Annotated in this window: 104 protein-coding genes, 7 tRNA genes and 1 pseudogene (2 of these 112 cut by a window edge); 77 read left to right on the forward strand and 35 right to left on the reverse strand. The window is 71.7% G+C overall.

What is annotated here, in order from left to right:
• Together K4B79_RS27725 and K4B79_RS27730 are read right to left on the reverse strand one after the other, a co-directional pair.
• Positions 1–202, reverse strand: the 5' portion of a protein-coding gene (locus K4B79_RS27725) for a gamma-glutamyl-gamma-aminobutyrate hydrolase family protein (protein WP_232029657.1). It extends 536 nt beyond the left edge of the window; 202 of the gene's 738 nt are visible here — the first part of the coding sequence; the start codon lies at positions 200–202; its stop codon lies beyond the left edge, outside the window.
• Positions 203–251: 49 nt separating this feature from the next.
• Positions 252–986, reverse strand: a complete 735-nt coding sequence (locus tag K4B79_RS27730) for a FadR/GntR family transcriptional regulator (protein WP_232029658.1) — start codon at positions 984–986, stop codon at positions 252–254.
• A gap of 105 nt (positions 987–1,091) precedes the next feature.
• On the opposite strand from K4B79_RS27730, the gene K4B79_RS27735 reads away from it, so the two are divergent.
• The 4 genes from K4B79_RS27735 to K4B79_RS27750 are packed head-to-tail and all read left to right on the forward strand — an operon-like array spanning position 1,092 to position 5,564.
• The gene (locus K4B79_RS27735) at positions 1,092–2,450 is read left to right on the forward strand and encodes a glutamine synthetase family protein (protein ID WP_232029659.1); all 1,359 of its coding nucleotides are present in this window, start codon (positions 1,092–1,094) and stop codon (positions 2,448–2,450) included.
• An 8-nt stretch (positions 2,451–2,458) separates the two neighbouring features.
• Positions 2,459–3,832 carry an aldehyde dehydrogenase family protein gene (locus tag K4B79_RS27740; RefSeq protein WP_232029660.1) on the forward strand — a complete coding sequence of 458 codons (1,374 nt, stop codon included), beginning with the start codon at positions 2,459–2,461 and terminating at the stop codon, positions 3,830–3,832.
• On the forward strand, positions 3,829–4,611 hold the full coding sequence (locus K4B79_RS27745; protein ID WP_232029661.1) for a 3-oxoacyl-ACP reductase: 783 nt from the start codon (positions 3,829–3,831) through the stop codon (positions 4,609–4,611). The genes K4B79_RS27740 and K4B79_RS27745 overlap by 4 nt, the downstream gene beginning before the upstream one ends.
• A gap of 47 nt (positions 4,612–4,658) precedes the next feature.
• On the forward strand, positions 4,659–5,564 hold the full coding sequence (locus tag K4B79_RS27750; RefSeq protein ID WP_232029891.1) for a DUF2510 domain-containing protein: 906 nt from the start codon (positions 4,659–4,661) through the stop codon (positions 5,562–5,564).
• 4 nt (positions 5,565–5,568) lie between these two features.
• On the opposite strand, the gene K4B79_RS27755 is transcribed toward K4B79_RS27750, so the two are convergent.
• Entirely contained in the window at positions 5,569–6,771 is a 1,203-nt protein-coding gene (locus K4B79_RS27755; protein WP_232029662.1) for an amino acid deaminase/aldolase, read from the reverse strand.
• A gap of 2,414 nt (positions 6,772–9,185) precedes the next feature.
• On the opposite strand from K4B79_RS27755, the gene K4B79_RS27760 reads away from it, so the two are divergent.
• On the forward strand, positions 9,186–10,079 hold the full coding sequence (locus tag K4B79_RS27760) for a hypothetical protein (protein WP_232029663.1): 894 nt from the start codon (positions 9,186–9,188) through the stop codon (positions 10,077–10,079).
• A complete protein-coding gene (mycP, locus tag K4B79_RS27765) occupies positions 10,076–11,284 on the forward strand; it encodes a type VII secretion-associated serine protease mycosin (protein ID WP_232029664.1) in 1,209 nt (402 codons plus the stop codon). Before K4B79_RS27760 ends, mycP begins: the two co-directional genes overlap by 4 nt.
• Before the next feature lie 59 nt (positions 11,285–11,343).
• Here the strand turns inward: mycP and K4B79_RS27770 are convergent, their stop codons facing one another.
• The gene (locus tag K4B79_RS27770) at positions 11,344–12,357 is read right to left on the reverse strand and encodes a serine hydrolase (RefSeq protein ID WP_232029665.1); all 1,014 of its coding nucleotides are present in this window, start codon (positions 12,355–12,357) and stop codon (positions 11,344–11,346) included.
• A gap of 150 nt (positions 12,358–12,507) precedes the next feature.
• On the opposite strand from K4B79_RS27770, the gene K4B79_RS27775 reads away from it, so the two are divergent.
• The gene (locus K4B79_RS27775; RefSeq protein ID WP_232029666.1) at positions 12,508–13,239 is read left to right on the forward strand and encodes an SseB family protein; all 732 of its coding nucleotides are present in this window, start codon (positions 12,508–12,510) and stop codon (positions 13,237–13,239) included.
• A 4-nt stretch (positions 13,240–13,243) separates the two neighbouring features.
• Here the strand turns inward: K4B79_RS27775 and K4B79_RS27780 are convergent, their stop codons facing one another.
• Positions 13,244–13,618 carry a DUF1844 domain-containing protein gene (locus tag K4B79_RS27780; protein WP_232029667.1) on the reverse strand — a complete coding sequence of 125 codons (375 nt, stop codon included), beginning with the start codon at positions 13,616–13,618 and terminating at the stop codon, positions 13,244–13,246.
• Positions 13,619–13,956: 338 nt separating this feature from the next.
• On the opposite strand from K4B79_RS27780, the pseudogene infC reads away from it, so the two are divergent.
• From infC to K4B79_RS27830, 10 genes and pseudogenes are all read left to right on the forward strand, one after another.
• Positions 13,957–14,653: pseudogene (infC, locus tag K4B79_RS27785) on the forward strand (translation initiation factor IF-3).
• Positions 14,654–14,764: 111 nt separating this feature from the next.
• Positions 14,765–14,959 carry a 50S ribosomal protein L35 gene (rpmI, locus tag K4B79_RS27790; RefSeq protein ID WP_003977225.1) on the forward strand — a complete coding sequence of 65 codons (195 nt, stop codon included), beginning with the start codon at positions 14,765–14,767 and terminating at the stop codon, positions 14,957–14,959.
• Between the two features lie 101 nt (positions 14,960–15,060).
• Entirely contained in the window at positions 15,061–15,444 is a 384-nt protein-coding gene (gene rplT / locus K4B79_RS27795; RefSeq protein WP_007380809.1) for a 50S ribosomal protein L20, read from the forward strand.
• 162 nt (positions 15,445–15,606) lie between these two features.
• On the forward strand, positions 15,607–16,455 hold the full coding sequence (locus K4B79_RS27800; protein ID WP_232029668.1) for a TrmH family RNA methyltransferase: 849 nt from the start codon (positions 15,607–15,609) through the stop codon (positions 16,453–16,455).
• 48 nt (positions 16,456–16,503) lie between these two features.
• Positions 16,504–17,649, forward strand: coding sequence for a sensor histidine kinase (locus K4B79_RS27805; RefSeq protein ID WP_232029669.1), 1,146 nt, complete (start codon positions 16,504–16,506; stop codon positions 17,647–17,649).
• 139 nt (positions 17,650–17,788) lie between these two features.
• Positions 17,789–18,910: a phenylalanine--tRNA ligase subunit alpha gene (pheS, locus tag K4B79_RS27810; protein ID WP_232029670.1), complete on the forward strand. Its 1,122-nt coding sequence runs from the start codon at positions 17,789–17,791 to the stop codon at positions 18,908–18,910.
• Complete coding sequence (gene pheT, locus K4B79_RS27815) at positions 18,910–21,420, forward strand: phenylalanine--tRNA ligase subunit beta (protein ID WP_232029671.1); 2,511 nt, start codon at positions 18,910–18,912, stop codon at positions 21,418–21,420. The genes pheS and pheT overlap by 1 nt, the downstream gene beginning before the upstream one ends.
• A gap of 153 nt (positions 21,421–21,573) precedes the next feature.
• Positions 21,574–22,737, forward strand: coding sequence for a PP2C family protein-serine/threonine phosphatase (locus tag K4B79_RS27820; protein WP_374208518.1), 1,164 nt, complete (start codon positions 21,574–21,576; stop codon positions 22,735–22,737).
• 287 nt (positions 22,738–23,024) lie between these two features.
• Positions 23,025–24,365, forward strand: a complete 1,341-nt coding sequence (locus tag K4B79_RS27825; protein WP_232029673.1) for a transcriptional regulator — start codon at positions 23,025–23,027, stop codon at positions 24,363–24,365.
• 75 nt (positions 24,366–24,440) lie between these two features.
• Complete coding sequence (locus tag K4B79_RS27830) at positions 24,441–24,986, forward strand: NUDIX hydrolase (RefSeq protein WP_232029674.1); 546 nt, start codon at positions 24,441–24,443, stop codon at positions 24,984–24,986.
• Positions 24,987–25,019: 33 nt separating this feature from the next.
• On the opposite strand, the gene K4B79_RS27835 is transcribed toward K4B79_RS27830, so the two are convergent.
• Together K4B79_RS27835 and K4B79_RS27840 are read right to left on the reverse strand one after the other, a co-directional pair.
• Complete coding sequence (locus K4B79_RS27835) at positions 25,020–25,277, reverse strand: hypothetical protein (RefSeq protein WP_232029675.1); 258 nt, start codon at positions 25,275–25,277, stop codon at positions 25,020–25,022.
• 226 nt (positions 25,278–25,503) lie between these two features.
• Positions 25,504–26,379, reverse strand: a complete 876-nt coding sequence (locus K4B79_RS27840) for a 3-hydroxybutyryl-CoA dehydrogenase (protein ID WP_306502670.1) — start codon at positions 26,377–26,379, stop codon at positions 25,504–25,506.
• Between the two features lie 168 nt (positions 26,380–26,547).
• Here K4B79_RS27840 and K4B79_RS27845 point away from each other — a divergent pair, with 168 nt between their 5' ends.
• Positions 26,548–27,795, forward strand: coding sequence for a glycoside hydrolase family 10 protein (locus K4B79_RS27845; RefSeq protein ID WP_232029676.1), 1,248 nt, complete (start codon positions 26,548–26,550; stop codon positions 27,793–27,795).
• A 1-nt stretch (position 27,796) separates the two neighbouring features.
• On the opposite strand, the gene K4B79_RS27850 is transcribed toward K4B79_RS27845, so the two are convergent.
• Both K4B79_RS27850 and K4B79_RS27855 read right to left on the reverse strand, forming a co-directional pair.
• The gene (locus K4B79_RS27850; protein WP_067429270.1) at positions 27,797–27,991 is read right to left on the reverse strand and encodes a DUF1918 domain-containing protein; all 195 of its coding nucleotides are present in this window, start codon (positions 27,989–27,991) and stop codon (positions 27,797–27,799) included.
• 93 nt (positions 27,992–28,084) lie between these two features.
• A complete protein-coding gene (locus tag K4B79_RS27855; RefSeq protein WP_232029677.1) occupies positions 28,085–29,008 on the reverse strand; it encodes a DMT family transporter in 924 nt (307 codons plus the stop codon).
• On the opposite strand from K4B79_RS27855, the gene K4B79_RS27860 reads away from it, so the two are divergent.
• Positions 29,007–30,440, forward strand: a complete 1,434-nt coding sequence (locus K4B79_RS27860; protein ID WP_232029678.1) for an aminotransferase-like domain-containing protein — start codon at positions 29,007–29,009, stop codon at positions 30,438–30,440. The genes K4B79_RS27855 and K4B79_RS27860 overlap by 2 nt on opposite strands.
• A 101-nt stretch (positions 30,441–30,541) precedes the next feature.
• Positions 30,542–31,135, forward strand: a complete 594-nt coding sequence (locus K4B79_RS27865) for a histidine phosphatase family protein (protein ID WP_232029679.1) — start codon at positions 30,542–30,544, stop codon at positions 31,133–31,135.
• Here K4B79_RS27865 and K4B79_RS27870 read toward each other — a convergent pair.
• A complete protein-coding gene (locus tag K4B79_RS27870) occupies positions 31,117–31,560 on the reverse strand; it encodes a DUF6314 family protein (protein ID WP_232029680.1) in 444 nt (147 codons plus the stop codon). The two genes, K4B79_RS27865 and K4B79_RS27870, sit on opposite strands and share 19 nt — an antisense overlap.
• A gap of 126 nt (positions 31,561–31,686) precedes the next feature.
• On the opposite strand from K4B79_RS27870, the gene K4B79_RS27875 reads away from it, so the two are divergent.
• A complete protein-coding gene (locus K4B79_RS27875) occupies positions 31,687–34,164 on the forward strand; it encodes an alpha-L-arabinofuranosidase C-terminal domain-containing protein (RefSeq protein WP_232029681.1) in 2,478 nt (825 codons plus the stop codon).
• Here K4B79_RS27875 and K4B79_RS27880 read toward each other — a convergent pair.
• Positions 34,151–34,591 (reverse strand): carboxymuconolactone decarboxylase family protein, encoded by a 441-nt coding sequence (locus K4B79_RS27880; RefSeq protein ID WP_232029682.1) that lies wholly within the window; start codon positions 34,589–34,591, stop codon positions 34,151–34,153. The two genes, K4B79_RS27875 and K4B79_RS27880, sit on opposite strands and share 14 nt — an antisense overlap.
• Positions 34,592–34,672: 81 nt before the next feature.
• The gene (locus K4B79_RS27885; RefSeq protein ID WP_232029683.1) at positions 34,673–35,557 is read right to left on the reverse strand and encodes an AraC family transcriptional regulator; all 885 of its coding nucleotides are present in this window, start codon (positions 35,555–35,557) and stop codon (positions 34,673–34,675) included.
• Positions 35,558–35,719: 162 nt separating this feature from the next.
• On the opposite strand from K4B79_RS27885, the gene K4B79_RS27890 reads away from it, so the two are divergent.
• From K4B79_RS27890 to K4B79_RS27915, 6 genes are all read left to right on the forward strand, one after another.
• Positions 35,720–36,673 (forward strand): DUF6924 domain-containing protein, encoded by a 954-nt coding sequence (locus K4B79_RS27890; protein ID WP_232029684.1) that lies wholly within the window; start codon positions 35,720–35,722, stop codon positions 36,671–36,673.
• Between the two features lie 83 nt (positions 36,674–36,756).
• A complete protein-coding gene (argC, locus tag K4B79_RS27895; protein WP_232029685.1) occupies positions 36,757–37,785 on the forward strand; it encodes an N-acetyl-gamma-glutamyl-phosphate reductase in 1,029 nt (342 codons plus the stop codon).
• Positions 37,782–38,933, forward strand: a complete 1,152-nt coding sequence (argJ, locus tag K4B79_RS27900) for a bifunctional glutamate N-acetyltransferase/amino-acid acetyltransferase ArgJ (RefSeq protein ID WP_232029686.1) — start codon at positions 37,782–37,784, stop codon at positions 38,931–38,933. Before argC ends, argJ begins: the two co-directional genes overlap by 4 nt.
• The gene (argB, locus tag K4B79_RS27905; RefSeq protein WP_232029687.1) at positions 38,930–39,832 is read left to right on the forward strand and encodes an acetylglutamate kinase; all 903 of its coding nucleotides are present in this window, start codon (positions 38,930–38,932) and stop codon (positions 39,830–39,832) included. Before argJ ends, argB begins: the two co-directional genes overlap by 4 nt.
• On the forward strand, positions 39,829–41,013 hold the full coding sequence (locus K4B79_RS27910; protein WP_232029688.1) for an acetylornithine transaminase: 1,185 nt from the start codon (positions 39,829–39,831) through the stop codon (positions 41,011–41,013). The genes argB and K4B79_RS27910 overlap by 4 nt, the downstream gene beginning before the upstream one ends.
• A gap of 19 nt (positions 41,014–41,032) precedes the next feature.
• The gene (locus tag K4B79_RS27915) at positions 41,033–41,572 is read left to right on the forward strand and encodes an arginine repressor (RefSeq protein ID WP_232029689.1); all 540 of its coding nucleotides are present in this window, start codon (positions 41,033–41,035) and stop codon (positions 41,570–41,572) included.
• Between the two features lie 73 nt (positions 41,573–41,645).
• On the opposite strand, the gene K4B79_RS27920 is transcribed toward K4B79_RS27915, so the two are convergent.
• The 6 genes from K4B79_RS27920 to K4B79_RS27945 form a co-directional block, all read right to left on the reverse strand.
• On the reverse strand, positions 41,646–42,383 hold the full coding sequence (locus K4B79_RS27920) for an FAD:protein FMN transferase (RefSeq protein ID WP_232029894.1): 738 nt from the start codon (positions 42,381–42,383) through the stop codon (positions 41,646–41,648).
• 55 nt (positions 42,384–42,438) lie between these two features.
• Positions 42,439–43,539 (reverse strand): FMN-binding protein, encoded by a 1,101-nt coding sequence (locus K4B79_RS27925; protein ID WP_232029690.1) that lies wholly within the window; start codon positions 43,537–43,539, stop codon positions 42,439–42,441.
• Positions 43,540–43,567: 28 nt separating this feature from the next.
• Positions 43,568–44,950, reverse strand: a complete 1,383-nt coding sequence (locus K4B79_RS27930; RefSeq protein ID WP_232029691.1) for a ferredoxin reductase family protein — start codon at positions 44,948–44,950, stop codon at positions 43,568–43,570.
• A gap of 216 nt (positions 44,951–45,166) precedes the next feature.
• The gene (locus tag K4B79_RS27935) at positions 45,167–46,843 is read right to left on the reverse strand and encodes a peroxidase family protein (RefSeq protein ID WP_232029692.1); all 1,677 of its coding nucleotides are present in this window, start codon (positions 46,841–46,843) and stop codon (positions 45,167–45,169) included.
• A gap of 139 nt (positions 46,844–46,982) precedes the next feature.
• Positions 46,983–47,564: a pyridoxamine 5'-phosphate oxidase family protein gene (locus K4B79_RS27940; protein WP_232029693.1), complete on the reverse strand. Its 582-nt coding sequence runs from the start codon at positions 47,562–47,564 to the stop codon at positions 46,983–46,985.
• Positions 47,565–47,711: 147 nt separating this feature from the next.
• On the reverse strand, positions 47,712–48,617 hold the full coding sequence (locus tag K4B79_RS27945; protein WP_232029694.1) for a hypothetical protein: 906 nt from the start codon (positions 48,615–48,617) through the stop codon (positions 47,712–47,714).
• A gap of 187 nt (positions 48,618–48,804) precedes the next feature.
• Here K4B79_RS27945 and argH point away from each other — a divergent pair, with 187 nt between their 5' ends.
• The 11 genes from argH (at position 48,805) to K4B79_RS28000 (ending at position 60,555) form a co-directional block, all read left to right on the forward strand.
• Positions 48,805–50,238, forward strand: coding sequence for an argininosuccinate lyase (gene argH, locus K4B79_RS27950; protein ID WP_232029695.1), 1,434 nt, complete (start codon positions 48,805–48,807; stop codon positions 50,236–50,238).
• A 172-nt stretch (positions 50,239–50,410) separates the two neighbouring features.
• Positions 50,411–51,382 (forward strand): aldo/keto reductase, encoded by a 972-nt coding sequence (locus tag K4B79_RS27955; protein ID WP_232029696.1) that lies wholly within the window; start codon positions 50,411–50,413, stop codon positions 51,380–51,382.
• 104 nt (positions 51,383–51,486) lie between these two features.
• Entirely contained in the window at positions 51,487–52,053 is a 567-nt protein-coding gene (locus K4B79_RS27960) for a TetR/AcrR family transcriptional regulator (RefSeq protein WP_232029697.1), read from the forward strand.
• A complete protein-coding gene (locus K4B79_RS27965; protein WP_232029698.1) occupies positions 52,050–53,573 on the forward strand; it encodes an MFS transporter in 1,524 nt (507 codons plus the stop codon). The genes K4B79_RS27960 and K4B79_RS27965 overlap by 4 nt, the downstream gene beginning before the upstream one ends.
• A gap of 48 nt (positions 53,574–53,621) precedes the next feature.
• Positions 53,622–53,867, forward strand: a complete 246-nt coding sequence (locus K4B79_RS27970; protein ID WP_232029699.1) for a hypothetical protein — start codon at positions 53,622–53,624, stop codon at positions 53,865–53,867.
• The gene (locus tag K4B79_RS27975; protein ID WP_232029700.1) at positions 53,864–54,841 is read left to right on the forward strand and encodes an AAA family ATPase; all 978 of its coding nucleotides are present in this window, start codon (positions 53,864–53,866) and stop codon (positions 54,839–54,841) included. Before K4B79_RS27970 ends, K4B79_RS27975 begins: the two co-directional genes overlap by 4 nt.
• On the forward strand, positions 54,838–55,746 hold the full coding sequence (locus K4B79_RS27980; RefSeq protein WP_232029701.1) for a DUF58 domain-containing protein: 909 nt from the start codon (positions 54,838–54,840) through the stop codon (positions 55,744–55,746). The genes K4B79_RS27975 and K4B79_RS27980 overlap by 4 nt, the downstream gene beginning before the upstream one ends.
• Before the next feature lie 58 nt (positions 55,747–55,804).
• Positions 55,805–56,755, forward strand: a complete 951-nt coding sequence (locus tag K4B79_RS27985) for a VWA domain-containing protein (protein WP_232029702.1) — start codon at positions 55,805–55,807, stop codon at positions 56,753–56,755.
• A gap of 833 nt (positions 56,756–57,588) precedes the next feature.
• Positions 57,589–58,611 carry a S1C family serine protease gene (locus K4B79_RS48360; RefSeq protein WP_232029703.1) on the forward strand — a complete coding sequence of 341 codons (1,023 nt, stop codon included), beginning with the start codon at positions 57,589–57,591 and terminating at the stop codon, positions 58,609–58,611.
• A gap of 16 nt (positions 58,612–58,627) precedes the next feature.
• Positions 58,628–59,296: a response regulator transcription factor gene (locus tag K4B79_RS27995; RefSeq protein WP_232029704.1), complete on the forward strand. Its 669-nt coding sequence runs from the start codon at positions 58,628–58,630 to the stop codon at positions 59,294–59,296.
• Positions 59,293–60,555: a sensor histidine kinase gene (locus tag K4B79_RS28000; RefSeq protein ID WP_232029705.1), complete on the forward strand. Its 1,263-nt coding sequence runs from the start codon at positions 59,293–59,295 to the stop codon at positions 60,553–60,555. The genes K4B79_RS27995 and K4B79_RS28000 overlap by 4 nt, the downstream gene beginning before the upstream one ends.
• A gap of 108 nt (positions 60,556–60,663) precedes the next feature.
• Here K4B79_RS28000 and K4B79_RS28005 read toward each other — a convergent pair whose 3' ends face one another.
• Positions 60,664–61,335, reverse strand: a complete 672-nt coding sequence (locus K4B79_RS28005) for a lysophospholipid acyltransferase family protein (protein WP_306502699.1) — start codon at positions 61,333–61,335, stop codon at positions 60,664–60,666.
• A 358-nt stretch (positions 61,336–61,693) separates the two neighbouring features.
• Here K4B79_RS28005 and K4B79_RS28010 point away from each other — a divergent pair, with 358 nt between their 5' ends.
• The 3 genes from K4B79_RS28010 to K4B79_RS28020 all read left to right on the forward strand — a co-directional run bounded on the left by K4B79_RS28010 (position 61,694) and on the right by K4B79_RS28020 (position 64,034).
• Positions 61,694–62,878 carry a glycerophosphodiester phosphodiesterase gene (locus tag K4B79_RS28010; protein ID WP_232029707.1) on the forward strand — a complete coding sequence of 395 codons (1,185 nt, stop codon included), beginning with the start codon at positions 61,694–61,696 and terminating at the stop codon, positions 62,876–62,878.
• Positions 62,879–62,984: 106 nt separating this feature from the next.
• Positions 62,985–63,491 carry an RNA polymerase sigma factor gene (locus K4B79_RS28015; RefSeq protein WP_232029708.1) on the forward strand — a complete coding sequence of 169 codons (507 nt, stop codon included), beginning with the start codon at positions 62,985–62,987 and terminating at the stop codon, positions 63,489–63,491.
• 45 nt (positions 63,492–63,536) lie between these two features.
• A complete protein-coding gene (locus K4B79_RS28020) occupies positions 63,537–64,034 on the forward strand; it encodes a GNAT family N-acetyltransferase (RefSeq protein WP_232029709.1) in 498 nt (165 codons plus the stop codon).
• Between the two features lie 69 nt (positions 64,035–64,103).
• On the opposite strand, the gene K4B79_RS28025 is transcribed toward K4B79_RS28020, so the two are convergent.
• Together K4B79_RS28025 and K4B79_RS28030 are read right to left on the reverse strand one after the other, a co-directional pair.
• Entirely contained in the window at positions 64,104–64,538 is a 435-nt protein-coding gene (locus K4B79_RS28025; RefSeq protein ID WP_232029710.1) for a hypothetical protein, read from the reverse strand.
• Positions 64,519–64,878: a hypothetical protein gene (locus tag K4B79_RS28030; protein WP_232029711.1), complete on the reverse strand. Its 360-nt coding sequence runs from the start codon at positions 64,876–64,878 to the stop codon at positions 64,519–64,521. Before K4B79_RS28030 ends, K4B79_RS28025 begins: the two co-directional genes overlap by 20 nt.
• Before the next feature lie 69 nt (positions 64,879–64,947).
• Here K4B79_RS28030 and K4B79_RS28035 point away from each other — a divergent pair, with 69 nt between their 5' ends.
• The 9 genes from K4B79_RS28035 to K4B79_RS28075 all read left to right on the forward strand — a co-directional run bounded on the left by K4B79_RS28035 (position 64,948) and on the right by K4B79_RS28075 (position 77,441).
• Positions 64,948–65,598, forward strand: coding sequence for an HAD-IA family hydrolase (locus K4B79_RS28035; protein ID WP_232029712.1), 651 nt, complete (start codon positions 64,948–64,950; stop codon positions 65,596–65,598).
• A gap of 317 nt (positions 65,599–65,915) precedes the next feature.
• Complete coding sequence (locus tag K4B79_RS28040) at positions 65,916–66,965, forward strand: methionine ABC transporter ATP-binding protein (protein ID WP_232029713.1); 1,050 nt, start codon at positions 65,916–65,918, stop codon at positions 66,963–66,965.
• Positions 66,962–67,687 carry a methionine ABC transporter permease gene (locus tag K4B79_RS28045; protein WP_232029714.1) on the forward strand — a complete coding sequence of 242 codons (726 nt, stop codon included), beginning with the start codon at positions 66,962–66,964 and terminating at the stop codon, positions 67,685–67,687. Before K4B79_RS28040 ends, K4B79_RS28045 begins: the two co-directional genes overlap by 4 nt.
• A gap of 66 nt (positions 67,688–67,753) precedes the next feature.
• A complete protein-coding gene (locus tag K4B79_RS28050; protein WP_232029715.1) occupies positions 67,754–68,581 on the forward strand; it encodes a MetQ/NlpA family ABC transporter substrate-binding protein in 828 nt (275 codons plus the stop codon).
• Between the two features lie 169 nt (positions 68,582–68,750).
• A complete protein-coding gene (locus K4B79_RS28055; RefSeq protein WP_232029716.1) occupies positions 68,751–69,389 on the forward strand; it encodes a GNAT family N-acetyltransferase in 639 nt (212 codons plus the stop codon).
• A gap of 114 nt (positions 69,390–69,503) precedes the next feature.
• Positions 69,504–70,715: a precorrin-6y C5,15-methyltransferase (decarboxylating) subunit CbiE gene (cbiE, locus tag K4B79_RS28060; RefSeq protein ID WP_232029717.1), complete on the forward strand. Its 1,212-nt coding sequence runs from the start codon at positions 69,504–69,506 to the stop codon at positions 70,713–70,715.
• Between the two features lie 367 nt (positions 70,716–71,082).
• Complete coding sequence (cobT, locus tag K4B79_RS28065) at positions 71,083–75,159, forward strand: nicotinate-nucleotide--dimethylbenzimidazole phosphoribosyltransferase (RefSeq protein ID WP_232029718.1); 4,077 nt, start codon at positions 71,083–71,085, stop codon at positions 75,157–75,159.
• Between the two features lie 139 nt (positions 75,160–75,298).
• Positions 75,299–76,540 carry a uroporphyrinogen-III C-methyltransferase gene (gene cobA / locus K4B79_RS28070; protein ID WP_232029719.1) on the forward strand — a complete coding sequence of 414 codons (1,242 nt, stop codon included), beginning with the start codon at positions 75,299–75,301 and terminating at the stop codon, positions 76,538–76,540.
• 82 nt (positions 76,541–76,622) lie between these two features.
• Positions 76,623–77,441 carry a TrmH family RNA methyltransferase gene (locus K4B79_RS28075; protein WP_232029720.1) on the forward strand — a complete coding sequence of 273 codons (819 nt, stop codon included), beginning with the start codon at positions 76,623–76,625 and terminating at the stop codon, positions 77,439–77,441.
• Between the two features lie 3 nt (positions 77,442–77,444).
• Here the strand turns inward: K4B79_RS28075 and K4B79_RS28080 are convergent, their stop codons facing one another.
• Positions 77,445–78,887 carry a serine/threonine-protein kinase gene (locus tag K4B79_RS28080; RefSeq protein WP_232029895.1) on the reverse strand — a complete coding sequence of 481 codons (1,443 nt, stop codon included), beginning with the start codon at positions 78,885–78,887 and terminating at the stop codon, positions 77,445–77,447.
• A 196-nt stretch (positions 78,888–79,083) separates the two neighbouring features.
• On the opposite strand from K4B79_RS28080, the gene K4B79_RS28085 reads away from it, so the two are divergent.
• The 4 genes from K4B79_RS28085 to K4B79_RS28100 all read left to right on the forward strand — a co-directional run bounded on the left by K4B79_RS28085 (position 79,084) and on the right by K4B79_RS28100 (position 81,728).
• Positions 79,084–79,359, forward strand: a complete 276-nt coding sequence (locus K4B79_RS28085; protein WP_232029721.1) for a hypothetical protein — start codon at positions 79,084–79,086, stop codon at positions 79,357–79,359.
• 198 nt (positions 79,360–79,557) lie between these two features.
• Positions 79,558–79,737 carry a hypothetical protein gene (locus K4B79_RS28090; RefSeq protein WP_232029722.1) on the forward strand — a complete coding sequence of 60 codons (180 nt, stop codon included), beginning with the start codon at positions 79,558–79,560 and terminating at the stop codon, positions 79,735–79,737.
• 603 nt (positions 79,738–80,340) lie between these two features.
• Positions 80,341–81,330 carry a phosphotransferase family protein gene (locus K4B79_RS28095; RefSeq protein ID WP_232029723.1) on the forward strand — a complete coding sequence of 330 codons (990 nt, stop codon included), beginning with the start codon at positions 80,341–80,343 and terminating at the stop codon, positions 81,328–81,330.
• An 80-nt stretch (positions 81,331–81,410) separates the two neighbouring features.
• On the forward strand, positions 81,411–81,728 hold the full coding sequence (locus K4B79_RS28100) for a TFIIB-type zinc ribbon-containing protein (RefSeq protein ID WP_232029724.1): 318 nt from the start codon (positions 81,411–81,413) through the stop codon (positions 81,726–81,728).
• An 86-nt stretch (positions 81,729–81,814) separates the two neighbouring features.
• Here the strand turns inward: K4B79_RS28100 and K4B79_RS28105 are convergent.
• The 5 genes from K4B79_RS28105 to K4B79_RS28125 all read right to left on the reverse strand — a co-directional run bounded on the left by K4B79_RS28105 (position 81,815) and on the right by K4B79_RS28125 (position 82,285).
• Positions 81,815–81,886 (reverse strand) — tRNA-Val (locus tag K4B79_RS28105).
• Between the two features lie 34 nt (positions 81,887–81,920).
• A tRNA-Val gene (locus tag K4B79_RS28110) sits at positions 81,921–81,992 on the reverse strand.
• 36 nt (positions 81,993–82,028) lie between these two features.
• Positions 82,029–82,100 (reverse strand) — tRNA-Val (locus K4B79_RS28115).
• A gap of 1 nt (position 82,101) precedes the next feature.
• Positions 82,102–82,175 (reverse strand) — tRNA-Cys (locus tag K4B79_RS28120).
• A 37-nt stretch (positions 82,176–82,212) separates the two neighbouring features.
• Positions 82,213–82,285, reverse strand: a tRNA-Gly gene (locus K4B79_RS28125).
• 178 nt (positions 82,286–82,463) lie between these two features.
• On the opposite strand from K4B79_RS28125, the gene K4B79_RS28130 reads away from it, so the two are divergent.
• The 3 genes from K4B79_RS28130 (at position 82,464) to K4B79_RS28140 (ending at position 85,225) form a co-directional block, all read left to right on the forward strand.
• The gene (locus K4B79_RS28130) at positions 82,464–83,510 is read left to right on the forward strand and encodes a chorismate-binding protein (protein ID WP_232029725.1); all 1,047 of its coding nucleotides are present in this window, start codon (positions 82,464–82,466) and stop codon (positions 83,508–83,510) included.
• Positions 83,507–84,328, forward strand: coding sequence for an aminotransferase class IV (locus K4B79_RS28135; protein WP_232029726.1), 822 nt, complete (start codon positions 83,507–83,509; stop codon positions 84,326–84,328). Before K4B79_RS28130 ends, K4B79_RS28135 begins: the two co-directional genes overlap by 4 nt.
• Before the next feature lie 72 nt (positions 84,329–84,400).
• Positions 84,401–85,225, forward strand: coding sequence for a GNAT family N-acetyltransferase (locus tag K4B79_RS28140; protein WP_232029727.1), 825 nt, complete (start codon positions 84,401–84,403; stop codon positions 85,223–85,225).
• Positions 85,226–85,228: 3 nt separating this feature from the next.
• On the opposite strand, the gene K4B79_RS28145 is transcribed toward K4B79_RS28140, so the two are convergent.
• Entirely contained in the window at positions 85,229–85,750 is a 522-nt protein-coding gene (locus K4B79_RS28145; protein WP_232029728.1) for a DsbA family protein, read from the reverse strand.
• 216 nt (positions 85,751–85,966) lie between these two features.
• Here K4B79_RS28145 and K4B79_RS28150 point away from each other — a divergent pair, with 216 nt between their 5' ends.
• Positions 85,967–86,413, forward strand: coding sequence for a hypothetical protein (locus K4B79_RS28150; RefSeq protein ID WP_232029729.1), 447 nt, complete (start codon positions 85,967–85,969; stop codon positions 86,411–86,413).
• A gap of 168 nt (positions 86,414–86,581) precedes the next feature.
• Entirely contained in the window at positions 86,582–86,734 is a 153-nt protein-coding gene (locus K4B79_RS28155) for a hypothetical protein (protein WP_170068264.1), read from the forward strand.
• A gap of 104 nt (positions 86,735–86,838) precedes the next feature.
• Here the strand turns inward: K4B79_RS28155 and K4B79_RS28160 are convergent, their stop codons facing one another.
• Entirely contained in the window at positions 86,839–87,399 is a 561-nt protein-coding gene (locus tag K4B79_RS28160) for a CGNR zinc finger domain-containing protein (protein WP_232029730.1), read from the reverse strand.
• Positions 87,400–87,642: 243 nt separating this feature from the next.
• Entirely contained in the window at positions 87,643–88,056 is a 414-nt protein-coding gene (locus K4B79_RS28165; RefSeq protein WP_004002642.1) for an SsgA family sporulation/cell division regulator, read from the reverse strand.
• A gap of 191 nt (positions 88,057–88,247) precedes the next feature.
• On the opposite strand from K4B79_RS28165, the gene K4B79_RS28170 reads away from it, so the two are divergent.
• The 7 genes from K4B79_RS28170 to K4B79_RS28200 all read left to right on the forward strand — a co-directional run bounded on the left by K4B79_RS28170 (position 88,248) and on the right by K4B79_RS28200 (position 95,853).
• On the forward strand, positions 88,248–88,700 hold the full coding sequence (locus K4B79_RS28170; RefSeq protein WP_232029731.1) for a TIGR02611 family protein: 453 nt from the start codon (positions 88,248–88,250) through the stop codon (positions 88,698–88,700).
• 79 nt (positions 88,701–88,779) lie between these two features.
• Positions 88,780–88,851, forward strand: a tRNA-Val gene (locus K4B79_RS28175).
• Positions 88,852–89,257: 406 nt separating this feature from the next.
• Positions 89,258–90,544: an ABC transporter substrate-binding protein gene (locus K4B79_RS28180; protein WP_232029732.1), complete on the forward strand. Its 1,287-nt coding sequence runs from the start codon at positions 89,258–89,260 to the stop codon at positions 90,542–90,544.
• A 14-nt stretch (positions 90,545–90,558) separates the two neighbouring features.
• A complete protein-coding gene (locus K4B79_RS28185; RefSeq protein ID WP_232029733.1) occupies positions 90,559–91,515 on the forward strand; it encodes a carbohydrate ABC transporter permease in 957 nt (318 codons plus the stop codon).
• The gene (locus tag K4B79_RS28190) at positions 91,512–92,384 is read left to right on the forward strand and encodes a carbohydrate ABC transporter permease (protein WP_232029734.1); all 873 of its coding nucleotides are present in this window, start codon (positions 91,512–91,514) and stop codon (positions 92,382–92,384) included. The genes K4B79_RS28185 and K4B79_RS28190 overlap by 4 nt, the downstream gene beginning before the upstream one ends.
• A 10-nt stretch (positions 92,385–92,394) precedes the next feature.
• On the forward strand, positions 92,395–92,994 hold the full coding sequence (locus K4B79_RS28195; protein WP_232029735.1) for a hypothetical protein: 600 nt from the start codon (positions 92,395–92,397) through the stop codon (positions 92,992–92,994).
• Positions 92,995–93,117: 123 nt separating this feature from the next.
• A complete protein-coding gene (locus K4B79_RS28200; protein ID WP_232029736.1) occupies positions 93,118–95,853 on the forward strand; it encodes an exo-rhamnogalacturonan lyase family protein in 2,736 nt (911 codons plus the stop codon).
• Positions 95,854–95,923: 70 nt separating this feature from the next.
• Here the strand turns inward: K4B79_RS28200 and K4B79_RS28205 are convergent, their stop codons facing one another.
• Complete coding sequence (locus K4B79_RS28205; protein ID WP_232029737.1) at positions 95,924–98,401, reverse strand: SCO7613 C-terminal domain-containing membrane protein; 2,478 nt, start codon at positions 98,399–98,401, stop codon at positions 95,924–95,926.
• An 84-nt stretch (positions 98,402–98,485) separates the two neighbouring features.
• Between K4B79_RS28205 and K4B79_RS28210 the strand changes: the two genes are divergently transcribed.
• Both K4B79_RS28210 and K4B79_RS28215 read left to right on the forward strand, forming a co-directional pair.
• The gene (locus tag K4B79_RS28210; RefSeq protein ID WP_232029738.1) at positions 98,486–98,932 is read left to right on the forward strand and encodes an SRPBCC family protein; all 447 of its coding nucleotides are present in this window, start codon (positions 98,486–98,488) and stop codon (positions 98,930–98,932) included.
• 39 nt (positions 98,933–98,971) lie between these two features.
• Positions 98,972–99,043, forward strand: a tRNA-Val gene (locus K4B79_RS28215).
• Positions 99,044–99,083: 40 nt separating this feature from the next.
• Here K4B79_RS28215 and K4B79_RS28220 read toward each other — a convergent pair.
• The gene (locus K4B79_RS28220) at positions 99,084–99,812 is read right to left on the reverse strand and encodes a 3'-5' exonuclease (protein ID WP_232029739.1); all 729 of its coding nucleotides are present in this window, start codon (positions 99,810–99,812) and stop codon (positions 99,084–99,086) included.
• A gap of 191 nt (positions 99,813–100,003) precedes the next feature.
• Between K4B79_RS28220 and K4B79_RS28225 the strand changes: the two genes are divergently transcribed.
• From K4B79_RS28225 to K4B79_RS28240, 4 genes are all read left to right on the forward strand, one after another.
• The gene (locus K4B79_RS28225; RefSeq protein WP_232029740.1) at positions 100,004–100,570 is read left to right on the forward strand and encodes a DUF4365 domain-containing protein; all 567 of its coding nucleotides are present in this window, start codon (positions 100,004–100,006) and stop codon (positions 100,568–100,570) included.
• Entirely contained in the window at positions 100,567–101,793 is a 1,227-nt protein-coding gene (locus K4B79_RS28230) for a hypothetical protein (RefSeq protein ID WP_232029741.1), read from the forward strand. The genes K4B79_RS28225 and K4B79_RS28230 overlap by 4 nt, the downstream gene beginning before the upstream one ends.
• 90 nt (positions 101,794–101,883) lie before the next feature.
• Positions 101,884–103,860, forward strand: a complete 1,977-nt coding sequence (thrS, locus tag K4B79_RS28235) for a threonine--tRNA ligase (protein WP_232029742.1) — start codon at positions 101,884–101,886, stop codon at positions 103,858–103,860.
• A gap of 65 nt (positions 103,861–103,925) precedes the next feature.
• Positions 103,926–104,486 (forward strand): HIT family protein, encoded by a 561-nt coding sequence (locus K4B79_RS28240; protein WP_232029743.1) that lies wholly within the window; start codon positions 103,926–103,928, stop codon positions 104,484–104,486.
• A gap of 46 nt (positions 104,487–104,532) precedes the next feature.
• On the opposite strand, the gene K4B79_RS28245 is transcribed toward K4B79_RS28240, so the two are convergent.
• Positions 104,533–106,191 carry a hypothetical protein gene (locus tag K4B79_RS28245; RefSeq protein ID WP_232029744.1) on the reverse strand — a complete coding sequence of 553 codons (1,659 nt, stop codon included), beginning with the start codon at positions 106,189–106,191 and terminating at the stop codon, positions 104,533–104,535.
• 232 nt (positions 106,192–106,423) lie between these two features.
• The gene (locus tag K4B79_RS28250) at positions 106,424–108,622 is read right to left on the reverse strand and encodes an elongation factor G-like protein EF-G2 (protein ID WP_232029745.1); all 2,199 of its coding nucleotides are present in this window, start codon (positions 108,620–108,622) and stop codon (positions 106,424–106,426) included.
• A 248-nt stretch (positions 108,623–108,870) separates the two neighbouring features.
• Between K4B79_RS28250 and pgsA the strand changes: the two genes are divergently transcribed.
• The 3 genes from pgsA to K4B79_RS28265 are packed head-to-tail and all read left to right on the forward strand — an operon-like array spanning position 108,871 to position 111,679.
• Positions 108,871–109,608 (forward strand): phosphatidylinositol phosphate synthase, encoded by a 738-nt coding sequence (pgsA, locus tag K4B79_RS28255; RefSeq protein WP_232029746.1) that lies wholly within the window; start codon positions 108,871–108,873, stop codon positions 109,606–109,608.
• Entirely contained in the window at positions 109,605–110,513 is a 909-nt protein-coding gene (locus K4B79_RS28260) for a phosphatidylinositol mannoside acyltransferase (protein WP_232029747.1), read from the forward strand. The genes pgsA and K4B79_RS28260 overlap by 4 nt, the downstream gene beginning before the upstream one ends.
• A complete protein-coding gene (locus tag K4B79_RS28265; protein WP_232029748.1) occupies positions 110,510–111,679 on the forward strand; it encodes a glycosyltransferase family 4 protein in 1,170 nt (389 codons plus the stop codon). Before K4B79_RS28260 ends, K4B79_RS28265 begins: the two co-directional genes overlap by 4 nt.
• 23 nt (positions 111,680–111,702) lie before the next feature.
• Here the strand turns inward: K4B79_RS28265 and K4B79_RS28270 are convergent, their stop codons facing one another.
• The gene (locus tag K4B79_RS28270; RefSeq protein ID WP_232029749.1) at positions 111,703–112,923 is read right to left on the reverse strand and encodes a hypothetical protein; all 1,221 of its coding nucleotides are present in this window, start codon (positions 112,921–112,923) and stop codon (positions 111,703–111,705) included.
• 137 nt (positions 112,924–113,060) lie between these two features.
• Here K4B79_RS28270 and K4B79_RS28275 point away from each other — a divergent pair, with 137 nt between their 5' ends.
• Positions 113,061–113,603 carry a hypothetical protein gene (locus K4B79_RS28275; RefSeq protein WP_232029750.1) on the forward strand — a complete coding sequence of 181 codons (543 nt, stop codon included), beginning with the start codon at positions 113,061–113,063 and terminating at the stop codon, positions 113,601–113,603.
• 136 nt (positions 113,604–113,739) lie between these two features.
• Positions 113,740–113,948 carry the start of a pyridoxal 5'-phosphate synthase lyase subunit PdxS gene (pdxS, locus tag K4B79_RS28280; protein WP_306502736.1) on the forward strand. The gene runs 703 nt beyond the window's last position, so 209 of the gene's 912 nt are visible here — the first part of the coding sequence; it begins with the start codon at positions 113,740–113,742; its stop codon lies off the right edge, out of view.

Raw genomic sequence — 113,948 nt, forward strand, 5'->3', positions numbered from 1 at the left:
CGATCACCAGGCCGTCGAGGCGGGCCACGGTGGCGGCCGCGTGCTCCGGCGCGTCCGGCGGGAGCATGGCGGCCAGGCCGCCCGCCCGCTGCACCAGGCGTGGATACCCGGCCGGCAGGAGCGCCGCCTCCAGCTCCCACACGCCCCAGCGTGCCCCGGACTCCAGATACGTACTGACACCGATCAGCGGCCTGCCGCCCATGTGCCCCTCCATCCGCTCAATGGACCACCCGCATACCTTTCCAAGGAAATCACGCCAGGAACCCCCTGAGGAGGGCCGCCGTCCCGGCGCAGTGCTCCCGCATCATCTCCCGCGCCCCGTCGGCGTCACCGTCGAGCACCGCCTCGACCAGGGCGGTGTGCTGGCGCTGGGAGTGCTCCAGGTTGCGCACCAGGAGGGGGATGCAGTCCAGGAGGCCGTTCACCGAGGCCCGGGCCGCCGCGTACTGCGCGGTCAGCGTCGGCGACCCGCACAGCTCGGCGAGCGTGAGGTGGAGCAGCGTGTCCAGGCGGCGGTACTCCGACAGCGGCGCGTCCTGGGTGGCCGCCAGCGCCTGCCGGAGCCGGTCCGCCTGCTCCGCAGAGAGGCCATGGGTGGCGCACAGCCCCGCCGCGCCCACCTCCAGCACCTCCCGGAAGCGCAGCACGTCCTCGATGTCGACCGCGTTGATCCGCCGCCGCAGCTCGTCCTCGCCGCCCCCGTCCGTGCGGGACAGGACGAACGTGCCGCCGTACCGGCCGCGCCGCGACTCCACCAGCCCCTGGTCCTGGAGCACCTTGAGCACCTCGCGCAGCGTCACCCGGCTGATCCCGAGCCGCTCGGCCAGCTCCCGTTCCGCCGGCAGCCGCTCGCCCCCCGGCACCAGACCCAGCCGGACGACCTGGAGGATCTGCTCCAGGGCCTCCTCGAAGCCGTTGCCCGCCCGCACCGGTCGCAGCACCGGCGTCAACCGGTCGTCCGGCCCGCCGTCAGCGCCCACCGACATATGGCCGTACCCCCTTCCCAAGCAATGGTTCTCCGCAATACCTTATGGCTCCCGGCCCGGCCGAAGAAGCGCGAAGAAGCGCGAAGATGCCGAAGGAGCTTTCCCGTGGCAGACCGCACACCCCCGCTCGGCGTCGAGGAGCTGCACGCCCTCGTCGCGGGCGGTGAGATCGACACTGTCGTCCTGGCCTTCCCCGACATGCAAGGGCGACTCCAGGGCAAGCGGTTCGCCGCCCGCTTCTTCCTCGACGAGGTCCTCCAGCACGGCACCGAGGGCTGCAACTACCTGCTCGCCGTCGACACCGAGATGAACACCGTCGACGGCTACGCGATGTCCTCCTGGGACCGCGGCTACGGCGACTTCGCCATGCACCCGGACCTGTCCACCCTCCGCCGCGTCCCCTGGAACGCCGGCACGGCCATGCTGATCGCCGACCTCGCCTGGAACGACGGCTCCCCGGTGGTCGCCGCCCCCCGCCAGATCCTGCGCCGCCAGCTGGAACGCCTCGCCGAGCACGGCTTCACCGCCCAGGTCGGCACCGAGCTGGAGTTCATCGTCTTCAAGGACACCTACGAGCAGGCCTGGGACGCCGGCTACCAGGGGCTGACGCCGGCGAACCAGTACAACGTCGACTACTCGGTGCTCGGCACCGGCCGGATCGAGCCGCTGCTCCGCCGTATCCGCAACGACATGACCGCCGCCGGCCTGACCGTCGAGTCCGCCAAGGGCGAGTGCAATCCGGGCCAGCACGAGATCGTCTTCCGCTACGACGAGGCCCTGGTCACCTGCGACCAGCACGCCGTCTACAAGACCGGCACCAAGGAGATCGCCGCCCAGGAGGGTGTCTCGATCACCTTCATGGCCAAGTACAACGAACGCGAGGGCAACTCCTGCCACATCCACCTCTCGCTCACGGACGCGGCCGGCGACAACGTGATGGCCGGACCGGACGGGATGTCGGAGGTGATGCGGTACTTCCTGGCCGGGCAGCTCGCGGCCCTCAGGGACTTCTCGCTGCTCTACGCCCCGAACATCAACTCCTACAAGCGGTTCCAGCCGGGCTCCTTCGCCCCGACGGCCGTCGCCTGGGGGCACGACAACCGCACCTGCGCCCTGCGCGTGGTCGGCCACGGCCGCTCCCTGCGCTTCGAGAACCGGCTGCCCGGCGGTGACGTCAACCCGCACCTCGCGGTCGCCGGGCTGATCGCCGCCGGACTGTACGGCATCGAACAGAAGCTGGAACTGCCCGAGGCGTGTCCCGGCAACGCCTACACCGCCGACTACGCGCATGTCCCGACCACCCTGCGCGAGGCCGCCGAGCTCTGGGAGAACAGCCCCATCGCCAAGGCCGCCTTCGGGGACGAGGTGGTCGCGCACTACCGCAACATGGCGCGCGTCGAGCTGGACGCCTTCGACGCAGCGGTGACCGACTGGGAGCTCCGCCGCTCCTTCGAACGCATGTGAGGCATCTCTTGTCGCAACTGCACGAACTGGACATCCTCAACCCCGCGACGGAGGAGGTGATCGCCACCGTCCCCGGCGCCGTCGAGCAGGACGTGAACGCCGCCGTCCACCGCGCCGGCCAGGCACAGCGCGCGTGGGCGGCCGTCGCCCCCGGGGACCGGGCCCGGCTGCTGCGCCGTTTCGCCGTGGTCGTCGACGAACACCTGGAGGAACTCGCCCGGTTGGAGGTCCGGGAAGCCGGCCACACCATCGGCAACGCCCGCTGGGAGGCGGGCAATGTGCGGGACCTGCTCGACTACGCGGCCGGGGGAGTGGAGCGGCTGACCGGCCGGCAGATCCCGGTCCCGGGCGGCCTCGACGTCACGATCCTCGAACCCCTCGGTGTCGTCGGCGTCATCGCGCCCTGGAACTTCCCCATGCCGATCGCGGCGTGGGGGACGGCACCGGCGCTCGCGGCGGGCAACGCGGTCATCCTCAAGCCCGCCGAGACGACCCCGCTCACCGCCCTGCGCCTCGCCGAACTCGCCCTGGAGGCGGGCCTGCCCGAGGGGCTGTTCCAGGTGCTGCCGGGCCGCGGCGACATCGCGGGGGACGCCCTCGTACGGCATCCCGACGTCGCCAAGATCGTCTTCACCGGTTCCACCCGGACCGGCAAGCGCGTCATGGCCCTCTGCTCCGACCAGGTCAAGCCGGTCACCCTCGAACTCGGCGGCAAGAGCCCGAACATCGTCTTCGCGGACGCCGACCTCAAGACCGCGGTCGACCCCTTCTCCTTTCTCGACAACGCCGGCCAGGACTGCTGCGCCCGCACCCGCATCCTGGTCCAGGAATCTGTCCACGACGAGGTCCGCGAGCTGCTCGCCGACGCGCTGGCCGCCGTCGTCGTGGGCGACCCGGCCGACGAGAAGACGCAGATGGGTCCGCTGATCTCCCGTCAGCAGCTGGACCGCGTACGGTCGTTGGTGCCGGACGACGCCCCCGCCCTGCGCGGCAGCGCCCCCGAGGGGCCCGGCTTCTGGTTCCCGCCGACCGTCCTCACGGGGGAGCGGCCCGACTCCGAGGCGGCCCGGGAGGAGATCTTCGGCCCGGTCGCCGTGCTGCTGCCCTTCACCGACGAGGCCGACGCGATCCGCCTCGCCAACGACACCCCGTACGGCCTCTCCGGCTCCATCTGGACCCGCGACGTCGGCCGCGCGCTCCGCGTCTCCCAGGCCGTGCGCGCCGGCAACCTGTCCGTCAACTCCCACTCCAGCGTCCGCTACTGGACACCCTTCGGCGGCTACAAGCAGTCCGGCATCGGCCGCGAACTCGGCCCGGACGCCCTGACCGCCTTCACCGAGACGAAGAACGTCTTCATCAGCACGGAAGGCCCCGCACAGTGACCGATCAGATTGTGTGCCGCCGCCTCGTCGGCCGCACCGCCGTCATCACCGGCGCCGGCAGCGGCATCGGCCTCGCCACCGCGCGCCGGCTCGCCTCCGAGGGCGCGCACGTCGTCTGCGGCGACGTCGACGAGACCCGCGGCAAGGCCGCCGCCGACGAGGTCGGCGGGATCTTCGTGAAGGTCGACGTCACCGACCCCGAGCAGGTCGAGGCCCTCTTCAAGGCGGCCCACGACACCTACGGCAGCGTCGACATCGCCTTCAACAACGCCGGCATCTCCCCGCCCGACGACGACTCGATCCTGGAGACCGGCCTGGAGGCCTGGAAGCGCGTCCAGGAGGTCAACCTCACCTCCGTCTACCTGTGCTGCAAGGCCGCCATCCCCTACATGCGGCAGCAGGGCAGGGGCTCCATCATCAACACGGCGTCCTTCGTGGCGCGGATGGGCGCCGCCACCTCCCAGATCTCCTACACCGCCTCCAAGGGCGGAGTTCTGGCCATGTCCCGGGAACTCGGCGTGCAGTTCGCGCGGGAGGGCATCCGCGTCAACGCGCTCTGCCCGGGACCGGTCAACACCCCCCTGCTCCAGGAGCTGTTCGCGAAGGACCCGGAGCGGGCCGCCCGCCGCCTGGTCCACATCCCGGTCGGCCGGTTCGCCGAGGCCGAGGAGATCGCCGCCGCGGTCGCCTTCCTGGCCAGCGACGACTCCTCCTTCGTGAACGCCACCGACTTCCTCGTGGACGGCGGGATCTCGGGGGCGTACGTCACACCCCTGTAGGCCCCGCCCCGGCTCCCGGCCCGGCGGCCTACAGTGCCGGGATGAGCATGACGCCACCGCCCGGCTGGTACCCGGACCCCTCCGCTCCGCACCTGGAGCGCTGGTGGGACGGGACCACGTGGACCGACCACCGGCGCGCCCCGGAGGTCCCGGGGCCGCCGCAGCCCGCCGCCGGACCCTCCGGGCGGGCCAAGGCCCTCGCCCTGGGCACCGCCGGGACCGTGCTGGTCGCCGCGATCGTGACCGGGGCGTTCGCGCTCGGCGGGGGCGACGAGGGCGGCACGGACGTGAACACCGCGCCCACGATCACCCCCACCTTCGCGCCGTCGAGCGACACCGCCTCGCCCACGCCGCCGCCCTCCGAGCCCTCCGCCGACGACCCGGCCGTCGTCACCGACGAGCTCAACGGCATCACCTTCCCGCTCCTCGACGGCTGGGCCAGGCCGAAGAACGTCTCCCAGGAGAACGTCGTCATGATGTCGGACGACGGGACCTACCCCTGCCCGGCCGGCGTCGGCACCTGCCGGCACGGTCTCGTCTTCTCCCGCACCGCGACCTCGACCGACGAACAGTCCCCCGAGGCCCTCGCCAAGGCGGACATAGCGGACGCGACGAACCTCGCCTACGACCGCGACCTCCTGCGCCAGCGCCCCTACGGCGGTGTCGAGTCCCACCGGAGCGTCAAGTCCGGGCCGGTCGCGGTGGCGGGCCGCGCCGGGTACCTCGTCCGCTGGCGGGTCAAGACCGCCAAGGGCCCCGGCGGGTATGTGCAGTCGCTGGTCTTCCCGTCCAGCGTGGGCAGCGAGTCGCCGGTCGTCGTGCGGTTCGTCTTCGACGCGGGGCCCGACGGGCCGCCCCTCGCCGACATGGACCGGATCACCAAGGGAATCCGGTCGGTCGGCGACGCGGACACCGGCGGCGGCGTGGGCAGCAGCCTCGGCCCGCCGGGCTGAGCGGTCACAGGAAGGTGTGGCCCTCGCCCCGGTAGGTCGGGACGGTCGCCGTCACCGCGTCGCCCTCGATCAGGTGCAGCGTGTCGAACCGCTCGCACAGCTCACCGGCCTTGGCGTGCCGGAACCACACCTTGTCGCCGAGCAGGAGGTCGTCGGCCGGGGGGCCGATCAGCGGCGTCTGCACCTCGCCGGGGCCCTCCTGGGGGTCGTACTTCAGCCCCTCCGGCAGATACGGCACCGGGAGCCGGTCCCGGCCGGGCGCCCCCGAGGCGGGGTAGCCGCCGCCGAGGACGGTCACGACCCCCACACCCGGCCGCCGTACGACGGGCTGGGCGAAGAGCGCCGCAGGACGGCCGCTGAACGACGTGTAGTTGTCGAACAGCCGCGGCACGTACAGCCCCGAGCCCGCGCCGATCTCGGTGACCGCGTCCTCCGCGGCGGTGTGCTGCACACTGCCGGTCCCGCCGCCGTTCACGAACTCCAGGTCCGGCACCACGGCCCGGACCGCGTGCACCACCTCGGCGCGCCGCTCGGCCAGCTCACGGCGGGCGGTGGCCTGCATCAGCCGCACCGCCCGCGACCGCAGCGGCCGGCCGGCGACCGCGTCGCCGACACCCGCGACATGACCCTCGTACGCCATGATCCCGACGACCTCGAACCCGGGCCGCCGGGCCACCGCGCGGGCCATGTCCGCGACCTGGGCGGGGGAGTGCAGCGGGGAGCGGCGGGCGCCGACCCGTACCCGGCCGCCGAGCAGCTTCAGCGAGGTGTCCAACTCCAGGCAGACGCGGACGACTTCACGTCCGCCGCCGCGGGCCGCGTCGATGAAGGCGAGCTGCGCCGGGTCGTCGACCATCACCGTGACGGCGGCGGCGAGCTTGGGGTCGGCGGCGAGTTCGGCGTATCCGGCGCGGTCGGTGGAGGGGTAGGCGAGGAGGATGTCCTCGAAACCGCTCCGGGCCAGCCACAGGGACTCGGCGAGGGTGAAGGACATGATGCCCGCGAAGCCCTCCTTGCCGAGGACGCGTTCGAGCAGGGCTCGGCAGCGCACGGACTTGCTCGCGACCCGGATCGGCTTGCCCGCCGCCCGGCGGACGAGATCGTCCGCGTTGGCGTCGAAGGCGTCCAGGTCCACGATCGCGAGGGGGGCGTCGAGATGGGCGGTGGCCCGGTCGTAACGGGCCCTGTCGGCGGCGCGCGCAGTCATGAACGCAGCCTGCCAGACAGGATTACCGCAGGGTAGGGGGACGATCCGGGCAGATGCCCCGGGCTCGTGGACTGGTTCCCGTTCGGCGGCTGACAAGCCGTAGAGTGACGCGCACGCACGGAGGATCGATCCCGGTCGCGTGTTCGGCCCGGGATGCCGGTCCGCCGTTGCGGGTATGCGTGCCCGGAACGGCCGAGTCCGCGCCGGGCCGGTCGAGAACGACGACGGCCCGTGTACGACGACGGCCCGGGCACGAGGAAACGGGGGGTGCAGTGAGCACGGAAGCGCGCCGCGCCCCCATTCCCCCACAGCCCCCGCACCCGCCGACCCCGCCCACCGAGGCCCCCGGGGCCGCCCCGCGGACGGGCTCCGCGGCGGGGACCTGGGACGACCCGCGGAACGGCTCGACCGCCACGGACGGCAACGGGCCGGGGAACGGCTCTGCGCCGGCGGGGGGCAGCGGTTCGGGGAACGACTCGGGGAACGGCTTCATGTCGGCGGGCGGGAATGCGCCGGGCGGTGCTTTCGCGTCGGCGGGCGGCAGCGGGTCCGGGAACGGCTTGGGGAACGGCTCGGGGAGCGCCTTCGTGCCGGCGGGCGGGAATGGTCCGGGGAGCGGCTCCGTTGCCATGCCGACCGGCCGGGGTGATTCGGAGAGCGGCGTGGTCTCGGCAGGCGGAGCTGTCCCGGGCGGTGGGCAGACGGGCTCCGGGGCCGCCCGGGGAGTCGTACCCGGGGACGGATTCCGGTCGCGCCGTGCCGCCGAGGCCGACGGAGCAGGCCGTACGTCGGCCACGCAGGGCACTGGGCCGCGCTTCCCGCGCGTGCGGGCCCCGTACGCCAACACCGCGCCCCCGCCTCCTCCCATGGCATCCGCCCGCTTCCCCGACACTCCGCCCCCGTCCGGCGACACCGTCCCGCCCCGGCCTCCGCAGGCCCACACCGGCTCGTCCGCATCGAACGCCCCGGCGACCGGCCAGCACCGCTCCGCGTCGCACCCCGGTTCCGGACCGACGACGCCGGGCCGTGCGGCGGCACAGCCGAACACCGACTCCACCGCTCCGACCCGCATGCCTCCGCCGCCGAGCACCCCGGTGCCTGCACAGCCTCCGCACGCGGGTACCCGGCGTCCCGGCACGGCCGGCCCCCTGCCGCCCCCGGCCGACGCCGGGGACCCGGCGTCGCCCATACCGCCCCGCCCGACCCGGCGGCCGACGGCACCGCCCCGTCGTAGTTCCGCCCCGGACGTGACCGCGTCGGAGACCACATTCCCCTTCCGACCGATCCGCCCCACCCCCTCCACAGACCCGAACAGCCGCGACCGCTCCACCCCCTCGCCCCCGGACACCCACCGCCCCGGCACCCCCACACCGCAGCCGGGCTCCGGCTCCGCCGCGGAGGCCCCACGCGCGTGGCGCCCGGATCCGGCCGCGTCTGCTCCTCAGTCCGGCGCCCGTGAGGACGCCCAATCCGGCCGCCGCCCCGGCACACCTGCATCGCAGTCCGGTCCCCGTGAGGACGCTCAGCCCGCCCGTCGTCCGGGCGAGCCCGCATCACAGCCGGGCGCCGGCCCCGCCGCAGGGGCCCCGCGCGGCTGGCATCCGGATCCGGCCACGCGTGCATCGCAGTCCGACACCCGTCCAGAGACGTCGTCGGCAGGCTGGCGCCCGGATTCGGTCGCGCCCGCACCTCAGTCTGGCGCCCGTGAGGGGGCCCAACTCGGCCGTCGTCCGGGCGACCCCGCAGCGCAGCCGTGCTCCGGCTCCGCCGCGGAGGCCCCGCGCGGCTGGCGCCCGGATTCGGCTGCGCCCGCACCTCAGTTCGGTGCCCGAGAGGACGCCCAGCCCGCCCATCGCCCCGGCGCGGCCACCCCGTCGTCGCCTTCCGGTACTCGTGCCGAGGCCGCGACCGGGGGCTGGGGGCCCGGTTCTGCCGGGCCCGCGTCGCAGCCCGGTGCTCGGGCGGATGCCTCGTCCGGTAGGCGTTCCGGCCCTACCGGTCCCGACTCGGCGGCCGGCGGCCGCCCGGACGGCGAGCCGGGCCGTAGCGCAGGATCGGACGTGCCTCCGTCGCAGCCCCGTGCCGCGGGTGCCCGGTCCGGCGGCATCGACGCGCAGGCCGGTGTTCGTCCGGGGACTTCGTCCGGCGGCATCGACGCGCAGGCCGGTGTTCGCCCGGGGACGACCTCGTCCGGCGGCATGGACGCCCAGGCCGGTGTTCGTCCGGGGACCTCGGCCGCGCCCGTGCGGCCCGGTTTTCCGCCGCGGCCGGTGCGTGAGCCGGAGGGGGGTTCCGGGGTCGGTGTGGGGGTGCCGCCCGTGCCCGTCGTTCCTCCGGGCCGGGCGCCCGGTGGGGGCCCGCACACGCCCCCACTTCCCACCGAGTCCCCGCGCCGTGCACCCGGCACGGACTCCGTGGCCGTCTCTCCCGACCCCGCGCTGTCCTGGAGTGCTCCGATGGCGCCGGGCGGGGTTCCCGGGGCGGGGCGGCCCGTCGTGTCCTTCGGGGAGCCGGAGGTGTACGACGAGGGGGTCAGGTCGCGGCCGTTCGGGATGTGGATGCGGCCGCGGGTCGCCGGCGCGGCCGCGTGTGTCGTGCTCGGGCTGGGGCTCATCGGCGGTGCGGTGACCGGGAGTTGGCTGATCGGCGAGCCGGGGGAGCCGGGCGCGCGGGACAGCTTCGCCACGGCCGCCGGGCTGTGGCACAGCGTGCCGGTGGACGAACTCTTCCCGCGGACCGTGCAGGGCCGGGGCGCCGGACCCGGTGGCGCCGACCGGACCTGGACGCGGATCGCCGTAGCCCCGGACAGTGGCTGCGCGGACGCGTTCGACCCGCTGCTGCGCACCGCCCTCGACCCCGTTGGCTGCGAGCGGCTGCTGCGCGCCACCTACACCGACGCCACCCAGAGCTACGTCACCACCGTCGGCCTGCTGTTCACCAAGGGCGACGCCGCCACCATGACCGCCCTGGCGAAACGGTTCAAGGACGGGGGCTACGCCGACCGCACCGACCTCATGCCCCGGCCGTACGCCGCCAAGGGCACCGTCGCCTCCGACTTCGGCCCCGACCAGCGCGCGTCCTGGACCGTCTCCGTCCTCACCGACGCCCCGGTCGTCGTCTACGCCGTCTCCGGCTGGGCGGACGGCCGTACCGTCGACACCCCGGAGCCCGCCGCCGAGGCGATGACGTCGGGCGCCACCACCGGCCCCGCCCAGGCCGGCCTCGGCAACGAGGCACAGGGCCTCGCCGACCGCGTCGAACGCGGACTGCGCAAGACCGTCAGCTCGCCCCCGGAGAACGCCTCATGAGCAGCGCGCGCCTCACCGCCCGCAGGGCCGGCCTCCTGAGCGTCCTCCTCGCCGCCTCGGTCGCCCTCGTGCCGCCGACCGCCGCGCACGCCGACACCATCCGCGCCAAGCAGTGGGCGCTGGACGCCATGCACACCCAGGAGGCCTGGCGCACCACCAAGGGCGCGGGCGTCACCGTCGCCGTCCTGGACACCGGTGTCGAGGCCGACCATCCCGACCTCGTCGGCAACGTCCTCACCGGCAAGGACATGATCGGCTTCGGCGCGACGGAGGGCGACCGCCCCTGGGCCCGTCACGGCACCGCGATGGCCGGCATCATCGCGGGCCACGGACACGGCGCGGGCAACGCCGACGGCGTCATGGGCATCGCCCCCGAGGCCAAGATCCTCCCCGTCCGCGTCATCCTGGAGGACGGCGACCCGGCCCGCGCCAAGGCCCGCAGCACCCGCGGCAACGCCCTCGCACAGGGCATCCGCTGGGCCGCCGACCACGGCGCCGACGTCATCAACCTCTCCCTCGGCGACGACTCCGCCTCCGCGCACCCCGAGCCCGCCGAGGACGAGGCCGTCCAGTACGCCCTCAGGAAGGGCGCCGTCGTCGTCGCCTCGGCCGGCAACGGCGGCGAGAAGGGCGACCACATCTCCTACCCGGCCGCCTACCCCGGCGTCATCGCCGCGACCGCCGTGGACAAGTTCGGCACCCGCGCCGTCTTCTCCACCCGCCGCTGGTACGCCACGGTCAGCGCCCCCGGCGTCGACGTCGTCATCGCCGACCCCGACCACAAGTACTACGAGGGCTGGGGCACCAGCGCCGCCTCCGCGTTCGTCTCCGGCGCGGTCGCGCTCCTGAAGGCCGCGCACCCGGACCTGACGCCCGCGCAGATCAAGAAGCTCCTGGAGGACACGGCCCGCAACGCCCCCTCCGGCGGCCGCGACGACTCCCGCGGCTTCGGGTTCATCGACCCGGCGGCCGCCCTCACCGCGGCCGCCCGCCTCAAGCCCGAGGGCCTGGAGGCCGCCTCCTACGGCGACAAGTACTTCGGCTCCGGCCCCGACGCCGCCGACACCGAGGACGGCACCGCCGACTGGGCGGCCCCCGTCGCGGGCGGCGCCGGAATCCTGCTCCTGGGCGCCGCGGTGGTCCTGTGGCGCGGCCGCCGCACCCCGCACCACCAGGAGAGCCACGACTCCTACGACGGTTTCTGAGCCGCTGTACGGCGCCTGCGACGGCCCTGCACCAGCCTCCTCCAGCCCCCGCCCCGCCGTTATCCCGACGAGGCGGACGCGGAAGCCGACGAGGACGCCCCGTCACCCGTGAACACCGACACCGCCGCCCGGGCCGCCGCCTCGACCAGCGAGATCCCCCGCGCCTGCGTCGCGTTGCCCTTCGACAGCACGGCGACCAGGTAGTCGTGCCCGGCCACGGTCACCAGGCCGATGCTGTTGACGTCCCACAGCCCGGTCGTACTGCGCGGCAGCCAGCCGTTCTTCAGCGCCCACCCGGAGCCGTCGGCCGCGGCCGACACACCCCAGTCCTGTCCGTCGGCTATCCGTCCCATCAGCCCGCGCAGATACGTCCGTGAGGCCTCGCTCAGCTTCGAAGACTCCCCGAACACCTGCTTGAGCAGGGTGAGTTGATCGGCGGCCGTGGTCTGCGTCAGCCCCCACAGCGCACCGTCGCCGCCCTCGGTGCCGGTCAGACCGAACGTCTCGTTGGCGGCGTCGAGCCCCTCGGCCCGCCCGATGGCGTCCCACAGCGCGGACGCCGAGGCGTTGTCACTGTTCTCGATCATCGCGGTGGCGTAGGACCTCTCCCGCGTGCTCAGCCGTGTGCCCGCCTCCTGGTGCCGGAGCAGCAGCGCCGCCAGGATGTCGACCTTCACGATGCTCGCCGTGTCGAAGGCGCCGTCGCCGTACACCGCGTGCTCGCCCGACGTCAGGTCGAGCACCCCCGCCGACATCTCCGCGTCGCCCGGCACGCGCACCGACTCCATGGCGTCGGCGAGCAGTCCGTCGAGATCCACCGTCGGCTCCGCCACGGGCTCCACCGCCGCCTCCTCGGTCCCGGCCGCCTCCTGGCTCCCGGCCACCGGCGAGGACGGGGCCGACGGCGCCGCCGCCGACGATACGGCGCCGCCCCCGGAGTGCGCCTGCGCCTTCACGTACACGGTCCCCGCGGCCGTGGCACCGACGACGGCGAGGAGGGCCGGCGCGGTGTACAGCAGGGCCCGGCGAGCGGACCTGCGGGCACGGCGTCCGGCGGCTCTGGGAGACTCCATGACCGCGATGGTCGGGCCTGCGACTGTGTGGCTCGTTAGCCGGACGTTAGAGCTGTGTCAGCGAACTCTGAGAAACCCGTGAAAGTCGTCACGGGCGGGTTTCCGGGCCCGCACAAGCCCAGCAGCAAGCCCCCGATAGGGTCGGTGACCGTGGCGAACAAGAACATTCCCGACTCCGGCTTCTCCGACGACGACGGCTCGGCCGATCCCCGGCTGAGCGCGGCGCTCGCGGCCTGGGCCGAGGACCGCGGCGCCGAGGGGCCCGTCCTGGAGGCGCTCAGGGGCGCCCGGCTGCTGGTCCCCGTCGTGGCCGTGCTCGGCGAGGTCGAGGAGGACGAGAACGGACTGCGCCGCGAGAAGACCAGCGACATGGCCGTCCCCACCCTGAAGGCCGGACAGCGCACCGCCCTGCCCGCCTTCACCTCCACCGACTCCCTGGCGCGCTGGGACCCGGCGGCCCGCCCCGTCGCCGTACCCCTCCACCAGGCCCTCCAGGCCGCCGCGCACGAGAAGGCGGACACGATCGTGCTGGACCTGGCCGGACCGGTGCCCTACGAGCTGAGCGGGCCCGCGCTGCTCGCGCTCGCCGAGGGCCGCGCGACGGCCGACCCGCTCGCCGACCCGGCCGTGATCGGCGCCGTACGCGACGCGGTGGCCGCCGAGCCCGCCGTCCTGCGCGCCCACCTCGGCCCCGGCGAGGCCGACGGCACCCTGGCCCTCGTCCTGGATCCCGCCGCGGCTCCCGCCGAGGCCGCGCGGGCGGTCGCGGGCCGCCTCGCCGCCGACGAGACACTCAGGGCCCGCCTGGTGCGCGGCCTCGACCTGGCACTCCTGCCGGCCGGGGCGACGCCTCCGGGCGAGCCCTTGTACGTACGCGGGTGAGAGGTCAGCCGTAGATCGGACCGGTGTACTTCTCGCCCGGGCCCTGGCCCGGCTCGTCCGGGACGAGGGAGGCCTCGCGGAAGGCCAGCTGGAGGGACTTCAGGCCGTCGCGCAGCGGGGCCGCGTGGAAGGAGCTGATCTCCGTCGCGCTGCCGTCCAGCAGACCGGCGAGGGCGTGGATCAGCTTGCGGGCCTCGTCCAGGTCCTTGTACTTGTCACCCTCCTCCGTCAGGCCGAGCTTCACGGCGGCGGCGCTCATCAGGTTGACGGCGACCGTCACGATCACCTCGACGGCGGGGACCTCGGCGATGTCGCGGGTCATCGCGTCGAAGTCGGGAGACTCAGGGGTACCGGCGGACGCGGGAGGGGTGTCACTCATGTCCCACACGATAGGGCCCGGTGCACGCCGGTTCGCACCACCCCCGGGTTGCTGCTAACCTTGTGTGACGACCGGCTGGATACACATGTGTTCGGCCCACAAGTGGAGGCTCCGATCTCCCACCCGACCGTCCCCCGGGACGGCGGGTCACCCCGGTCAGGCGGCCACCATCGTTCCGTACGGACGATGGAGTCGCCCGAAAGCGCGCCCCGCGATCATCGCGGCGGTGCTCCGGTAGTGCTTGGAGCCCCGCCTGTGATCGTCCGGGGCATTTTTTGTGCTTCGGCGCGGTTAGGTCTGACGAACTAGAGACATACGCGGCCGTCCGCCAGACGGCTGTGTGGTGCTAACCGAGGAGGATCCATCAGCGCCGAGCCCCGCATCAACGACCGGATTCGCGTTCCCGAGGTGCGACTTGTCGGTCCCAGTGGCGAGCAGGTGGGCATCGTCCCCCTGGCCAAGGCACTGGAGCTTGCGCAGGAGTACGACCTGGACCTGGTCGAGGTCGCGGCGAACGCCCGTCCGCCCGTGTGCAAGCTCATGGACTACGGGAAGTTCAAGTACGAGTCGGCCATGAAGGCCCGTGAGGCGCGCAAGAACCAGGCGCACACGGTCATCAAGGAGATGAAGCTCCGGCCGAAGATCGACCCGCACGACTATGACACCAAGAAGGGTCACGTCGTCCGGTTCCTCAAGCAGGGCGACAAGGTCAAGATCACGATCATGTTCCGTGGTCGCGAGCAGTCCCGGCCGGAACTCGGCTACCGACTGCTGCAGCGTCTCGCGGAGGACGTCCAGGACCTCGGTTTCGTGGAGTCGAACCCGAAGCAGGACGGCCGAAACATGATCATGGTTCTCGGTCCGCACAAGAAGAAGACCGAGGCGATGGCCGAGGCTCGCCAGGCGCAGGAAGCCCGCAAGGCGGAAGCGAAGGCCAACCCCGGCAAGTCGCAGAACGCCGCGGAGACCGAGATCGACGAGGACACCTCCGAGGACCTCGCCGAGGCTCCGGCCGAGGCTTCCGCCGAGGCGTGATCCCCGGGGGCGCGAGCCCCCAGGACGTAACCGATACAAGAGCGACGCTCCACCGTGCCCGGTTTTCGTGACCGGGCACCGGAGCGCCACCGACGAGGAGAGAACGGCGCTATGCCGAAGAACAAGTCGCACAGCGGTGCCAGCAAGCGCTTCAAGATCACCGGCTCCGGCAAGGTGCTCCGTGAGCGCGCCGGCAAGCGCCACCTGCTCGAGCACAAGTCGTCCCGCGTGACGCGTCGCCTCACCGGCAACGCCGAGATGGCCCCGGGCGACGCCGCGAAGATCAAGAAGCTTCTCGGCAAGTGACGTACGCGGCGCTTCGCTTGAGCGCCGTACGTCAGGACCGGGACCCAATCGATTCCGGGCCGTGTGAGTCCCACCACGGCCCCGCTACAAGGAGTTAACAAGTGGCACGCGTCAAGCGGGCAGTCAACGCCCACAAGAAGCGCCGGGCGATCCTCGAGGCGGCCTCCGGCTACCGCGGTCAGCGTTCGCGCCTGTACCGCAAGGCCAAGGAGCAGGTCACCCACTCGCTGGTCTACAACTACAACGACCGCAAGAAGCGCAAGGGCGACTTCCGTCAGCTGTGGATCCAGCGCATCAACGCCGCTGCCCGCGCCAACGGCATCACGTACAACCGCTTCATCCAGGGTCTGAAGGCCGCGAACATCGAGGTCGACCGCAAGATCCTGGCCGAGCTGGCCGTCAACGACGCCACCGCGTTCGCCGCGCTGGTCGAGGTCGCGCAGAAGGCGCTGCCGGCGGACGTGAACGCGCCGAAGGCCGCGTGACGCTGCGCTGGGCCTAGGCCGACTGTGTGAGTGTGCGGACCCGTGGGTTTTTGCCTGCGGGTCCGTTCCTTTGAGTGGTGCGGGACGGTTCGGCACCGCCGGTGTCCGTCGTCGTGGCCGATCGCCGTGGCGGCGGAAGTCAGATGCTGAAAGTGAGTGTGCATGTCCCCCGTTGCTCCTGAGCTGATCTCCCCCCGTTCCCCCCGCGTCTCCGCCGCCCGGCGGCTCGCCAGGCGGAACTTCCGGGGCAAGGAGCGGCTGTTCCTCGCCGAGGGGCCGCAGGCCGTGCGGGAGGCGGCGGGGCACAAGGACACGCTCGTGGAGCTGTTCGCGACCGTCGAGGCCGCGGAGCGGTACGCCGACATCATCGGTGAGGCGCGGGCCCTCGGCGCCCGGGTCCACCTCGCCTCCGAGGACGTCATCGCCGACATCTCGACCACCGTCACCCCGCAGGGGCTCGTCGGGATCTGCCGGTTCCTCGACACGCCCTTCGAGGAGATCCTCGCCGCCCGGCCCAAGCTCGTCGCCGTGCTCGCGAACGTCCGCGACCCCGGGAACGCCGGGACCGTGCTGCGGTGCGCCGACGCGGCCGGTGCCGAGGCCGTCGTACTGACGGACGCGTCCGTCGATCTGTACAACCCCAAGGCCGTACGGGCCTCGGTGGGCTCGCTGTTCCATCTGCCGATCGCCGTGGGCGTGCCCGTGGAGGAGGCCGTCGACGGGCTCAGGCGGGCCGGTGTCCGCATCCTCGCCGCCGACGGGGCCGGCACCGACGACCTCGACGACGAGCTGGACCGGGGCACCATGGGCGGGCCGACGGCCTGGGTGTTCGGGAACGAGGCGTGGGGGCTCCCGGAGGAGACCCGCGCGCTCGCGGACGCCGTGGTGCGCGTCCCGATCCACGGGAAGGCCGAGAGCCTGAACCTCGCCACCGCCGCCGCCGTATGTCTCTATGCGTCGGCCCGGGCACAGCGCGCCTCCGGAGGGTGCCGTTCCGTCACCGAGAGCTAGTAGGGTGACCAGCTCGGGGGCCCTGCGCAGGAGAGGTGGAGCACGGGGATGAGTGTCGGCACGGGCAGCGCACCGGGATCACCGGAGGCGACGCACGCGGCGCCGTCCGGTCCCGACTCTCTCGCCGGGCTCGGCCTCGATCCCGACCACCTGCCCGACGGCCTGGTCGTCGCCGACGAGCACGGCCACGTGATCTGTTTCAACGCCGCCGCCGAGCGCATCACCGCCGTGTCCGCAGCGGACGCCCTCGGGCAGCGGCTGGAGAAGGCCCTTCCGTTAGAGGACCTGGAGGGGCGCCGCTGGTGGCAGCTGACCGACCCGTACGGCGGTCTCGCCATCCGGGTCCGCCAGCCCGAGCGCAACCTCCTCCTGCCCGGCGGCCGGGAGGTCCTGGTCTCCGCGCGCTACGTCCGTGCCCGGCCCACCGGGCCCGTGCGCCGCGTGGTGGTCTCCCTCCGCGACACCGAGGCCCGCCGCCGCACCGAGCGCAGCCACGCCGAGCTGATCGCCACCGTCGCCCACGAACTGCGCTCCCCGCTCACCTCCGTCAAGGGCTTCACGGCCACCCTCCTGGCCAAGTGGGAGAGGTTCACCGACGACCAGAAGCGGCTGATGCTGGAGACCGTCGACGCCGACGCCGACCGGGTCACCCGGCTCATCGCGGAGCTGCTGGACATCTCCCGCATCGACTCCGGGCGCCTGGAGCTGCGCCGCCAGCCCGTCGACATCGGCGCCGCCGTGGGCCGCCACATCCAGGCGTACGTCGCCGCGGGACTGCCCGCCGACCGGTTCCTGCTCCGCATCGAACAGCCCCTGCCCGACCTGTGGGCCGACCCCGACAAGATCGACCAGGTGCTCAGCAACCTGCTCGAAAATGCCGTGCGGCACGGCGAGGGAACCGTCACCATTGTGGTCACGCCCACGGCGTCCCCCCGGGAGGGGGAAGGCCATGAGAACGCCGCTACGTCGGTCACGGTGAGCGACGAGGGGCCCGGCATCCCGGAGGAGTCCATGAACCGCGTCTTCACCCGCTTCTGGCGGGGCAGCAAGCGCGGCGGCACCGGCCTCGGGCTCTACATCGTCAAGGGCATCGTCGAGGTCCACGGCGGCACCATCACGGTCGGCCGCGCCCCCGGCGGCGGCGCCGAGTTCCGATTTACGTTGCCCGTGAGCGCTCCGGCCTACTTGAGCTGAGTGCCCGCGGGCGCATTCGTATACCTCCACCCCGTTAGACTCGGCCTTTGGCACCTTTGTGTCCCATGGACGGCCCTCTGACCTCTGCGTGAGTCGGTGACGGGGACCTTCAGCCAGCCAATCGGAAGCACGGGAAGAGATGTCGGCACCGAATAAGTCGTACGACCCTGTCGAGGTCGAGGCGTTGAAACCGGAAGAGATCGAGCGGATGCGGCAGGAGGCGCTCGACGCCTTCGCCGCGGCGGGCTCGCTCGACGCGCTCCAGGAGGCCAAGGTCGCCCACACCGGGGGCACCTCCCCGCTGGCGCTCGCCAACCGCGAGATCGGCGCCCTGCCCCCGCACGCCAAGGCCGCCGCCGGCAAGCTGGTCGGCCAGGCCCGGGGCGCGGTGAACAAGGCCCTCGCCGCCCGCCAGAGCGAGCTGGAGGCCGAGCGCGACGCCCGGGTGCTGGTCGAGGAGGCGGTGGACGTCACGCTGCCTTACGACCGGGTTCCGGCCGGCGCCCGCCACCCGCTCACCACCCTGTCGGAGCGCATCGAGGACGTCTTCGTGGCCATGGGCTACGAGGTCGCCGAGGGCCCGCAGGTCGAGGCCGAGTGGTTCAACTTCGACGCCCTCAACATCGGCCCGGACCACCCGGCCCGAGGCGAGGCCGACACCTTCTTCGTGCAGGGTCCGGAGGGCGGCACCGAGTCCGGTGTCGTGCTGCGCACCCACACCTCGCCCGTGCAGGTCCGCTCGCTGCTCGACCGTGAGCTGCCGGTCTACGTGATCTGCCCCGGTGTCGTCTACCGCACCGACGAGCTGGACGCCACGCACACTCCGGTGTTCCGCCAGGTCGAGCTGCTGGCCGTCGACGAGGGCCTGACCATGGCCGACCTCAAGGGCACCATGGACCACATGGTCCAGGCCCTGTTCGGCGAGGGCATGAAGACCCGGCTGCGCCCGAACTTCTTCCCCTTCACCGAGCCGTCCGCCGAGATGGACATGGTGTGCTACGTCTGCCGCGGCGAGTCCGTCGGCAACCCCGACCGGCCCTGCCGTACCTGCTCCTCCGAGGGCTGGATCGAGCTCGGCGGCTGCGGGATGGTCAACCCCAAGGTGCTCACCGCCTGTGGCGTGGACCCGGAGAAGTACAGCGGATTCGCCTTCGGGTTCGGCATCGAACGGATGCTGATGTTCCGCCACAACGTCGAAGACATGCGAGACATGGTCGAGGGTGACATCCGGTTCACCCGGCCGTTCGGGATGGAGATCTGATGCGGGTCCCGCTTTCCTGGCTGCGGGAGTACGTCGACCTGCCGGCCACCGAGACCGGCCGTGACGTGCAGGCCAAGCTCGTTTCCGCGGGCCTTGAGGTCGAGACCGTCGAGCACCTCGGCGCCGACCTCAAGGGCCCGCTGGTCGTCGGCCAGGTGCTGACGATCGAGGAGCTGGAGGGCTTCAAGAAGCCGATCCGCTTCTGCACCGTCGACGTCGGGCAGGCCAACGGCACCGGCGAGCCGCAGGAGATCATCTGCGGCGCCCGCAACTTCGCCGTCGGCGACAAGGTCGTCGTGGTCCTCCCGGGTGCCACGCTGCCCGGCGGCTTCTCGATCTCCGCCCGCAAGACCTACGGCAGGACCTCGCACGGCATGATCTGCTCCGGCGAGGAGCTGGGCATGGGCGACGACGGCAGCCACGGCATCATCGTGCTGCCGCCGGAGACCGAGGTCGGCAGGGACGCCGTCGAGCTCCTCGAACTGGTCGACGAGGTCCTGGACATCGCCGTCACCGCCAACCGCGGCGACTGCCTGTCCATCCGTGGCGTGGCCCGCGAGACCGCCATCGCCTACGGCCTGCCGCTGCGCGACCCGGCGCTCCTCGACGTCCCGGGCCCGAACGCCTTCGGCTACCCGGTCCAGGTCTCCGACCCGTTCGGCTGCGACCGCTTCACCGCCCGCACCGTCACCGGTCTGAGCCCCGAGGCCCGCTCCCCGCTCTGGCTCCAGCGCCGCCTGCAGAAGGTCGGCATGCGCCCGATCTCGCTCGCCGTCGACGTCACCAACTACGTGATGATGGAGCTCGGCCAGCCGCTGCACGCCTACGACCGCTCGCTGGTCCAGGGCACCATCGGCGTCCGCCGGGCCGAGGAGGGCGAGAAGATCGTCACCCTCGACGGAGCGACGCGCACCCTGCACGCCGAGGACCTCGTCATCACCGACGACCGGGGCCCGATCGGCCTCGCGGGTGTCATGGGCGGCGCCAACACCGAGATCGCCGACCACGACTCCGGCGAGGGCACCACCGACGTGGTGATCGAGGCCGCCCACTTCGACGCGGTCGCCATCGCCCGTACGGCCCGCCGCCACAAGCTGTCCTCCGAGGCGTCCAAGCGCTTCGAGCGCGGCGTCGACCCGCAGGCCGCGTCCGCCGCCGCCCAGCGCACGGTCGACCTGCTGGTGCTGCTCGCGGGCGGCACCGCCGAGGCCGGCGTCACCGAGGTCATCGCCCCGTCCGCCCCGCACACCATCACCGTCCCGGCGGACCACCCGGACAAGGTGGCGGGTGTCGCCTACGGCCGCGAGACCGTCGTACGGCGTCTTCAGGAGGTCGGCTGCGACGTCTACGGGCAGGACGAGCTGATCGTCACCGTGCCGTCGTGGCGTCCCGACCTCCGGGAGATCAACGACCTGGCCGAGGAGGTCATCCGGCTGGAGGGGTACGAGAACCTGCCCTCCACGCTGCCCAAGCCCCCCTCCGGCCGTGGCCTGACCCACCGGCAGCGGCTGCACCGCCGCGTCGGGCGGGCGCTGGCCGGCGCCGGATACGTCGAGGCGCCGAACTACCCCTTCGTCAGCGAGCAGGTCTTCGACCAGCTCGGCCTGGCCGCCGACGACCCGGCCCGCCGGGTCGTGAAGCTGACCAACCCGCTCAACGACGAGGAGCCGGCTCTTCGTACGTCGCTGCTGCCGGGCCTGCTCGGCGCCCTGCGGCGCAACGACGGCCGGGGCTCGCACGATCTCGCGCTGTTCGAGACCGGCCTGGTCTTCCTGCCGCGCGAGGAGCGGCGCGTCGCCGCCGCGCTGCCCGTGGACCGGCGGCCGACCGACGAGGAGATCGCCGGGCTGAACGCGGCACTGCCGGAGCAGCCGCGCTATGTCGCGGTGGTGCTCGCCGGTGCGCGTGAGCAGGCCGGCTGGTGGGGCGCGGGCCGTCCCGGCGGGTGGGCCGACGCCGTCGAGGCGGGGCGCGCCGTCGCCCGGGAGGCCGGTGCCGAACTGATCGTCCGCCAGGGGCAGTACGGTCCGTGGCACCCGGGCCGGTGCGCCGAGCTCGTGGTCGTGGCCGACGGCTCCGAGACGGTCGTGGGGCACGCGGGCGAGTTGCACCCGCGCGTGCTCAAGGCGCTCGGGCTGCCCGCGCGCACGTCCGCGATGGAGCTGAACCTGGACGTGCTGGAGGGCGTCGGCGACGACACCCCGCAGGCGCCGAGCATCTCCACCTTCCCGGTGGCGACGCAGGACGTGGCGCTGGTCGTCTCCCGTGAGGTCCCGCACACCGAGGTGGAGGCCGCGTTGCGCGAGGGGGCCGGCGAACTGCTGGAGGCGATCCGGCTGTTCGACGTGTACGAGAACGACGAGCAGCTCGGCGAGGGCAGGAAGTCGCTGGCGTACGCGCTGCGGTTCCGGGCCGCGGACCGGACGCTGACGGTCGACGAGGCATCGGCGGCCCGGGACACGGCGGTCGCCCTCGCGGGCGAGCGCACGGGGGCCGTGCTGCGCGGTTGAGCACGGCCGCATCCCCTCTCGGGTCACCTCACTCGATTGAGTGAGTTCTGCTGGTGATCTGGCCCGTTCGGCCCATGGGGTCGACAGAATCGGACCGGCCTTTCGGGGTCGGTCCGATTGCGCTGTCAGGGCCTGAATGGGGGGGCCATCGGCATGATCCGCATCAAGGCTGGGGGTGTCCCCGGGGGCCGTCGGAGGGTTCGGCGGGACCTGCGGGACGCGCTCCGCAGAGCTGCCCGCCGTACCGTTCGCAAGGGTCGCCGCAGGCCGGTGCGGTGTGCGCTCGCGCTGGGGCTGCCCACCGCCTGGGGCGCCGTGGCGATCACCTACAAGCTGGTCTGTCCGCTGGCCCAGCAGAACGGCCTCGGGGCGCGGGTCGTCACCAGTGCCGTCTTCTTCGCCGTCGGCACCGGTCTGGTCCTGCATGTCCGGCAGACCCTGCTGCGGGAGTTGAGACAGGCCCGCCGGGTCGCGGGCGCCGCCCAGAGCGTGCTGCTGCGGCCCCTGCCCCCGCGCATCGACGGGCTGCATGTCGCCGCGGCCCAGCTGTCCGCCGACCGCGGCGCCACCATCGGCGGCGACCTGTACGAGGCCGTGGCCACCGAGCACGGCGTCCGGGTCGTGATGGGCGACGTCCGCGGGCACGGCATATCCGCCATCGGTACGGCCGCCGCCGTCCTCGGCAGCTTCCGCGAGGCCGTGCACGACGAGCCCGGACTCGACGGTGTGCTGCGCCGGCTGGAACGCGCGCTGTCCCGGCATCTGCGGGATCGGGCCCGTACGGACCATCCTTCCACCGGTGCGGAGCCCGGCCCCCCGGTCGCCGAGGAGTTCGTCACCGTCCTGCTGCTGGAGATCGGCCACGACGGCCGGGTCCACGCCCTCAACTGCGGTCACCCGTGGCCGTATCTGCTGAGCGGCACGACCGTCGACCCCCTCTCGCGCACGGACCCTCTCCCACCCCTGGGCCCGTTCCCACTGCCGTGCGATCTGACCCCCGTGGGGTGCGGTCACCTGCTGCCGGGCGAGGGCCTGGTCCTGCACACGGACGGCGCCGAGGACGCGAGGGACACCCGTGGCCGATTCTTTTCCTTGGAGAACGCCCTGTCCGAGGCGATCCGCGAATGCCCCCTGGCAGCGCCCCAGGTCGTCCTGGGCACGGTCTTCACGGCATTACTGCGCCACACGGACGGCGAACCGACGGACGACGTGGCTTTACTCATCCTGCGAAACGACCGTTCAGGGCAACCGACCTTAGGGGCGCGGGGAACTGCGCGCCCAGCCACCACGCACCCGCAGCCGACAACGCACCTTTAGTCACCCGGCGTTGGCCAGCGCAGCGCACTCGCAGCGAACCGGCGGAGCCGTCCGCCCCGCCACGGAGTGTCGGGCAGGCAGCTGGGCGGACGGCGCGGAATCGGGCCGCCGCACTGTACGAGGGGGAGCCGGCGGCCCGGCCGGCCTCTTGCGAGGCATTTCAGTCAACCGGCTGGAAACTCTCCGCAACAGTGCGCGCACCCTACGGATTCGAGTACTCCGTTCACACCCCGTGTGAAGGCACACCCACTACTCTGACGGCACCGAGCCACCCGGGGGGCCTCCCAATGCAGCCCAACACTCTGCTCGACGCGATCCTGGACGAGGCGGGTATCTCGCACGCGGGACTCGCCGCCCATGTGAACCAGGCGGGCCGGGCCCGCGGACTCGCGCTCAGATACGAACACACGGCTGTGGCACGGTGGTTGAAGGGCCAGCGGCCCCGGGGCCAGGTGCCCGACCTGATCTGCGAGGTGCTCGCCACCCGGCTGCAACGGCCCGTCACCCTCGACGACATCGGCCTCGGTGTCCCCGGTGAGCCGTCCGCCCCGCACGGCACCTCGCTCTCCGGATTCGTCGAGCGGGCCACCGCCCTGTGGCGCTCCGACGAGCAGCAGCGCCCGCACATCCTGGGCGCCCCCGCGGTGACCGGTACGCCCGCCGTGATGCCGGTGTGGGAGTGGGAGAACCCGCCCGAGGACGTGGACGTCTCACGCGGCGGCCGGCACCGCGTGACCACCGCCGACATCGAGATGCTGCGCGCGGCCCGCGCCCACTACGAGCAGATGTACCGCAAGACCGGTGGCGTGGCGACCCGCTCCCGGATCGTCGGCTTCCTGAACTCCGAGGCGGCCCCGCTGCTGCGCGGCAGCTACACCGACGCCACGGGCCGCCAGCTCCACCGGGCGACGGGCGGTCTGGTGGCCGTCGCGGGCATCTGCGCCTACGACTCCGACGCGCACGGGCTCGCCCAGCGCTACTTCCACCAGGCGCTCCGGCTCGCGAAGGCCAGCGGCGACCGCGGGCTCGGCGCCTACGTGATCGCGCTGCTGGTCAACCAGTCGCTGTTCATGCGGGAGTACCGTCAGGCCGTGGCCTTCGCGGAGGCCGCGCTGCGCGCCGCCGGCAAGCACATCACGCCGGCGCTCGCCTCCGATCTGTACGCGATGCAGGCGAAGGCGTACGCGCACCTCGGTGACGGCACGAGCGCGCTGTCCTGCATCCGGCGGGCCGAGCAGGCCGCCGAACGCATCCGGCGCGGATACGAGCCCGACGAGACGGGCTATGTCCAGCCGGGGCTGGTCAACGTCCAGGTGGCGGAGGCCCTTCTCAGCCTCGGTGAGCTGGCCGCGGCGGCGGAGCACGCCGCGGCGGCGGTCGACAACCCCGCCCACGACCGGGGCCGGGTGCACCGGCTGGCCATGCTCAGCACGATCGCGCTGCGCCAGGGCAACGCCGACAAGGCGGTGGCCACCGCCGTGCAGATGGCCGAACAGGCCCGTGGAATGGAGTCCCAGCGGCTGCGCGACAGACTCCGGGCGGTGCGTGAGCACTTGGTGCGCAGCGGTTGCGCGGGTACGGCCGAGGCGGCCGAACTGATCGACGGCGCGCTGCGCGTACCGCTGTAGACGGGTACTCGTTCACCGTCACCTCATAGTCCCTGCTGCGATATTGCCACTTACTCGACGGAAGGTGGCAGAACCGTGCAGTGGACGAAACAGAACGAACAAACTGTGTATGAAAACCGCTGGTTCACGGTCAACCTGGCAGATGTGGAACTGCCGGACGGCCGGCATCTGGACCACTTCCTGATACGCCTGAGGCCCGTCGCCGTGGCCACGGTGGTGAACGAGGCCAACGAGGTCCTCCTCCTGTGGCGCCACCGCTTCATCACCGACAGCTGGGGATGGGAACTCGCGGCGGGCGTGGTCGAGGACGGAGAGGACATAGCCGTGGCGGCCGCCAGGGAACTGGAGGAGGAGACCGGCTGGCGGCCGGGGCCCCTGCACCACCTGATGAGCGTGGAGCCGTCCAACGGCCTCACCGATGCCAGGCACCACATCTACTGGGCCGACGAGGGCGAGTACGTCGGGCACCCCGTGGACGACTTCGAGTCCGACCGCCGGGAATGGGTCTCCCTCAAACTCGTTCCCGACATGGTCGCCCGTGGGGAGGTCCCGGCCGCCAACATGGCGGCCGCGTTATTGCTGTTGCACCACCTGAGGCTCGGGCAGGACACCTTGCCCTGATCCTGATTCCCCCCACCCGCGTCCCCCGACGCCTCAGCGGCCCAGGGCCTGCCAGACCGCCACGACGAGTGCGCCCATGGCGGTGAGTACCGCGACCGCGGGCAGCGGCCAGCGGGCGTGCTCCAGTGCGGTGATCCGTGCGCTCAGATCGCTGAGTTCCTTGTCCGTCTCCTCGGTGCGATGGTTGAGCAGAGCCAGCCCTCCCTCGACACGCGCGTAGGCGACGTCGAGGCGCCGGCGTAACTCTGCGAGTTCGCCATGGACCACGGGATGTTCGGGGTCGGTGGTCACGGATCCACTCCTCTCTGTGATCGGCTCATCCCTTGCATGCGCATGAAGAGTCAACTCGCCTGGTGGACAGGTGGGGAGAGTGTGCGAGGGGCATATGCGGGCCCGGGGCGCACACGGTGTGTGAATGCAGTGGGCCCGGCACTCCGAAGAGTGCCGGGCCCGTGGCCGTCGCACTGTGTAACCGGCACCCTGGAACGGGCACTGTGCACCGGGGGACAGCTGTAAATCAGCCGTAGGTGTAGAAACCGGAGCCGGACTTCCGGCCGAGGCGGCCCGCGTCGACCATGCGCTGGAGCAGCGGGGGAGCGGCGTAGAGGGGCTCCTTGTACTCCTCGTACATCGAGTACGCGACCGAGGCGACCGTGTCCAGGCCGATCAGGTCGGACAGCTTCAGCGGGCCCATCGGGTGGGCGCAGCCCAGCTCCATGCCGTTGTCGATGTCCTCGCGGCTGGCGATGCCCGACTCGAACATCCGGATCGCGGAGAGGAGATACGGGATCAGCAGCGCGTTCACCACGAAGCCGGAGCGGTCCTGGGCGCGGATCGCGTGCTTGCCGAGCAGCTTCTCGGCGAAGGCCTGGGCCCGGCTGAGCGTGCCCTCGGAGGTGGTCAGCGCCGGGATCAGCTCGACCAGCTGCTGCACGGGGGCCGGGTTGAAGAAGTGGATGCCGATGACGTGGTCGGGCCGCGAGGTGGCGACCGCCAGCTTCACCAGCGGGATCGAGGAGGTGTTGGAGGCGAGGATCGCGTCCGGCCGGGTCACGACCTGGTCGAGGACCTGGAAGATCTCCGTCTTGACCTGCTCGTTCTCGACGACGGCCTCGATCACCAGGTCGCGGTCGGCGAACTCGCCGAGATCCGTGGTGAAGCCGAGCCGCGCCTGGGTGGCGTCCAGCTCCTCCGCGGAGATCTTGCCGCGTTCGGCCGCCTTGGACAGGGAGTTGAACAGCCGGGTCCGGCCGATCTCCAGGGCCTCGCCGGTGGTCTCGGCGACCTTCACGTCCAGACCGGCGCGGGCGCACACCTCGGCGATGCCCGCTCCCATCTGACCGCAGCCCACGACTCCGACCCGAGCGATGTCTCCCGTTGGGATGCCTGTCACATCGTCCCTTTCGCTGATCTACGGCGGTGGCAGGTGCCCGTGGTCCGGTGCCTGCTCCGTTCGAGCACGTTACCCCTAAGTAGCGATGATCGATCGTTCGGGTCGGGCATCCTTGGGGCCGGAGACGATCCGTGACCGCGCGGATCCACGGTGTATGGGGGTGTGCAGGTGGGACGACTGTCACGTCGGGCGTTCGCACTGGCCGCGCTGTCGACGCTGACCTCGGCCTCGGGTGCGTCCGCCGCACCGGTGCCGGGTGCCCCGGCCCCGGGTACGCCGGGGCGCCGGGCCGGCGAGATGCGGGGCGTGTGGCTGGCGACCGTGCAGAACCGGGACTGGCCGTCCCGGCCCGGGATGACGGCGGCCGAGCAGCGCACCGAACTCCTCGCCCACCTGGACACGGCGGTACGCAACCGCCTCAACACGGTGATCTTCCAGGTGCGCCCGACCGCGGACGCGCTCTGGCCCTCGCCGTACGAACCCTGGTCGCAGTTCCTGACGGGCACCCAGGGCCTCGCCCCGGGCTGGGACCCGCTCGGCACGGCCGTGGAGGAGGCGCACGTCCGGGGCCTCGAACTGCACGCCTGGTTCAACCCGTACCGGGTCGCCAACCACACGGACCCGGCCCGGCTGGTGGCCTCGCACCCCGCGCGCAAGCACCCGGACTGGGTGGTGCCGTACGGCGGGAAGCTCTACTACAACCCCGGGCTGCCCGAGGTCCGCGCCTTCGTGCAGGACGCGATGCTCGACGCGGTGCGCAAGTACCCGGTGGACGCCGTGCACTTCGACGACTACTTCTACCCGTATCCGGTGGCGGGCCAGACCTTCGACGACGACGCCGCCTTCGACCGGTACGGCGGCGGCTTCCCGAACCGGGCCGCCTGGCGGCGGAACAACATCGACCGGCTGATCCTGGAGATGGCGGCCCGCATCCGGCGGATCCGGCCCGCAGCCCGCTTCGGCATCAGCCCCTTCGGCGTGTGGCGCAACGCCGGCACCGACCCGCTCGGCTCGGACACCAGGGCGGGGGTGCAGACGTACGACGATCTGCACGCCGACACCCGCAGGTGGGTCCGTGAGGGATGGATCGACTACATCGTCCCGCAGCTGTACTGGAACATCGGCTTCGCCGCCGCCGACTACGCCAGGCTCCTGCCCTGGTGGGCCGAGGTGGCACGGGGGAGCCGGACGCGGCTGTACCTGGGCGAGGCCCTGTACAAGGCCGGTGATCCGGCGCAGCCGGCGGCCTGGCAGGACCCGGCCGAGCTGTCCCGGCACCTCGCGCTGGCCCGCGGGCACGCCGAGGCGCGCGGGCATGTGTTCTTCGCGGCCAAGGACGTGGCCGTGGACCGGATCGGGGCGATGGCGCGGGTGGTCGCCGACCACTACCAGCGGCCGGCGAAGCCCCCGCGCTGAATCAGCCGCTCGTTTCCCGGTGCCGGATCTCGGTGTCGGGGCCCGGTGAGCAGACGCCCTCGTGCCCGTCCTCGAAACGGACGCGGTACGGGGGGTTGCCCTCCCGGCCCATGACTTCGACGATCTCGCCGACCTTGTCCTGCTGTCCGACCACCCTGCCGTGCTGGACAAGCTGGTCGCCCACGGTTGCACGCATCGGATGGGGCCTCCTCACGATGTGCGGGAGCAGCGGTCCGTGGCCTTGAGTCTACGGCGCGGGAGCCCGGTGGGAACCGCCGGTGCACGCCGCTCAGCTCCGCGCCCGCTGTGTGACGGCGATGCACACGAGCACCGCCGCGGCCGTCAGCGGAGCGGCCACCGTCAGGTGCTCGCCGAGCAGCAGCACCGACCACACCAGTGTGAGCAGCGGTTGGGCCAACTGCAACTGGCTGGCCCGGGGGATCCCGATCGCCGCCATCCCCCGGTACCAGACGACCAGCCCGAGGAACTGCGAGCCCGCCGCCACCCACAGCAGTCCGGCCACACTGTGCGCGGTCAGCCTCACGGGCTCGTACGACAGCGCGAGCGCGGCGGCCGGCACGGTCAGCGGCAGACACAGCACCAGCGCCCAGCCGATGACCTGCCAGCCGGGCATCACCCGGGCCAGCCGGCCGCCCTCGGTGTAGCCGGCCGCGCACACCAGCAGCGCGGCGAACAGATACAGGTCGGCGGTGGTGAGGGCGCCGCCGCTCTGCTGCACGGTGAAGGCGACCACCGCCGCCGCGCCCGCCGAGGCGGCCGCCCAGAAGGTGCGGGAGGGACGGGTGCCGACCCGTAGGGCGGAGAACAGGGCGGTGGTCAGCGGGAGCAGTCCGACCACGACGGCGGCGTGCGCGGTGGTCGATGTCCTCAGCGCGAGCGTGGTCAGCAGCGGGAAGCCGACGACGACCCCGGCGGCCACGACCGCGAGCCCCGCCCGATGCCGCCGGGCCGGAACCGGGATCCGCAGGGCCAGCAGACAGGCGCCGGCGATCACCGCCGCGAGCACGCTCCGCACGGCGACCAGCGACCAGGGCCCGAAGCCCTCCAGCCCCCACGCGGTCGCCGGGAAGGTGAGGGAGAAGGCGACGACCCCTAGGGCGGCGAGGAGAGTGCCGGTCGTGCCGGTCGTGCTGGTCGACGGATCGTCGACCGCTATCGCGACGGGGTCAGTAGCGCTACTCTGTACTCTCATGCAAGAGCGTAGCAGCGTCGGTGAACTGGCGGAACGTCTGAGGAGCGAGCTCGACCGCTACTCTCCGGGAGGAAAGCTCCCGTCGAGCAGGGCGCTCGTCGAGCGGTACCGGGTGAGCCCGGTAACCGTCTCGCGGGCCCTCGCGCACCTGGCCGCCGAGGGGCTCGTCGTCACCCGGCCCGGCGCCGGGGCGTTCCGCGCACCCCTGCGGACGGCGCCCGCACCGGCCGGGGACACCTCCTGGCAGGAGGTCGCGCTGAGCGCGGGCGGTGCCGCCGACCTCGTACCGCGCTCGGTGGACGCCGGCGGCGTCCTGGTCTCGCTCACCCCGCCGCCGCCCGGCGTCATCGAGTTCACCGGCGGCTATCTGCACCCCTCGCTCCAGCCCGAGCGGGCGCTGGCGGCCGCCCTGTCCCGGGCCGCACGCCGTCCCGGAGCCTGGGGGCGGCCGCCCATGGAAGGGCTGCCGGAGCTGCGCGAGTGGTTCGCCCGCAACGTCGGCGGGGCCGTGACGGCGGCCGAGGTGCTGATCGCCGCGGGCGGCCAGTCGGCGCTGACGATCGCCCTGCACGCGCTGGCGCCGCCCGGCGCGCCGGTCCTCGTCGAGTCGCCCACGTATCCCGGCCTGCTCGCGATCGCCCGCGCGGCGGGGCTGCGGCCCGTGCCGGTCCCGGTCGACCCGGACGGAGTGCGGCCGGAACTCCTCGCCGAGGCCTTCCGGGCCACCGGCGCACGGGTGTTCGTGTGCCAGCCGCTGTTCCAGAACCCGACCGGCGCGGTGCTGGCCCCGGCCCGGCGAGGCGAGGTGCTGCGCATCGCGCGCGAGGCGGGCGCGTTCGTCGTGGAGGACGACTTCGTACGACGGCTCGCGCACGAGGACGCGGGCGCGCTGCCGCTTCCGCTGGCCGCCGAGGACGCCGACGGGGTCGTCGTCCACGTCTGCTCGCTGACCAAGGCGACCTCGCCCAGCTTCCGGGTGTGCGCGCTCGTCGCCCGGGGCCCGGTGCTGGAACGGCTGCGGGCCATCCAGGTCGTGGACACCTTCTTCGTGCCCCGCCCCCTTCAGGAGGCCGCGCTCGAACTCGTCGGCTCGCCGGCCTGGCCGCGCCATCTGCGGGCGGTCTCCGCCGACCTGAGGACCCGCCGGGACACCATGACCGCGGCCCTGCGTCTGAACCTCCCCGAACTCGCCCTGCCGCACATCCCGTCCGGCGGCTACCACCTCTGGCTCCGCCTCCCCGACGGCACCGACGAGGCCGCCCTGACCGCCGCGGCCCTGCGCGCGGGCGTCGCGATCACCCCCGGCCGGCCCTACTTCGGCGCCGAACCCCCGGCCGGCCACGTGCGGTTGGGCTTCGCTGCGGTGGCGGGCCCGCAGGAGATCCACGAGGGGGTGCGCAGACTGCGCGCGGCGTACGGCGAGGTGTGCTGACGAGTTCGTCGGGCGGTTCGTCCGGTGAGCTGTCGCGCACCCTCGGTAACTCATGAGTAACGCCTATTGACCTGCTCTCTTTCGCGACTCACCATCGCCGCATGCAACTACGGGTCACGTTCGTCGCCGCCGCTCGCAGCACACCGCTGCTCACCGAGCGCTTCGAGGACGACCGGCCGCTGGACCAGGCCGGCTGGGACGAGGTGCAGCGTGTCGTCCAGGACCTGATCCCGCTCGCGGCGGCCGAACTGCGCTACTGCTCGCCCACTCCGCGCAGCCGGGCCACCGGCGACGCCCTCGGCTACGCGCCGCTGGTGCAACTCGCCCTGCGGGACTGCGACATGGGCCGCTGGCGAGGGCTGACGCTCGGCGAGGCGATGGCCCGGGAGCCGGAGGCCGTGGACGCCTGGCTCGCCGATCCGCACGCCACCCCGCACGGCGGGGAGTCGCTGCGCGACTTCATCACCCGGGTCGGCGGCTGGCTCGACACCCGGCCGCTGGACGACAGCGGCCGGATCGTCGCCGTGGCCGAGCCCTCGGTGGTGCGTGCCGCCCTGGTCTACGCCCTCAAGGCGCCGCCCTCGACGTACTGGAACATCGATGTGCGCCCCCTGTCGACGACCGTCGTCACCGGCCGGGCGGGCCGCTGGAACCTCCGCCTCGACGGGATCTCCGCTCAGCCCTCACGGGCGTAGTCGGTGGTCAGGACCAGGTCCTTGGCGGGTCCGCGCACCCGCCACACCGTCCGCCAGCGGTCCGCGTCCCGGACGGTGAACTCGCCCCGGTAGAGGTCGGCCGAGCACGGGTGGTCGGCGAGGTGACGTCCGGAGGACAGGTCCAGGTCGTGAAAGGGCCGCCCGTCGGCGAAGCGCACGTCGACCGTGCCGGGGATCGGGCCCGGCAGGAGACACAGGGTCCGTTCGGCGGGGCGCGGGACGCCCTGCCAGACGAAAGTGCCGGACTCCCGCTGGAGCAGCCCGCCGCCCTCCAGAGGGCCGAAAATCGTCGTACCGGAGAACTCGCCCGAGTCGTCGCTCGCCAGATCCCGCACGGAGCGTGTCGTGCGCCAGGTCCCGGCCAGATACGTCAGCGCGTCCGGCACTGGCCAGAACTCACCCATCAGCCCGTCCCTTCCGACACTTTCGATACCGCGCGACCCGTTGACGATCTCGGACCCCCTCCCTATCTTGCCGTTCGAAGTGCTGATCATTGTCTGATATTTCGAACATCGAGCCGCGGAGTATCCATGTCACGCACCCGCCGGAGAATCGGCATCGGCGCCACCGCCTTCGTGGTGGCCGCCGGGCTGGTCTCCGCCCCCGCCCACGCCGAGGACGTCACCGACTACTCGATCACGGTCGACCCGGCCGCCAAGGGCGCGAAGATCGACGACACGATGTACGGCGTCTTCTTCGAGGACATCAACCGGGCCGCCGACGGCGGTCTGTACGCCGAACTCGTGCAGAACCGGTCCTTCGAGTACTCCACCGCCGACAACGCCTCCTACACCCCGCTCACCTCGTGGGCGGTGGACGGCACGGCCCAGGTGCTGGACGACGACGGCCGCCTCAACGCCCGCAACCGCAACTACCTCTCCCTGGGCGCCGGTTCGTCCGTCACGAACGCCGGTTACAACACCGGCGTGCATGTCGAGGCGGGCAAGAGGTACGACTTCTCGGTGTGGGCCCGCGCCACCGGCGGCACGACCCTGACGGTCTCGCTCCAGGACGCCGACAACACCCTCGCCACCGCCCGCAGGGTGGCCGTGACCAGGAGCGGCTGGGCCAAGTACACCGCCACCCTCACCGCGACCCGCACCAGCAGCGCCGGCCGTCTCACCGTGGCCTCCTCCGCGGCCACCGCGCTCGACATGGTGTCGCTCTTCCCGCGCGACACCTACAAGCACCAGCCCAACGGCCTGCGCAAGGACCTCGCCGAGAAGGTCGAGGCACTCCACCCGGGCTTCCTGCGCTTCCCCGGCGGCTGTCTGGTCAACACCGGTTCCATGGAGGACTACAGCGAGGCCTCGAATTGGCAGCGCAAGCGCTCCTACCAGTGGAAGGACACCATCGGCCCGGTCGAGGAGCGCGCCACCAACTCCAACTTCTGGGGCTACAACCAGAGTTACGGCCTCGGCTACTACGAGTACTTCCGCTTCGCCGAGGACATCGGCGCGATGCCCCTGCCCGTCGTCCCGGCCCTGGTGACCGGCTGCGGCCAGAACCAGGCCACCGACGACGAGGCGCTGCTCAAGCGGCACATCCAGGACGCCCTCGACCTCATCGAGTTCGCCAACGGGCCCGTGACGTCGACCTGGGGCGGGAAGCGCGCGCAGATGGGCCACCCCAAGCCCTTCCGCCTCACCCACATCGGCGTCGGCAACGAGGAGAACCTGCCCGTCGAGTTCATGGCCCGGTTCAAGCAGTTCCGCGCCGCCATCGAGGCGAAGTACCCCGGCATCACCGTCGTCTCCAACTCCGGCCCGGACGACACCGGCCAGACCTTCGACACGGCCTGGCAGCTCAACCGTGAGGCCAAGGTCGACATGGTCGACGAGCACTACTACAACAGCCCGCAGTGGTTCCTCCAGAACAACGACCGCTACGACTCCTACGACCGAAGCGGCCCGAAGGTCTTCCTCGGCGAGTACGCCTCCCAGGGCAACGCCTTCAAGAACGGCCTCTCCGAAGCCGCGTTCATGACCGGCCTGGAGCGCAACGCCGACATCGTCAAACTCGCCTCCTACGCCCCGCTGTTCGCCAACGAGGACTATGTCCAGTGGCGCCCGGACCTGGTGTGGTTCAACAACCACGCCTCCTGGAACTCCGCCAACTACGAGGTCCAGAAGCTGTTCATGAACAACGTCGGCGACCGGGTGGTGCCCTCCAAGGCCACCGGCACGCCCTCGCTGCTCGCCCCCATCACCGGCGCGGTCGGCCTGTCCACCTGGGCGACCAGCGCCGCCTACGACGACGTCAAGGTCACCGACGCCGACGGGAAGACGCTGCTCACCGACGACTTCTCCGGTGACGCCTCGAAGTGGACCCACACGGGCACCGGCAGCTGGACCGTCCAGGACGGGCAGTACGTCCAGACCGACACCGCCGCCGAGAACACCATGGTCTCGGCAGGCGACCAGGCCTGGCACGACTACGACCTGCACGTGAAGGCCACCAAGAAGTCCGGCAAGGAGGGCTTCCTCGTCGCCTTCGGCGTCAAGGACACCGGCAACTACTACTGGTGGAACCTGGGCGGCTGGAACAACACCCAGTCCGCCGTCGAACAGGCCTCGGACGGCGGCAAGTCGACGCTCATCTCCAAGGCCGGGTCGGTCGAGACGGGCCGTGCCTACGACGTCGACATCAAGGTGCGCGGCCGACAGGTCACCCTCTACCTCGACGGCGAGGAGTGGGGCAGCTTCACGGACAACAAGCCGGCCGAGCCGTTCCGCCAGGTCGTCACCAAGGACAAGAAGACCGGTGACCTGATCGTCAAGGTCGTCAACGCCCAGTCCTCGGCGGCCCGTACGGCGATCGACCTCGGCGGCGCGAAGGTCGCGTCCAGGGCGAAGGTCACCACGCTGACCGCCGCCCCGGACGCGGTGAACACCGAGACCACCACCGCGGTGGCCCCGGTGACGTCCACCTACGAAGGGGTCGCCGACAGGTTCACGTACACCTTCCCGGCGAACTCGATCACCTTCCTGCGGATCAGGCAGAGGTAGCCGGAGTCCCGTCCGCGGGCTGCTGTCCCAGTGGCAGCAGCCCGCGCTCGGCGAAGACCTTCTTCGCCACGGCCGTGGCGTTCAGCGCCCTGGGGAAGCCGCAGTAACCGGCCGCCTGCAGCAGCGCCTCGACGATCTGCTCGGGGGTCAGGCCCACGTTCAGGGCCGTGTGGACGTGCACCTCCAACTGGAGCTCGCAGCCGCCGAGCGCGGTGAGCATGCCCAGGGTGACCAACTGGCGGTCGCGGGGCGCGAGCTGCGGCCGGGAGTAGATCTCGCCGAACCCCCAGGCGATGATCTGGTGGCCCATCTCCGGGCTGATGTCGGCGAGCGAGTCGACGACCAGTTGCCCGACCTCGCCGTTGACGCCGCTCAGCACCTCCATGCCGTGTGCGAAACGCTCCTCGCGGGTGGTGCTCTCGCTCATGTCCGCTCCTCCGTGGTCGGCAGCGCGTTCGGGGATCGCCGTCCGCAGTATTCCCGGGAAGAGGTACGCCCGTCCGCCGTCCTACGACTCCCGTTCGACCGGCAGCCACAGCTCCGCGTCGGCGTGGGTGCCGTCGGGGGAGAGCCGGGTGCGCAGGATCTCCGGGCCGGGGCGGGCGCGGTAGGGGTTGGAGGGGAACCACTGGGTGAAGACGTCCCGCCAGAGCTCCTGGATGGCCTCGGGGGCCGGGCCGGAGGTGGTGAAGACGGCCCAGGTGCCGGCCGGGACGGCCAGTTCGGCCAGGCCGGTCGGTTCAGTGGTGTCCGTGTCCGTGTCCGTCGCGGAGGTGATCACCCCGTGGTAGTAGTCCAGCTCGGTGCCCTCCGCGCGGCTGGGATCGAGGTCGTCGCAGACCGTGACGATGCCCTGCGGCTCCTGGTCGGACAGCTTCTCCAGACGCTCCAGGGTCTGCCGGGGGATCCCCCGGACGAGGTCGATGATGGCCTGGTTCGGCCCGGAGCGGACCAGGGGGATCCGGGCCTTGACGCCGAGGACGGTGAAAGCCGGCCGGTCCGTGACGCGGTAGCGCATGCTGCTGCTTCCTTCGACGGTGAGGCGGAAGGACAGCCGGGGCTGGGAGACGAGCGCGGCACCGCTGCGGCGGGCCTCGCCCGGACCGACGCCGTGCAGGGCCCGGAACGCCCGGGCGAACGCCTCGCCCGAGCCGTAGCCGTACCGCACCGCGATCTCCAGCAGCGAGTCACCCCCGGAGAGCACCTCGGCGCCCGCCACGGTCAGCCGCCGGCGCCGGATGTACTCCGACAACGGCATCCCCGCGAGCGCGGAGAACATCCGGCGCAGGTGGTACTCCGAGGTGACGGCGATACGCGCCAGGTCGGTCACGTCGATCGGCGCGTCGAGGCGGCCCTCGATGTGCTCCATGACCTGGTTGAGCCGCTCCAGCACTCCCCGGCCTCCTTCCTCTTGACGATCATCACGCTAGGCGGCGCGCACCCCGCCCGACCCGACATCCTGTGCCCGATCGAGTCGGGTGCGCACGGCCGCCGCCGAACCGGAGGACACCGGCCCGGCGTCCCGCTCACCGAGCCCCGCCACCGAAGGAGAACCATGCCCTTTCCCGAACTGCCCCGGCCCGCGCCCGGGGACGTGCTCCTGGTCTGCACCTGCTACGAGGACGGCGAGGCCCGGTGGGGCGGACTGCTCGACGAGGTCGGTGGCCGCCGGGACGGTGACGTGCTCGTGCTCGGGGACGCCGGGGTGAGGCTCCGCCTGGTCGAGGGCACCGGCTGGACCTACCTGCACGGCGGAAACGTACCCGCGCTCCTCACCGGCACCGGCACCGGAACCGACGCCCCGCCCCCGGTCGCCGTCCTGGCGGACATCTCCGTGGTGTACGGCGGGGACGGGCCGCTGCTGGTGGACCTGGCGGCCACACCGGGACGCGGCGTCCGGGTCCCGTCGGCCCGGCTCGGCGAGATCCTGGCCGCCCTGCTCGCCGGCACGCTCGCCTTCGACGACCTGGTGGACGCCATGGACCGACGCGGGATGTACCAGGGGGACCACGGCCGGCCCGCCTTCCGCGCCCCGACCCCGCCGCCGCGCCGGTCCTTCCCGGCACTGCCCTCCAGCGCCGCCGCCCTCCTCGTCCGCACCGCCTTCGCCGACGAGGAGGGCTGGAGCGCCCTGCTCGACGCACTGGGCCGTCAGGACGAGGACGGCTGGGTCGGCGCCGACCCGGACCCCGACGAGATCGACGTGGAGCACTACCCCCTGACGGCGCTGATCGTGGACGACAGGTCCTTCGAGGGCCTGCTCCCGGGCCAGGTCCCCGCGCTGGTCCCGCCCGAGGAGCACACCACCCTGGTCGCGCTCGCCGACGCCCGGACCTTCACCGACCCCGGCCTGCCGCTGACCGTGGTCGACCTGTACGACGCTCCGGGCCACGCCGCGCTCCTCCCGTGCCGCCAGGTCGGCTCGCTGGCGGTCAACCTGGAGCTCGCCAACATGGACTTCCACGAGTTCGTCGCGGAGGAGGGTGTGACTCCCTGGTGGGAGGGGTGAGCGGCGGATCCCGGTCGCATCCGTACTGGATTGCATAAACGTGCAGCGAAACGTATAGTCATGCCATCCAAGAGGAGGATTCCATGGCGGTACGTGCGGCAGTGGCCGGAGCGAGTGGATACGCGGGCGGCGAGGTCCTGCGACTGCTCCTGGCGCACCCCGAGGTCGAGATCGGTGCCCTGACCGGCAACTCCAACGCCGGGCAGCGGCTGGGCGCGCTGCAGCCGCACCTGCTTCCGCTGGCCGACCGCGTGCTCCAGGAGACCACCGCCGAGGTCCTCGCCGGACACGACGTGGTCTTCCTCGCGCTGCCGCACGGCCAGTCCGCGGCCGTGGCGGAGCAGCTCGGCCCGGACGTCCTCGTCGTGGACATGGGCGCCGACTTCCGGCTGAAGGACGCCGCCGACTGGGAGCGGTTCTACGGCTCCCCGCACGCCGGCACCTGGCCCTACGGCCTTCCCGAACTGCCGGGTGGCCGCGCTGCGCTGGAGGGGTCCAGGCGCATCGCGGTGCCCGGCTGCTATCCGACCGCCGTCTCCCTCGCGCTGTTCCCGGCGTACACCGCCGGACTCGCCGAGCCCGAGGCCGTGATCGTCGCCGCCTCCGGCACCTCCGGCGCGGGCAAGGCGGCCAAGCCGCACCTGCTGGGCAGCGAGGTCATGGGCTCCATGTCGCCGTACGGCGTCGGCGGCGGCCACCGGCACACGCCCGAGATGATCCAGAACCTCAGCGGGGCGGCCGGTTCCAGGGTGAGCGTCTCCTTCACGCCCACCCTCGCGCCGATGCCCCGCGGCATCCTCGCCACCTGCACCGCCAAGGCGAAGCCCGGCGTCACCGCCGAGTCCGTCCGCGCCGCCTACGAGAAGGCCTTCGCCGACGAGCCCTTCGTCCATCTGCTCCCCGAGGGCCGGTGGCCCGCGACGGCGTCCGTCTACGGTTCCAACGCCGTTCAGGTGCAGGTCGCCCTCGACGAGGCCGCGGGCCGCATCATCGCGATCAGCGCCATCGACAACCTGACCAAGGGCACCGCGGGCGGTGCCGTCCAGAGCATGAACCTCGCCCTCGGCTTCCCCGAGGACACGGGACTTTCCACGATCGGAGTCGCACCGTGAGTGTCACGGCAGCCAACGGATTCACGGCGGCGGGCATCGCCGCCGGGATCAAGGAGAACGGCAACCCGGACCTGGCCCTCGTGGTCAACACCGGGCCCCGCCGCGCCGCCGCCGGCGTCTTCACCTCCAACCGTGTGAAGGCCGCGCCGGTGCTCTGGTCCGAGCAGGTCCTCAAGGGCGGTCGGCTGTCCGCGGTGATCCTCAACTCCGGTGGCGCCAACGCCTGTACGGGACCCAAGGGCTTCCAGGACACGCACGCCACCGCCGAGAAGGTCGCCGAGGTGCTCGGCACGGGCGCCGGCGAGGTGGCCGTCGCCTCCACCGGGCTCATCGGCCTCCTGCTCCCGATGGACAAGCTGCTTCCGGGCGTCGAAGCCGCGGCCGCCGCCTTGAGCGAGCACGGCGGCGAGAAGGCCGCCATCGCCATCAAGACCACCGACTCCGTCCACAAGACGTCCGTCGTGACCAAGGACGGCTGGACCGTCGGCGGCATGGCCAAGGGCGCGGGCATGCTCGCCCCCGGCCTCGCCACCATGCTCGTGGTCCTCACCACCGACGCGGACGTCGACAGTGACGTACTGGACAAGGCACTTCGGGCCGCCACGCGGACGACCTTCGACCGCGTCGACTCCGACGGCTGCATGTCCACCAACGACACCGTGCTGCTCCTGGCCTCCGGCGCCTCCGAAGTCACCCCGGAGTACGCCGAGTTCGCCGAGGCCGTACGGCAGGTCTGCGACGACCTCGGACAGCAGCTCATCCGGGACGCCGAGGGCGCCAGCAAGGACATCAAGGTCGAGGTGGTCAACGCCGCCAGCGAGGACGACGCCGTGGAGGTGGGCCGTTCCATCGCCCGCAACAACCTCCTCAAGTGCGCCATCCACGGCGAGGACCCCAACTGGGGCCGGGTGCTCTCCGCGATCGGCACGACGAAGGCCGCGTTCGAGCCGGACCGGCTCAACGTCGCCATCAACGGCGTGTGGGTCTGCAAGAACGGCGGCGTGGGCGAGGACCGCGACAAGGTCGACATGCGCTACCGCGAGGTGCACATCGTCGCCGACCTCGCCGCCGGGTCCGAGACCGCCACCATCTGGACCAACGACCTCACCGCCGACTACGTCCACGAGAACAGCGCGTACTCCTCATGAGCACTACTCGCAAGCACACCGCGCTGCCCAAGGCGCAGATCCTCATCGAGGCGCTGCCCTGGCTGGTCCGGCACAACGGCAAGACGGTCGTCATCAAGTTCGGCGGCAACGCCATGATCGACGAGGACCTCAAGGCCGCGTTCGCCCAGGACGTCGTCTTCCTGCACCACGCCGGTCTCAAGCCGGTCGTCGTGCACGGCGGCGGCCCGCAGATCAGCGCGGCCCTCGACAAGCACGGCATCGTCAGCGAGTTCAAGGCCGGCCTGCGCGTCACCACCGAGGACGCCATGGACGTCGTACGCATGGTGCTGGCCGGGCAGGTGCAGCGCGAGCTGGTCGGACTGCTCAACCAGCACGGGCCGTTGGCCGTCGGACTGACCGGCGAGGACGCGCACACCATCACCGCCATCAAGCACCAGCCCGAGATCGACGGCGAGTTGGTCGACATCGGGCGGGTGGGCGAGATCACCGCGATCGACACGGGCGCGATCGAGGCACTGCTCGCCGACGGCCGCATCCCGGTCGTCTCGTCGATCGCCCGGAGCCAGGACGACGGACATGTCTACAACGTCAATGCTGATACGGCGGCTGCGGCACTCGCTGCTGCTCTGGGCGCCGAAACCCTCATGGTCCTCACGGACGTCGAGGGCCTCTACGAGGACTGGCCGAACAGCGACGAGGTGATCAGCCGCCTCACGGCTTCCCAACTGGAGAAGCTGCTGCCGGAGTTGAGCTCCGGCATGGTGCCGAAGATGGAGGGCTGCCTGCACGCCGTGCGCAACGGCGTGACCACCGCCCGCGTCATCGACGGCCGGGTCCAGCACTCGATCCTGCTGGAGATCTTCACCGACGAGGGCATCGGCACGATGGTCGTGCCGGACGGACAGGGGGATTCATGAGCAACCAGGAACTGACCGAGCGGTGGCAGGGCTCGCTCATGAACAACTACGGCACCCCCCGTCTGCCGCTCGTGCGCGGGGAGGGCCTGAAGGTCTGGGACGCCGACGGGAAGCAGTACTACGACTTCGTCGGCGGTATCGCCACCAACGCGCTCGGCCACGCACACCCCGCGATCGTCGAGGCCGTCTCCGGCCAGATCGCCTCCCTGGGCCACATCTCCAACTTCTTCATGGCCGAACCGACCGTCGCCCTCGCCGAACGGCTGCTCCAGCTCTTCGGCCGGGACGGCAGGGTCTTCTTCTGCAACTCCGGCGCCGAGGCCAACGAGGCCGCCTTCAAGATCGGCCGGCTGACCGGACGCACCCACATGGTCGCCACCGAGGGCGGCTTCCACGGCCGCACCATGGGCGCCCTCGCCCTCACCGGCCAGCCCGCCAAGCAGGAGCCCTTCCTGCCGCTGCCGGGCGACGTCACCCACGTTGCGTACGGCGACGCGCAGGCGCTGGCCGCCGCGGTCACCGAGGACACCGCGCTCGTCGTCATCGAGCCGATCCAGGGCGAGAACGGCGTCGTGGTCCCGCCCCCCGGCTACCTCAAGGCCGCCCGGGCCATCACGGCCGCGACCGGCTCGCTGCTGGTCCTGGACGAGGTGCAGACCGGCGTCGGACGCACCGGGCACTGGTTCGAGTACCAGGCCCACGAGGGTGTCCTGCCCGACGTGGTCACCCTCGCCAAGCAGCTCGGCGGCGGTCTGCCGCTGGGCGCGACGGTCGCCTTCGGACGGGCCGCGGAGCTGCTCCAGCCGGGCCACCACGGCACCACCTTCGGCGGCAACCCGGTCGCGTGCGCGGCGGGGCTGGCCGTGCTCGACACCATCGCCAACGAGGGGTTGCTGGAGAACGTCAAGCGGCAGAGCGAGAAGTTGCGCGACGGAATCGAGTCCCTCGGCCACCCGCTGATCTCCCATGTCCGGGGTGCGGGCCTTCTGCTGGGTATCGTGCTCACCGAGCCGCTCGCGCCGAAGGCGCAGCTGGTGGCTCAGGAGGCCGGTTTCCTGGTGAACGCGCCCGCTCCCGATGTCGTACGGCTGATGCCGTCGCTGACCATCGGCGACGAGGAAGTGGACGCGCTCATTCAGGCGCTGCCCGGCATCCTGGACGCTGCCAAGGGAGACGGATGATCCGGAGAATGAGACGACGATGAGCCAGGCGCAGGAGCACGAGCAGACCGCGGGGCCTGCCGTGCCGCAGACCCGCACCGCACGCCACCGCCGCATCGTGGACATCCTCAACCGGCAACCGGTGCGGTCGCAGAGCCAGTTGGCGAAGCTGCTGTCCGACGACGGGCTGACCGTCACACAGGCGACGCTCTCCCGGGACCTGGACGAGCTGAACGCGGTGAAGATCCGCAACACCGACGGCGACCTGATCTACGCGGTGCCCAGTGAGGGGGGGTTCCGGACCCCCCGGGCGCCGCTCGGGGAGTCGGCGAAGGAGGAGCGGATGCGGCGGCTGTCCGCGGAGCTGCTGATCTCCGCGGAGGCGTCCGCGAACCTGGTCGTTCTCCGGACGCCTCCGGGTGCGGCTCAGTTCCTGGCGTCGGCCATTGATCAGGCTGAGCTGCACGACATTCTGGGGACGATCGCCGGGGACGACACGTTGCTGTTGATCAGCCGGGATCCTGTGGGGGGACAGGCGTTGGCGGATCATTTGTTGCGGTTGGCTCAGAACGGGCATTGAGGGTTGTTCGTCGGGTGCGGGTGAGTGGGGGCTGGTCGCGCAGTTCCCCGCGCCCCCAAGAAGGTGGGTCCACTCAGCCGAGTCGAGCCGCGAGGCCCCCTGTGCATCGGACCTCGTCTCCTGCCGTGATCAGCAGAGCCTCCACGTCCGGCAGGGACTCCAGCCACGCCAAGCCTTCCCTCGACCCCATCGCGAAGGCCGCCGTCGCCCAGCAGTCCGCCCAGGTGACGCTGGGAGCCACCACCGTCACCGCCACCAGGTCGGTGATCGCCGAGTGGCCGGTGCGCGGGTCGACGATGTGGGCGCCGCGTTCGGCGGTTCCGGAGGTGGCGACCGCGAGTTCGGGAACGCCCGCCGCCGAGATGACCGCCGCCAGCCCGCCCGGCCTCAGCGGGTCCGACACGCCGACCCGCCACGGGCGTTCCGGTCCGGGGACGCCGAGCAGCTGCACGTCCCCGCCGCCGTTGACGCTGACGCCGGTCGCGCCGGCCTCGGCCATCCGGCGGGCCGCGCGTTCGACGGCCCAGCCCTTGACGATGCCGGTGGGGTCGAGGCGGCCCTCGTAGCGCATGCTGAACCAGCCGTCGCTGGCGCGTTCCGCCTCGGCGCCCAGGTCGAGCACCTGGGCGACCAGGGGATCGCACTCCTCGACGGTCAGCTCGCCCCGGGCCAGCCGGGAGACCTGGCTGTCGTCCCGGTAGGTGCTGAAGACCTCGTTGACCCGGTGCAGTCCGGCGACCGCGTCCCTGAGCGCCGCCTGAACGGCGACGGAATCCCCGCCGCGGACGTCGAAGGAGAAGACCGTCCCCATGACCTCCTCCGCATGACGTACCGCGGCGGGAGCTTGTGCCGACTCGGCCACCGTGTCAGCCACCGGCCTGGTCCAGGGCCGACTGGAGGGACTCCTTGTAGCCGGCGCTGGTGTAGGTGGCTCCGGAGACCGCGTCGATGTTGGCGGTGCCGGCCGCGACGGCGGCTTGGTTGAGTTTGGGTACGGCGTTGGCGGTGATCTGGTCGCTCTGGCCGCCCTTCGGCGTCTGGACGGCCTCGGCCTTGGTGATCTTGCCGCCCGCGACCGTGACGCGGACCTGGACCGGGCCGTACTGGGTCTGGGCGACGGAACCGGTGACCGTCTTGGCGGCCTGGGGGGCGCCCGCGTCCTGCCCCGCGCCCGAGCCCTGGGCCGCACCCGAGCCGGAGCCGCCCGTGGCCCCCGCCTTGTCGATGGCCGACTGGAGGGACTCCTTGTAGCCGGCGCTGGTGTAGGTGGCTCCGGAGACCGCGTCGATGTTGGCGGTGCCGGCCGCGACGGCGGCTTGGTTGAGTTTGGGTACGGCGTTGGCGGTGATCTGGTCGCTCTGGCCGCCCTTGGGTGCCTGGACCGCTTCGGCCTTGGTGATCTTGCCGCCCACGACCGTGACGCGCACCTGGACGGCGCCGTACTGCGTCTGGGCCACGTCCCCGGTGACCGTCTTGGCCTGGGCTGAGCCGCCGCCCGAGCCGCCCGACCCGGTGTCCGCCGTGGCGTTCGCCTTGTCGATGGCCGACTGGAGCGACTTCTTGTAGCCGGTGCTGGTGTAGGTGGCCCCGGAGACGGCGTCGATGTTCGCGCCCTGCGCGGCCAGCACCGCCTGGTTGAGTTTGGGTACGGCGTTGGCGGTGATCTGGTCGCTCTGGCCGCCCTTGGGTGCCTGGACGGCCTCGGCCTTGGTGATCCTGCCGCCCGCGACGGTCAGCCGGACCTGGACGGCGCCGTACTGGGTCTGGGCCGCGTCCCCGGTGACCATGCCGGTGCCGGCGGCCTGCGCGCCGCCCTGGGCCGACGCGGCGGGCGGGACCGCGCCGTTGCCCGCGGCCTGCGCGCCGCCCGGGTCGGACGACGGCTTCAACGACAGCAGCAGCACGACACCGGACACGGTGGCCGCGGTCGCGAGCACGACACGTCGGACGGGGTGACTCTTCCTCATCGCTTCAACAGCTCCTGAATCCCGTCGCTCACATCTCGAACGACTCGTGATGGATGCGGCGGGCGGGCACACCCGCGCCGCGCAGTGATTCGTACACGGACTGCGCGAACCCGGGCGGGCCGCACAGGAACACGTCGTGGTCGTCGATGTCCGGCAGCTTCTGCCGCAGCCGGTCCGCCGAGATGTCGGGGCGTTCCCCGTCCGGGCTGTTGACGGCGTACATCAGCCGGGCCCCGCGCTCGTCGGCGATCGCCGCCAACTCGTCCCACAGGGCCAGGTCATGGGTGCTGTTGGCCCGGTAGAGGAGGGTGATGTCGCCGGCCGCGCCGGGCAGCGTCTCGAACAGGGCCCGCATCGGGGTGATGCCCACACCGCCCGCGACCAGCAGCACCTTGCCGCGGCTGCGGCGGGAGGCGGTCAGCGCGCCGTACGGGCCCTCGGCCCACACCCGGGTACCGGGCGTCAGTTCCCGCAGCCGCTCGCTGTGGTCGCCGATCGCCTTCACCGTGATCCGCAGCATGTCGGGGCGGGGCGCCGCCGACAGCGAGTACGGGTGCGAGCTGAACCGCATGCCCGGAGCCAGGAACCGCCAGCGGAAGAACTGCCCCGCCTCCGCGCCGATCCGGTGCAGCTTCTTGCCGCCGATGAGCACCGACACGATGCCCGGCGTCTCCTCGATCACCGCCACCACCCGCATGCGGTGGCGCATGTTCAGCCGGATCGGGGTGAGGATCCGGTACCAGATCACCAGCGCCGTGACCGAGCCGTACAGGCCGTACCAGGCGGTCTTCGCGGCCGGTTCCACGACGAAGTCGTTGCCGGTGGTGAGCTGGTGCCAGAACGTCAGGAACACCGCCGCGTACGTCAGCAGGTGCACGTGGTACCAGGTGTCGTACGGGATCATCCGGCGGACCGGGCCGATCGACATCAGTCCGATGACGAACAGCAGGCCGGTGCCGATGGCCGCCTTGCCCATGTCCGGCAGCTGGTTGATGGAGTCCATGGTCTGCTGGACGATGTCGCCGAGACCCTTGCCGGCCTGGAGGGCGTACCCCCACATGATCAGGAAGACATGGGCGACGGTCAGACAGAGCGTGTAGCGGCCGCTCATCGCGTGCCAGCGCGCCACCCGGTCGGAGCCCACCCGGCGCTCCAGCGCGGGCACCCGGGCCATCTGGAGCACCACCAGCGCCATGAGGTAGCCGGCGAGGAGCCCGGTGATCCGGCCCGCGTTGAGGATTTTGCCGTTGGTGTCGCTGATGGACGGTGTGTTGGACCACCACAGCCACAGCACTCCCGCCGCGCCCGCCCACACGGCGAGGAGCAGCAGGGTCGCCGGTGAACGGCGCGGGCGGATGCGGCGCATCGTCTGGCGCCGGGCGGCACGGCCGCCTGCGAGCGTGGTGGTCACGGTTCCTCCGGGGACGGATCAAGGGGGGTGGCGTGGTCCCTTGGCCCTCAGATACGTGCCGTGACGCCCGTGTGTTCAGCTGTCCGAAGAGTCCATGGCGAACTGGAGTGACCACCGGTAACCGGCGCCACGCGCAAGGGCGGCGACGGCGGTCCGGGAGCGCCGTCGAGGCCGCGTCCCGGTGTGCCGTCGCCGACCTTCGCGGCGCGCTCGTGCCTACGGGCCCAGCGGGTTGAGCAGGTCCGCCCGGTTCTCGAAGGCGTAGAGCATCAGGTCGCTCATCTCGAACACGTCCTTGGCGTTCCGGTCCGCCACCGGGCTCAGGAAGGGGCGCCAGAACGGGTCGCGGACGATGGAGTGGCGGCTGCCCTCCATGGCGCGGTGGAACACCTCGGCGACGATGCGCCCGCCGACTCCGGTCAGCTTCCCGCCGTTCAGCTCGGCCTCGCGCAGGATGTAGAACCACAGCGGGCAGTCCTCGGCGAGCTTCCGCCGCAGCCCCTCGCCGAGTTGGGCCCCGCCCTCGCGGTTGTCGAACGCGGACGCGGGCAGCGGCCTGACGTCGAGGCGCCGGGCCATCTGCTGCCCCGTCGCCAGGCGCATCGTGTTGGCCCGGGTGAGGTTGCGGAAGGCGAGGTTCAGCTCGACGGGATCCACCGGCGGCTGTCCCCGGCCGCCGAAGGAGCCGAGCGGCAGTTCGGCCAGCGGGTTGACCAGGAGGGTGTCGATGCGCTTGGTGAGGTTGAACTGCGCGGCCGGTACTCCGAGGTCGTCCCGGCCCGCCTCACCGAAGTCGAACAGGCGCCGGAAGTCGGCGATCCAGTTGGTGGGCAGGCGCTCGAAGGTGCCCGACTCGGGGTCGTTCGGGTCGGAGGGCGGCGGGGAGAGGTTGCCGCTGGTGCCGGTGAAGCGGAACAGCAGCGCGAGCGTGCCCCCGCCGTTGTCGAACACCCGGTTCCAGTTGTAGGCGCCCCGCACCATGCTGTGCCCCAGGCGGTAGGCGGCCACCGAGAACTCGATCGGCATGGTCGGACGGTCCTGCTCGTCCGGCGACGGCTCGAAGAACCTGCGCCCCTTGGTGAAGACCTCGTCCAGGATGCGCGGGTCGACGATCCTCGGCAGGAAGTCGTGGCGCAGCATCCACTGGTAGTGCTTGACGACGCCCTCGCGCGCCGACTCGAACAGCACCGCGCTGGAGACGCCCTTGTTGGCCAGCTCGGTCACCAGCCGGTTGTGGAAGCGGATGAAGGCGGCGTGGATCTGGGCCACGACCAGGTTCTCGTCGTTGCGCGGATCCGGGATCAGCGGCCGGCGCCGCTCCGAGATCTGGGAGCCGGTGCCCACCCGGGGCAGGTCGAAGCCGCCGAGCGACTGGCTGACGACGGCGTCGCCGCCCGGGATGCCCTGCGTCGTCCCGGTCTTCAGCCGGATCCCGTCGTCCTCGTAGAACCGGCGGTCGAAGCGGTGGTTGGGGCCCAGGCCGTAGAGGCTGTCGAGGTCCAGCGCCGGCGAACGGCCCTGGAGGAGCTCGCGGACCGTGATCTCGTCCTCCAGCCGGGTCGCCGTGGCGTCCAGCGTGAGGTCGTGGTCCACGAACTGGCCGAGGTAGGTGAAGCCCGCCGGGACGGGCGGGTCCTGCGAGTCGGGCTGGCGGCCGGTGGCGGTCATCGCCTCGGCGAGTTCCTTGCGGGCCGCACGGTCGAGCAGCCGCTCCGGCCTGGCCTGCGGGCCCAGCCGGGAGAACTGGAACTTGCGCAGCGCGGCGACGGTCGACGCCGCCCGCGGCTCCGCCGGGCTCTCGCCCTTCGAATCGGCGAGGATGCCCTCGCCGACCACCAGGTACGAGGTGCGGACATGACGTTTGCTCTGAGGTTCGCGTGTCGGTCGGAACATGAATCCCCCATCTGTTCTTGCGCCCAGGGTAGGCACGCAAGAACGGCGGAAGGGAGAATTCCGTCAATATTCGCAAGGAGCGTTTGTATGTATAGATAAGATAAGAGCCGCCAAGGCGGCTAAGGGTATCTAAGAGTGGCTAAAAAGGACTTAGTGGCAGCGGCAGTCCGGGCAGTCCGTCCAGACTCGTGGCGATGTGCTCCTTGTTGGCGAAGTACGCGCCGAGCGATTCGTCGTCCTCGCGCGCGAACCGCTTGGCATGCAGCTCGCGGTCTCCGTCGTACGCCATGTAGGGCACCGCGAACCCGCAGGAGTCGCGCACGAGTTCGGCCGTCACCACGATGATCGCGCGCAGTCCGTGCTCGCCCGGGTCGATGTCCGGGAAGTGGGCGAGCAGCTCCGCGAAGCGGGGGTCGTCACGGAAGACGGGCTCGCCCCGGCCGTGCACCCGCACGATGTTCGGCGGGCCCTGGAAGGCGCACCACATGAGCGTGATCCGGCCGTTCTCCCGCAGATGCGCGACGGTCTCCGCGTTGGAACCGGCGAAGTCGAGGTAGGCGACGGTGAGTTCGTCGAGCACGGCGAGGGAGCCGCGCAGGCCCTTGGGGGAGAGGTTGACCGTGCCGTCGCCGGAGAGCGGGGCGGTCGCCGTGAAGAAGAGGGGCTGCTCCTCGATGAATGTGCGGAGCCGGCCGTCTATGCGCTCATAAGTCTTTCCCATGTCTAACGATTATGGGCGCAGTTGTTTCGTCCGTCTAAGGAATTCCGGGATCCGCTCGTGGAGGGTCCGGTCGTGGAATCCGTTGGCGGAGAGGTCCGTGGCCGCCCCGGCCGGCGCTCGCACGGGGCGGCCACAGCGCCTGTCACGTCACTGGGTGAGCGTGCAGGCGGCCAGGGAGTCCAGGCCCTGGGGCTTCTCGGCGGTGCGGCCGATCGCGGTGGCGATGCGGTTCACGGTGGCCACGCGCTTGTCCTCCAGCGGGCCGAGGATGGCGTTCTGGACGAAGTTGGGGCCGCCCTGGCCGACCGTCTCGACGAGCCGCTTGTTGGCCTCGTCGATCTGCGTCTGGAGCAGGGTCAGGTTGCGGTCCACCTCGGCCTGCGCGGAGGCCGGGATCGCGGGCAGCTGGCCGGCGACGTCCGGGCAGCTGATGGCGCCCGCCGCGCCGCCTGCCTCGCCGGTGTCGCCGCCCTGCTCCCCGCCGGCCTGTTCCCCGGCGCCCTGCTCCCCGCCGGCCGTCTCGCTGGGCGAGGCCGCGGCTCCGCCGCCCGCCTCCGCGCCCGCGCCGGCTTCCTGGCCCGCGCCGGCCTCCGCTCCCGCGCCCGCGCCGTTGAGCGTGCAGGGGGCGAAGGCCTCCAGGCCCTCCGGCTTCGCCGCGGCCCGGCCGATGGAGGTCTCGATGCGGTTCAGGGCCGCGACGCGCTTGTCCTCCAGCGGGCCGAGGATGGCGTTCTGGACGAAGTTGGGGCCGCCCTGGCCGACCGTCTCGACCAGCCGCTTGTTGGCCTCGTCGATCTGGGTCTGGAGCTGGGCGAGGTTGCGGTCCACCTCGGCCTGCGCGGAGGCCGGGATCGCGGGCAGCTGGCCGGTGACGTCCGGGCAGCTGATGGTGCCGGGGCCGGCCAGGGTCTTGGCGTTGGCGCTGCCGCCCTTCGAGCCCGTCTCCCCGGCGAGGGCGGTACCGGCGACGATCGCTCCGGTCAGCGCCACCGCGGCGGCGCCGCCGATCAACGCGACGCGACGCTTGTTGTACTTCGGAAGAGCCCTGGACATGCGGATGCCTCACTAGGGTCGGGGGGTTCGTCGTTGACAAACGCGGCGCCTGCGTTCGGCGAGGAGTACGCGAAAGCGGTTTCCCGTGTTCAAAGCCCGGCGAGATTGACGAATCATGCAGAGCTCTGCATAATCATGCATGCGAGATGTGAGCACCATCGACCCACCCTTCCTAGGAGCAACGCGAGTGAGCAGCAACAGCGGTGACGTACGGCTCTGGGGCGGCCGTTTCGCCGACGGTCCCGCCGAGGCCTTGGCGAAGCTGTCCGCGTCCGTCCACTTCGACTGGCGGCTCGCGCCGTACGACATCGCCGGCTCGCGTGCCCACGCGCGCGTGCTCCACAAGGCGGGGCTACTCACCGAGGACGAGGTCCAGCGCATGCTCGCCGGGCTCGACCGTCTGGAGGCCGACGTGGCCGACGGCTCGTTCGTGGGCACGATCGCCGACGAGGACTGCCACACGGCCCTGGAGCGGGGTCTGCTGGAGCGCGTCGGCCCCGACCTCGGCGGCAAGCTCCGCGCCGGCCGGTCCCGCAACGACCAGATCGCCACCCTCTTCCGCATGTACCTGCGGGACCACGCCCGGATCATCGGCGGCCTGATCGCCGAGCTCCAGGACGCGCTGGTCGGCCTCGCGGAGGCACATCCCGACGTGGCGATGCCCGGCCGCACCCACCTCCAGCACGCTCAGCCGGTGCTCTTCGCCCACCACGTCCTCGCGCACGTGCAGTCCCTGTCCCGGGACGCCGAGCGGCTGCGCCAGTGGGACGAGCGGACGGCCGTGTCGCCGTACGGCTCGGGCGCCCTGGCCGGTTCCTCGCTCGGCCTGGACCCGGAGGCGGTGGCGAAGGACCTCGGCTTCGAGCGCGGCAGCGTCGGCAACTCCATCGACGGCACGGCCTCCCGTGACTTCGTCGCGGAGTTCGCCTTCATCACCGCGATGATCGGCGTCAACCTCTCCCGGATCTCCGAGGAGATCATCCTGTGGAACACGAAGGAGTTCTCCTTCGTGACGCTGCACGACGCCTTCTCCACGGGCTCGTCGATCATGCCGCAGAAGAAGAACCCGGACATCGCCGAGCTGGCGCGCGGCAAGTCGGGCCGTCTGATCGGCAACCTGACCGGCCTGATGGCCACCCTGAAGGCCCTCCCGCTCGCGTACAACCGCGACCTCCAGGAGGACAAGGAGCCGGTCTTCGACTCCTGCGACCAGCTGGAGGTCCTGCTCCCCGCCTTCACCGGCATGATCGCCACCCTCACCGTCAACCGCGAGCGCATGGAGGAGCTGGCCCCGGCCGGCTTCTCCCTCGCCACCGACATCGCCGAGTGGCTGGTCAAGCAGGGCGTCCCCTTCCGGGTCGCCCACGAGGTCGCCGGTGAGTGCGTCAAGGTCGCCGAGTCCGAGGGCAAGGAGCTGGACGACCTGACGGACGAGCAGTTCGCGAAGATCTCCGCCCACCTGACGCCGGAGGTCCGCACGGTCCTGAACGTGCCGGGTGCGCTGGCCTCCCGCAACGCCCGGGGCGGCACGGCACCCAGCGCGGTCGCGGTCCAACTGGCCGAGGTCAAGGTGGATCTGGCGAACCAGCACGCTTGGGCAACGGCCCGGCAGCAGGCCTGAAGGAGCGCGGGGCCGTAGCGATGTGCGGCTCCGCCGCGCAGGCGTGACAAGCCACGACGAACGCGCGCTCGCCGAAGCGTCACGCGAACCGGGTTCTGAGGCGGAAGTCGAAGGTCATCACGGGTTACGTTGGGTCGAAGCCGTACCGGAGCCGACCGAAACGGAGCCCGCGATGCCCTTCGCCCGCCTGGCGACAGCAACGACCCCCACCTGCCACATCGGCCTCGGCCTCGCCGCGATCGCCCGCCCCGGCTACATCACCCTCGGCCGGGACGAGGACCTCGGCGAGAACCGCAGCGTGGAAGCCCTCCGCACCCGCTCGCACGAACTCCTCGACGCCGCCTACTTCCAGGGCGTCCGCTACTTCGACGTGGCCCGCTCCTACGGCCGCTCCGAGGAGTTCCTCGCCGACTGGCTCAACGCCCGCCCCGACATCGACGACGTCGTCATCGGCAGCAAGTGGGGCTACACGTACACCGCCGGCTGGTCGGCGGACGCCGAGACGCACGAGGTCAAGGACCACGGCGTCGAGACGTACGAGCGCCAGCGCACCGAGACCGCCGCGCTGCTCGGTGACCGGCTCGACCTCTACCAGATCCACTCGGTGACCCCGGACAGCCCGGCCCTCACCGACAAGGAACTCCACGCCAGGCTGGCCGAGGAAGCCTCCCGGGGCACCACCATCGGCTTCTCCACCAGCGGCCCCGCCCAGGCCGACGCGATCCGCGCCGCCCTCGCGGTGACCGTCGACGGCGAACCCCTCTTCCGTACCGTCCAGTCGACGTACAACGCCCTGGAGACCTCGGCCGGCCCGGCCCTCGCCGAGGCCCACGAGGCCGGACTCACGGTGATCGTGAAGGAGGGCATGGCGAACGGGCGGCTCGCGGCGCCGCATGCCCCGGACGCCCTGAAGGCCGTAGCCGAAGAAACGTCTCTGGGCTGTGACGCGGTCGCCCTCGCGCTGGTCCTGCGGCAGCCCTGGGCCGGGGTCGTCCTCTCCGGCGCCGCCACCGTCACCCACCTGGCCTCCAACCTGCACGCCGCCGTCGTCGACCTGGACGAGGGGCAGCTGAACCGGCTGGCCGCGCTGGTGGAGGACCCGCCGGCGTACTGGGCGACGCGCGGGCAGCTGCCCTGGCACTGAGGAAACCCCGCCGAATTACCCGTCGGCTACCCGCCGATCGACAGCCGTGAGACGTCCGTGCCCGTAATGAGACAAAAATGTCTCACATGGACTATGCTCGTCTCATGGCTGTCGATCGTGACCATGTACTGCGCAGCGCCGCTGCCCTGCTGACCCGCAAATCCACCGCGACCATGGACGAGGTCGCCAAATCCGCCGGGATCAGCCGGGCCACGCTGCACCGCCAGTTCGCCGGGCGCGACGCGCTCGTCCGGGCGCTGGAGGCGCTCGGCATCGCGGAGTGCGAGGCCGCGCTGGACGCCGCCCGTCCGGACGAGGGGCCCGCGAGCGATGCCGTACGCCGGCTGGTGCGTGAGCTCGAATCCGCCGCCGCCCTGCTCGCCTTCCTCTACACCGAGAACCAGCTGTTCGAGGGCGGGGCGCAGAACCCGGGCTGGACCCGCATCGACGAGCGCGTCGCGGACCTGTTCAAACGCGGCCAGGCGGCCGGCGAGTTCCGCATCGACCTCACACCGGCCTGGCTCACCGAGGCGCTGTACGGCCTGCTGGGCTCCGGCGCCTGGGCCGTCTCGGAAGGCCGCGTGGCCTCCAGGGACTTCACCTTCATGATCACCGAGCTGCTGCTCGGCGGCGCCCTGCGCCATCCCGCACGACCGAGAGAGGAATCATGACCAGCACCCTGCCGTCGGCGACCCCTGACGAGGCAGTGAAGCGCCCCGGCCGCTGGCTCGCACTGGCCGTGCTGGTGCTCGCCGTGCTGCTGGTGGCCGTCGACGCGACCGTCCTCGGCCTCGCGACCCCCTACATCAGCGAGGACCTCAAGCCCTCCGGCACCCAGCTGCTGTGGATAGGCGACGTCTACTCCTTCGTCATCGCCGGACTGCTCGTCTCCATGGGCAGCCTCGGCGACCGCATCGGACGCAAGCGGATCCTGCTCATCGGCGCCACCGCCTTCGGCGCGATATCCGTGCTGAACGCCTACGCCACCACCCCGGAACTGATGATCGTGGCCCGGGCCCTGCTCGGTGTCGCCGGCGCGACCCTGATGCCCGCCACGCTCGCCCTGATCCGCAACCTCTTCCACGACCCGCGCGAACGCAGCCTCGCGGTGGGCATCTGGGGCGCGACCGCCTCCGCCGGCACGGCGGTCGGCCCGATCGTCGGCGGCTTCCTGCTCGAACACTTCTGGTGGGGCTCGGTCTTCCTCATCAACCTGCCCGTGATGGCGGTCCTCGTCGTCGTCGGCATCAAGCTGCTGCCCGAATCACGGAACCCGAGTCCCGGTCCGTGGGACATGCTCAGTGTCGCCCTCTCCCTGGTCGGCATGATCGCCGTCGTGTACGCCGTGAAGGAGGCCGCCACCCACGGCGTCACATGGGAGACCCTCGCCGCCGGTCTGCTGGGCGCGGGCGCCCTCTACGGCTTCGTACGCCGACAGCTCACCCTGCCGGCCCCGCTGCTCGACATGCGCCTGTTCCGCGACCGCGGCTTCAGCGGCGCGGTCCTGGCCGACCTGCTCACCATCCTCGGCCTGTCCGGGCTGGTGTTCTTCCTCTCCCAGTACCTGCAACTGGTCCAGGGCAGGCGCCCGTTGGAAGCCGGCCTGGCCGAACTGCCCGCCGCGGTGGGCGCGGTGGTGGCCGGTCTGATCGCGGGCCGCGTGGCCCGGCGCTTCTCCGTGCGAGCGGTCGTCTCCGGCGGTCTCGCCGCGGTCGGCCTGGCCCTGGCCGCCCTGACCGTGATCGACCGGTCCACCGGCTACCCCCTGCTGGGCGCCGCCCTCCTGGTCGTCGGCATCGGCGCCGGCTTCTCCTTCACCGTCACGGCGGACGTCATCCTCGGCTCCGTACCCAAGGAACAGGCGGGCGCGGCATCGGCCGTCTCCGAGACGGCGTACGAACTGGGCGCGGCCCTCGGCATCGCCGTCCTGGGTTCGATCGTGACGGGTGTGTACCGGGGCTTCCCGGGCCCGGCCGGCACCCCGCCGGAGGCTCACGAGTCGCTGGGCGGCGCGGTGGAGGCGGCGTCGAGTCTGCCCCCGCACACGGCAGCGGCCATGCTCGACGCCGCCCGCACCTCCTTCGTGGACGGCCTCACGGTGGCGGCGGGAGCGGGTGCGGCGGTCCTGCTGGCCGCGGCGGTCGCGGCATGGTTCATGCTGCGCGGCCAACGGCTCGACAGCCACCCGTAGGCCCCGGCTTTAAGCCCGTTTTCGCCCCCGCCTGATGGTCTTGGCTCCATGACACGACCCACACGCACATGGATGGTCACCGGAGCCCTCACCACCCTCGCCCTCGCCGCCGACGGCGACGACAAACCCACGGGCCAGGTCAGGCTGGTCGTGGACGACGGCAAGGAAGGAGCGGACGGAAAGGACGGCAAGGACGGCAAGGACTGCCCGGACAAGGGCGGTACCGGTGGCGATACCGGCACCGGCCCCGGCACCGTCGGCACCGCCACCACCGACCCCGCCTCCGGCCTGTGACCACGGAAGGCAAACTCCTCGAAGAGGCCCTCTTCGAGGTGAAACGAGTCATCGTCGGCCAGGACCGCATGGTGGAACGCCTGTTCACGGCGATCCTGGCCCGCGGCCACTGCCTGCTCGAAGGTGTCCCCGGCGTCGCCAAGACGCTCGCCGCGAAGACCCTCGCGCATGTCGTCGGTGGTCACTTCGCCCGGCTCCAGTTCACCCCCGACCTCGTCCCGTCCGACATCACCGGCACCCGGATCTACCGCTCCTCCCAGGAGGCGTTCGACATCGAACCGGGCCCGGTGATCGCCAACGTCGTCCTCGCCGACGAGATCAACCGCGCCCCCGCCAAGGTGCAGTCCGCGCTCCTGGAGGTCATGGGGGAGCACCAGGTCTCCATCGGCGGCACCACCCTCCCCGTCCCCGAGCCGTTCCTCGTCCTCGCCACCCAGAACCCCATCGAGTCCGAGGGCGTCTACCGCCTCCCCGAGGCCCAGCGCGACCGCTTCCTGCTCAAGGTGGAGGTCGCCGCGCCCAGCGAGTCCGAGGAACTCGCCATCCTCTACCGGATGAGCGTCGACCCGCCGAGCCCGCGCCGCGTCCTCACCCCCGAGCGGCTCATCGCCCTCCAGCGCACCGCCGACCAGGTGTTCGTGCACCACGCGGTCGCCGAGTACGCCGTACGACTGGTCTGCTCGACCCGTGAACTCGCCGGGCCGGAGAGCCGGTTGGCGCACGGCGCGGGCCCGCGCGCCACCCTCGGCCTGGTCGCCGCCGCCCGGGCACTGGCCCTGCTGCGCGGCCGCGGCTACGTCCTGCCCGAGGACGTGGGCGACCTGGCGCACGAGGTCGTCGCGCACCGGCTCGTGCTGTCCTTCGACGCGCTGGCCGACGGCATCACCCCCGGCGAGATCGTCGACGAGGTGCTCACCGCGGTCCAGCAGCCCCGGATCAGTCCACGGCAGGCCGCCGAGGAGGCAGTGGCATGACCCCGACCCTGCGTGAGCTCACCCCCGAACAAGCCCTGAAACACCTGGAGTTGCTCTTCACCCGGCATCCCGACGGGTTCCTCCAGGGCGATCACTCCGCGCTCCTGCCGGGGCCCGGCGGCGAACTCTCCGAGACCCGGCCGTACGTCATCGGCGACGACGTGCGCCGGATGGACTGGAACGCCACCGCCCGCACCACCGTCCCGCACGTCCGCCTCACGCTCGCCGACCGCGAACTCACCACCTGGATCGTCCTGGACGCCTCCGCGAGCATGGACTTCGGCACGGCCCGGATGGAGAAGCGGGACCTGGCGGTGGGCGCGGCGGCGTCCGTCGCCTTCCTGACCGAGCGGGCGGGCAACCGCCTCGGCGCGCAGATCACGGGGCCGCACGGCATACGGCGGATCCCGCCCCGCTCCGGACGGCAGCACCTGCTGACGATCCTGCGCGCGGCTCTCGACCGTCCCCGGGTCGATCCCGGGTCCGCCGAATCGAGCCTGGCCGACGCCCTGCGGGCGCTGCGCGTCCTGCCCGGACGCGGACTCGTCGCGGTGGTCTCCGACTTCCTGGAGTCCGGCTGGGAACAGCCGCTGCGGAACGTGGCCCGGCGCCACCAGGTCCTCGCCGTGGAGACCGTCGACCCGCGCGAGATGGAACTGCCCGCGGTCGGGCTGCTGACCGTCGTCGACCCCGAGACCGGCCGCCGCCGCGACATCCCCACGCACACCCGGAAGGTGCGCGAACGGTACGCCGAGGCCGCCCTGGAGCAACGCGCCCTGATCAAGCGGTCGATCCACCGCGCCGGGGCCGCACACCTCCGGCTGCGCACCGACCGGGACTGGGTGCGGGACGTCGTGCGGTACGTCGAGGACCAGCGACGCCGAGGGGGAGGCGGCGCCGCATGACACCGGGGACCACGACAGGAGAGACAGAAGAGCCAGGACAGACAGGAGAGGAGGGATCATGGGCCTGCGTTCCCCCGGCTGGCTGCTGCTCCTGGCGCCGCTCGTCGCGCTGATCGCCGCGTATCTGGTGGTCCAGCGCAGGCGGGGCCGCTACGCCGTCCGCTTCACCAACCTCGATCTGCTCGACAAGGTCGCGCCCAGCCGGCCGGGCTGGCGGCGGCACGTCCCGGCGGGGGCCTTCTGCGCCACGCTCGCCCTGCTGGTGCTGGGCTTCGCCCGGCCGACGGCGGACGTCCAGGTGCCGCGGGAACGGGCCACGATCGTCGTCGCCTTCGACACCTCCGGCTCCATGGAGGCCACCGACGTCGAACCCACCCGGTTCATCGCCGCCCAGCGCGCGGCCCTCGCCTTCATCGACCGCCTTCCCGAACGGTTCAACACCGGGCTGGTCGCGTTCAGCGGCTCCGCCACGGTCGCGGTCCCGCCGACCACCGACCGGGTGATGCTGAGCACGGCCGTCCAACAGCTCACCACCGGCCAGGGCACCGCGATCGGCGAGGCCGTCATCGCCGCGCGCAACGCGATCCGGGCACTCGACCGACAGGCCGAGACCGAGCCCCCGCCCGCCCACATCGTCCTGCTGTCCGACGGCACCAACACCGTCGGCCGCTCGGTCGAGTCGGCCGCCGAGGAGGTCGCCGCCGAGCGGATCCCCGTCTCCACGATCGCCTACGGCACCCCGGAAGGCACCGTCGACCTCGGCGACGGCCGCACCCTCCAGGTCCCCGTCGACGGACCCGCCCTGGAGAACCTCGCCTCCCGCACCGGCGGCGACTACCACGAGGCCGCCACCGGCGAGGAACTCCAGGCCGTCTACGAGGACATCGGCAGCTCCGTCGGTTACCGCACCGAGGAACGCGAGATCTGGCAGTGGTTCGTGGCCGGCGGCCTCACCACGGCCCTGATCGCCGCGGCCACGTCCTTGCTGTGGTTCTCGCGGCTGCCGTGAACGACATCGGGAGGGGGAGGGAGCGGGGGCAGGGCTGGGGGCGGGTGGCGTGCCGCGCGTATGTGGTGGGGGGAGGCGCGTTCGGCGTCCCGTGCGCGTCCGGCGGGACCGTGCGTGTCCGGCGGCGCCAGGCGCATCCGGCGGTGCGACGCGTGTCCGGCGGGGCCATGGCGTCCCGGCGCATCCGGTGGTCGCCGGGGTGGCGTCGGCCCACGACGACATCCGGAGCGTGGGCCCACGCCCCTGGAGGGCCGTATCGACGTCCGCACCGACGTCCTCCGGGGATCTGGTCCCTACCGGTCCTCCCGACCTTGGCGGTCCTCGCCCTGTGCCCCTTCGGGGGCGGAGCGACGCCCTCCGGGCGGGCGACCCAGGCCGGTGTTCCGTACCTCGACCACGGCATTCCGCCCCCCCGCCTCCTCACAGGGACCCGGACCGACGCCCTCGGGGACCCGGGCTGTGCCCGTCCCGTCTCCTCCGGCCGTGGCGATGCCCGCCTGGCGCCCTCTCGGGGCTGGAGCGACAGCTTCCTGGGCTGTGCTGCAGGTCCCGCCTCCTCCGGCCGTGGCAGTTCCCGCTCGGCACCCCTCGACGGCCGGACCGACAGCCTCCGGGACCGGGACCGGGACCGTGCCGGCTCTACCTCTCGGGACCCGGCCGTGCCCGTTCTGCTCCTCAGGACCTGGGCCGTGCCCGTTCGTCTCTCTCGGCCACGCCGGCCCCGCACCACCCCCTTCGGGGATCCAGACCGACGCCCCCGGGGACCCGGCCCATGCCGGTCCCGTCCTCCGACACCGGTAGTCCCCGTTCCTCCCCGCCCAAGGAGGCAGATCGTGACCGATCCGACCAGTTCCGTCCCGCCCGGCGGCGCGCCGGTTCCCAGTCCCTTCGCCCCGCCGGACGCACCGGCCCCCGCCGGCCCCCCGGCGTCCGGCGCCGCGGCCTCCGCCGATGCCGCAGGGCCCCCGCCCCCGTCCCCGACCGGCCTCGGTGAACCCCGAGGCCCCTCCTTCCTCCCCGGCCGTCGCCCCGCGCTCCCCGCCCGCCCCGCGCCGCGGGAGACGGCCGCCGCGCCACCGCCGTCCGCGTCGCCCGGGACCCCGACCACCACCGCCGCCGTACCCCCACGACCCCGCACCCCCCGCCCTCTCGCCGTCGCGGTCCTCGCCGCCGTCCTGGCGGGCGGGGCCGCCGGATACGCGGCGGGTGCCCTCGGCGACGACGACCCCTCCGCGCCGCAGGCCGCCGCGCGGGCGGGCGGGGATCTGGAGGCCGTCGCGGCGCGGGTGCTGCCGAGCGTGGTCTCCGTGCGGACGGCGAACGGACAGGGCTCCGGGTTCGTCTTCGACGAGCGGGGCCGGATCATGACCAACGCCCATGTGGTGGACGGCAGTTCCAGCGTCACCGTCGAGCTCCAGGACGGGCGCCGGCTGCGCGCGGACGTGATCGGCGACGACCCGGCGCACGACGTGGCCGTACTGGAGCCCGAGACGGCGCGCGGGCTCCGGGCCGTCGACCTGGCCACGGGTCCCCGACCCGGCGTCGGCGACACCGTCCTGGCCATCGGCTCCCCGCTGGGCCTCAGCGGCACGGTCACCTCCGGCATCGTCAGCGCACTCGACCGCGCCGTACAACTGGGCGACGGCGGGGGACAGCGGCGCGCCCTCCAGACGGACGCGTCGATCAACCCGGGCAACTCCGGCGGACCGCTGGTCGACGCCGAAGGACGGGTCATCGGCATCAATACGGCCATCGCGACGTTGGACCGGCAAAGGGGCGGCTCCATCGGCATCGGTTTCGCCATCCCCGTGGCGGACGCCGCGACCGCCGCCCGGACGATCATCGACGGCAGCTGACACACAGGGGGCGGACATGCGACTGCTCGTGGTCGAGGACGAGGAGGACCTGGTCGTCGCGCTCAAGGTCGGTCTGGTGAGGGCCGGGTACGCGGTCGACGTCGCCCCGGACGTCGACACCGCCACCGAGAAACTCGCCGTCAACGACTACGACCTGGTCCTGCTCGACCTCAACCTGCCCGACGGCGACGGCTTCGCGGTCTGCCGTGCCATCCGCGCCCACCCCGGCGGCCCCCGCATCCTGATGCTCACCGCCCGCGACCGCCTCGCCGACCGGGTGCGCGGCCTCGACGAGGGCGCCGACGACTACCTGGTCAAACCCTTCGCGCTGCCCGAACTCCTCGCCCGCATCAGGGCGTTGCTGCGCCGCGAGGACGGCGGCACAGCGATCGTCGAGGTGGGCGAACTCCGCCTGGACACCGCCCGCTTCGAGGCCTACCGGGGCGACCGCCAACTCCAGCTCACGCCCAAGGAGTTCAGCGTCCTGCACTACCTGATGACCCGCCCCGGCCGTGTCGTCCCGGCCGAGGAGCTCCTCGAACACGTCTGGGACGAGTACGCCGACCCGTTCACCAACACCGTCCGCGTCACGGTCGGTTCACTGCGCCGCAAGGTCACCGGGGAGGACGCCCCGCTCATCGAGACGGTGATCCGGCAGGGCTACCGCCTGAGGGAGAGCCCATGAAACGCCCCGTCGCCAAGCGCCTCTCCCCGACCCGGCTCGCCCAGCGGCTCCCCGTCCGGCGCCTGCCCCTGCCCGCCTTCACCCACACCATCCGCTTCCGCCTCACCGTCCTCTACTCCGGCCTCCTGTTCGTCCTCACCGCCCTCGTCCTCGGCGGTGTCTACGTCGCGGTCGAGCGCAGCGGCGACGCCCACCCGGTCACCAAGCAGTACTCGGCGCAGAAGTACGTCGGCGACCGTTACGTCGGCCAGATCCAGGTCGCCCGGGTCGAGGAGATCGAGGCCGCCGTCAACTACGAGACCCTCGGCAACCTCCGCCGCTTCTCCTACGCCGTCCTCGGCGGTGTCGCCGTCACCAGCCTCGCCCTCGGCTGGATCCTCTCCGGCCGAGCCCTGCGCCCGGTCCGCGCCATCTCCCGCACGGCCGCGGACATCCAGGCCACCGACCTCTCCCAGCGCATCCGGCTCACCGGGCCCAAGGACGAGCTGCGCGACCTCGCCGACACCGTCGACTCCATGCTCGACCGGCTGGACGAGGCGTTCCGCGCCCAACGCCAGCTCATCGACGACGCCTCCCACGAACTGCGCAGCCCACTGGCGATCATCCGCGCCAACCTGGACGCCGTCCTGACCGCCGAGGAGTCCGACGAGGAGGAGCGCCGCCAGGCCGCCCGCAGCGTGGACCGCGCCACCACCCGGATGACCCGTCTCGTCGAGGACCTGCTCGCCACCTCCCGCCGCAGCGCGCCCGCCCTCGCCGACGCCGACGTGGACCTGGCGGCCGCGGCCGCGGAGGCCTGCGAGGAGTTCGCCCCCCTCGCCGCCGAACGCGGCCTCACCCTCCAGCGCCGCCTCACCCCGGGCCTCACCGTCATCGGCGACCACGACGCCCTCCGCCGAGCCGTCGGCAACCTGCTCTCCAACGCGGTACGCCTGGCTCCGCCGGGCACGCGTATCACCGTCGCCGCCGGCCGCGACGGCACCTGGCTCTGGACAGCCGTGCGCGACGAGGGCCCCGGCATCCTCGACGACGACCAGTCCCGCGTCTTCGACCGCTTCTGGCGGGCCAGGTCCACAACCACCGCCCGAGACCGCCACGCGGGCCTGGGCCTGGCGATAGTCCGCCAGATCGTGGAATCCCACGGAGGTCAGGTCAGGCTGTTCTCGCAAGTAGGGGAAGGCTCAACGTTTGTACTGTGGTTCCCGGCCCCAAACGCGCAGAACGGCAATGACGGCCCTCCACTGGAAGCGCCCCTCTAGGGGCGCGGGGCTGTATCGATGTGCGGCTCCGCCGCGCGGGCGCGACCAGCCACAACAAACCCGCACCCGAAAGACGACCGCGCCCCCTACGGCGCCCCCCGCAAACCCCTACGCGGCCTTCGCCTTCGTCGCGTACATGTCCACATACTCCTGCCCCGACAACCGCATGACCTCCGTCATCACGGAGTCCGTCACGGCCCGCAGCACATACCGGTCCCGGTCCATCCCGTCGTACCGGGAGAACTCCATCGCCTCGCCGAACCGCACCGTCACCTTGCTGGGCCGCGGCATCCCCGACCCGCCCGGCTGGATCTTGTCCGTGCCGATCATGGCGAACGGCACGACGGGCGCCCCGGTCATGAGCGTCAGCCGCGCGATCCCGGTACGGCCCCGGTACAGCCGTCCGTCGGGAGAGCGCGTGCCCTCGGGGTAGATGCCGAAGAGCTTGCCCTCCTCCAGGACCCGGCGACCGGTCATCAGCGCCGCCACCCCGCCCCTGCCACCGTCCCGGTCGACCGGGATCATGCCGACGCCGGTGAAGAACCAGGCCATGAGCCGGCCCTTGAAGCCCTTGCCGGTGACGTACTCGTCCTTGCCGATGAAGAAGACCTGACGGTCGCAGACCAGCGGCAGGATCATCGAGTCGATGAAGGTGAGGTGGTTGCCGGCCAGGATGACCGGACCGTCACCCGGGATGTGCTCCGCGCCCTCCACCTGTGGGCGGAACATCAGGCGCATGATCGGTCCGAGCACTGCCTTGATGAGCGCGAAGCGGGACAACGAGCCCTCCGGTGTCAAGAGAACGGCCAGGGAATCTGTATGAGTCCGTGCAGGTGAGGACATTACTCGCGGCCCGGGGTGTCGCGCACATCGGGCGCATGGGGTTCACCGAGGTCTTACGTACTGTTGACCCGGGTTTACCTGGGGTGACCCACCGTCTCCGTGCGGTAACCCTGCCGGAACGATGTGACAGAGGTCGCGTACCCCGGCCCCTCCCCCTGAAGCCGACGGACCATCAGACATCTGTTCCCACGCGACATCCCGAGTCACCCGCGTGTTCGGCCGGGGGTCTCCCGCCCGCCATCTGCGCCCACCTACGATCGGCGCGCAGTGACGAGCCGACGCAGGGAGGGCGCTCATGGGAACCCAGGAGCCGCAGGAGTCGCAGCACGAGTCCACCGAGCAGGCGCACACGGGACGCCGGGCACTCCTCGGCGCAGCCGTGCTCGGCGCGGGCGGAACGGTCCTCGGACTGTCCGGCACCGCGAGAGCCGCGGGCGCGAGGCCGGGCGGCGGGGGCCTGAAGAGCCTGCCCGTGCCCACGATCATCGGCCACCGGGGGGCCAGCGGCTACCGCCCCGAGCACACCTTCGGCTCCTACCAGCTGGCCCTCGACATGGGCGCCGACATCGTCGAGGCCGGTGACCTGGTGCCCACCAAGGACGGTCACATCGTCTGCCGTCACGAGCCCGAGATCGGCGGCACCACGGACGTCGCGAGCCACCCGGAGTTCGCCTCCCGCAGGACCACCAAGGTCCTGGACGGCGTCTCCACCACCGGCTGGTTCACCGAGGACTTCACGCTCGCCGAGCTCAAGACGCTCCGCGCGATCGAGCGCATCCCGGCCAACCGCCCGCACAACACGCTCTACAACGGCCGCTGGGAGATCCCCACCTTCGAAGAGGTCCTGAAGTGGCAGGACGAGCAGACCCGCAAGCGCGGCAAGCAGGTCTGGATCTACCCCGAGACCAAGCACCCCACCTACTTCCGCAAGCTCGGTCTGGGCCTGGAGGAGCGGGTCGCCAAACTGCTGCACAAGTACGGCAAGGACAGGCGGAACTCGCCGGTCATCATCCAGTCCTTCGAGCCGACCAGCATCCAGCGTCTGAACAGGCTGGTGGACAACCCCCTGGCCGTGCTGCTGTCCTCGGCGGACAGCCGCCCCTGGGACTTCGTGGACAGCGGTGACCCGCGCACGGTCGCCGACCTCGTCACCCCCAAGGGACTCCGCGAGATCGCCGGCTATGCCCAGGGCATCGGCCCGACCCTCGACCTGATCATCCCGAGGGACGTCCAGGGCAACCTGACCAAGCCCACCACCCTCGTCAAGGACGCCCACAAGGTCGGCCTCGTCCTGCACCCCTGGACCATGCGCAACGAGAACCCCTTCCTGCCGGCCAACTTCAGGAAGGGCACGGACGCGGACGCCTACGGCGATGTCTTCGGCGCCTTCCGGACGTACTTCGCCACCGGCATCGACGGCGTCTTCACCGACAACCCGGACACCGGCGTACTGGCCCGCGAGGACTTCCTCGACCACTGACGTCCTCGTCAACGACCGAGGTCAACCGGCAGGCGACCGGCCCCGGTTGGAGTGACATACGGCCGCCCGGGCAACCCGCCGCCCGGGCGGCCGCGTCGCTCCGCACATGACGTACGACCTGGTCACCACCCTGCGCCCGCTGCTCACCGCCGAGGCCTCGGCCGAGGCGCACGCCACCGGAACGGAACCCGGCGATCTCGAACAGGCGGTCTGGCTGCGCCTCCTGGAACGCCTCCAGACCGAGGGCCCGCCCCTGGACCCGCCCGGCTGGCTCCGCCGCGCCGTCCGCTCCGAGTCCCGCCGCACCCGCCGTACCACCCGCTTCGAACGGCCGTACGAAACCGAGCCCGCCGACGACGGCGACAACGGCCCCGAACAGCTCACCCTCGCCGCCGCCCGCCGCCGCGCGCTGCACGACGCCGTACGGCGCCTGCCCGGCCGCTGCCCCACCCTCCTCGCCGCTCTCCTGTCGCCGCGTGACCTCACCTACCGGGAGATCGCGGGGGAGTTGGGTATCTCACAGGGAAGTCTGGGACCGGAACGTTCCAGATGTCTGGGATGTCTGCGGCGATTGCTCACGCCGGAGGTTGCGGCCCGGGGAGTGCGGGGATAGGAGTGAGGGACAACCGGCGATCAGGTGAGCGGGAGGCGTGCGCACATGGGCATGAGCGTGACCATCTCGGCGGCGACCGAGCAGGACGCGGAGCAGATCTTCAGGCTCCAGTACCTGTGCTTCCAGAGTGAGGCGGCGTTGTACGGCAACTACCGCATCGACCCGCTCGTCCAGACCCTGGACTCGGTCCGTGAGGAGGTCGCCGCGGACTGCGTCTTCGTGGCCCGCCTCGGCGAGGAGGTCGTCGGCTCGGTCCGCGGCCGGGTCACCGAGGACGGCTCCGCCGCCATCGGCAAACTCTGCGTCCACCCCCGCCTCCAGGGCCACGGCATCGGCGCCCGCCTCCTCCGGGCGGCCGAATCCGCCCTCGCGGACGAGCGCGGCGCCACCAGCTTCCGCCTCCACACCGGCCACCGCAGCGAGGGCAACCTCCGCCTGTACCGCCGGGTGGGCTACCACACGGTCGGCACGTCCAAGGGCAAGGACGGCGTAGAGATGATCGTCCTGGAAAAGCCGGCGGGAACATACGCAGCAACGGCTTGACAGCCGACTTAAAGGGGCGCGGGGAACTGCGCGACCAGCCACATACGACCGGATGCCGCCGACCGATCCTCAGGCGGCATCCCCCGTAGGCGCACCCTTGCGCAACCAGTAGATGGCGGAAAGCGGCAAGAGCACGGGAATGAAGAGGTACCCGATCCCGAAGTCCGACCACACGGTCGCGTCGGGAAACGCGGACGGCTCCACCAGCGTCCACGTACCGACCGTCAGCACGCCCGCCAGCTCCAGGACGCAACACGCGAGCGCCGCCTTACGGGCCGTCTCCCCGCCCCGCACCAACGAGTACGTGATGAAGCCGTAGACCACGCCGGCCACCGCGGACAAGGAGTACGCGAGCGGCGCCCGGTCGAACTCGGTGGAGATCTGCACGGCCGACCGCGACACCGCCCCCACCACCATCACCCCGTACAACCACACCAACAACGTCCCGGGCCCACTGCTGAGCCGCCGCCGGCCCTCGCTCACCTCAGGCTCCCCAGATGTCATAGAGCCGCACCTCCAGAACGGCCAGCACCACTCCACCCGCGGCGACCGTCACCGAGCCCCACCGCGTCCGCTCCGCCAGCGACATGAACCCCGCCGCCGGCACACACGCGAACGCACCCAGCAGATACGCCACGAAGATCGTCGTGCCCTGGTCCGGCTTCTCGCCCCGGCCCAGCTGCACGAAGCCGACCACCATCTGGACCAGGGCCAGCACGGTCACCACGGCCATCCCGATGAAGTGCCAGTCCTTGGTCGGCTGGTCGCGGTACGCGGCCCAGCCGCACCACGCCGCGAGCAGCAGCGCGGCGACGCCGGTCGCGAGCGTCAGGGCATCAAGCATGGAGCGACCCTATTACGGGCCAAAAGGCCTGGTGCGGCCGACCCCGGCAGGGCCCGTAGGGTCGAGGGCATGAAGCTCCACGCCCAGGCACTCCTGTTCGACAACGACGGCACTCTCGTCTCCTCCCTCGACTCCGTGGACCGCTGCTGGACGCGGTGGGCCCGGGAGTACGGGATCACGGCCGAGGAGTTCGCCCGTGTCGCACTGCACGGGCGGCCGGCCGCCGAGATAGCCGCCGACCTGCTGCCCGCGCACCTCGTCCCGGAGGCCGTCGCGCGGATCGAACTGCTGGAGGTGACGGACGTCCCGAACGGCGGCGTCCACCTGCTGCCCGGCACCCGGGCCTTCCTGGACTCCCTGCCCGCGGACCGCTGGGCCGTCGTCACCTCCGCCACCCGGCGCCTCGCCGAGGCCCGCCTCGACGCCGTCGGCATCCTGCCCAAGACGATGGTCACCGCCGACGACATCACCCGCGGCAAGCCCGACCCCGAGCCCTATCTGCTCGCCGCCCGCGAACTGGGCGTCGACCCCGCGCACTGCGTCGTCTTCGAGGACGCCCCCGCCGGTCTGGCGGCCGGCCGCGCCGCCGGAATGACCACCGTGGCATTGACCACAACCCACGCGTCCCACGAACTGGACGCCGATCTCGTGGTGGCGGATCTGTCCGCCCTGTCCGCCCTGGTCACCGGCGCCGGAGTGGAGATCTCCGTCCGCCCCTGAGGCCCTGTCCACCGCTGTCCGGCATACGGACAGCGGTTCTTGGCCGCTCCCATATGTCTGCTTTACTGATCGCATGACCACCACGAGCTACCGCACCCCTGCGACCGAGGCGACCATGACGCCCGGTGCTCGTTGTATGTGTCGAATGTGCGCCTGCTAGAGGGCCCCCGCACCACCCCTTGAGGTCTCGCGCCCCGAAGCGAGCCGCCGTGGCATGTCCGTGCGCATCCCGTACGTGACCACGCTGCCCCACGCACATCTTCTCTCCCGTACCAGGGCACACTCACGCCCGCGTACTCGACAGTGACGGAAACCCAGTGATCACCACATCGGGCCTCACCAAGGTCTACCGCTCCCGCGGCCGCGAGGTCACCGCCCTGGACGGCGTCGACCTGCACGTCCGCGAAGGCGAGGTGTACGGCGTCATCGGCCAGTCCGGCGCCGGCAAGTCCTCGCTCATCCGCTGCGTCAACCTGCTGGAGCGCCCCACCGCCGGCACGGTCACCGTCGCCGGACAGGACCTCACCGCCCTCGCCGGGCGCGGTCCCCGGGCCGGCAAGGAACTGCGGCAGGCGCGCAGCCGTATCGGCATGGTCTTCCAGCACTTCAACCTGCTGTCCACCCGGACGGTCCAGGACAACGTCGAGCTGCCCCTCGAAATCCTCGGCACGTCCGGCAAGGAGCGCTCCCGCAAGGCGCTCGACCTGCTCGACCTCGTCGGCCTCGCCGACCAGGCGGGCGCCTACCCGGCCCAGCTCTCCGGCGGCCAGAAGCAGCGAGTCGGCATCGCCCGCGCCCTGGCCGGCGACCCGAAGGTGCTGCTGTCCGACGAGGCCACCAGCGCCCTGGACCCGGAGACCACACGCTCCATCCTCCAGCTGCTGCGCGACCTGAACCGGCAACTGGGCCTGACCGTCCTGCTCATCACCCACGAGATGGACGTCGTGAAGTCTGTCTGCGACTCCGCCGCGCTCATGGAGCGGGGCCGGATCGTGGAGTCCGGCACGGTCGGCGAGCTGCTCGCGACCCCGGGCTCCCAGCTGGCGTCCGCGCTCTTCCCGGTGAGCGGCGAGGTCTCCGCCGACGACCGCACCGTCGTCGACGTCACCTTCCAGGGCGAGGCCGCCACCCAGCCCGTCATCTCCCAGCTCTCGCGCACCTACAACATCGACATATCGATCCTCGGCGCGGCCATCGACACCGTCGGCGGCCTCCAGGTCGGCCGGATGCGCATCGAACTGCCCGGCCGCTACGAGGACAACGTGGTGCCCATCGGCTTCCTGCGCGAACAGGGCCTCCAGATCGACGTCGTCGGCCAGGGCCACGAGGGCCAGGAGTCCGTACTGGTGAAGGAAGGTGCCAAGTGACCTGGTCCGAGATGCAGCCCCTGCTGGAGCAGGCCTGTTGGGACACCCTCTACATGGTCGGCTGGTCCACGCTCATCGCCGTCGTCGGCGGGCTCCCGCTCGGCGTGCTCCTGGTCCTCACCGACCGGGGCGGACTGCTCCAGAACGTCGTCGCCAACAAGGTCATCGGGCAGGTCGTGAACGTCGCCCGCTCGATGCCGTTCATCATCCTCATGGTCGCGCTGATGGGCTTCACCCGCTCGATCACCGGGACGACCATCGGCCGCGAGGCCGCCATCGTGCCGCTCGCCGTCGGCGCCATCCCCTTCTTCGCGCGCCTGGTCGAGACGGCTGTCCGCGAAGTGGACGGCGGCCTGGTCGAAGCCGTGCAGTCGATGGGCGGCAACACCTGGACGATCGTCCGCAAGGTCCTCGTCCCGGAGGCCCTGCCCTCGCTGATCGCCAGCACCACGACCACGATCGTCGCCCTCATCGGCTACTCGGCGATGGCCGGCACGGTCGGCGCCGGCGGCCTGGGCGACATCGCCATCCGCTACGGCTACCAGCGCTTCGAGACCGAGCTGATGTGGATCACCGTGGCGATCCTCGCCGTCGTCATCTCGCTCATCCAGTTCGCCGGCGACTACGCGGCCCGCTCCCTGCACAGCCGCGGCGGCCGGTCGGGACCGGCGCCGAAACTCCGTCTGCTGAAGGCCGCGACGGCGGACACCAAGACCGTCTGACACCTCCGATTTTCCCGTGGCACCCCCATCACGGGATCGCCGCACCCAAAAGGAAAGGCACTTTTCGTGCGTAACACCGCAAAGTTCACCACCGCCGTCCTCGCCGCCGGAGCCCTCACCCTCGGGCTCACCGCCTGCGGCTCGGGCACCGACGCCGCCTCCGACACCAGCGGCCCGCTGGTCGTCGCCGCGAGCCCGACCCCGCACGCCGAGATCCTCACCTACGTCAAGGACAACCTGGCGAAGAAGGCCGGACTCGACCTGGAGGTCAGGGAGTTCACCGACTACGTCACGCCGAACACGGCGACCGAGGACGGCTCGGTGGGCGCCAACTACTTCCAGAACCAGCCGTACCTGGACGACTTCAACAAGAAGAACGGCACCCACATCGTGCCCGTCGTCACGGTCCACCTGGAGCCGCTCGGCCTCTACTCGCACAAGGTCAAGAGCGCCGACGCCCTCAAGAGCGGCGCGACGATCGCCGTCCCCAACGACAGCGTCAACGAGGCCCGCGCCCTCAAGCTCCTCGACGCCAACGGGATCATCAAGCTCAAGGCCGGTGTCGGCAACGAGGCCACCCCCTCCGACATCGCCGAGAACCCCAAGAAGCTGAAGTTCAAGGAGCTGGAGGCGGCCCAGACCCCGCGCTCCCTGGACGACGTGGACGCGGCCGTCGTCAACGGCAACTACGCCATCGAGGCCGACCTCAAGCCCGCGAAGGACGCCCTCGTCCTGGAGTCCGCCAAGAACAACCCCTACGGCAACTTCCTCGCCGTCAAGAAGGGCAACGAGAAGGACCCGCGCGTCACCAAGCTGGCCAAGCTCCTCACCTCCCCCGAGGTCAAGAAGTTCATCCAGGACAAGTACGCCGGCTCCGTCATCGCCTCCTTCTGAACCGACCGGGCGTCCTTCTGAACCCACCGGCGCGTATACGACGTATCACCACGCACGGGGTCCACTCCCTCACCGGGGGTAGACCCCGTCGTGCGGTTCCGTGCCCGGATGCTGCATGCTGGGCAGTTCAGCTGGCCCTGAAGGTTTTCCGACGGTTACGGAGTGGCGCATGAGTGGCACCTTCCCCAACATCTCCATCAGCACGGAGCGGTTGGTGCTGCGCCCCTTCGAGGAGGCGGACGTCGAATCGTTCGCCGCGATGATGAACGACGAGCAGGTCACCGCCTGGACCTCCGCACCGCAGCCCTACACGGAGGCCCACGCCCGCGACTGGATCACCCGGATCGCCCCCGCCGAACGCTCCGAGGGCCGCGGCATCGTCTTCGCCGTCACCGAGTTCCTCACCCAGCGCCTCGTCGGCATCGTGCACCTCCAGAACACGAACTGGCGCGTTCGCGCCAGCGAGCTCGCCTACGTCGTCGCCCCCTGGGCGCGCGGCGAGGGCTACGCCTCCGAGGCCGCCCTCGCCACCGCCCAGTGGCTCTTCCACGACCAGAAGTTCGAACGGCTGGAACTGCGCACCGCCGCCGACAACACCGCCTCCCAGCAGGTGGCCCAGAAGATCGGCTGCATCAGCGAGGGAGTCCTGCGCAACGCCTGGATAGCGCGCGCCAGGACCGGTGACGGCGAGTGGACCGACGTCCGCACCGACGTGATCGTCTGGAGCCTGCTGCCGGAGGACCTCGCCGGAATCGCCGAGCAGCTGGCCGACGCCGACGGATTCACCTCGTACTCCGACTGGAACTGACCGGATCCCGTCGAGGGCGACGAAACCGCTTCCGGGCTTCACCGGGTACTCTCACGGAGCCCCCTCGCGGGCTGCCCGCGACGACCTGCGCGAACCCCTGGAGACTGAGACACGATGGCCGACCGCGTCACGGTGATCGGCTGGGACGGCTCGCCGCTGACCGCCGCGGCACGCTCCGCTCTGGGCGCCGCCACCCTGGTGGCCGGTGCCGCCCACCACCTCGCCCTCGCCGAGGTACCGCCCACCGCCGAACGCATCCGCCTCGGCAGCGTGGCCCTCGCCGCCCGCCGGATCGCCGGACACCGCGGCACCGCGGTGGTGTTCGCCGACGGCGACCCCGGGTTCTTCGGCGTCGTACGGACCCTGCGCGCCCCCGAGTTCGGCCTGGAGGTCGAGGTCGTCCCCGGTGTCTCCTCGGTCGCCGCCGCCTTCGCCCGCGCCGGCATGCCCTGGGACGACGCACAGGTGGTCGTCGCACACCGACGCACCCTGCGCCGCGCGGTGAACGTGTGCCGCGCCCACACCAAGGTCGCCGTCCTCACCTCACCCGGCGCCGGACCCGCCGAACTCGGGCTGCTCCTGGAGGGCGTTCACCGCACCTTCGTCATCTGCGAGGAACTCGGCACCGAGCACGAACAGGTCACCGTCGTCACCTCCGACAAGGCCGCCGACCACACCTGGCGCGACCCGAACGTCGTCATCGTCCTCGGCGGCGCCTCGGCCGCGACGGACGGCGGCGGCTGGATCGCCGGCCGCGACCCGGCCACCGGCCCACGCGGCTGGACCCTGCCCGCCGAGTCCTACGGCGGTCTCATGGGCGAGGGCGAACTGGAACCGCTCCGCGCCGCCCAACTCGTCCGGCTCGGGCCGCGCGTCGGTGACCTCGTGTGGGACATCGGCTGCGGCAGCGGGGCCTTCGCCACCGAGGCCGCCCGGGCCGGCGCCGCCGTCATCGCCGTGGACCGCGACCCCCGGGCCTGCGAGCGCACCGCCGCCAACGCGCGCGCCTTCGGGCTCCAGCTCCAGACCGTGCACGGCACCGCCCCGCACGTCCTGGAGAACCTCCCCGAACCGGACGTCGTCCGCGTCGCCGGCGGGGGAGCGGCCGTGGTCTCCGCGGTCGCCGACCGGCGTCCGCAGCGCATCGTCACGCACGCGGCGACCCGGGACGCCGCCGAAATCATCGGCCGCGACCTGAGCGGGCACGGCTACCAGGTGGAGTGCGCGCTCGTCCAGTCCGTCGAACTCGACACCAGGGCCTGGACGGAGACCGAACGGAGCGTCGCGTTCCTGCTCAGCGGCCTGTTGCCGGACCGCACGGCCTGACCCTCTTTGTCGTCCCCGTGATCCTGTTGTCGTACTGCGCGCGGTAGGCTGGCCGATCGTTGTACCGCACTCGGACGCCCGGCGCTTCGTCGGTCAATGTCCCGAAAACACGCCCGTTTTGGGGTGGGTGTGGTACGGCACAACCGGAGGACGCGCAACGTGGCGCAGTCCACAGCGGGCCGTCGCGGATCAACCTGTCGCGACGGAGCAACGGCCGCGACAATGCCAGTTAATGGCTTTGTCGTCTTTTGTCGACGGGTCGTTCGTGCCGCTGGGCACGCACGCTCGTTCTTCACCGTGGGGCGGTGGGTGCGCCGTTCCGGGTGAGCCGGCCGTAGAAGCACTAACCGATGGGCGAGGGGTACGCATGACCGACACCGGCCAGGTCCCGGGCGAGGGGCTGCCGGAGAACGCAGGCATGGTGGAGCAGCCGGGCGTGCCGGGTGCGTACACCTACCTCTCCGAGACCACCACCGAGGACGACGACCTCCTGCTGCTGCCGGGCGCCCAGAGCCCCTGGGGCAACGAGGTCGCCCCGCCCGTACCCGAGCCGGTCGTCGAGACCGTCCACGAGCCGGGCCCGCACGAGATGGCGGGCCGTGACAGCGGCTCGCACGACCTCAGCGCCGTCCGTATGCCCAACCCCGCCCAGGCGACGGCCCCGCCCCGGCGCCCCCTCCACCTCGGCCCGCCCATCCCCGACGCCTCCGCGAGCCCGGTCCGCTCCCTCGCCGACCGCGGCGCGGTGGGCGCTCCGGTACGCCAGTCCGGCCCGCCCACGGCAGGTCCCGAGTACCTCGACGTCCCGCAGGCGCGCGAGATGACCCCGCAGGCGGCGGCGCCGTGGGGTTCGACGCCGGTCCAGGGCGCCGTACAGGCGCCGGTGGCCCCTCAGGCACCGGCTGCCGAAACGGTTGTTCCGGCAGCCGAACCGGTGGGCGTGGCCGCCCACTCCGGCGAGCCGATGGCCGCGGCCCACGCCGCGGTGTCCCGCCCCGCCGCGGAGGCCGTCGCCGTGCCGGCACCGGGTGAGGCCCCTCCGTCCCCGGACGCGAGCCTCGCTCCGCAGGGGTACGAGGGCGAGCCCGCCGGCCAGGTCCCGGCCCCGGTTCAGCCGGAGACCGCGGCGACGTTCGGCGGCGACGCGGTCCCCGCGGACCCGTATGCCCAGGCCCCCGGTCCGTGGCCGGAGAGCCCCCAGGAACCCGAGGGCGGGCAGCTGCCCGAGGGTGTCCAGGCTGCTGACTTCGCTCAGGTTCCGGGAGACGGGGGAGACACGCAGGTTCCGGAGGCCGGGCAGGCTCCCGAGGCCGCTCAGCCCGTGGAGAGCGCACCGACTTCGGAGGACCTGCAGAGCCCCGAGGGCGCGCAGCTTCCTGAGGGCGTCCAGGCCCCGGAGGCAGGGCAGGCCGCCGAGGTCGCGCAGTCCGCGGAGAGCGCGCCGACGCCCGAGGGGGTTCAGACCCCCGAGACCGCGCAGGCTCCCGGAGACGTCCAGGCCGCTCCGGAGGCCGCTCAGGCTCCCGAGGCCGCTCAGGCCGCCGAGACCGCACCGGTTCCGGAGAGCGTGCAGAGCCCCGAGGCCGCGCAGGTTCCGGAAGGCGTCCAGCCTCCGGCCGACGTACAGATTCCGCAGCCCGATCAGCTGCCGGAGACCCCGCCCGTCCCGGACGCCGACCAGGCACCGGTCGCCGGCCCCCTTGAGGGCCCGGCCCCGGACTCGACCGAGACCCCGACCGCCGAGATCGAGGGCACGGCCGCCGAGACCGGCCCCGCCGAGGTCGCCGGAGCGGACGCCCTGCCCGCCCCGGGCGAGATGCCGGAAGCAGCCCCCGCACCGGACGCCCCCCAGGGCCCGGAAGACATGGCAGCCATGGCGGACCCGGACCCGGACCCGGACCCGGACCTGGTGATGGACCCGGCCACCGAGCAGATGGCAGCCGCCGCTCAGGAAGCCGCCCCCACCCCGGAAGACGCCCAGGACACCGAGTTCGCACACCCCGCCGAGACCGCGACCGCCCCCGAGCCCGCGACCGCCCCCGACGGCACCCCCGAACCCGAGGACATGCCCGCCCCCGAGGCCCTCACCCCCGAGCCCGCCGACACGACGCCAGGATCCGTACCGCCCCCCGGAGCCGAGCCCACCCCGGCCGTCGACCCCGGCGCCCCCGACACCGCCGTACAGGACACGGCTCCCGCCCCGGAAGCCCCGGAAGCCGTACCGGCCCCGCAGCCCGAGGACGGCCTCACGGCGCCCGGCGACGCGGAACCCCTCGCGGCGGCGCACGCCGAGGCCATCGCGCCCGAGCAGGACCAGGCACCCGTCGCGGAAGCTCAGCCGACCCCGGCCGTCGCCCCGCCCGCGCAGGGCCCCAAACTCGCCCCGGACACGCGGCCGGAACAGCTCATGGCGCAGGACACCGCCGCGGCGCCCACCCCGGCCGTCGCCGAAACCGCCCCGCCCCACCCCGAGTTCGTCCCGGTGGAGGGCTCCGTGCCCACCACCCCGCACCTCGCCCCGACACCCCCGCACGCCACGCCCCTCCCCGCCCAGGAACCGGCTCCGGTCCCCGCGCCCCGTGACGGCGACCCCGAGGTCGTACAGAACGCCGACGACCTGGACACCCGGGCGGCCGACCAGGAGGACCGGGCGGTTCAGCAGCCCGGGGGAGAAGAGGGCGCGGCCGTGGACGACGTACGGCAGCCCGCCGGCCCGGCGGCGCCCCCCTACGACGACGCCGAGCGGGAGGCCGTGCTCAAGGTGATGCGCGAGCGCCGCGACATCCGCAACGGCTTCCGCAGCGACCCCATCCCGCACGAGGTGCTGCTGCGTGTCCTGGAGGCGGCGCACACCGCGCCCTCCGTGGGCCACTCGCAGCCGTGGGACTTCGTGGTGATCCGGTCCGCCGAGACCCGGCAGGCCATGCACGAACTGGCCGCGCGCCAGCGCGACGCCTACGCGAAGTCCCTCCCCAAGGGCCGGGCGAAACAGTTCAAGGAACTGAAGATCGAGGCGATCCTCGACACCCCGGTGAACATCGTCGTCACCGCCGACCCCACCCGCGGCGGCCGGCACACCCTCGGCCGGCACACCCAGCCGCAGATGGCCCCGTACTCCGCCGCGCTCGCGGTCGAGAACCTCTGGCTCGCCGCGCGCGCCGAGGGCCTCGGCGTCGGCTGGGTCAGCTTCTTCGACGAGCGCGAGATGGTCCGCGCCCTCGGCCTGCCCGAGCACCTGGAGGTCATCGCCTACCTGTGCGTCGGATACGTCGACGAGTTCCCGGAAGAGCCCGAGCTGATGCAGGCCGGCTGGTCCAAGCGCCGCCCGCTGTCCTGGGTCGTGCACGAGGAGACCTACGGCCGTCGCGCGCTGCCCGGCGAGGAGCCGCACGACCTGCTCGGCGAGACCGTCGCGCAGATCCGCCCGCTGGACGCCAAGGCGCTCGGCGAGGCCTGGGAGCGCCAGAAGCGCATGACCAAGCCGCCGGGCTCGCTCGGCATGCTGGAGATCATCTCCGCGCAGCTGTCCGGTCTGTCCCGCCAGTGCCCGCCGCCGATCCCGGAGCCCGCGGCCGTCGCGATCTTCGCCGGCGACCACGGTGTGCACGCCCAGGGCGTCACCCCCTGGCCGCAGGAGGTGACGGCCCAGATGGTCGCCAACTTCCTCGGCGGCGGCGCGGTCTGCAACGCCTTCGCCGGACAGGTCGGCGCCGAGGTCTGCGTCGTGGACGTCGGTGTCGCCACCGACCTCCCGGCGACCCCCGGCCTGCTGCCCCGCAAGGTCCGCGCGGGCACCTCCGACATGACCACCGGTCCCGCGATGACCCGTGAGGAGGCCAAGCAGGCCATCGAGGTCGGCATCGAGACCGCCCGCGACCTGGTGGCCGCCGGCAACAAGGCGCTGCTCACCGGCGAGATGGGCATCGCGAACACCACCGCGTCCGCCGCCCTGATCTCGGTGTTCACCGACACCGACCCGGCCGACGTCACCGGCCGGGGCACCGGCATCAACGACGAGACCCTCGCCCGCAAGACCGAGGTCGTCCGCCGCGCGATCGAGCTCCACCAGCCGGACCCGGCCGACCCCATCGGCGTGCTCGCCGCGATCGGCGGCTTCGAGCACGCCGCCATGGTCGGCCTGCTCCTCGGCGGTGCCTCCCTGCGGACGCCGGTGATCCTGGACGGCGTCAGCGCCGGGGCCGCCGCACTGGTCGCCCGCGCGATCGCCCCCGAGGTCCTGGCCGCCTGCATCGCGGGCCACCGCAGCGCGGAGCCCGGCCATGTGGCCGCCCTCAACAAGCTCGGCCTGCGCCCCCTGGTCGACCTCGACCTCCGCCTCGGCGAGGGCACGGGCGCGCTGCTGGCCCTGCCGCTGGTCCAGAGCACGGCACGGGCGATGCACGAGGTGGCCACGTTCGACTCCGCGGGGGTCACCGAGAAGTGACCCGAACCGGGGTGGGGCCCACGCTCCTGCGGGCACCCCACCCCGGCCGTACGCTGAATCCGTCTGTAAAAATCTGCACGTCAGGGCTGCTCCAGCGCCGTAGCACCCGTTGCATCGCCAGGACGAGGAGCCGCACCTCATGGCCGAACACCCCGCCTACCCCGTAGGCCTCCGCCTCACCGGCCGTCGCGTCGTCGTGCTCGGCGGCGGCCAGGTCGCCCAGCGCCGTCTGCCGGCCCTCATCGCGGCGGGCGCGGACATCGTCCTGGTGTCCCCCGGCGTGACCCCCTCGGTCGAGGCGATGGCGGACGCGGGCGAGATCACCTGGGAGCAGCGGCCGTACCGGGAGGGCGACCTCGCCGACGCCTGGTACGCCCTCATCGCCACCGGTGACACGGAAGCCAACACGCGGGCCTCCGCGGAGGCCGAGCGCCACCGCGTGTGGTGCGTCCGCTCCGACGACGCGGACCGGGCCACGGCCTGGACCCCCGCGACCGGCCACAGCGAGGGCGTCACGATCGCCGTCCTGACCACCGACGCCAAGGGCCGCGACCCCCGCCACACCGCCGCGATCCGCGACGCCGTGGTCGAGGGCCTGCGCGACGGCACGCTCGTCGCCCCGCACCACCGCACCCGCACCGCCGGTGTCGCCCTCGTCGGCGGCGGCCCCGGCGACCCGGACCTCATCACGGTCCGCGGCCGCCGTCTGCTCGCCGAGGCCGACGTCGTCATCACCGACCACCTCGGCCCGCGCGACCTGCTCGCGGAACTCCCGCCGAGCGTCGAGGTCATCGACGCGGCGAAGCTGCCGTACGGCCGTTTCATGGCCCAGGAGGCCATCAACGAGGCGCTGATCGAACACGCCAAGCAGGGCAAGTCGGTCGTCCGCCTCAAGGGCGGCGACCCCTTCGTCTACGGCCGGGGCATGGAGGAGGTCCAGGCGCTGGCCGAGGCCGGCGTCCCGTGCACGGTCGTGCCCGGCATCTCCAGCTCGATCTCGGTGCCGGGCGCCGCGGGCATCCCCGTCACCCACCGGGGCGTCGCCCACGAGTTCACCGTGGTCAGCGGGCACATCGCGCCGGACGACGAACGCTCCCTGGTCGACTGGCCGTCCCTCGCCCGGCTGACCGGCACGCTGGTGATCCTCATGGGCGTCGGCACGATCGGGAAGGTCGCCGAGACGCTCATCGCCCACGGCAAGTCCCCCGAGACCCCGGTCGCCCTGGTCCAGGAGGGCACCACGGCCGCCCAGCGCCGGGTCGACGCCACCCTCGCGACCGTCGCCGATGTCGTCCGGGAGCAGGACGTGGAGCCCCCGGCCGTGATCGTCATCGGCGAGGTCGTCGCCGTGGGACCGCGGCCGGCGCCGACATCGGCGTAACCCGGGCACCCCAGGTAACCCGGGGTAACCCAACTCGTCCCCAGCCGTTGGCACCACACCCAGGACAAGGCAGTATCACCCTGTGGCCGATCTCATCACCGTCGAGGACCCCGACGACCCGCGCCTGCACGACTACACGGGCCTGACCGACGTCGAACTGCGCCGCAAGCGCGAACCGGCCGAGGGCCTGTTCATCGCCGAGGGCGAGAAGGTCATCCGGCGGGCCAAGGACGCCGGGTACGAGATGCGGTCGATGCTGCTGTCCGCCAAGTGGGTCGACGTCATGCGCGACGTCATCGACGAGCTCCCGGCCCCCGTGTACGCGGTCGGCCCGGAACTCGCCGAGCAGGTCACCGGCTACCACGTGCACCGCGGCGCGCTCGCCTCCATGCAGCGCAAGCCGCTGGCCACGGCCGCCGAACTCCTGCAGACGGCACGCCGGGTGGTCGTCATGGAGTCCGTGAACGACCACACCAACATCGGCGCGATCTTCCGCTCGGCGGCGGCGCTCGGCATGGACGCGGTCCTGCTGTCCCCCGACTGCGCGGACCCCCTCTACCGCCGCAGCGTCAAGGTCTCCATGGGCGCGGTCTTCTCCGTCCCCTACGCCCGTCTCGACACCTGGCCCAAGGGTCTGGAGTCGGTCCGCGAGGCCGGCTTCACCCTCCTCGCCCTCACCCCGGACGCCAAGGCCAGAACCCTCGACGAAGCCGCCCCCCACACCATGGACCGGGTCGCCCTCATGCTCGGCGCAGAGGGCGACGGCCTCTCCACCCAGGCCCTCGTCGCCGCCGACGAATGGGTCCGTATCCCCATGGCCCACGGCGTCGACTCCCTCAACGTGGGCGCGGCGGCAGCGGTCGCCTTCTACGCGGTGGCCACGGGCCGACCCCAGGCGTAGGGCTCAGTCCTTACTGAAGGTCGCCTCGTACCGCTCGGCCATCCGCGGCCCCTCGTCGAGAGGCGTGAACCCGGGCCCCGACGGCGTGTGCCCCCGTTCCTCCCGTACGACGTCCCGCTGGTCGCCGATTCCGCGTGACGGGCCCTGGCAGCCCTGCGCCGCGGCGATGCCGAGCGCCACGAGCAGCGTGACCACCACGAACACGAACAACCGCTGGCGCAGAAGCCGGGGGTTGGCGGGCCGCCGCCCGGTGCCCGTGGTCCTGGGCGCCGGACGACCGGTGCCGCTGCGCGGGGTGGGACGGTTCCCGCTTCCCGAGCGGGTCGTATTGCGGGTGGCCGGAGTGGGCCGCGCGGTCCCGGACCGGGAGGCGGAGCCGCCGTTCCGGGAAGCGCCGCCACCCCGGGAGGGAGCCGCACCGCCGCGCGAGGGAGCAGGTCCCCGCGACGAGGAGGCACCGCCACGCGGCGGGGGAGTGCCCTGCGCACCCGGCCCGCCCGACTGCTGCCCCTGCGATCGCCGCTGAGGCGCCCGATCCGGATAGCTGTCGGAGATCCGCCCGGTGGGCCGGTCCGCCTCACCGGCCCGCGGGACCGGCGGACGCAGGTCCGTGTGCCCCTGCGCCTCGCGCGCCGCGATCTCCTTCAGGCGCAGCGACAACTGGAGCGTGCTGGGCCGTTCCTGGGGATCCTTCGCCAGACACGCCCGCACCAGCGGAGCCAGCGCGTCCGGCACCCCGTGCAGCTGCGCCTCCTCGTGCACCACGCGGTACAGCATCACCTCGGAACTGCCGTGCCCGAAGGGCGAGTCGCCCATCGAGGCGTACGCCAGCGTCGCCCCGAGGGAGAACACGTCCGTGGCCGGCGTCACCGCGGCACCGCGCACCTGCTCGGGCGCGAGGAAACCGGGCGAACCCACGGCCGTCCCCACATGCGTGAGCGTCGAGGCCCCCGTCGCCCAGGCGATGCCGAAGTCGATGATCCGCGGCCCCTTGGGGGACAGCAGGATGTTGGACGGCTTGAGGTCCCGGTGCACCACACCGGCCTCGTGCACGGCGACCAGCCCCTCCGACAGGGCGGCACCCACGGCCGCGACCTCGGCCGCGCCGAGCGAACCCTCGTCGGCGACCTTGTCGTGCAGGGAAGGACCGGGCACGTACTGGGTCGCGAACCACGGACGGTCCGCCTCCAGATCCGCGGCGACGAGCCGTGCCGTGCAGCCACCCCGGATCCGCCGGGCCGCCGACACCTCACGGGCGAACCGCGACCGGAACTCCTGGTCCTCGGCCAGATCGGGCCGGATCACCTTCAGCGCGACCCGCTGGCCCTTGCGGTCGGAGCCCAGATAGACCACGCCCATCCCGCCCGCGCCCAGCCGTCTGTGAAGCCTGAACGAGCCGACGACGCGCGGGTCCTCGCGCCTCAGGCGCATCATCGCCATGTTCATCCCCGCTGCCCGGTCCGTGTGACGTGCCACAGCTTACGTTTCCACGGCCCGCCGCGCGCAGAGGCCGCGCCCTCTCGTCCCGATCGATTGTCAGTGCCGGGTGGGAGACTTGAAGAGTGGTCAGGGACCGCGCGAACAGGCCGACTTCGGCACAAGTGTGATCCCAACCACCCATCGCAGAAGGGGGATTGAACCCGTGAAGGGTGATCGCGTGGAAATAGTCGTGGACGCCGGGGACACGACACGTACATATGAGGTGGTGGCGAGCCGGGCGGGCCGCCGAGTGGAGACGGCGGTACGACGAGGTGTCGTAGAAGTGAGCGAAGTCACCCGAAACGGCTCCGTGGTCCGCACGGCCCGTTTCATGGCGACCCGGGTCCTGGCCCTCGTGGAGCAGCCGGTTCCCCGCGAGGACACCTCAGAGAAAGCGGGGCACTCCGGGCGCCCCCTCCGGGAAGACCCCGAGACCTAGGACCCCGTCTCCACCCAGGGGAGTACTCCGCAGGTCACGGCTCATCCTCCGGGAGGCCCGGCAATCGGTACGAGGGCATGACGCCCGAACACCGCCGGACGCCTAGATTTGAGGTCAAGCGGCGGGTGCAGCACTCGTCCCCCGAGGTCAGACACCCGCCGCTGCCAACCACAACGGAGAACGGTCAGGAGAGGGACCATGGCCCAGACGGCACCGCGGACACTGATCCGCACACACGACCGCCGCTCGGGCCGTCGCCACCCCCTGGTGGCGACACTTATGGCCCTTCCCCTGGCGGCACTGCTCCTCCTCGTCTTCGACGGCTGGGAGACAGTGGCCACACAAGCGTCGTCCGTGGGAGTGATGCTGGGGCGCTGAGCGGCGACCCCAGGCCCGGAAGAGCGGTCCGGGCGGGGACATCCACCCATGAAACCCCGTGGGGACGGGGGTGCGGCGGACGGCAAAATGCCGGCGCAGCTGGGGAGCTGCGCCGGCATTGCTTTGCCCTCAAACCACCGGCCCCGGGCCAAGCCCCCCGTCCTCCGGCCTTCGAGGACGAGCTCTTGCCGTCCCGATCCCCCACCCACCCGCACTTTCAGCCCGTCCAGCGTGTGATGACTCGGGCCTGGCCGTCCCGATCTCCCACCCACCCGCACTTTCAGCCCGTCCAGCGTGTGATGACTCGGGCCTGGCCGCCCTGATCCCCCACCCGCCCGCGTTTTCAGCCCGTCCGGCGTTCGAGGACGAGCTCTTGCCGTCCCGATCCCCCGCCCGCCCGCGTTTTGAGCCCGTCCGGCGTTTGAGGACGAGGCCCCTTCAGGGCCGATCGGGGGTCCAGGGGGCGGAGCCCCCTGGGGGCGGCAGCCCTGGGGATGGGACGGGTAGGGGCGGCGGGGGCGAAAGAATCCAGGGCACCAGGAACACAGCCCCGCACCCCCCTGCGTACCCTCACAAAAGACACCCGCACGCCCGAGGAGCCCAGTGACCCCCCACCCCCTCCTCGCCGAACTCACCACCCGAGTCAGAGCCAAGGCCCACGCAACCACCAAGGCATGCCCCTGCGGCGCAACAGGCGAAACGGGCGAAAGCGGTGCAACCAAAACACAAGACACACCCACCACCACCCTCGCCGACCGCCCCGACGCCACAGTCGTCCGCCACGCCCACACCGTCGCCAAGGCGCACGCCCCCGACACCCTCCCCACCGACCTCACCCCCCGCCTCACCACAGCCACCCGCCTCCCCGACATCCTCCTGCCCCCACTCACCCCCACCCCGACCCACCTCCACGGCCGCCTGGTCACGTTCTGGCCGTACGGCACCCCCGTGGACCCGGACAACCCCGACGCCGCCCCCTGGGAAGAGGCCGCCACCCTCCTCGCCCACCTCCACCGCACGCCCATACCGACACCCGGCCTCCCACCCATGCGCGGCCCCCTCAAGGCCGCCCAGGCGATCACCCGCCTCCGAGCGGCCACCCCCCACCCCGCCACCACCCCCGTCCTCCGCGCCTGGAACACCCTCCCGCCCTGGGCCCGAGCCGAGACCCCCCTGCCGGACACCACCACCCTCTGCCACGGCGACCTCCACCTCGGCCAGCTCGTACGCCACCCCGCCCCCGACGGCCCCTGGCGCCTCATAGACGTCGACGACCTCGGCACCGGACCCCCCGCCTGGGACCTCGCCCGCCCGGCCGCCTGGTACGCCTGCGGCCTGCTCACCCCCGACGAGTGGACCCGCTTCCTCACCGCGTACCGCACGGCCGGCGGCCCCGCCGTCCCCGCGACCGGCGACCCCTGGCCCGCCCTGGACGTCCCGGCCCGTGCCCTCACCGCGCAGACCGCGGCCCGGTCGATCACCAAGGCCGTCGCGGCGGGCCGCCCCCTGGACGACGTGGAACAGGCACTCGTCGACGCCTGCGACCGAATGGGTTCCACCCCGCCGGAGTTGACCTCGGCTTTCCCGAAGTAGGGTGCAACCGACCGGAGCCGGACAGAGTCTGTCCTGGCGTAACGCGAAGCAGGACCAACCGGCGAGGAGTTGAGCCGATCATGCAGTGTCCGAAGTGCCATGCGCCGATGCACACGTACAACCGCAACGGTGTCCAGATCGAGCAGTGCAGCGGCTGCCGCGGCATCTTTCTCGACTACGGCGAGCTGGAGGCGCTGACCCGCCTGGAGTCCCAGTGGGGCGGAGGCCCGGCCGTCCCGCCGCCCCCGGCCGCTCCCCAGTACCCGGCGGCGTCCTCCCCGTACCCGGCCGCTCCCGCCGCTCCCGCCTGGGGCGCCCCGCAGCACGGCGGTCACCACGGCGGCCACCACGGTCATCAGCGCAACCGCGGCTTCGGCCACATGCTGTTCTCCAGCTGACGTCAGCCGCAGCTGAGACCGCCTGCCGCCGACACCGGCCGGCACACGAAGAAGCCCCCGACCTGAGGGCCGGGGGCTTCGGTGTGTGGACGATACTGGGATTGAACCAGTGACCTCTTCCGTGTCAGGGAAGCGCTCTCCCGCTGAGCTAATCGTCCTCGGGACCACGGCCCGAGGGCCGTGTGTACTGCGTGCGCGATACTGGGATTGAACCAGTGACCTCTTCCGTGTCAGGGAAGCGCTCTCCCGCTGAGCTAATCGCGCGGGTCGGATCTCGCCGTACGAGCCGGGCGGATCCAGTGGACGATACTGGGATTGAACCAGTGACCTCTTCCGTGTCAGGGAAGCGCTCTCCCGCTGAGCTAATCGTCCTTGGAGGTGGAGACGGGATTTGAACCCGTGTAGACGGCTTTGCAGGCCGTTGCCTCGCCTCTCGGCCACTCCACCAGGAGTGTCAGGGGACCGGGATCCCCGACTTCCTTCGAGCGGACGACGAGGTTCGAACTCGCGACCTCAACCTTGGCAAGGTTGCGCTCTACCAACTGAGCTACGTCCGCTTGTCGTTTCGGTCGGCTCACGCGTCCCGGTGACGAGTTGAACTCTAGCGGATTCCGGGGCCAGCACAAAAACGCGTTTGCGCAGCGTGCTGCGCTGCGCCTGCTCACAGCGGTGCGCGAGGCTCCCGAGCGGACATGACCAGGTCACCTGCCGGACACGCGCCATAGACTCGGCAGCGTGCGCGACCTCCCTGCTCTCGCCCGCTTCGGTGACCGTGTCGCCACCGGGCTCCTCGACGTCACCGGCGATCCCGCGGCTCTGGACTCCACCGGTTTCTGGGCCGTGACCGCCGATTTCGAGGGCCGCGTGACCTGCGCACGCTTCCGGGAGGTACGACGAGAGCCGGTGCCCGCCCCGGTGCCGGGGGCCTGGCGGGGGCCGGCCGTCGGTGACTGGACATCCTCCCTCGATCGCGCCGCGTACATGGCCGGGGTGGCCCGGATCCGGGAGTACATCGCGACCGGAGAGGTCTACCAGGCCAACCTGTGCCGGGTGCTGTCCGCCCCCGTCGTCCCCGGCGCCGACGTGGACGCCCTGACCGCGCTGCTGGCCCGCGGCAACCCGGCGCCGTATGCAGGAACGATCCGGCTGCCCGGTCACGGTGTGGAGATCGCCACCGCCTCCCCGGAGCTGTTCCTGCGCCGGGACGGCCGCACGGTCGTCTCCGGACCGATCAAGGGCACCGGGCGGACCGAGGCGGACCTGCTGGCCAAGGACTACGCCGAGAACGTGATGATCGTGGACCTGGTCCGCAACGACCTGGGGCGGGTGTGCGCCACGGGCAGTGTGACCGTCCCCGACCTGTGCGCCGTGGAGAAGCATCCCGGCCTGGTGCATCTGGTCTCCACGGTGCGCGGGGAGCTGCGGGACGGGGCGGGCTGGCCCGGGCTGATGGCCGCCGCCTTCCCGCCCGGTTCGGTGACCGGGGCGCCCAAGTCGAGTGCGCTGCGGATCATCGAGGAGCTGGAGACGGCGCCGAGGGGGCCGTACTGCGGCGGGATCGGCTGGGTGGACGCCGACCGTGGCACCGGCGAGCTGGCCGTCGGCATCCGGACGTTCTGGATCGACCGCGCCGCCGGTCTGCTGCGCTTCGGCACCGGAGCCGGGATCACCTGGGGCTCCGACGCCGAGGCCGAATGGCACGAGACCGAACTGAAGGCCTCCCGACTGCTAGCGGTAGCGTCGGGGACGTACGACGGCAGCGGAGAGGGACCGACCACGTGAAGATCTGGCTCAACGGCGGGCTGCAGGAGATCGAGACCGCCCGCGTCTCCGTCCTCGACCACGGACTGACCGTGGGCGACGGCGTCTTCGAGACGGTGAAGGCGGTCGACGGCAGGCCGTTCGCGCTCACCCGCCACCTCGACCGGCTCGTCCGCTCCGCGCGCGGCCTCGGCCTGCCCGACCCCGACCTCGACGAGATACGCGGTGCCTCCGCGGCCGTCCTGGAGGCCAACCCGATGCCGCTCGGGCGGCTGCGCATCACCTACACCGGCGGCCACGGCCCGCTCGGCTCCGACCGCGGTGAGCAGGGACCGACCCTCGTGGTCGCGCTCGGCGAGTCGGCCCGGCGCCCGGACTCCACGGCCGTGATCACGGTCCCCTGGACCCGCAACGAGCGCGGCGCCCTGACCGGCCTGAAGACGACCTCGTACGCCGAGAACGTCGTCGCCCTGGCCCGGGCCCGCGAGCACGGGGCCACCGAGGCGCTGTTCGGCAACACCGTCGGACAGTTGTGCGAGGGGACCGGGTCGAACGTCTTCGTCGTGCTCGACGGCGAGATCCACACCCCGCCGCTCGCCTCCGGCTGCCTCGCGGGCATCACCCGCGCCCTCGCGATCGAGTGGACGGGCGCCCAGGAGACCGACCTGCCGCTGGACGTCCTGGACCGGGCCGAGGAGGTCTTCCTGACCTCGACCCTGCGGGACGTCCAGGCCGTCCACCGCGTCGACGACCGCGAACTGCCCGGCGCCCAGGGCCCGGTGACCGTCAAGGCCATGCACACCTTCGACGAGCGGTCCGGCGACGACCTCGACCCGTGAGCATCGCGAAGATCGGGAAAAGCGGGGGATATTCGGCTGACCGGGAGCTCGGCAGCGGGTAGAACATCCGTGATGACCACGACCCTGCGGCCGATCGAGCCGCTTCAGCGCGCGGCCGACGGGACGTGTTCACGCCGCTTCCAGGTGTGCGTGAACAGCCGTCCCGTCGGCGTCATACACCTCGGCACCTCCCCCACCTTCGGCGCCGAGGTGGCCCTGATCACGGACCTGCGGATCGAGGAGCCGGACCGCCGGCGCGGCCGGGCCACCGTGGCCGTGCTCGCCGCGGAGGAGGTGGCGCGCGGCTGGGGCTGCCGGCGCATCGAGGCGGCGGTGCCGGCCGAGGCGGGGACGGCGCTCGGACTGGCGACCGCCCTCGGGTACGTCGTCCGCAACCGGCTGATGGGGAAGACCGTCGGCGCCACCGCGCCCGTCCTGCCGGCCGGGAGCCGGAGCCGTCCCATGACCCAGGCGGAGTTCGCGGTCTGGACGGTCCACGCGAAGGAGGAGTACGCGCAGAGCTGGATCTCCCGCGGGGTGCCCGAGAGCGAGGCCCGCGTCAAGGCCGACAAGGACCACGACAAGATGCTGCCCGACGGCCCGGACACCGAGGGCGTGCTCCTGAGCGTCCTGGAGCACGAGGGGACCCCGGTCGGCACCCTGTGGCTGGCGGCCCGCAACGGGTTCGGTTTCGTCTACGACGTCGAGACCGCCGAGGCCCACCGGGGCCGGGGGCACGGCCGGAGCCTGATGCTGGTCGCGGAGGCACAGACCGCCGAGGCCGGATGGCCCGGCGTCCGCCTCAACGTCTTCGCGGGCAACACGCCCGCCGAGCGGCTCTACGCCTCACTCGGCTACGAGACGATCACCCACCACGTGTTCAAGGAGCTGCTCTGAGGATCACGCGCCCTCGGCCAGCAGCCGGTCCGCGATCTCCTCGACGCGCTCGCGCAGCCCCTCCTGGCTCTTGCCGCCGTCGAGGCGCTCGCCGCCGATGACGTAGGTGGGGGTACCGGTGACGCCGATCGCCTTGCCCTCGGCCTGGTCGGCGTCCACGATCAGGATGTGCCGGCCGTCGATGAGCGCGGTGTCGAACTCCTCGGCGTCCAGGCCGAGTTCGGCGGCCACCTCGACCAGGAGGGCCTCGCCCCGGCGGTCCAGCTCGGCCACCCTGGCGAGCACCGCCTCGACGTAGGCCCAGCCCTGTCCCTGCTCCGCGGCCTCCTCGGCGGCCTGCGCGGCGGCGAAGGCGTGCCGGTGCTTCTCCAGCGGGAAGTGCCGCAGCCGCAGTTCCAGCCGGTCGCCGTAGCGGGCGCGCAGGGCACGCAGGTCGTCCAGGGCGTCACGGCAGTCCGGGCACTGGAGTTCGCACCAGACGTCGAGGACGGGGGAGGCGGGACGGGCGGGGGAGGAGTCGCTCATGGTCACAGTCTTCCAGCCCGGGTTCGCGGGACCGAATCGGACCTCGGCGCGGTACGGCGTCCACCGCCGGTCGTAGGACGCGGACCGGCACCTGCGGAGGAGCCGACCCGGAGATGTCCCTGATGTCCTGCCGCACCATGGCCCGGCGGGGTGCGGCGGGTGCAGGATGGAAGGGACGAACCGCCCCGCTCGACCGAGCCCTGCCTGGAGGACCGGATGATTGCCGAGACCGTCTGTTCCGCCGTTTCCGCGGCCGGCCTGGGCATCGCGGCGGTCACGGCGTACCGCAAGCGATTCCTCGCGGCCACCCGTATCGCGGCCTACTCGCTCGTCCCGATCGGGCTGGTCATGACCGGTGTCGTCGAGTGGGTCGCGGACACCGCGTTCAGCCCGGCGGCGTGGGCCGGCTTCGGCGTGCTCGGCGCGTCCTGGCTGCTGTTCGCGAGCACACGCGCCGTGGAGCGCCGCCGTGGCGGCACCCGCAAGGAACGCAGGGCGGCCGCCAAGGGCGCCCAGCGCGAGGCGGTGGCCCCGGCGGCCTCGGCGCCGTCCCTGGGCGCCGGCTCCCGGCCTGCGGCCCAGCCCGCGAAGCGGCCCCGCGCCGAGACCGCCACGGAAGACTTCAGCGACATCGAGGCCATCCTGAAGAAGCACGGCATATGACCTGCGCATGAGGTCCGGTGCATGAGGACTGAAACGACACAGTGAGGTCCTGGCCCGTCCCGAAGTGATCAAGACCCGAACCGGACATCACGGAAATCGGCGAACTCCCGCTCAATCCGGGCGTGTTGATCGCGCGAAGTCGGTCCACTGCGTCATCATCGCCGCGAGATGCTGGACACGACACAGAGCGATACCGCGCCGCCGCAGGACGAGCCGCGTGGATGCCTCTTCGCCCTTTCCCAGCCACCGCTGATGATCTTTCTTGCGGTGATCGGGTGTCTGCTGCTCATGGCTGCGCTGCACGATCTGCTGCTGCTCTGAGCCGTACCCGTGGTTCCCGGCGCCACCCGCTGGGAACCACGTCGACATCCAGGGACAGGGAAGGGACGGGGTCAGGGCCAGAGCCAGGGTCCGGTGTCCGGGCGTCAGCCCGCCGCCTCCTTGCGCCGCGCCCGGTAGGCGGCGACATGCAGCCGGTTTCCGCAGGTCCGGCTGTCGCAGTAGCGCCGCGAGCGGTTCCGGGACAGATCCACGAAGGCGCGCCGGCAGTCCGGCGCCTCGCAGCGGCGCAGCCGCTCCTGCTCACCGGCCACCACGAAGAACGCCAGCGCCATCCCGCAGTCGGCCGCGAGGTGATCGGCGATGGAGGCCCCGGGGGCGAAGTAGTGCACGTGCCAGTCGTAGCCGTCGTGGTCCGTGAGCCGGGGCGTGGTGCCCGCGGCGGCGATCAGCTCGTTGATCAGGCCGGCCGCGGTGCGGGGGTCCGGGGCGGCGAAGACCGAGGCGAACCGGCCGCGGAGCTTGCGCACCGCCGTCAGGTCGAGCTCGGAGAGCACGCCGACGTCACTGACCTCGTGGCTTCGTACGAAATCCTCTAGGGCCGCGAGATCCGGCAGCGCGTCCGGGGTCACGTCGTCCTCCGGCGCGGTGTTCACCAGATCCACCACGGTGTCGAGGGCGCACCGGGTGTCGTGGGTGATCAGCACGTTTCGCTCCCTGGCCTGGAGGCGGGCGGCCGCCCGCCGATGCTGGCCGATGGTAGTGGCTCCGCCCATACCGGGGCAGTCGCGTCACCCGTGGGGCGGCAATCCCGGCCACGGACGCACACGCCTCGGCGCCGTCACCGTGATGACTCACGGTGACGGCGCCGAATCCAGCCGTATGCAGTTGTCTGAGCCCGAGCCGTCTCCCCGAGTGGACGGCGCCGGGCGGCTCTGTACGGCCTCGGCCTAGCTCTCCGCCAGGATGTGCGAGAGCTCCTGATCGAGGTCGAAGTGACGGTGCTCGGTGCCCGGGGGTACAGCGGCGTCCGTCCGCTTCAGGAAGGACTCCAGGGCGCGCGCAGGGGCTTCGAGCAGCGCCTCGCCCTCCGGAGAGCTCAGGGCGATGCAGACGACGCCCTGACCGTGGCTGCGCGACGGCCAGACACGGACGTCGCCGGTGCCGGTGGGCCGGTGGAGACCCTCCGCGAGCAGGTCGCGGGCGAACACCCACTCGACGGTTTCCTCTGCTCCGGTGTGGAAGGTGGCGTGCACGGCGTAGGGGTCGGCCGTGTCGTACCGCAGGCCTGCGGGGACAGGCAGGGATGACTCGCTCGACACAACGAGGCGCAGGTGCAGCTCGCAGCTGACCGTGGTGTTCATAAGCGCCAGGGCCTTTCGCTCAGTGTGCGCTCGGGGATTCGCACGTCGGCGAAATCGACATGCCACCTACGGTGCCGTTGTAAACCCCTCTGAGTGTTTTGCGTGTCTTTACGTAACTCTTCCGGCCGAGGGCGCGTTCGCACGGTACGACCATTCCGGTGACTGGTTTCTGTCCGGTAGGGTTTGGCCGTATGAATACGGGGAGTGACGAGCCGGGCGAGGTTGCCGTGGCGGCGGACGAGACGAAGGCGGACGGGGCGCGGGACGAGCGGGGGCTCGGCTCCAAGGCGCCCGAATTCATCAAGGCCCGCCGCATGCTGCACCTGAGCTGGCAGGTCGGGATTTTCATCATCGGGCTCGCGGTCGTGATCGTGGGCATCATCATGCTGCCCTTGCCCGGACCGGGCTGGGTGGTGATCTTCGGCGGCATGGCCATCTGGGCGACCGAGTTCGTCTGGGCCCAGCTGGTGCTGCGCTGGACCAAGCGCAAGGTCACCGAGGCCGCCCAGCGCGCCCTGGATCCCAAGGTGCGGCGGCGCAACATCATCCTGACGTCGATCGGCCTGGTGATCGTGGGCGTGATCGTCGGGGTCTACCTGTGGAAGTTCGGGCTCACGATGCCCTGGAAGATCAAGGACCAGTGATCCGCCCCAGGGGGTGCCCGCGTCGGCGTCCGCCGGTCACGCGCACCCCCTGACATGGGGTAATCTTCTTCCTGCGTCCGGGCGATTAGCTCAGTGGGAGAGCGCTTCGTTCACACCGAAGAGGTCACTGGTTCGAACCCAGTATCGCCCACCCGGACCGACGGCCCGTCTGCGAGACAGCAGGCGGGCCGTCGGCGTGTGTACGCCCCGACGCGATCCGCGCGCCTTCGCGTGACGCCGGTCGGGGCAAGCGGTCGGGGCGGGCGGTCGGGGCCGTCGGACGGACGGTCGGGCAGGCGAGTTTTGGCCGATCAACATCCGCGTGTGAACGGCCGGTTCGCGTTCGGCCCCTCGATCACACCACTCCCACCTGCGACGTTGGGCGAGCCGATGTCCGGATCGCTCCCGATGGGCCGTCAACTTGCCGCGCCGGTCCACAAGAAAATCCTGTCCGAATCATTGACGCACCACGAGGCCCCTCGTAGCTTGTGCCAGCAAGCGCTTACTTGAAACGATTCATGCAGGCGGCAATGACGCTGCGGGGAGGGGGCCCAACCATGGGAACCAGCAGGAATGTTGAGAGGCGAACGATCCTGAAGGTGGCCGGGGCCTCGGTGGCCACGGTCGGTCTGGGAGCGACGACCGCGTGCGGAGGTGAAAGCGGTTCCGGAGACGGGAACGTGACACTCCGTTATGCCTGGTGGGGTGGCGAACCGCGCACCATCGCCATGAAGAAGGCGATCGCGCTCTTCGAGAAGAAGTATCCGAAGATCAAGATCAAGCCTGAATTCACCGACTACGAGGCGTTCTGGGAGAAGTTCCAGACGCAGGCCTCCGGCGGGAATCCGCCGGACGTTTTCCAGAATGCGGTCGGTTTCCTGCGCAAGTACGACAAGCGCGGTGTTCTGCTGGATCTCAAGGCGCAGGCGGACGCGGGCAATCTGGACCTGGAGAACTTCCGCAACGGCGTTCTGGCGAACGGTCAGGTCGACGGCAAGCAGATCGGCATCCCCGTCGGCGCCAACACCATGGCGCTCGTCATCGACCTCAAGGCCTTCCAGAAGGCAGGGGTGGAGGCGAAGTTCGGCTGGACCTGGGACGACTACTTCGACGCGCTCCAGACCATCCAGGACAAGCTGAAGATCGCCGGTGACACGGGCTACTTCAGCATCATGTACCTGTACGACCTGTACCTCCGTCAGAACGGCAAGGCCTTCTTCACCGACTCCGATCTCGGTTTCACCGAGGACGATCTGACGCAGTGGTGGACGGACGGCTACAAGCGCGTGAAGTCCGGCGTCGTCGCCGACCCGAAGAAGATCGAGCAGGTCAAGCCGAAGTCCGGTCTCTCGGCGGGCCTGGCCGCGTCCGAGTTCACCTGGGACAACTTCTCCATCCGTTACGAGGGTGAGGGCGAGTCGGACTACGGGCTCGCGCCGATCCCCACCACGGACGGCAAGCAGACCGGACAGTACCTCGGCTCCCTGATGCTGAGCGGCTTCTCCGGGACCAAGCACCCCAAGGAAGTCGCCCAGTTCATCTCCTTCATGGTCCACGACCCCGAGGTCGGCAAGATCATGGGCTACGACCGCGGCATCCTCTCCACGACCGAGCAGTACGACGCCTTCAAGCCGACCGACCCCAACAACAAGGGCGTCGCGGCCTACGAGGACGAGGTCGCCAAGGCGGGCGTGCTGGGGAAGATCACCCCGCACCCGTCCGGAGCCGACGTCATCGAGGCGGCGTTCCTGCGTATCGGTGGTGAGGTCGCCCAGGGCAAGACCAAGCCTGCCGACGCCGCCAAGGCGTTGTTCAGCGAGGCCAAGGCCGCGTTCGCGGGCTGAGGGGACGTACCACCATGACGCTCGTCAAGGAAGCGCCCGTGCGCCCGGCGAAGAAGCGGCCCGCCGCTCCTGTCGCCGGGCGGCGCGGGCGGCGCCGCGAGAACATCGTCGGCTATCTGTTCATGTCGCCGTGGATCGCGGGATTCCTGCTGCTCACGGCGGGACCGATGATCGCGTCGCTGTACTACGCGTTCACCCGCTACAACCTGTTCACACCGCCCGAGTGGGTGGGGTTCGACAACTTCACGACGATGTTCCAGGACCCGCGCTGGCAGAAGTCGGTGGAGGTCACACTCAAGTACGTCGTCGTGGCCACCCCGCTGAAGCTGCTGCTCGCGCTCGGTGTCGCGCTGCTGCTCGCACAGAAGCGGCGCGGGCAGGGCGTGTACCGGGCCGCGTTCTACATGCCCTCGCTGATCGGCGCCAGCGTCTCCGTCGGCTTCGTGTGGCGGGCGCTGTTCTCCGACGATGCGATCGTGGACCGATCTCAGAAGATCTTCGGCGTCGACGTGGGCGGCTGGATCGGCAACCCGGACTACGTCCTCTACTCCCTGGTGGCGCTGAGCATCTGGCAGTTCGGCGCGCCGATGGTCATCTTCCTGGCCGGTCTCAAGCAGGTCCCGCAGGAGCTGTACGAGGCCGCCGAGGTGGACGGGGCAGGACCGCTGCGGCGGTTCTGGAACATCACGCTGCCGATGATCTCGCCGGTGCTGTTCTTCAACGTCCTGCTGGAGTCCATCCACGCGTTCCAGGTGTTCGGCTCCGCGTACGTCGTCTCCGACACCCGCTGCGGGCCGGCCGACGCCACGCTCGTCTACACCTGTTACCTCTACCAGAAGGGCTTCAAGGAGGCGCAGATGGGCTTCGCCTCCGCGATGGCCTGGACGCTGGTGCTCGCGGTGGCGCTGGTCACGGCGGTCCTGTTCTGGTCGCAGAAGAAGTGGGTGCACTACGAGGAGGCCGCCAAGTGACCACTGCCACCACACCCGTCGTGCGGACCACGAACGAGCGCAAGCGCACCGGATCGATCGTCTGGCACGTGGGCGCGCTCGCCGTCCTCGCGGTGGTCCTGTACCCGGTGATCTGGGTGGTCGGTGCCTCGTTCAAGCCGAGCAAGGACATCATCGCCAGTATCGACCTGCTGCCCACCGAGCCGGTCTGGGCGAACTTCTCCGGGCTCGCCGACGGCATCTCCGGCATCCCCATCAGCAGCTTCTTCTGGAACTCGCTGATGTACGCGGTCCTCGCCGTGGTCGGTGTCGTGGTGTCCAGCTCGCTGACCGCGTACGCCTTCGCCAAGATCCGGTTCGCCGGGCGGAACCTGCTCTTCACACTGATGATCGGCACGCTGCTGCTGCCGTACCACGTGCTGCTCATCCCGCAGTACGTGCTCTTCCGCAACCTCGAACTCACCGACACCCTGGTGCCGCTGGTCGCGGGCAAGTTCCTGGCGACGGAAGCCTTCTTCGTCTTCCTGATGGTGCAGTTCATGCGCGGGCTGCCGCGCGAGCTGGACGAGGCGGCCAAGCTCGACGGCTGCGGGCACCTGAGGACCTACTGGTCCATCGTGCTGCCGCTGAGCCGCCCCGCCATCATCACCAGCGCCATCTTCACCTTCATCAACGCGTGGAACGACTTCATGGGGCCGTTGATCTACCTCAACACCCCCGAGAAGTACACCGTCTCGCTCGGCCTGATGATGTTCCGCGACCAGGAGGGCATCTCCAACTACGGCAGCATGATCGCGATGTCGCTGGTGGCGCTGGTGCCGGTCATCGCCTTCTTCATGGCCTTCCAGCGCTACCTCATCGACGGCATGGCGACGTCCGGACTGAAGTGAGGCGGTCACCATGGCCCAAGCGCGTGTGAAAGCCCGCTCCCCGCGCCGGGGGCTCGTCTTCGGCGAGCGGTTCGCCGTCTTCGCCGAGTCCCTGCTCACCGGTGTCTGGATCGCCGTCGCCTGCCTGGGCGTGGTGACCTTTCCGGCCGCCTTCGCCGCCGGCGCCCGGCACCTGCGGCGTCGTACCACCCACGAGGGCGGTGGCCTGCGGGAGTTCGTCACGGACTTCCGGGCCGCCCTGTGCGGCGGGTGGGTCGTCGGGCTCCTCGGCTGGGTGGCGGCCGTGGCGGTCTGGGTGGACGTCCTGGCCGCGCGGGCCGGGATCCCCGGCGGGCCGTTCGTCGGGGCCGTCGGCATCCTCGCGCTGATCGGGCTCACCGTGGCCTGTCTGCGGGCGGCCGCCGTCTGGACGCCGGGCGCGTCCTGGCGGGCGCTGCTCGCGGACGCCGGGCGGCGGACCGTGCTCGATCCCGCCGGAACCTTCCTGGTCGTCTGCGGGCTGGCCGTCGTGGCCCTGTCCGCCATGTTCGTCGCGCCGCTGGCGGTTCCCGTCCTGGGAGCCGTCGCGGCGGCGGCCGTCGCCGTGGAGGAGCGGTACCGGCACCGCTGACGGGCGGTGCCTCCGCAACAGGTCGGCGCCCCGGCACCGTACCTCCCTCTGTCATGCCCCTGACCACCCCATGCCCCTGATCACCCCCCTGCATCCCCGCACGGAAGGAAAGGCTGGACTCCCATGTCTCCCATCCCTCGCAGGTCCATCCTCAAGGCGGCCGCCGTCGCCGGAGCCGCCGCGCAGTTCAGCTGGGCGCTAGGGGCCAAGGACGCGCAGGCCGCGCCGAGAGCCGCCGACGCCGATACCGACCCCGTGACCCTCGACTGGCTGGAGGACGGCGGCCTGGGTGCCGCGCCCGGCTCCACCGTGGGTGTGCCCTGGCCGAAGGGCGCCTACCAGGAGGACCAGAAGTTCGCGGTGACGGACGTGGACGGAAAGTCCGTGCCCGCGCAGTCCTGGCCCCTCGCCTACTGGCCGGACGGCTCCCTCAAGTGGACCGCCCACGCGGTGAGTTCGGGCAACGGCAAGCTCACCCTCACCGCCGGCGAGGCCGCCGTACCGGAGAAGAAGGTCACCGTCGACCAGGGCGGTGGCACGATCACGGTCTCCACCGGGGTCATCACCACGAAGATCGCCAAGTCGGGCGCGACCCTCGTGAAGTCGGTCACCCGGGGCTCCACCGAGATCGCCAAGAACGGGCGGCTCGTGCTGATCCGGCAGCCCGAGATCGAGGACGAGGACCAGGGCGCGGTCAAGACCGAGCGCTTCGAGGGTGCCATCTCCAAGGTCGAGGTCGAACAGGACGGCCCGGTCCGCGCGGTGGTCCGCATCGACGGCAAGCACCGCAAGGGCAGCCGCAGTTGGCTGCCGTTCTCGATCCGCCTCTACTTCTACGCGGGCGCCGACTCCTTCCGCATGGTGCACACCATCACCTTCGACGGCACCCAGGAACCGGGCAAGGCCAGCGGCGACTTCATCCGCGGCCTCGGCGTCCGCTTCACCGTGCCGATGCGGGACCAGTCCTACGACCGCCACATCCGCATCGGCGGCGACGGCACCGGTCTGCTGCGCGAGGCCGTCAAGGGCATCACCGGACTGCGCCGCGACCCGGGCGCGGCCGTCCAGGCGGCCCAGTACGCGGGCCAGAAGCTGCCCGACCCCGCCACCTGGGACCAGCGGGTCACCACCCGCCTGCAGTACATCCCCGAGTGGGGCGACTACACCCTCTCCCAGCTCTCCGCCGACGGCTTCGGCCTGCGCAAGCGCACCAAGAAGGGCCACGGCTGGATCGGCGCCGGCGGCGGCAAGCGGGCCTCCGGCTTCGGCTACGTCGGTGGCGTGAGCGGCGGATTCTCCTTCGGCCTCAGGGACTTCTGGGAGAAGTTCCCGGCCCAGCTCGACATCCGCGACGCCCAGACCGACGAGGCCGAGGTCACCCTCTGGCTCTGGTCGCCCGAGGCGCAGCCCATGGACCTGCGCTTCTACCACGACGGCATGGGCCAGGACACCTTCGCCGAACAGCTCGAAGGCCTCAACATCACCTACGAGGACTACGAGCCCGAGTTCGGCACGCCCTACGGCATCGCCCGCACCTCGGAGCTGCTGTTCTGGGCCAACGAGTCGACGCCGTCCCCGGAGACCCTGGCCCGGCAGGTCGAGGCCGTACGGGTGCTGCCGCAGCTCGCCGCCCCGCCCAAGCAGCTCATCAAGGCGGGGGTCTTCGGGCCCGGCCTGTACTCCGAGCCCGACCGCTCGACCCCGGCCAAGGCGAAGATCGAGGACCACCTCGACTTCCTCTTCACCTACTACAAGGACCAGGTGGAGCAGCGCCGTTGGTACGGCTTCTGGGACTACGGCGACATCATGCACACCTACGACACGGTGCGGCACCAGTGGCGCTACGACATCGGCGGCTACGCCTGGGACAACTCCGAGCTCTCGCCGGACCTGTGGCTCTGGTTCGCGTACCTGCGCTCGGGCCGCTCGGACATCTTCCGGTTCGCCGAGGCGATGACCCGGCACACCGGTGAGGTCGACGTCTACCACCTGGGCAAGTGGGCCGGGCTCGGCACCCGGCACGGGGTGCAGCACTACGCCGACAGCGCCAAGCAGCAGCGCATCGCCAACACGACGTACCGCCGCTACTACTACTTCCTCACCGCCGACGAGCGGGTCGGCGACCTCATGCACGCCAACGTCGACTCCGACGAGACGTTCCTCGTCCTCGACCCGATCCGCAAGATCCGCACCGAGCCGTACACGCCCGACCGGCACGCGCTGTCGATCGGCTTCGGCACGGACTGGAGCGGTCTGGTGTCGGCCTGGCTGACGGAGTGGGAGCGCAAGGGGCCGAAGTGGGAGAAGGCCAAGGCGCGCGTGCTGTCGACGATGGAGACGATCGCCGCCCAGCCCAACGGGTTCGTGCAGGGCACCGGTCTGTACGACCTGGACACGGGCCGGTTCGCCATCGCCGACAAGCCGGTGGTCGGGGTCTCGCACCTGTCGGCCGTCTTCGGCCTCAACGAACTGTGCGCCGAACTCATCGACCTCGTCGACATGCCGAAGTTCAACGAGGCGTACTACGACTACTGCCGCTACTTCAACGCCACCAAGGCCGAGCAGGCGGCACGGTACGGGTCCAACTTCGGGAGCCTGCTGCTCTTCCAGGGGCACTCGCGCCTGGACGCCTACGCGGCCGTGCAGACCGGGGACGAGAAGCTCGCCAAGCGGGCGTGGGACAAGTTCTACAACTCCGACGGCTACAAGGAGTCGGCGCCCTGGAAGACGGAGAAGGTGAGCGGTCCGATGGCGTTGGTGCCGGGGAGCGAGGCGGCGTGGGTGGCTACGAACGACACCGCGTTGTACGGCCTTGCCGCGATTGAGAATCTGGCGTTGCTGGGCGACAAGATGCCGTAAGGGGTTCGTGGGGAACTGCGGGTGCGTTGTGGCTGGTCGCGCAGTTCCCCGCGCCCCTTACAGGGGCGGTTCAGTTCATCCTCGTCAGGACGTCCCGTACTCGGCGCACGTCCCTGATGCGCTGCTCGTACGTCGCTCCGAGGGCGAGCAGCAGGAGGCCGGCCAGGGCGGGCGGTACCCAACGAGGGAGGGTACCGGCCACCTGGGCGATGTACGGGGCGAGTTCGTGCAGCGCGACCAGCGCGAGCACCGAGCCGCCGAGCAGGAGCGGGGCCTGGAGGTGGTGCCGGGCGCCCAGGAGGGTGACCGCCAGGGCCGCCGCGCCCAGGAGCAGGGGGCGTGTCCAGCCCGGGTCGCCCCAGGCCGCGAGGAGGCTCGGCACGAGGGTCGCGGCGAGGCCGGGGCCGTACGCGATCCAGGAGGACGCCCGCGGATCCCGGCGGCGGCGAAGAGCGCCGACGAGCAGCGCCGGGACGGTGACCGGGAGCGTGTACGCCTCCGGGGTGGCGATGTCCCAGGACGCCAGGCGTACCCAGGTGGCCAGGACGAAGAGGGCGGTGGCCGCGTAGCCGAGGGGACGGCGGTCGGGTCGTACCGCCGTGCCCGCGGTGATCACTCCGCACAGGGCCAGCACCAGGGCGAGCAGGGGCGGGTCGGTGACGGCCAGGCCGATCGCGAGCAGCCCGGCGGCGGCGCCCATCGCCTCGACCGGCACGGTGGTGCGGGGGCCGTCGAGCCGCGGTGCGAGCAGGGCGGCGACCGCCGGGACCACCAGCACGAGCAGGGCGGTGGAAGCCGCTGTCCAGCCCGCGGCGGCGCCGGTCGCGCAGGCCAGGGCGGTGGCGTGAGCCAGTGCGGCCGGAGCCGTGAGGGGCGCGAGCCGGGTACGCGTCGCGGCCGCCGCGAACAGTGCCGTCAGCAGGGAGAGCACGGTCAGGGTCGCGGTCTGCGAGGCGAGGGAGAGCAGGGCCAGGCTGAACGAGGTCACCAGGGCGAGCTGGGCGGCCGTGAGCCGGATGTGCGCGGCCTGCGGTGTCTCCGACGGGGTGGACTCCGAGGCCGGGTCGGTGGTCGGGGAGACGAGCGTCGCCACCACCAGAGCGCCGGCTGTCGTCACTCCGTAGACCGACAGGCCGACCGTGTAGGGGAGTTCCAGTACCGCGGGCAGGGTCATGACCGTGGCCCAGGACAGGCACAGCGCGCCGACCAGTGCCCTGGGGCGCCAGGCCGTGTCACGCACCGCCAGGGCGAGCACGGCCGCCACGGCGGCCAGGACCACGGGTACCGCCGTCGCGTCCGGTGGCCAGGGCAGCTCCGGTGTCACCGCGGCCCGCGTGTCCGCCGGTGCGCCGGTCCACGCCCGCTCCGCCCAGGCGGACGCGCCCAGCACGGCCACGCTGACGACGGGCAGCGTCCACAGCACCGCCAGCGCCTGTACGGCACCCGAGGCCCAGAGCGCGCCGCGCCGCAGGGCGTCCGGCAACCGGCCGGCCCGGACCACCGCCAACAGGGCGATCCCGCACGCCAGGTGGGCCGGTACGGTCCAGGTGTCGGGCAGGACGGTACGCGCCGTACCGCCGAGGGCGGTGACCGCGAGCAGCCCGGCGGCCACGGCGAGACCGACGGCCTGCCCCCGGCCGGTGTCCTGGTCATCGGCGGTCCGCGCGGTGGTACGGCCGCCCGCCCAGGCCGCGCCCACCGCGATCGTCGTACCGAGGAGGAGGAGCGCCGCCGCACGGGCGGCGGCGCTCGGGCCGGTGGCTGTCCAGGACAGCCAACCGGCGGCCAGTGCGCCCCAGGAGCCCGTGCCGTAGGCGCCGACGACGGCGACGACACGTACCGACCCGGACGGCATCCGGAGTGCCACCACCGTGTCCAGCGCGGCCGTCACCAGGAGCGCGGCCGTGATGCCGTGGGCCCCGGCATCGGCGGCCAGTGCACAGAGCAGCAGCGGGAATTGGGCCGAGACGAGGGCGGCGGGGAGGGGGAGCCGTAGGGCGGTCGTGCCCGGCAGGAGGCCGTACCCGAGCCATACGCCCGCGAGGACCGCCGAGGCGACCGCCGTGTACGCCGTGCCGTCCGTGTCCGCGAGGGCGACCTCGTGGAGTGCGTAGGCGTCGAGCACTGTGAGCGCCAGTCCCAGCCCGGCCAGCGACTCGGCCGTCGACCGCAGGCCCCGCTTCAGCAGCGGCACCGGCGCGGCGAGCGTGGCCAGGGTGACCGCGCCCAGCACCGCCGAGCGCGCCGTGATCCCCAGGTCACCCCAACTGACCAGCGTGAACACCATCGCCGCGATGGTCAGCAGCACCCCGCCGAGCAGCAGCAGGACGTTCTGGACGCGCGGCGCGGAGGCCTCGGGGCGGGGTGGCGAGAAGGACGCCGACGGTGCCACGGGCGCCGCAGGGGCCACCGGGGCCGACTGGGCCTGGTGCAGGGCCGCGACCAGCCAGGCGCGGCGGGCCAGCAACTGGGCCCGGCGGGCGTCCAGTTGCCACAGCTCGGAGTCGAGGAGCCGTAGCTCCTCGGTCGGCGGCGGGATGTGCGTCATGCAGTGGAGTGTGGCCCCGGTCACGTCACACGGCATGAGTGCGTGTACTCAGACCGTACTCAGATCCGATGCCACACTCTGCTCATGGACTGGACCCGCTACCGCTTCCGCAGCCGGTGGACCCTGCCCGCGCCCCCCTCCGTCGTCTACGACGCCCTGGAACGCGCCGAGGACTATCCGCGCTGGTGGCGCCAGGTGCGCGAGGTCAACCGGATCGACGACGCGAGCGGGGCGATCCGGATCCGTTCCCTCCTGCCGTACGACATGACCTTCACCGCGCGCGAGGTGCGGCGCGACCCGGCGGCGGGTGTGCTGGAGATCGCGATGTCCGGGGACATCGAGGGCTGGGCCCGCTGGACGATCACGGCGACCGGCGCCGGCAGCCTCGCCCGCTACGAGCAGGTGGTGACCGTGAACAAGCCGTTGCTCAGGCGGTTCGCCGTACCGGGGCGGCCGGTCTTCCGTGCCAACCACTGGCTGATGATGCGGGCCGGGCGGCGCGGTCTGGTCGGTCACCTGGAAGCGGTTTGAAGGAAACCCGCGGGGACCTGTATTGTTCAGTGCGTTCCCGGGCGATTAGCTCAGTGGGAGAGCGCTTCGTTCACACCGAAGAGGTCACTGGTTCGAACCCAGTATCGCCCACCGGGAAAAGGCCGGTCCGCCACACGCGGACCGGCCTTCCTCATGCCGCGGCGGCGGGCAGCTCCGGGCGCAGCGGCCACGCCGGGTCCACCGCCTCGAAGGTGCCGCTGCGCGCGAACCACGCCTGGAGGCCACGGGCCTGCGCCGCGTGCCACACGGCCTGCAGGGCGTGCAGTTCGGCCGGACTCAGCCGCTCCAGCCGGGCCGCGAAGCGCCGCCCCACCGCACGGACGAGGTTCAGCGAGGCCAGCGCGTCCGCGCCGGCGTCGTGCGCGGCCTCCAGGTCGACCTCGTAGTGCGCGCACAGGTCGGTGAGGGTGCGACGGCCCTTGCGGTAGCGGTCCAGATGCTTGTCCAGGACCCGCGGGTCGAGCACCTGGAGCGGACTCGCCTCGAACCAGCGGTCCAGGGACGAGGCGCGGTGGCGACGCAACTCGCGGTCCAGCAGTGTCAGATCGAACGGCGCGTTCATCACGACCAGCGGCCGTCCCGCGGCGGCCTGCTCGGCGAGCGCCTCCGCTATCTCGTGCATCACCGGCGCCGGCCAGCGGCCGTTGCGCTGAAGATGGTCGTCCGTCAGCCCGTGCACCTCCGTCGCCGCGGCGGGCACCGGCACGCCCGGATTCACCAGCCATCGGGTCACCCGCGGCCGGAAGCCCGGAGCGTCCTGGACGACGACGGCGGCCGACACGATCCGATCGGTCTCGACGTCGACGCCCGTGGTCTCTGTGTCGAAAGCGGCCAGGGGCCCTTCGTACCAGCACGTCATACCTACACAACCCCTCGTTCACCCACGGCAGCTGACGCACCGTCTTCTGCCTGTTTGGTGATACCCGGGCTGTTTGCGCCGTACGCCGGAAGGACACAACAGGAGTACGGGTCTTTGCAGTTCAGCGGCCCGGCGCGGGAATCATGTGGCCCCGGTGTGGGCATTTCACTTTGCTGGGAAGGCTGTTGGTCATGGCGATAGCGCAGCCCGAGCGGGGCGGGCTGCTGCCCGAACGCGCGGGCCCCCATCGCGGCACACTCGCCACCACCGCCTGCATGGAGACCATGCAGGTGGGCTACTTGCACGCGGTCGCCGCGGCGGCCGGCTGCTCGCTGTCGCAGCCCTTTCCGGACAACGGCATCGACTGGCACGTCAGCCACGGCTCACCCGGGCACACCGTCGACGACGAGGTGACCATCAAGGTGCAGTTGAAGTGCACCTACCAGATCGCGCCGAACCCGCCCGGCCGCACCTTCTCCTTCACGCTCGACAACGACCACCTGCGCAAACTCGCCCGCACCCCGGTCTCGGTGCACAAGATCCTGGTCGTGATGCTCGTCCCCCGGTCCCGGGACGACTGGCTGCGCGCCGGCCACGACCGGCTCGACCTGAGGCACTGCTGCTACTGGGTCAACCTCGCCGGTCACCCCATCACCGGCCGCACCCGCACCACCGTGCGGGTGCCGACCTCGCGCATCTTCGACGACCGGGCGCTCTGCGAGATCATGACGCGGGTCGGGACGGGAGGCAGACCATGACCCACCGACCACTGGACGAGCCACTACGGCCCGTCAGGCCGCACCCCGACGGCGCCGCCTGGCACCGTCCCCCCGACCCCGACCAGGTCGACCCCGCCGTCCTCGGCGCCCTGCTGCGGCGCCACGGCTGGCAGCGGCGCGGCGGAGCCGCCGGACGCTACGGCCGCTGGACCCCGCCCGGACCGGGCGGCGGCGGGACGAGCCTGCTGGTGCCCGAGAGCCTGGCCTTCCCCGACAGCGAGGACCTGCTCGGCGAGGCGCTGCTCGCCCTGTCCCGCAGCGGCACGCCCTCCGCGCGCGAGGTGCTCGTCTCGCTCGCCGTGCCCAGCGACGAGGTCCGCTGGTGGCGTGACGCCCCGACCGGACCGGCCGGCGCCGCCTCCTGGACCGTCGAGGAACAGCTGCGCACCGCCGCACGGCAGATGCTGCTCGCCGGAGCGCTCGCCACACGCGCGCGTGCCGGTTACTACGGCGCCCGCTACCGGCGCACCGCCGCCGCGTCCCTGGAGGACGTCCTGGTGGGCTCCGCGGCCGGCGGCCGCCACCTCACCGCGTTCGTGCCCGTCAGCACCGGCCGCCCGCTCGCCGTACGCCTGCACCAGGCCCTGTACGCCGCCCGCGAGGCCATCGACTACCAGCGGGCCACCGGCGGCATGGACGCCTTCGACGGCGCCGTCGAGGCGGGCGTCAGCCGCGAGCTCACCGAGGCGCTGATCGCCCTGGTCCGGGGCACCGAGGGCGCGCGCATCGCCGTCGAGTGGGCGCCGGCGGCCGGTGTGCCCGAGGGGTGCGCGGCCCGCGCCGAGGCCGTCGAGTTCTCGCCCGGCGACCTGCCCGTGCTGCGCGAGGCCGGGGCCCGCTATCTGCGCGAGGAGCCCTCCGTGCCGGTCCGGATCACCGGCACCGTGGTCCGGATGCGCAGGTCGGGGCCGCGCGGGGAGGGGACGGTACGGCTGCGCGTGATCGCGGGCGCCGAGATCCCGCACGTACGACTGACGCTGGACGAGGAGACGTACCGCATCGCCGGGCACGCCCACCTGGTCGGCATGCCGGTGCGGGTGCAGGGCCGGCTGGAGAGCCGGGGCGGCTTCCGGCGGCTGGTGGACGCCTGCGAGGTCGTACCGGTGCAGGTGGACGAGGCGGAGCGGGACCGGCTGATGAAGTCGCTCCAGGAGACGTCCGAGATCACGGCCTTCTTCGAGGAGGCCTGCGCAGGGGACTGATTTCGCGGAGGGTGGTCCGGGGTCGGTACGATCGCCTCTTGCGTGCGCTCACGGTATGGCGCCGCATCCACCTTCAGTCAGGAGAGACCGGTGTCAGACGTCCGTGTGATCATCCAACGCGATTCCGAGCGGGAAGAGCGCACGGTGACGACGGGCACCACGGCCGCCGAACTCTTCGCCGGCGAGCGCTCGATCATCGCCGCGCGGGTGGCCGGCGAGCTCAGGGACCTGTCGTACGCCGTGGCCGAGGGCGACGAGGTCGAGGGGGTGGAGATCTCCTCCGAGGACGGCCTGAACATCCTGCGCCACTCCGCCGCGCACGTCATGGCCCAGGCCGTGCAGGAGCTGTTCCCCGAGGCCAAGCTGGGCATCGGCCCGCCGGTCAAGGACGGCTTCTACTACGACTTCGACGTCCAGAAGCCGTTCACGCCCGAGGATCTCAAGGCCATCGAGAAGAAGATGCAGGAGATCCAGAAGCGCGGCCAGCGCTTCTCCCGCCGCGTGGTCACCGACGAGGCCGCCCGCGAGGAGCTGGCCGCCGAGCCGTACAAGCTGGAGCTGATCGGCCTCAAGGGCTCCGCCTCCAGCGACGACGGCGCGGACGTCGAGGTCGGCGCCGGCGAGCTGACGATCTACGACAACCTCGACGCCAAGACCGGCGAGCTGTGCTGGAAGGACCTCTGCCGCGGTCCTCACCTGCCCACCACCCGGAACATCCCGGCGTTCAAGCTGATGCGCAACGCGGCCGCCTACTGGCGCGGCAGCGAGAAGAACCCCATGCTCCAGCGCATCTACGGCACCGCCTGGCCCACCAAGGACGAGCTCAAGGCGCACCTGGACTTCCTGGCCGAGGCCGAGAAGCGCGACCACCGCAAGCTGGGCAGCGAGCTCGACCTGTTCTCCATCCCCGAGCAGATCGGCTCCGGCCTCGCCGTCTTCCACCCCAAGGGCGGCATCGTCCGCCGGGTCATGGAGGACTACTCGCGCCGCCGCCACGAGGAGGAGGGCTACGAGTTCGTCTACACCCCGCACGCGACGAAGGGGAAGCTCTTCGAGACCTCGGGCCACCTGGACTGGTACGCCGACGGCATGTACCCGCCCATGCAGCTCGACGAGGGCGTGGACTACTACCTCAAGCCCATGAACTGCCCGATGCACAACCTGATCTTCGACGCGCGCGGCCGCTCCTACCGCGAACTTCCGCTGCGCCTCTTCGAGTTCGGGACCGTGTACCGGTACGAGAAGTCGGGCGTCGTGCACGGCCTGACCCGCGCCCGCGGCTTCACCCAGGACGACGCGCACATCTACTGCACGCGCGAGCAGATGGCGGAGGAGCTCGACAAGACGCTCACCTTCGTGCTCGGCCTGCTGCGGGACTACGGCCTGGAGGACTTCTACCTGGAGCTGTCCACCAAGGACCCGGAGAAGTTCGTCGGCTCCGACGAGGTCTGGGAGGAGGCGACCGAGACGCTGCGCCAGGTCGCCGAGAAGCAGGGCCTGCCCCTGGTCCCGGACCCGGGCGGCGCCGCCTTCTACGGCCCGAAGATCTCCGTCCAGACCAAGGACGCCATCGGCCGCACCTGGCAGATGTCGACCATCCAGCTCGACTTCAACCTGCCCGAGCGCTTCGAGCTGGAGTACACCTCGCCCGACGGCTCCAAGCAGCGCCCGGTCATGATCCACCGCGCGCTGTTCGGCTCCATCGAGCGGTTCTTCGCGGTGCTCCTGGAGCACTACGCGGGCGCCTTCCCGGCGTGGCTGGCCCCGGTGCAGGCGGTCGGCATCCCGATCGGGGACGCGCACGTGGAGTACCTGGAGAAGTTCGCCGCCGCGGCGAAGAAGCAGGGTCTGCGGGTCGAGGTCGACTCCTCCTCCGACCGTATGCAGAAGAAGATCCGCAACGCCCAGAAGCAGAAGGTGCCCTTCATGATCATCGCGGGCGACGAGGACATGTCGAACGGCTCGGTGTCCTTCCGCTACCGCGACGGCTCCCAGGAGAACGGCATCCCCTTCGACGAGGCCATCGCGAAGATCGTGAAGGTCGTGGCGGAGCGGGCACAGGTCTGACCGGACGGTGGACGGGCCCCCGGGGAGATCCGGGGGCCTTTTCCGTACCCCCGGAACGAAGCCATATGCTGCACTGCATGACGAGTGAGCCGGAGCAGCAGTGGGGAGTGGGGACCCAGGACGCGTTCCAGCGTCTGTGGACGCCCCATCGGATGGCCTACATCCAGGGCGAGAACAAGCCGACCGGCCCGGGTGCCGACGACGGCTGCCCCTTCTGCTCGATCCCGGCCAAGTCCGACGAGGACGGGCTGGTCGTCCGGCGCGGTGAGCAGGTCTACGCCGTGCTCAACCTGTACCCGTACAACGGCGGCCACCTCATGGTCGTCCCCTACCGTCATGTCGCCGACTACACCGACCTCACCGACGCGGAGACGGTGGAACTCGCGGCGCTCACCAAGCAGGCCATGACCGCCCTGCGCACCGCCTCCGGCGCCCACGGCTTCAACATCGGCATGAACCAGGGCTCCGTGGCGGGCGCCGGCATCGCCGCCCACCTCCACCAGCACATCGTCCCCCGCTGGGGCGGCGACACCAACTTCATGCCGGTCGTCGGCCACACGCGGGTCCTGCCCCAGCTGCTGGCGGACACCCGCAAGATGCTGGCGGAGGCGTGGCCCGCGCTCTGACGGTCTCGGCAGGTGTGGGGGCGCGGCAGCCCCCACACCTACACCCCTACGCGTCGTAGACGTCGGCCTTGCGCGGTGAGGCGTCCTGCACCGCCGTGCTCAGGAACGACGAGCGGTTGCCGAACTTCTCGGTGTTCACGCCGTTCTCCGCGAGGACCTTGATAGCCGCCGAGTGCACCACACGCAGGACCGGCGTGGCCGCGCGCAGCGCGTCGTCGGCCATGAAGCGGTGCCGCCACGGCTTGTCGGCCCAGGCGTGCCGCAGCCCGAAGGGCTCGGGCAGGGCGAGGGAGCCGCCCAGCCAGTTGAGCAGCGGGGGATACCAGGTCAGCGGCGCCCGGGCCGCGAGGCGGACCACCTCGTCCGCGTCGACCAGCGGCAGCTTGACCTTCCGGGTCTCCCAGAACTTGAGGGACTTGGAGACCTCCTTCTCCTTGGCGTCCGGCCCCGAGGTGAACAGTCCGTGCACCGGCCCCAGGGCGTGCCCGGTCACCTCGATGCGCAGCGTCTCGTGCAGCACGGTCACCGTGATCATCATCGTGATCACCAGCTGCCCGTCCCACAGCGTCCACTGCACGCCCAGGTAGTGCCGGTCGCCCGCGCCGAACTGCTGCTTGTTGCAGATGTCCTGGATGGCGTGCGTCTTGACCTGGTACGCGTCCACGTCGGTGCCCGCGGGCCGGGACACCGCCTTGGCGTTCTCCGCGACCGGTGTGACGACCCAGTGCCGTATGGACGCCTTCGGGAAGCCGCCGGTGTTCAGCGTGTTCCGCTCCAGCATGCGCAACTGGTCGTGGATGGACCTGATGACGTCCCAGCTGCGGAAGGGATGGATCTCGCGGGCGGGATCGGCGGAGACCAGGTCCTCGGCGAGCTGCCAGCTGCCCCAGCGGGTGCCCATGCCGAGTATGCCCTTGGGCCCGGCGTAGAACACGGAGTTGGACGCCTGCTCCGCGCTGAGCCTGGCCAGGGACTGGCGCAGCGACTCGGCCGCGGTCTCGCCGGGGCTGCGCGGCACCGCCTCGGGCACCTTCGCCCCGATGCTGCTGCCGGCCAGCAGACTGCTCCAGCGCCCCCGCAGGTCGTTGGCCGTCCGCTCGCAGATCTGCTTGGCCCAGAACCAGCCGACCACCGGCAGCACGACCGCCGCGCGCGCATACCAGGCCCAGAAGCCCGTGAACGGCATCTTGACGAGGAAGAGCACCGCCAGCGCGCCCACCCCGACGAGCAGCGCGGTGGCCATGGCGCCGGCCCTGCCCTCCTGCCTGGCCATGGTCGTGCGGATCTGGAAGACCAGGAGCCAGATGAGGAGGCCGGGCAGGAACAGCAGGCCGCACAGCACCATGACGATGGTCAGGAGGTTGTCGCGGTCCCGGCGGATGCGGTTCGCCGCGAGGCAGTGCTCGACCACGACCTGCGGCTCGGCGCCGAAGGACTGGATGAGCGGCTTGCGGCCGGCTCCGAGCATGCGGGCGACCACGGCCGCGGAGAAGGCCTCGCCGAGGTTGGGGCGGAAGATCCGCGCCCACTTCCGGCCTGCCTTCACGCTCGACTCGTGCCACTCGCTGTTGGCCTCGAGGATCTTCTCCACCGGGTTGTCCCGGTAGGCCGCCGAGGCCAGCGCGAACGTCGCCGTCTGGTCCGTGTCGCCGGTGCGCGGCACCTGCGGACCGAAGATGTCCGCGTAGCCGCTGTCAACGGTCATTCCCGCCCCCGATCGCCGCAGGTGTCGCCTCCTGCGGCCTTCCCGACTTCCGTGCTTCGCACACCTGTTGATCAGGTCATCAGCGTATCCCCAGGCACTGACATGCGTCGGCGGACGGTGCAAACCGTCCGCCGGCATGGAGGGGAGCGTTCCGCGACAGGCCACTTGAGCCGAGCCCGGCCCCAACGACGAGCCCGCGCCGCCCCCGCCACGAGGCCGCGCCCGGCCCCAACTACGAGGCCGCGCCCGCCTCTTCGCGGATCCTCTCGGCGATCTGCGGCGGCATCGGCTCGTGCCGCGCGTAGGAACGGCTGAAACGGGCCGTGCCGTGCGACAGGGACCGCAGGTCGACGGCGTACCGGCCGATCTCGATCTCCGGCACCTCGGCGCGCACCAACGTCCTTCCGCCGCTGGTCTGTTCCGTGCCGAGCACCCGGCCGCGCCGCCCGGACAGGTCGCTCATCACGGCGCCCACGTAGTCGTCGCCGACCAGCACGGACACCTCGGCCACCGGTTCCAGCAGATGGATCCTCGCCTCGGCCGCCGCCTCCCGCAGCGCCAGCGCCCCGGCCGTCTGGAACGCGGCGTCGGAGGAGTCGACGGAGTGCGCCTTGCCGTCCAGCAGCGTGACCCGGACGTCGATCAGCCGGTTGCCCGTCGCGACCCCCTTGGACGCCTGGGCCCGCACGCCCTTCTCGACCGACGGGATGAACTGCCGCGGCACCGCCCCGCCGACCACCTTGTCCACGAACTCGATGCCCGAGCCGCCCGGCAGCGGCTCCACCTCGATCTCGCAGATGGCGTACTGCCCGTGCCCGCCGGACTGCTTGACGTGCCGGCCGCGCCCGGAGGACTTGCCCGCGAACGTCTCCCGCAGGGAGACCTTGTGCGGGACCACGTCGACCTGCACGCCGTAGCGGCTGCGCAGCCGTTCCAGCGCCACGTCGGCGTGTGCCTCGCCCAGGCACCACAGCACGACCTGGTGGGTGTCCTGGTTCTGCTCCAGCCGCATGGTCGGGTCCTCGGCGACCAGCCGGGACAGCCCCTGGGAGAGCTTGTCCTCGTCCGGCTTGCTGTGCGCCTGGATGGCGAGCGGCAGCAGCGGGTCGGGCATCTCCCACGGCTCCATGAGCAGCGGGTCGTCCTTGGCCGAGAGGGTGTCCCCGGTCTCCGCCCGGCTCAGCTTCGCCACGCACGCCAGATCTCCCGCGATGCAGTGCGTCAGCGCCCGCTGCTGCTTGCCGAACGGCGCGGACAGGGCGCCGATCCGTTCGTCGACGTCGTGGTCCTCGTGGCCGCGGTCGGCGAGCCCGTGCCCCGAGACATGGACCGTCTCGTCGGGGCGCAGGGTGCCGGAGAAGACCCGGACCAGCGAGATCCGGCCGACGTAGGGGTCGGACGCCGTCTTCACGACCTCCGCGACCAGCGGACCGTCGGTGTCGCACGACTTGATCTCGCGCGGCTTGCCGTCGATGGTGGTGACCGCGGGCGTCGGATGCTCGAACGGCGTCGGGAAGCCCCCGGTGATCAGCTCCAGCAGCTCGACCGTGCCGATGCCCTGCCGGGCGCCGTCGGCCGCCGGGGCGGCGGCCAGGACCGGGAAGAAGACCCCGCGCGCCACGGCCCGCTCCAGGTCCTCCACCAGCGTCTTGAGGTCGATCGGCTCCCCGCCGAGATACCGGTCCATGAGGGTCTCGTCCTCGGACTCCGAGATGATCCCCTCGATCAGCCGGTTACGGGCCTCCTCGATCAGCGGCAGCTGGTCCTCGCCCGGCTCGGACTCCTTGCGCTCACCCGACGAGTAGTCGAACAACTGCTGCGACAGCAGCCCGATCAGCCCGGTCACGGGCGCGTGCCCGTCCGCGGCCTGCGGGCCGTGCAGCGGAAGGTACAGCGGCAGTACGGCGTCGGGGTCGTCGCCGCCGAAGGCCTCCGCGCAGATCCGTGTCATCTCCTCGAAGTCCGCCCGGGCGGACTCCAGATGCGTGACGACGATCGCCCTCGGCATGCCGACGGCCGCGCACTCCTCCCACACCATGCGGGTCGAGCCGTCCACGCCGTCGGAGGCGGAGACGACGAAAAGGGCCGCGTCCGCCGCTCGCAGACCGGCCCTCAGTTCTCCGACGAAGTCGGCGTATCCGGGGGTGTCGAGGAGATTGATCTTGTATCCGTCCCATTCGACGGGTACTAGGGAGAGCTGCACCGAGCGTTGCTGGCGGTGCTCGATCTCGTCGTAGTCGGAGACGGTGCCGCCGTCCTCCACACGGCCCGCCCTGTTGAGTGCCCCCGCCGTCAGCGCGAGAGCTTCCACCAATGTCGTCTTGCCCGATCCGGAGTGGCCGACCAGCACCACATTCCGTACGGACGCGGGGTGGTCGGCCGCCGTAGCCCTGCCGGCGGCTCCGGGGTGTGCGTTCGCCTTGTCGCCCATGGCCTTGCCTCCCGTGCACGGTGAGGTCACTGTGGGCGCGGACACGCGGGATCCGCGGTGGCGGCTCCGGCGACGCCCGCGGTGTTCTTCGAGCTTTCCACTCCCGTCACGGTGCGTCCATACGGCGGACGCGATCCCACCGCTCCCGCGTCGGCGGGCCGCCGCGATCGGGCCGTGACCCGGATGCCGTCAGGACGTGACACGAGGGCCGGGTGCCCGCCCGTCGCGCACCGGCGGGCCTGGCTACGATGGGCCAGCCGGCGGCCAGCAGGGGCCGCGCGGCGACACCGACCCTCGGGAAGGCCATGCTGAACAAGTACGCGCGTGCATTCTTCACGCGTGTCCTCACACCGTTCGCCGCGTTTCTGATCCGGCGGGGCGTCAGTCCCGACACGGTCACGCTCATCGGCACCGCCGGTGTGGTCGCGGGCGCGCTGGTCTTCTACCCCATGGGGGAGTTCTTCTGGGGCACGGTCGTGATCACGCTCTTCGTGTTCTCCGACCTCGTCGACGGAAACATGGCCCGCCAGCTCGGCCGCTCCAGCCGCTGGGGCGCCTTCCTGGACTCCACGCTCGACCGGGTCGCCGACGGCGCGATCTTCGGCGGCTTCATCCTCTGGTACGCCGGTGGGGGCGACGACCTCGTCCTGTGCGCGGTCTCGATCTTCTGCCTGGCCAGCGGCCAGGTGGTGTCGTACACCAAGGCCCGCGGCGAGTCGATCGGCCTGCCGGTCGCCGTCAACGGCCTGGTCGAGCGCGCCGAGCGCCTGGTGATCTCCCTGGTCGCGGCCGGGCTCGCGGGGCTGCACACCTTCGGGGTGCCGGGCATCCAGTACCTGCTGCCCGTCGCGCTGTGGATCGTCGCGGTCGGCAGCCTGGTCACGCTGATCCAGCGGGTCGTCACGGTCCGCCGGGAGTCCGCCGAGGCGGAGGCCGCCGAGCCTCCCGCGAAGCCGGAGACCCAGGGGAGCGAGGCCGCGAAGTGAGCGCCCAGGAGCGGCTGACGGACACGCTGTACGGCCTCGGCTGGGGCGTGGTCAAGAAGCTCCCCGAGCCGGTCGCCGTGCGCCTGGGCCGGAGCATCGCCGACCTCGCCTGGAAGCGGCGCGGCAAGGGCGTGCTGCGGCTGGAGAGCAACTACGCGCGCGTGGTGCCCGACGCGAGCCCGGAGCGCCTGGCCGAGCTCTCGCGCGCGGGCATGCGGTCGTACCTGCGCTACTGGATGGAGTCCTTCCGGCTGCCGGCCTGGAGCGAGGACCGCATCAGGGCCGGCTTCGACCCCAAGGATCTGCACCACCTCACCGACGGCCTCGCCGCGGGCAAGGGCGTCGTCCTCGCGCTGCCGCACATGGCCAACTGGGACCTCGCCGGCGCCTGGGTCACGACCAAGCTGGAGACGCGGTTCACCACGGTCGCCGAGCGCCTCAAGCCCGAGACGCTCTACGACCGTTTCGTCGCCTACCGCGAGGGCCTCGGCATGGAGGTCCTGCCGCACAGCGGCGGCACCGCCTTCGGCACCCTGGCCCGGCGGCTGCGGGACGGCGGCCTGGTCTGCCTGGTCGCCGAGCGCGACCTGTCCTCCTCCGGCGTCGAGGTGCGGTTCTTCGGCGAGGCCACCCGCATCCCCGCCGGACCGGCGCTGCTCGCCCAGCAGACCGGCGCGCTGCTGCTCCCGGTGACCCTCTGGTACGACGACTCGCCCGTCATGCGGGGACGAGTGCACCCTCCGATCGAGGTGCCCGAGACAGGTACCCGGGCCGAGAAGACGTCTGTCATGGCACAGGCGCTGGCCGATGTCTTCGCCTCGGGGATCGCCGACCATCCGGAGGACTGGCACATGTTGCAGCGGTTGTGGCTCAAGGACCTGGACCCCACCAAGAGGCACTCGTGAGAATCGGCATCGTCTGCCCCTACTCCTGGGACGTGCCGGGCGGCGTCCAGTTCCACATCCGTGACCTCGCCGAGTACTTCATCCGGCTCGGCCACGAGGTGTCCGTCCTCGCCCCGGCCGACGACGACACCCCGTTGCCGCCCTACGTCGTCTCGGCCGGCCGCGCGGTGCCGGTGCCCTACAACGGCTCGGTGGCCCGGCTGAGCTTCGGCTTCCTGTCGGCGGCCCGGGTACGGCGCTGGCTGCACGACGGGTCGTTCGACGTCGTACACATCCACGAGCCGTCCTCGCCGTCCCTCGGCCTGCTCACCTGCTGGATCGCCCAGGGCCCGATCGTCGCCACCTTCCACACCTCCAACCCGCGCTCCCGGGTCATGGTCGCCGCGTACTCGATCCTCCAGGCCGCGCTGGAGAAGATCAGCGCGCGGATCGCGGTCAGCGAGTACGCCCGGCGCACGCTGGTGGAACACCTCGGCGGGGACGCGGTCGTCATCCCGAACGGCGTCGACGTCGACTTCTTCGCCCGGGCCGAGCCCAATCCCGAGTGGCAGGGCGACACCCTCGGCTTCATGGGCCGCATCGACGAGCCCCGCAAGGGCCTTCCGGTGCTGATGAAGGCCCTGCCGAAGATCCTGGCCGAGCGCCCGGGGACCCGGCTGCTGGTGGCCGGGCGCGGGGACGAGGAGGAGGCGGTGGAGACCCTGCCGGCCGAACTCCGCTCCCGGGTGGAGTTCCTCGGCATGGTCAGCGACGAGGACAAGGCGCGTTTCCTGCGCAGCGTCGACCTGTACGTCGCTCCCAACACCGGCGGCGAGAGCTTCGGGATCATCCTCGTCGAGGCCATGTCGGCGGGCGCGCCCGTGCTGGCCTCGGACCTGGACGCCTTCTCCCAGGTCCTGGACCAGGGCGCGGCGGGCGAGCTGTTCGCCAACGAGGACGCCGATGCTCTGGCCGAGGCCGCCGTACGCCTGCTCGGGGACCCAAAGCGTCTGGCCGAGCTGCGCGAGCGGGGCAGCGCGCACGTACGGCGGTTCGACTGGTCGACGGTCGGCGCGGACATCCTGTCCGTGTACGAGACGGTGACGGCCGGGGCGGCGGCGGTCGCCGCGGCGGACGACGAACGGGTGACGGGGCTGCGGGCACGGCTGGGGCTGGCACGCGACTGACCGGCCTGCTCCACTTGACGCTCTCAGGGCGTCAGCAGGGGCCACACGTCGCGGTCCGCCGTCGTACTGAACACCGGGTCGCCGTGGCCGTGGCCCGCGACCACCCGGAAGGACACCTTCGGGTTGCCTCCCGCGCGGATCAGCTCGGCGCCGCGCGGGTGGTCCCCGCGGCCCAGCTCCATGTTCACCCAGGTCACCTCGGCCCGGATCCGGTTCCAGGCGATGCGGTACGTCGCCTCGTCGCCGGCCCAGACGGCCGCGAGGTCGCGCAGCGCGGTCGGGATCAGCCCGCTGCCCAGGGCCGACACGGCCTCGGCCCAGACGGCGAACGGGCTGTGGGCGAGGGTGAACCGGTCCCCGGCGGGCGTGGCGCCGAAGGTGTACGTGCCCGCGCTGTGGCCCTGGTGGTAGATCCAGTTCGCGGTACCGGGCAGCGTGCCGGTGCGGATCAGCGCGAAGTGGGCCAGTCCGGCGTGGGTGAACCGGGTGGCGGGGTCGACGGGACGCGGCACGTCGCTCGGGCCGCCGGGATCGGCGGTGGCGCGGGCGAACAGCGCCTTGTACCCGGGGTCCGTCGCATACACCCCCGCGTCGATCTGGGCCTGGAAGGCGTCCCGGGCCTGTGCGGCCCGCATGGCCAGCTCACCCTCGTAGGGGCCCGTGGTGTCGATGGCGACCACCTGCCGCAGCCGGGGCGAGGTGTCGTGCGCCGCGGCGTCCAGGGCGAGCCCGGCGCCCGACGAGTGGCCGACGAGCCGGTACGGCAGGCCGAGGGCGGCGTCGACGGCGCCGACCACCCGGCGCAGATCGCGCCGGTGGGCGGCCAGTCCCCAGGCGCTCGTGATGTCCTGCGCGGCGGCCGGATCCTCGCGCGGAGTGACCCCGACGACGAGATCCCCGCGCCGCCGGAAGTGGTGCGCGAGGTTGCGCTCGCGCGGGGTGAAGAAGTTGCCGGCGAAGTTCATGCCGCTGCCCGGCAGCAGATACGCCACACCCCTGGGCGCCCGACCTGTGTCGGCGAGGACGTCCACGCCGACGGGCACGGCACCACCGTCGGGCACGGTGAACCGGACGCGTACCCAGCCGTCGCCCCGCTCGACCCCGGCCTCCCGCGCGGTCGGCCCCAGGGCCCGCCGGATCCTCGGCAGGACGTCACCCGGGCCCGCGTGGGCCGGATGCCCGGCGCTGAGTCCGGCCGTGGCCAGGGTGGCGGCTCCCGCCGCCAGCACCGTACGTCTGTCCATGATCGTCTCCCCCTCGTCGTGGACATACGCGCACCACCCTTCCCAACGGCGTGCCGCGCTCCAAGGGCGAATCACGCCGACACGGTCGGAAGCGGGCCGGTCCGAGGGCCCGGCCGGGCACGGGTAGCCTGCGGGCCGTGACTTCCACACTGATCTGGATCGCGGTGGCCCTGTTCGCGGTCGGCCTCTACCTGAGCTGGACCGCGGGCCGGCTCGACCGGCTGCACGCCCGGATCGATGCGTCCCGCGCCGCTCTGGACGCCCAGTTGCTGCGCCGTGCCTCGGTGACCCAGGAACTGGCCACCTCCGGAGTGCTCGACCCGGCCGCGTCGATCGTGCTGTACGAGGCGGCCCACGCCGCCCGCCAGGCCGAGGAGGAACAGCGCGAGGTCGCCGAGAGCGAGCTGAGCCAGGCGCTGCGGGCCGTGTTCGCCGAGTCCCAGCAGGTCGAGGCGGTCCGCGAGGCGCCCGGGGGAGAGGCGGCCGCCCGGGAACTGACCGAGGCGGTCCGCAGGGTGCCCATGGCCCGGCGCTTCCACAACGACGCCGTACGGGCGGCCAGGGCGCTGCGCAGGCACCGCAAGGTCCGCTGGTTCCGGCTGGCCGGCCACGCGCCGTTCCCGATGGCCTTCGAGATGGACGACGAGCCTCCGGCGGCGCTCACCGACCGCCCGTCCTGACGGCATTCAGGCCCTCACCCGGCCCGCCCTGGCCGGAAAACGATCCACCGCCTCCTCATTGGCCCTTGCTGTGGCCTGCTCCCCTCACGTTTCCTCGGTGCTGCAGAAACCCTCTTTCACTTCAGCGAGGTCATCCGTGTCCAGCACGCTTTCCGACAACCAGGGTCCCGAGACCGGCACCGCGCGCGTGAAGCGCGGCATGGCCGAGCAGCTCAAGGGCGGCGTGATCATGGACGTCGTCACGCCGGAGCAGGCGAAGATCGCCGAGGACGCGGGCGCCGTCGCCGTCATGGCCCTGGAGCGGGTCCCGGCCGACATCCGCAAGGACGGCGGCGTGGCCCGCAT

The organism is Streptomyces lincolnensis, from assembly GCF_021173675.1.
GTDB classification, from domain to species: domain Bacteria; phylum Actinomycetota; class Actinomycetes; order Streptomycetales; family Streptomycetaceae; genus Streptomyces; species Streptomyces lincolnensis_B.

Bases quoted from the DNA above. Each gene is read 5' to 3' on its own strand.
- K4B79_RS27870 (WP_232029680.1), bottom strand. From the start codon at position 31,560: ATGGGTGAGTTCTGGCCAGTGCCGGACGCGCTGACGTATCTGGCCGGG.
- K4B79_RS27860 (WP_232029678.1), top strand. From the start codon at position 29,007: ATGCAAGAGCGTAGCAGCGTCGGTGAACTGGCGGAACGTCTGAGGAGC.
- K4B79_RS28200 (WP_232029736.1), top strand. From the start codon at position 93,118: ATGTCTCCCATCCCTCGCAGGTCCATCCTCAAGGCGGCCGCCGTCGCC.
- K4B79_RS28180 (WP_232029732.1), top strand. From the start codon at position 89,258: ATGGGAACCAGCAGGAATGTTGAGAGGCGAACGATCCTGAAGGTGGCC.
- argB (WP_232029687.1), top strand. From the start codon at position 38,930: ATGAGCACTACTCGCAAGCACACCGCGCTGCCCAAGGCGCAGATCCTC.
- K4B79_RS28220 (WP_232029739.1), bottom strand. From the start codon at position 99,812: ATGACGTGCTGGTACGAAGGGCCCCTGGCCGCTTTCGACACAGAGACC.
- K4B79_RS28205 (WP_232029737.1), bottom strand. From the start codon at position 98,401: ATGACGCACATCCCGCCGCCGACCGAGGAGCTACGGCTCCTCGACTCC.
- K4B79_RS27750 (WP_232029891.1), top strand. From the start codon at position 4,659: ATGACGCCACCGCCCGGCTGGTACCCGGACCCCTCCGCTCCGCACCTG.
- K4B79_RS27855 (WP_232029677.1), bottom strand. From the start codon at position 29,008: ATGAGAGTACAGAGTAGCGCTACTGACCCCGTCGCGATAGCGGTCGAC.
- mycP (WP_232029664.1), top strand. From the start codon at position 10,076: ATGAGCAGCGCGCGCCTCACCGCCCGCAGGGCCGGCCTCCTGAGCGTC.
- K4B79_RS27940 (WP_232029693.1), bottom strand. From the start codon at position 47,564: ATGGGAAAGACTTATGAGCGCATAGACGGCCGGCTCCGCACATTCATC.
- K4B79_RS27925 (WP_232029690.1), bottom strand. From the start codon at position 43,539: ATGAGGAAGAGTCACCCCGTCCGACGTGTCGTGCTCGCGACCGCGGCC.
- K4B79_RS28170 (WP_232029731.1), top strand. From the start codon at position 88,248: ATGAATACGGGGAGTGACGAGCCGGGCGAGGTTGCCGTGGCGGCGGAC.
- K4B79_RS27960 (WP_232029697.1), top strand. From the start codon at position 51,487: ATGGCTGTCGATCGTGACCATGTACTGCGCAGCGCCGCTGCCCTGCTG.
- K4B79_RS28225 (WP_232029740.1), top strand. From the start codon at position 100,004: ATGGCGATAGCGCAGCCCGAGCGGGGCGGGCTGCTGCCCGAACGCGCG.
- K4B79_RS27965 (WP_232029698.1), top strand. From the start codon at position 52,050: ATGACCAGCACCCTGCCGTCGGCGACCCCTGACGAGGCAGTGAAGCGC.
- rpmI (WP_003977225.1), top strand. From the start codon at position 14,765: ATGCCGAAGAACAAGTCGCACAGCGGTGCCAGCAAGCGCTTCAAGATC.
- K4B79_RS27770 (WP_232029665.1), bottom strand. From the start codon at position 12,357: ATGGAGTCTCCCAGAGCCGCCGGACGCCGTGCCCGCAGGTCCGCTCGC.
- K4B79_RS28145 (WP_232029728.1), bottom strand. From the start codon at position 85,750: ATGAGCGACTCCTCCCCCGCCCGTCCCGCCTCCCCCGTCCTCGACGTC.
- K4B79_RS28100 (WP_232029724.1), top strand. From the start codon at position 81,411: ATGCAGTGTCCGAAGTGCCATGCGCCGATGCACACGTACAACCGCAAC.
- pgsA (WP_232029746.1), top strand. From the start codon at position 108,871: ATGGGCCAGCCGGCGGCCAGCAGGGGCCGCGCGGCGACACCGACCCTC.
- K4B79_RS28270 (WP_232029749.1), bottom strand. From the start codon at position 112,923: ATGGACAGACGTACGGTGCTGGCGGCGGGAGCCGCCACCCTGGCCACG.
- K4B79_RS28030 (WP_232029711.1), bottom strand. From the start codon at position 64,878: ATGCTTGATGCCCTGACGCTCGCGACCGGCGTCGCCGCGCTGCTGCTC.
- K4B79_RS28185 (WP_232029733.1), top strand. From the start codon at position 90,559: ATGACGCTCGTCAAGGAAGCGCCCGTGCGCCCGGCGAAGAAGCGGCCC.
- K4B79_RS27890 (WP_232029684.1), top strand. From the start codon at position 35,720: ATGCCCTTTCCCGAACTGCCCCGGCCCGCGCCCGGGGACGTGCTCCTG.
- K4B79_RS27955 (WP_232029696.1), top strand. From the start codon at position 50,411: ATGCCCTTCGCCCGCCTGGCGACAGCAACGACCCCCACCTGCCACATC.
- K4B79_RS27865 (WP_232029679.1), top strand. From the start codon at position 30,542: ATGCAACTACGGGTCACGTTCGTCGCCGCCGCTCGCAGCACACCGCTG.
- K4B79_RS28250 (WP_232029745.1), bottom strand. From the start codon at position 108,622: ATGGGCGACAAGGCGAACGCACACCCCGGAGCCGCCGGCAGGGCTACG.
- K4B79_RS28195 (WP_232029735.1), top strand. From the start codon at position 92,395: ATGGCCCAAGCGCGTGTGAAAGCCCGCTCCCCGCGCCGGGGGCTCGTC.
- K4B79_RS28080 (WP_232029895.1), bottom strand. From the start codon at position 78,887: ATGAACATGGCGATGATGCGCCTGAGGCGCGAGGACCCGCGCGTCGTC.
- K4B79_RS28010 (WP_232029707.1), top strand. From the start codon at position 61,694: ATGGGAACCCAGGAGCCGCAGGAGTCGCAGCACGAGTCCACCGAGCAG.
- cbiE (WP_232029717.1), top strand. From the start codon at position 69,504: ATGGCCGACCGCGTCACGGTGATCGGCTGGGACGGCTCGCCGCTGACC.
- cobA (WP_232029719.1), top strand. From the start codon at position 75,299: ATGGCCGAACACCCCGCCTACCCCGTAGGCCTCCGCCTCACCGGCCGT.
- K4B79_RS28025 (WP_232029710.1), bottom strand. From the start codon at position 64,538: ATGACATCTGGGGAGCCTGAGGTGAGCGAGGGCCGGCGGCGGCTCAGC.
- K4B79_RS27800 (WP_232029668.1), top strand. From the start codon at position 15,607: ATGTCCCCCGTTGCTCCTGAGCTGATCTCCCCCCGTTCCCCCCGCGTC.
- K4B79_RS28155 (WP_170068264.1), top strand. From the start codon at position 86,582: ATGCTGGACACGACACAGAGCGATACCGCGCCGCCGCAGGACGAGCCG.
- K4B79_RS27820 (WP_374208518.1), top strand. From the start codon at position 21,574: ATGATCCGCATCAAGGCTGGGGGTGTCCCCGGGGGCCGTCGGAGGGTT.
- K4B79_RS27880 (WP_232029682.1), bottom strand. From the start codon at position 34,591: ATGAGCGAGAGCACCACCCGCGAGGAGCGTTTCGCACACGGCATGGAG.
- K4B79_RS27805 (WP_232029669.1), top strand. From the start codon at position 16,504: ATGAGTGTCGGCACGGGCAGCGCACCGGGATCACCGGAGGCGACGCAC.
- K4B79_RS28210 (WP_232029738.1), top strand. From the start codon at position 98,486: ATGGACTGGACCCGCTACCGCTTCCGCAGCCGGTGGACCCTGCCCGCG.
- K4B79_RS28230 (WP_232029741.1), top strand. From the start codon at position 100,567: ATGACCCACCGACCACTGGACGAGCCACTACGGCCCGTCAGGCCGCAC.
- K4B79_RS27995 (WP_232029704.1), top strand. From the start codon at position 58,628: ATGCGACTGCTCGTGGTCGAGGACGAGGAGGACCTGGTCGTCGCGCTC.
- K4B79_RS27980 (WP_232029701.1), top strand. From the start codon at position 54,838: ATGACCCCGACCCTGCGTGAGCTCACCCCCGAACAAGCCCTGAAACAC.
- K4B79_RS27945 (WP_232029694.1), bottom strand. From the start codon at position 48,617: ATGTCCAGGGCTCTTCCGAAGTACAACAAGCGTCGCGTCGCGTTGATC.
- K4B79_RS28000 (WP_232029705.1), top strand. From the start codon at position 59,293: ATGAAACGCCCCGTCGCCAAGCGCCTCTCCCCGACCCGGCTCGCCCAG.
- K4B79_RS28020 (WP_232029709.1), top strand. From the start codon at position 63,537: ATGGGCATGAGCGTGACCATCTCGGCGGCGACCGAGCAGGACGCGGAG.
- pheT (WP_232029671.1), top strand. From the start codon at position 18,910: ATGCGGGTCCCGCTTTCCTGGCTGCGGGAGTACGTCGACCTGCCGGCC.
- K4B79_RS28150 (WP_232029729.1), top strand. From the start codon at position 85,967: ATGATTGCCGAGACCGTCTGTTCCGCCGTTTCCGCGGCCGGCCTGGGC.
- K4B79_RS27935 (WP_232029692.1), bottom strand. From the start codon at position 46,843: ATGTTCCGACCGACACGCGAACCTCAGAGCAAACGTCATGTCCGCACC.
- K4B79_RS27825 (WP_232029673.1), top strand. From the start codon at position 23,025: ATGCAGCCCAACACTCTGCTCGACGCGATCCTGGACGAGGCGGGTATC.
- K4B79_RS27780 (WP_232029667.1), bottom strand. From the start codon at position 13,618: ATGAGTGACACCCCTCCCGCGTCCGCCGGTACCCCTGAGTCTCCCGAC.
- argC (WP_232029685.1), top strand. From the start codon at position 36,757: ATGGCGGTACGTGCGGCAGTGGCCGGAGCGAGTGGATACGCGGGCGGC.
- K4B79_RS27970 (WP_232029699.1), top strand. From the start codon at position 53,622: ATGACACGACCCACACGCACATGGATGGTCACCGGAGCCCTCACCACC.
- K4B79_RS28090 (WP_232029722.1), top strand. From the start codon at position 79,558: ATGGCCCAGACGGCACCGCGGACACTGATCCGCACACACGACCGCCGC.
- K4B79_RS28015 (WP_232029708.1), top strand. From the start codon at position 62,985: ATGACGTACGACCTGGTCACCACCCTGCGCCCGCTGCTCACCGCCGAG.
- cobT (WP_232029718.1), top strand. From the start codon at position 71,083: ATGACCGACACCGGCCAGGTCCCGGGCGAGGGGCTGCCGGAGAACGCA.
- K4B79_RS28140 (WP_232029727.1), top strand. From the start codon at position 84,401: ATGACCACGACCCTGCGGCCGATCGAGCCGCTTCAGCGCGCGGCCGAC.
- K4B79_RS28055 (WP_232029716.1), top strand. From the start codon at position 68,751: ATGAGTGGCACCTTCCCCAACATCTCCATCAGCACGGAGCGGTTGGTG.
- K4B79_RS28245 (WP_232029744.1), bottom strand. From the start codon at position 106,191: ATGACCGTTGACAGCGGCTACGCGGACATCTTCGGTCCGCAGGTGCCG.
- K4B79_RS28035 (WP_232029712.1), top strand. From the start codon at position 64,948: ATGAAGCTCCACGCCCAGGCACTCCTGTTCGACAACGACGGCACTCTC.
- pheS (WP_232029670.1), top strand. From the start codon at position 17,789: ATGTCGGCACCGAATAAGTCGTACGACCCTGTCGAGGTCGAGGCGTTG.
- K4B79_RS27875 (WP_232029681.1), top strand. From the start codon at position 31,687: ATGTCACGCACCCGCCGGAGAATCGGCATCGGCGCCACCGCCTTCGTG.
- K4B79_RS28240 (WP_232029743.1), top strand. From the start codon at position 103,926: ATGCTGCACTGCATGACGAGTGAGCCGGAGCAGCAGTGGGGAGTGGGG.
- K4B79_RS27730 (WP_232029658.1), bottom strand. From the start codon at position 986: ATGTCGGTGGGCGCTGACGGCGGGCCGGACGACCGGTTGACGCCGGTG.
- K4B79_RS27910 (WP_232029688.1), top strand. From the start codon at position 39,829: ATGAGCAACCAGGAACTGACCGAGCGGTGGCAGGGCTCGCTCATGAAC.
- K4B79_RS27920 (WP_232029894.1), bottom strand. From the start codon at position 42,383: ATGGGGACGGTCTTCTCCTTCGACGTCCGCGGCGGGGATTCCGTCGCC.
- K4B79_RS27915 (WP_232029689.1), top strand. From the start codon at position 41,033: ATGAGCCAGGCGCAGGAGCACGAGCAGACCGCGGGGCCTGCCGTGCCG.
- K4B79_RS28165 (WP_004002642.1), bottom strand. From the start codon at position 88,056: ATGAACACCACGGTCAGCTGCGAGCTGCACCTGCGCCTCGTTGTGTCG.
- K4B79_RS27755 (WP_232029662.1), bottom strand. From the start codon at position 6,771: ATGACTGCGCGCGCCGCCGACAGGGCCCGTTACGACCGGGCCACCGCC.
- K4B79_RS27985 (WP_232029702.1), top strand. From the start codon at position 55,805: ATGGGCCTGCGTTCCCCCGGCTGGCTGCTGCTCCTGGCGCCGCTCGTC.
- K4B79_RS27850 (WP_067429270.1), bottom strand. From the start codon at position 27,991: ATGCGTGCAACCGTGGGCGACCAGCTTGTCCAGCACGGCAGGGTGGTC.